72 protein-coding genes, 1 tRNA gene, 4 pseudogenes and 1 riboswitch are annotated in these 84,397 nt (G+C 47.5%); of the genes and pseudogenes, 44 read left to right on the top strand and 33 right to left on the bottom strand.

Annotated elements, in window-relative coordinates:
- Both CIK98_RS17945 and CIK98_RS17940 read left to right on the top strand, forming a co-directional pair.
- Nucleotides 1-452 (top strand): DNA-binding protein (locus tag CIK98_RS17945; protein WP_172409811.1); only part of this gene is annotated, 452 nt, incomplete at its 5' end.
- A 267-nt stretch (nt 453-719) separates the two neighbouring features.
- Nucleotides 720-842: a smalltalk protein gene (locus CIK98_RS17940; protein WP_172409810.1), complete on the top strand. Its 123-nt coding sequence runs from the start codon at nt 720-722 to the stop codon at nt 840-842.
- Nucleotides 843-980: 138 nt separating this feature from the next.
- Here the strand turns inward: CIK98_RS17940 and cmk are convergent, their stop codons facing one another.
- Nucleotides 981-1,682, bottom strand: a complete 702-nt coding sequence (gene cmk, locus CIK98_RS03905) for a (d)CMP kinase (protein WP_094382971.1) — start codon at nt 1,680-1,682, stop codon at nt 981-983.
- Nucleotides 1,683-1,723: 41 nt separating this feature from the next.
- The gene (gene porQ, locus CIK98_RS03900) at nt 1,724-2,668 is read right to left on the bottom strand and encodes a type IX secretion system protein PorQ (protein ID WP_094382979.1); all 945 of its coding nucleotides are present in this window, start codon (nt 2,666-2,668) and stop codon (nt 1,724-1,726) included.
- 159 nt (nt 2,669-2,827) lie between these two features.
- Here porQ and CIK98_RS03895 point away from each other — a divergent pair, with 159 nt between their 5' ends.
- The 3 genes from CIK98_RS03895 to CIK98_RS03885 are packed head-to-tail and all read left to right on the top strand — an operon-like array spanning nt 2,828 to nt 5,364.
- Entirely contained in the window at nt 2,828-3,532 is a 705-nt protein-coding gene (locus tag CIK98_RS03895) for an energy transducer TonB (RefSeq protein ID WP_094382970.1), read from the top strand.
- Nucleotides 3,533-3,580: 48 nt separating this feature from the next.
- Nucleotides 3,581-4,555: a polyprenyl synthetase family protein gene (locus CIK98_RS03890; RefSeq protein ID WP_094382969.1), complete on the top strand. Its 975-nt coding sequence runs from the start codon at nt 3,581-3,583 to the stop codon at nt 4,553-4,555.
- A gap of 20 nt (nt 4,556-4,575) precedes the next feature.
- Nucleotides 4,576-5,364, top strand: coding sequence for a TatD family hydrolase (locus CIK98_RS03885; protein ID WP_094382968.1), 789 nt, complete (start codon nt 4,576-4,578; stop codon nt 5,362-5,364).
- On the opposite strand, the gene CIK98_RS03880 is transcribed toward CIK98_RS03885, so the two are convergent.
- From CIK98_RS03880 to CIK98_RS03820, 13 genes are all read right to left on the bottom strand, one after another.
- Nucleotides 5,330-5,791: an ExbD/TolR family protein gene (locus CIK98_RS03880; protein ID WP_371683237.1), complete on the bottom strand. Its 462-nt coding sequence runs from the start codon at nt 5,789-5,791 to the stop codon at nt 5,330-5,332. The genes CIK98_RS03885 and CIK98_RS03880 overlap by 35 nt on opposite strands.
- 2 nt (nt 5,792-5,793) lie before the next feature.
- A complete protein-coding gene (locus CIK98_RS03875; protein ID WP_094382966.1) occupies nt 5,794-6,345 on the bottom strand; it encodes a biopolymer transporter ExbD in 552 nt (183 codons plus the stop codon).
- 8 nt (nt 6,346-6,353) lie between these two features.
- The gene (locus CIK98_RS03870) at nt 6,354-6,590 is read right to left on the bottom strand and encodes a hypothetical protein (RefSeq protein ID WP_141210399.1); all 237 of its coding nucleotides are present in this window, start codon (nt 6,588-6,590) and stop codon (nt 6,354-6,356) included.
- An 8-nt stretch (nt 6,591-6,598) separates the two neighbouring features.
- The gene (locus CIK98_RS03865; protein ID WP_094382978.1) at nt 6,599-7,465 is read right to left on the bottom strand and encodes a MotA/TolQ/ExbB proton channel family protein; all 867 of its coding nucleotides are present in this window, start codon (nt 7,463-7,465) and stop codon (nt 6,599-6,601) included.
- Between the two features lie 22 nt (nt 7,466-7,487).
- Nucleotides 7,488-7,575, bottom strand: a tRNA-Ser gene (locus tag CIK98_RS03860).
- Nucleotides 7,576-7,686: 111 nt separating this feature from the next.
- Nucleotides 7,687-9,150: a DUF1846 domain-containing protein gene (locus CIK98_RS03855; RefSeq protein ID WP_094382964.1), complete on the bottom strand. Its 1,464-nt coding sequence runs from the start codon at nt 9,148-9,150 to the stop codon at nt 7,687-7,689.
- 194 nt (nt 9,151-9,344) lie between these two features.
- Entirely contained in the window at nt 9,345-10,850 is a 1,506-nt protein-coding gene (locus tag CIK98_RS03850) for a cellulase family glycosylhydrolase (protein ID WP_094382963.1), read from the bottom strand.
- Between the two features lie 37 nt (nt 10,851-10,887).
- Nucleotides 10,888-13,587, bottom strand: a complete 2,700-nt coding sequence (locus tag CIK98_RS03845) for a copper resistance protein NlpE (protein WP_141210398.1) — start codon at nt 13,585-13,587, stop codon at nt 10,888-10,890.
- 49 nt (nt 13,588-13,636) lie between these two features.
- A complete protein-coding gene (locus CIK98_RS03840) occupies nt 13,637-15,556 on the bottom strand; it encodes a hypothetical protein (protein WP_094382961.1) in 1,920 nt (639 codons plus the stop codon).
- A 68-nt stretch (nt 15,557-15,624) separates the two neighbouring features.
- Nucleotides 15,625-17,292, bottom strand: a complete 1,668-nt coding sequence (locus CIK98_RS03835; protein ID WP_094382960.1) for a RagB/SusD family nutrient uptake outer membrane protein — start codon at nt 17,290-17,292, stop codon at nt 15,625-15,627.
- 57 nt (nt 17,293-17,349) lie between these two features.
- Nucleotides 17,350-20,538 (bottom strand): TonB-dependent receptor, encoded by a 3,189-nt coding sequence (locus CIK98_RS03830; protein WP_094382959.1) that lies wholly within the window; start codon nt 20,536-20,538, stop codon nt 17,350-17,352.
- Between the two features lie 210 nt (nt 20,539-20,748).
- Nucleotides 20,749-21,648, bottom strand: coding sequence for a serine O-acetyltransferase (locus tag CIK98_RS03825; RefSeq protein ID WP_094382958.1), 900 nt, complete (start codon nt 21,646-21,648; stop codon nt 20,749-20,751).
- A 60-nt stretch (nt 21,649-21,708) separates the two neighbouring features.
- Nucleotides 21,709-22,743, bottom strand: a complete 1,035-nt coding sequence (locus CIK98_RS03820) for an asparaginase (RefSeq protein ID WP_094382957.1) — start codon at nt 22,741-22,743, stop codon at nt 21,709-21,711.
- 127 nt (nt 22,744-22,870) lie between these two features.
- On the opposite strand from CIK98_RS03820, the gene uxaC reads away from it, so the two are divergent.
- On the top strand, nt 22,871-24,271 hold the full coding sequence (gene uxaC, locus CIK98_RS03815; RefSeq protein WP_094382956.1) for a glucuronate isomerase: 1,401 nt from the start codon (nt 22,871-22,873) through the stop codon (nt 24,269-24,271).
- Between the two features lie 57 nt (nt 24,272-24,328).
- Here uxaC and CIK98_RS03810 read toward each other — a convergent pair whose 3' ends face one another.
- The 3 genes from CIK98_RS03810 to CIK98_RS03800 form a co-directional block, all read right to left on the bottom strand.
- Nucleotides 24,329-25,975, bottom strand: coding sequence for a fumarate hydratase (locus CIK98_RS03810; RefSeq protein ID WP_094382955.1), 1,647 nt, complete (start codon nt 25,973-25,975; stop codon nt 24,329-24,331).
- A gap of 64 nt (nt 25,976-26,039) precedes the next feature.
- Entirely contained in the window at nt 26,040-26,960 is a 921-nt protein-coding gene (locus CIK98_RS18485; RefSeq protein ID WP_216358952.1) for a YgcG family protein, read from the bottom strand.
- A 46-nt stretch (nt 26,961-27,006) separates the two neighbouring features.
- Entirely contained in the window at nt 27,007-27,594 is a 588-nt protein-coding gene (locus tag CIK98_RS03800; protein ID WP_172409812.1) for a LemA family protein, read from the bottom strand.
- Nucleotides 27,595-27,855: 261 nt separating this feature from the next.
- Between CIK98_RS03800 and CIK98_RS03795 the strand changes: the two genes are divergently transcribed.
- Both CIK98_RS03795 and axe7A read left to right on the top strand, forming a co-directional pair.
- Complete coding sequence (locus tag CIK98_RS03795) at nt 27,856-29,424, top strand: ATP-binding protein (RefSeq protein WP_094382952.1); 1,569 nt, start codon at nt 27,856-27,858, stop codon at nt 29,422-29,424.
- Nucleotides 29,421-30,713 (top strand): acetyl esterase Axe7A, encoded by a 1,293-nt coding sequence (gene axe7A, locus CIK98_RS03790; RefSeq protein WP_094382951.1) that lies wholly within the window; start codon nt 29,421-29,423, stop codon nt 30,711-30,713. The genes CIK98_RS03795 and axe7A overlap by 4 nt, the downstream gene beginning before the upstream one ends.
- Before the next feature lie 178 nt (nt 30,714-30,891).
- Here axe7A and xyl3A read toward each other — a convergent pair whose 3' ends face one another.
- Nucleotides 30,892-33,477, bottom strand: coding sequence for a xylan 1,4-beta-xylosidase (gene xyl3A, locus CIK98_RS03785; protein ID WP_094382950.1), 2,586 nt, complete (start codon nt 33,475-33,477; stop codon nt 30,892-30,894).
- 71 nt (nt 33,478-33,548) lie between these two features.
- Between xyl3A and CIK98_RS03780 the strand changes: the two genes are divergently transcribed.
- The 9 genes and pseudogenes from CIK98_RS03780 (at nt 33,549) to CIK98_RS03745 (ending at nt 38,624) form a co-directional block, all read left to right on the top strand.
- A complete protein-coding gene (locus CIK98_RS03780; RefSeq protein WP_253249635.1) occupies nt 33,549-33,848 on the top strand; it encodes a hypothetical protein in 300 nt (99 codons plus the stop codon).
- 47 nt (nt 33,849-33,895) lie between these two features.
- Nucleotides 33,896-35,183 (top strand): annotated as a pseudogene (locus CIK98_RS03775) (AAA family ATPase).
- 15 nt (nt 35,184-35,198) lie between these two features.
- The gene (locus CIK98_RS17930) at nt 35,199-35,339 is read left to right on the top strand and encodes a hypothetical protein (protein ID WP_172409809.1); all 141 of its coding nucleotides are present in this window, start codon (nt 35,199-35,201) and stop codon (nt 35,337-35,339) included.
- A gap of 27 nt (nt 35,340-35,366) precedes the next feature.
- Complete coding sequence (locus CIK98_RS03770) at nt 35,367-35,882, top strand: DUF4143 domain-containing protein (protein WP_094382949.1); 516 nt, start codon at nt 35,367-35,369, stop codon at nt 35,880-35,882.
- 219 nt (nt 35,883-36,101) lie between these two features.
- A complete protein-coding gene (locus CIK98_RS03765; protein ID WP_094382948.1) occupies nt 36,102-36,383 on the top strand; it encodes a hypothetical protein in 282 nt (93 codons plus the stop codon).
- 167 nt (nt 36,384-36,550) lie between these two features.
- Nucleotides 36,551-36,838: a helix-turn-helix domain-containing protein gene (locus CIK98_RS03760; RefSeq protein ID WP_094382947.1), complete on the top strand. Its 288-nt coding sequence runs from the start codon at nt 36,551-36,553 to the stop codon at nt 36,836-36,838.
- A gap of 110 nt (nt 36,839-36,948) precedes the next feature.
- Nucleotides 36,949-37,164 (top strand): hypothetical protein, encoded by a 216-nt coding sequence (locus CIK98_RS03755; RefSeq protein ID WP_094382946.1) that lies wholly within the window; start codon nt 36,949-36,951, stop codon nt 37,162-37,164.
- A 171-nt stretch (nt 37,165-37,335) separates the two neighbouring features.
- Nucleotides 37,336-37,758, top strand: coding sequence for a hypothetical protein (locus CIK98_RS03750; protein ID WP_094382945.1), 423 nt, complete (start codon nt 37,336-37,338; stop codon nt 37,756-37,758).
- Entirely contained in the window at nt 37,755-38,624 is an 870-nt protein-coding gene (locus CIK98_RS03745) for a hypothetical protein (RefSeq protein WP_094382944.1), read from the top strand. Before CIK98_RS03750 ends, CIK98_RS03745 begins: the two co-directional genes overlap by 4 nt.
- Before the next feature lie 160 nt (nt 38,625-38,784).
- Here CIK98_RS03745 and CIK98_RS03740 read toward each other — a convergent pair whose 3' ends face one another.
- Nucleotides 38,785-39,174, bottom strand: coding sequence for a hypothetical protein (locus tag CIK98_RS03740; RefSeq protein ID WP_094382943.1), 390 nt, complete (start codon nt 39,172-39,174; stop codon nt 38,785-38,787).
- A gap of 40 nt (nt 39,175-39,214) precedes the next feature.
- On the opposite strand from CIK98_RS03740, the gene CIK98_RS03735 reads away from it, so the two are divergent.
- The 14 genes and pseudogenes from CIK98_RS03735 (at nt 39,215) to CIK98_RS19035 (ending at nt 48,177) form a co-directional block, all read left to right on the top strand.
- Nucleotides 39,215-40,081, top strand: coding sequence for a hypothetical protein (locus CIK98_RS03735; RefSeq protein WP_141210397.1), 867 nt, complete (start codon nt 39,215-39,217; stop codon nt 40,079-40,081).
- 64 nt (nt 40,082-40,145) lie between these two features.
- Nucleotides 40,146-40,538 (top strand): hypothetical protein, encoded by a 393-nt coding sequence (locus CIK98_RS03730; protein ID WP_094382941.1) that lies wholly within the window; start codon nt 40,146-40,148, stop codon nt 40,536-40,538.
- Nucleotides 40,539-40,684: 146 nt separating this feature from the next.
- Complete coding sequence (locus CIK98_RS03725; protein WP_172409808.1) at nt 40,685-41,398, top strand: NUDIX domain-containing protein; 714 nt, start codon at nt 40,685-40,687, stop codon at nt 41,396-41,398.
- Nucleotides 41,399-41,492: 94 nt separating this feature from the next.
- Nucleotides 41,493-42,221 carry a hypothetical protein gene (locus CIK98_RS03720; RefSeq protein ID WP_141210396.1) on the top strand — a complete coding sequence of 243 codons (729 nt, stop codon included), beginning with the start codon at nt 41,493-41,495 and terminating at the stop codon, nt 42,219-42,221.
- Nucleotides 42,222-42,248: 27 nt separating this feature from the next.
- Nucleotides 42,249-43,133: a GIY-YIG nuclease family protein gene (locus CIK98_RS03715; RefSeq protein WP_094382939.1), complete on the top strand. Its 885-nt coding sequence runs from the start codon at nt 42,249-42,251 to the stop codon at nt 43,131-43,133.
- A gap of 5 nt (nt 43,134-43,138) precedes the next feature.
- Nucleotides 43,139-43,411 carry a hypothetical protein gene (locus tag CIK98_RS03710; RefSeq protein ID WP_141210395.1) on the top strand — a complete coding sequence of 91 codons (273 nt, stop codon included), beginning with the start codon at nt 43,139-43,141 and terminating at the stop codon, nt 43,409-43,411.
- Nucleotides 43,412-43,417: 6 nt separating this feature from the next.
- Nucleotides 43,418-43,789 (top strand): annotated as a pseudogene (locus tag CIK98_RS03705) (hypothetical protein); the annotation flags it as partial.
- Nucleotides 43,769-44,227: a DUF1810 domain-containing protein gene (locus tag CIK98_RS03700; RefSeq protein ID WP_371683238.1), complete on the top strand. Its 459-nt coding sequence runs from the start codon at nt 43,769-43,771 to the stop codon at nt 44,225-44,227. The pseudogene CIK98_RS03705 and the gene CIK98_RS03700, both read left to right, overlap by 21 nt.
- A 58-nt stretch (nt 44,228-44,285) precedes the next feature.
- Nucleotides 44,286-44,738, top strand: a complete 453-nt coding sequence (locus CIK98_RS03695; protein WP_141210394.1) for a hypothetical protein — start codon at nt 44,286-44,288, stop codon at nt 44,736-44,738.
- Nucleotides 44,735-45,364 carry a matrixin family metalloprotease gene (locus CIK98_RS03690; protein WP_172409807.1) on the top strand — a complete coding sequence of 210 codons (630 nt, stop codon included), beginning with the start codon at nt 44,735-44,737 and terminating at the stop codon, nt 45,362-45,364. The genes CIK98_RS03695 and CIK98_RS03690 overlap by 4 nt, the downstream gene beginning before the upstream one ends.
- Nucleotides 45,365-45,399: 35 nt before the next feature.
- Nucleotides 45,400-45,948, top strand: coding sequence for a hypothetical protein (locus CIK98_RS03685; RefSeq protein ID WP_094382936.1), 549 nt, complete (start codon nt 45,400-45,402; stop codon nt 45,946-45,948).
- 2 nt (nt 45,949-45,950) lie between these two features.
- A complete protein-coding gene (locus CIK98_RS03680) occupies nt 45,951-46,430 on the top strand; it encodes a hypothetical protein (protein WP_172409806.1) in 480 nt (159 codons plus the stop codon).
- A gap of 309 nt (nt 46,431-46,739) precedes the next feature.
- Nucleotides 46,740-47,471: a hypothetical protein gene (locus tag CIK98_RS03675; RefSeq protein ID WP_094382934.1), complete on the top strand. Its 732-nt coding sequence runs from the start codon at nt 46,740-46,742 to the stop codon at nt 47,469-47,471.
- Nucleotides 47,472-47,889: 418 nt separating this feature from the next.
- Complete coding sequence (locus CIK98_RS19035) at nt 47,890-48,177, top strand: hypothetical protein (RefSeq protein WP_172409804.1); 288 nt, start codon at nt 47,890-47,892, stop codon at nt 48,175-48,177.
- Here CIK98_RS19035 and CIK98_RS19030 read toward each other — a convergent pair.
- Nucleotides 48,069-48,374, bottom strand: coding sequence for a helix-turn-helix transcriptional regulator (locus CIK98_RS19030; protein WP_094382932.1), 306 nt, complete (start codon nt 48,372-48,374; stop codon nt 48,069-48,071). The genes CIK98_RS19035 and CIK98_RS19030 overlap by 109 nt on opposite strands.
- The gene (locus CIK98_RS03660; RefSeq protein ID WP_094382931.1) at nt 48,371-48,928 is read right to left on the bottom strand and encodes a hypothetical protein; all 558 of its coding nucleotides are present in this window, start codon (nt 48,926-48,928) and stop codon (nt 48,371-48,373) included. The genes CIK98_RS19030 and CIK98_RS03660 overlap by 4 nt, the downstream gene beginning before the upstream one ends.
- 726 nt (nt 48,929-49,654) lie before the next feature.
- Between CIK98_RS03660 and CIK98_RS03655 the strand changes: the two genes are divergently transcribed.
- The 4 genes from CIK98_RS03655 (at nt 49,655) to CIK98_RS03640 (ending at nt 56,211) form a co-directional block, all read left to right on the top strand.
- On the top strand, nt 49,655-50,290 hold the full coding sequence (locus tag CIK98_RS03655; protein WP_094382930.1) for a hypothetical protein: 636 nt from the start codon (nt 49,655-49,657) through the stop codon (nt 50,288-50,290).
- 188 nt (nt 50,291-50,478) lie between these two features.
- Nucleotides 50,479-53,121 carry an ATP-dependent chaperone ClpB gene (gene clpB, locus CIK98_RS03650; protein ID WP_094382929.1) on the top strand — a complete coding sequence of 881 codons (2,643 nt, stop codon included), beginning with the start codon at nt 50,479-50,481 and terminating at the stop codon, nt 53,119-53,121.
- A gap of 81 nt (nt 53,122-53,202) precedes the next feature.
- Nucleotides 53,203-55,302 (top strand): acetate--CoA ligase family protein, encoded by a 2,100-nt coding sequence (locus CIK98_RS03645; RefSeq protein WP_094382928.1) that lies wholly within the window; start codon nt 53,203-53,205, stop codon nt 55,300-55,302.
- Between the two features lie 3 nt (nt 55,303-55,305).
- Complete coding sequence (locus tag CIK98_RS03640; protein ID WP_094382927.1) at nt 55,306-56,211, top strand: YitT family protein; 906 nt, start codon at nt 55,306-55,308, stop codon at nt 56,209-56,211.
- On the opposite strand, the gene CIK98_RS03635 is transcribed toward CIK98_RS03640, so the two are convergent.
- The 7 genes from CIK98_RS03635 to CIK98_RS03605 all read right to left on the bottom strand — a co-directional run bounded on the left by CIK98_RS03635 (nt 56,144) and on the right by CIK98_RS03605 (nt 62,079).
- Nucleotides 56,144-56,740: a thiamine phosphate synthase gene (locus CIK98_RS03635; RefSeq protein ID WP_253249634.1), complete on the bottom strand. Its 597-nt coding sequence runs from the start codon at nt 56,738-56,740 to the stop codon at nt 56,144-56,146. The two genes, CIK98_RS03640 and CIK98_RS03635, sit on opposite strands and share 68 nt — an antisense overlap.
- A 26-nt stretch (nt 56,741-56,766) precedes the next feature.
- Nucleotides 56,767-58,350 (bottom strand): phosphomethylpyrimidine synthase ThiC, encoded by a 1,584-nt coding sequence (thiC, locus tag CIK98_RS03630; RefSeq protein WP_094382926.1) that lies wholly within the window; start codon nt 58,348-58,350, stop codon nt 56,767-56,769.
- A 4-nt stretch (nt 58,351-58,354) separates the two neighbouring features.
- The gene (locus tag CIK98_RS03625; RefSeq protein WP_094382925.1) at nt 58,355-58,978 is read right to left on the bottom strand and encodes a thiamine phosphate synthase; all 624 of its coding nucleotides are present in this window, start codon (nt 58,976-58,978) and stop codon (nt 58,355-58,357) included.
- A gap of 5 nt (nt 58,979-58,983) precedes the next feature.
- Nucleotides 58,984-59,817 carry a bifunctional hydroxymethylpyrimidine kinase/phosphomethylpyrimidine kinase gene (thiD, locus tag CIK98_RS03620; protein ID WP_094382924.1) on the bottom strand — a complete coding sequence of 278 codons (834 nt, stop codon included), beginning with the start codon at nt 59,815-59,817 and terminating at the stop codon, nt 58,984-58,986.
- 16 nt (nt 59,818-59,833) lie between these two features.
- On the bottom strand, nt 59,834-60,958 hold the full coding sequence (gene thiH / locus CIK98_RS03615; RefSeq protein WP_094382923.1) for a 2-iminoacetate synthase ThiH: 1,125 nt from the start codon (nt 60,956-60,958) through the stop codon (nt 59,834-59,836).
- 118 nt (nt 60,959-61,076) lie between these two features.
- On the bottom strand, nt 61,077-61,274 hold the full coding sequence (gene thiS / locus CIK98_RS03610) for a sulfur carrier protein ThiS (RefSeq protein WP_094382922.1): 198 nt from the start codon (nt 61,272-61,274) through the stop codon (nt 61,077-61,079).
- A 28-nt stretch (nt 61,275-61,302) separates the two neighbouring features.
- A complete protein-coding gene (locus tag CIK98_RS03605) occupies nt 61,303-62,079 on the bottom strand; it encodes a thiazole synthase (RefSeq protein WP_094382921.1) in 777 nt (258 codons plus the stop codon).
- Between the two features lie 62 nt (nt 62,080-62,141).
- Nucleotides 62,142-62,243: riboswitch (TPP riboswitch) on the bottom strand.
- Between the two features lie 662 nt (nt 62,244-62,905).
- On the opposite strand from CIK98_RS03605, the gene CIK98_RS03600 reads away from it, so the two are divergent.
- From CIK98_RS03600 to CIK98_RS03580, 5 genes are all read left to right on the top strand, one after another.
- Nucleotides 62,906-66,349 carry a bifunctional proline dehydrogenase/L-glutamate gamma-semialdehyde dehydrogenase gene (locus CIK98_RS03600; protein ID WP_094382973.1) on the top strand — a complete coding sequence of 1,148 codons (3,444 nt, stop codon included), beginning with the start codon at nt 62,906-62,908 and terminating at the stop codon, nt 66,347-66,349.
- 82 nt (nt 66,350-66,431) lie between these two features.
- Nucleotides 66,432-69,644 carry a TonB-dependent receptor gene (locus tag CIK98_RS03595; RefSeq protein WP_094382920.1) on the top strand — a complete coding sequence of 1,071 codons (3,213 nt, stop codon included), beginning with the start codon at nt 66,432-66,434 and terminating at the stop codon, nt 69,642-69,644.
- 61 nt (nt 69,645-69,705) lie between these two features.
- Nucleotides 69,706-71,493, top strand: a complete 1,788-nt coding sequence (locus CIK98_RS03590) for a RagB/SusD family nutrient uptake outer membrane protein (protein ID WP_094382919.1) — start codon at nt 69,706-69,708, stop codon at nt 71,491-71,493.
- 88 nt (nt 71,494-71,581) lie between these two features.
- Complete coding sequence (locus tag CIK98_RS03585; protein WP_094382918.1) at nt 71,582-72,490, top strand: hypothetical protein; 909 nt, start codon at nt 71,582-71,584, stop codon at nt 72,488-72,490.
- A 21-nt stretch (nt 72,491-72,511) separates the two neighbouring features.
- Nucleotides 72,512-73,933, top strand: a complete 1,422-nt coding sequence (locus tag CIK98_RS03580; RefSeq protein ID WP_094382917.1) for a hypothetical protein — start codon at nt 72,512-72,514, stop codon at nt 73,931-73,933.
- Nucleotides 73,934-74,054: 121 nt separating this feature from the next.
- On the opposite strand, the gene CIK98_RS03575 is transcribed toward CIK98_RS03580, so the two are convergent.
- Both CIK98_RS03575 and CIK98_RS03570 read right to left on the bottom strand, forming a co-directional pair.
- The gene (locus CIK98_RS03575; protein WP_094382916.1) at nt 74,055-76,652 is read right to left on the bottom strand and encodes a leucine-rich repeat domain-containing protein; all 2,598 of its coding nucleotides are present in this window, start codon (nt 76,650-76,652) and stop codon (nt 74,055-74,057) included.
- Between the two features lie 32 nt (nt 76,653-76,684).
- Nucleotides 76,685-79,345, bottom strand: coding sequence for a leucine-rich repeat domain-containing protein (locus CIK98_RS03570; protein ID WP_094382915.1), 2,661 nt, complete (start codon nt 79,343-79,345; stop codon nt 76,685-76,687).
- 533 nt (nt 79,346-79,878) lie between these two features.
- Between CIK98_RS03570 and CIK98_RS03565 the strand changes: the two genes are divergently transcribed.
- Together CIK98_RS03565 and CIK98_RS03560 are read left to right on the top strand one after the other, a co-directional pair.
- Entirely contained in the window at nt 79,879-80,205 is a 327-nt protein-coding gene (locus tag CIK98_RS03565; RefSeq protein ID WP_094382914.1) for a multidrug efflux SMR transporter, read from the top strand.
- Between the two features lie 13 nt (nt 80,206-80,218).
- Nucleotides 80,219-81,454, top strand: a complete 1,236-nt coding sequence (locus CIK98_RS03560) for an MFS transporter (RefSeq protein WP_094382913.1) — start codon at nt 80,219-80,221, stop codon at nt 81,452-81,454.
- Nucleotides 81,455-81,484: 30 nt separating this feature from the next.
- Here the strand turns inward: CIK98_RS03560 and CIK98_RS03555 are convergent.
- Nucleotides 81,485-81,622 (bottom strand): annotated as a pseudogene (locus CIK98_RS03555) (IS1380 family transposase); the annotation flags it as partial.
- 204 nt (nt 81,623-81,826) lie between these two features.
- Here CIK98_RS03555 and CIK98_RS03550 point away from each other — a divergent pair.
- Both CIK98_RS03550 and CIK98_RS03545 read left to right on the top strand, forming a co-directional pair.
- A complete protein-coding gene (locus CIK98_RS03550) occupies nt 81,827-82,033 on the top strand; it encodes a hypothetical protein (RefSeq protein ID WP_141210393.1) in 207 nt (68 codons plus the stop codon).
- A 62-nt stretch (nt 82,034-82,095) separates the two neighbouring features.
- On the top strand, nt 82,096-82,572 hold the full coding sequence (locus CIK98_RS03545) for a hypothetical protein (protein WP_094382910.1): 477 nt from the start codon (nt 82,096-82,098) through the stop codon (nt 82,570-82,572).
- Nucleotides 82,573-83,302: 730 nt separating this feature from the next.
- Here CIK98_RS03545 and CIK98_RS03540 read toward each other — a convergent pair.
- A pseudogene (locus CIK98_RS03540) lies at nt 83,303-84,295 on the bottom strand (RQC domain-containing protein); the annotation flags it as partial.
- Nucleotides 84,296-84,397: the final 102 nt, after the last annotated feature.

Genomic DNA, 84,397 nt, shown 5'->3' with positions numbered 1-84,397 from the left:
AAGTGGCCGCAGAAAAGTATTCATCTCTCTCTGAGAGCAAGATGATTGAGGAGGCTTCTCTTCGATCGGGTATCCAAAAGGGTGCTCTCCAAGCCGCGTTCTCTGCTTGCGGCGACGTGATTAAGGCGTGGGCTACTGAGGGACATTCGGTGCCGGTGCCGGGACTTGGAACTATGCGATTCGGTCTGAACGCAAAGAGTGTGGAGGACGTGAACATGGTGGCGTCGAGCCTCATCACCACCCGAAAAATCATCTTCGTGCCTTCTAGCGACGTGAAGAAGGAACTGATGACCACCGCAGTGAGCATCACCTGCTACGACCGCAACGGAAAGGTGGTGAAGCGCGTGAACTCCAGTGACTCTGGCGTGATAGAGGACCCTGAGAATCCGAGTGGAGGTGAGGATGCCGGTGCCGGCGGAAGCGACAGCAGTGGCGACGACCTCGGGCAGTAAACTTTAAAAGGTAAAACCTTAAAGATTAAAAGGTAAACCTTAAAGAAGTGGTAATTCCCTATGAAGGGTATTATTTAAACCAAAGAGATAAAGAGAAAAAGAGGGGAATTGTTGATGGAGTAGGTCGCAAGCGACAGAGGAAAAGAGGTTTTGCGCAGCTCTCTATAAGCTCTAAATGCCTTGGCATTCAACCTCTATCATTATACAAATACTCTTAAACTCTTAAACTCTTTGGTAAAATAAAGTAAACTTTAAAAATTTACGATTATGAGTACAACTAATAAAACAAATACTTGGAAGCTGATACTTCAGCTGATTGTGGCCGCACTGTCGGCAATAGCAACTACTCTCGGAGTGACGAGCTGCATGGGTGCCTATGTGTACTTCTAACTGAGAGTTAGGTGTGGGATTTAATAAATAAATGAATTGAACCTGGTGGTTATCTACTACGTTCAGTATGATTTCCACCAGGTTCATTTATATCCAACCATTTAAGTATAGCGCATCAGCTTCTATTTGCCGTTGATGTTAGTCATCTGGACAGTCCTTTGAAAGAGTTTCGTTCACCTTGGCAAGAAGCCACTGGTTTTGTTCCTCAATAGTCATATAGCTATTATCGAGTAATACGGCATCGTCTGCCATACGCAGGGGAGAAACAGCGCGATGGGAATCCATATAATCACGCTCCTTTACATTGGCAAGGATGTCTTCATAGTTTGCATTTTCACCCTTGTCGAGCAGTTCCTTATAACGACGCTCTGCACGTACCTCGGCGGAGGCAGTGACAAAAATTTTTAGTTCGGCATCTGGAAAAACGGTGGTTCCTATATCACGGCCGTCCATCACTATTCCCTTGTCTTGCCCCATGCGCTGCTGTTGCTCAACGAGCATTTTCCTCACAAACGGCTGCTTGGCTACCATGCTGACCCTCTCTGAGACACTCATGCCTCGTATCTCCTTCTCCACGTTCTTTCCGTTGAGCATGGCGCATAGCTGGCCTGCTTCGTCGCGTGTGAAGGAAATCTTCACTTCCCCGATGCGCTGCTCAAGGGCGTCGCTGTCGAGCGACTTGCCTGAAAACATGCCATTGTTTATGGCATAGAGGGTTACACAACGATACATTGCTCCTGTATCAACATAGATGTAGTTTAATTGTTGCGCCAATTGTTTTGCCATTGTGCTTTTTCCGCACGACGAATGTCCGTCGATTGCAATGATAATCTTGTTCATATATCAATAATTTCTATAAGTCTTTTCAAAAAGAGTGGGTATTATAGCTGATAGCTTACGTTTACATTGAGCGAGGTAGACGAGACGTGATACTTGCCGTATGCAACGCTTAGCTTGAATCGCTCAAGCATGATGCCTCCGCCGAACGACAGACCGGCACCATGACTGCTCTCTCCTTCACTGTCGGAGATTTTCATCTCGTCGGCCCGTCGGAAGTTATAGCCGGCAGCCAAATAGAGATTGTCTGAAAACAACAGGTCGGCTCCTATCACTATATGGTTTGCAAACCTTCCGTGCCAGTCGTTAAGGCGTGTCAGGGTGGCGGAGAAACGCAACGGCGACTGCATCAGGCGCTTTGTCACTCCTACCTGCAGGTCGAGTGGCATCTTTTCGAAATCGTCCTCGTAGGCCTTTATCTGACCGCCCAGATTGCGTGCCACTGCCGACACCGACCATCCGGAACTCTCGTCATAATAGTTCAGTCCGAGGTCTACACCCACTGCCATAGAGTGAAATCCTGCCAAGTCGGAATTCACAAACTTTGCCGTGATACCACCAAAGAGACGTTTTGCCAACGGATACTCGAAAGCACCGCAAAGCATGATATCCTTTGCGGAAACGTCACCAATAATTTCACCCTCCACCGTGGTCTGCTTCATGTCGCCGTAGTCCATCAACTGCGCCCCGACAAACCATGTGCCTTGTTTCTTCAGTGCTTTTGTAAACGATGCGCTCGCCGTTTTCGCCCCTTCCATATACGACATAAAGTTGAGGTTTATAGTCTTGTCGGAAACACCTGCAAGCAGTGCCGGATTATGAAACGCAAAGGTGGCGTCGTCGTCGGTGACGGTAATATTGTCGCCACCCAAAGCAGCCACATGGGCACTTACTGGCAGACGTAGGAAATTATACACTGTTTCGCTTTCCTGGGCCCATAAAATGGATGTAAAAAGAGCAAAAACAGCAGTAAAAATTAATTTTTTCACCATTTTAATACATTTTGACTGCAAAGATAATGTTTTTTTCAAATATAAAGACTATTTTTGTACCGCCAATTTCGAGAAAATATGAATTATTGGCGTTAAAAGGAGTTAATGGGCTCTATTCCGAAGGGAAATAGTCCCCAAAAAGGCATTTTATAAAAAATGGAAATAAAGAAAAATAGAAATGTTGACCTTGACGCTCACAGGTGGAAATTCTTCCTCCTATCGCTCATAGTGGTTCTCGCCTCTTTCGTCGCTATACTTGAATACTCTTCGGAAGAAACAACTTACGACGAGGAAGACGAGGAACTGACGGAAGAACTCGACCTCTCACTATTCAAAAAAGAAGACGACCGCATAGCTCTCGCCGTAAAGGAACAGCCAAAGCCGGTGTCAGATGAAATAAAGGTGGAGAAAAAGACAGATGAACTGGAACAAATGGATATGCCAAAGCCGGAAAGCGACGATATACCACAGGACACCAAAGATGAAGTGAAGGACGAGGAGAAAGACCCTCTGCTCGCTCCTGCCGACAATGCTCTCGACAACAACGACAAAAACTTCAGAATAGTGAGCGACCTGCCACAGTTTCCCGGTGGGGCAGTGGAGATGATGAAATGGCTCACGGCAAACCTGAGATACCCTTCTTCTGCCCAAAGGAAGAAAATAGAAGGAAAGGTGATGGTGCAGTTCATCATCGACTCGTCGGGCGACATGACCGACCTGAAGATTATCAAATCGCTTGAGGCTTCATGCGACAGGGAGGCATTGCGGGTGATGAGAATGATGCCGAAATGGAAACCTGGCATCGACAACGGACAACCGTGCCGCACTATGGTATGCATTCCTATCGTGTTTAAGTTGTAATGTGGATTTTGGGGATTTTGTAAATATCTTGAATTAAATATTTTCATTATGTATACATCTGAAGAACTAATAAAAATGGTGAACGACTACATCGAGTCGACAAGTGTTAACCGAAAGCCTGAAGGTCTGTACGAACCTATCAGATATGTGCTCTCATTGGGTGGAAAGAGAATAAGGCCCGTGCTTATGCTCTTGGCTTACAACATGTTCAAGGACGACCCTGAGACAATAATGGAGACTGCCGTGGGACTTGAGACCTACCATAACTTCACACTGCTTCACGACGACCTGATGGACAATGCCGACGTGAGACGTGGAATGCCTACCGTTCACAAGAAATGGAACGCCAACACTGCCATTCTCTCCGGCGACACCATGCTTATCATCGCTTTCCAAAGGGTGGCGAGATGCAAGGAAGAGAAACTCAGGCCTGTGCTCGACTTGTTTACACAAACAGTGCTCGAGATAGACGAAGGACAACAGTATGACATTGACTTCGAGACGCGGAACGACGTGACCGAAGAGGAATATATTGAGATGATAAGACTGAAAACCAGCGTCCTGCTGGCTTGTGCCGTGAAGATGGGAGCCATACTTGCCGGTGCCGACGAAGAAGATGCCTCCAACCTTTACAACTTCGGCGAGAAACTCGGATTGGCATTCCAACTGCAAGACGACCTGCTCGACGTGTATGGCGACCCTAAGGTGTTCGGAAAGGCCATTGGCGGCGACATCACTTCCAACAAGAAGACCTATATGCTCATCAACGCCATGCTGCGTGCCGATGAGAAGCAAGCCGCAGAACTGAAGAAATGGATTTCAGCCGAACACTTCGACAAGGCTGAAAAGATCAATGCCGTGACGGAGATATATAATAACATAGGAATCAGGGAACTATGTGAAAAGAAAATCAACGACTATTTCGAACAGGCCCGCCTTTCGCTCCAGAAGGTAAACTTACCTGACGAAAAGAAAACGCAGCTCCAGCACTTCACCGACCTCATGATGAAGAGGGAAAAATAAACAAATACGAAATTAAAACAATGATAATTGATACACATATCCATCTCGACGGAGAGGAGTTTGAGGACGACCTGGAACTGGTGGTGGAAAGGGCGAGACTTGCGGGGGTTTGCCGCATGCTGCTGCCTGCCATCGACGTGGAAACGACAAAAAAGGTGGCTCTTCTTGCAGAAAGACTTGAGGGGTTTGCCTTCCCGATGATTGGACTGCACCCTGAAGAGGTGAAAGACGATTGGCAACAGCAGTTAGACATTCTCAGGCCTATGCTGGGAGAGCCTTATATCGCCATTGGCGAGATAGGTCTTGACTTTTACTGGAGCCGTGAGTATGAACAACAGCAGCTCGAGGCTTTCGAACAACAGGTGATATGGTCGGTGGAAACACAGATGCCTCTGATGATACACTGCCGAAAGGCACAAAACGAGATGGTGGGCATAATGAAGAAATACAAGGACAAACTGCCTGGAGGCGTGTTCCATTGCTTCACCGGAAACGAAAAAGAAGCCGAACAACTGCTTGCCTTCGACCGCTTCTCACTTGGCATAGGAGGCGTCCTGACATTCAAGAAGTCAAACCTGCCTGCCGTACTGCCTTCCATACCACTGCAACGCATAGTGCTCGAAACCGACGCCCCTTACATGGCTCCAGTCCCCATGCGCGGCAAAAGGAACGAGAGTTGCTATCTGAAATACGTTGTGGAAAAGATGGCCGAATGCTACAACACCAGCGCCGAAGAGGTGGAACGGGTGACTACATCAAACGCCGAACGCATCTTTAATCTTCACCCTTCTCACGGGCAGAATACCTAATTGTCAAGGCGTTTTGCCTGCGAAGCGTCAGCTTTATGTCTACTATGGTACCCATCCTCACGTTTTTGTCGGCCTTTATGTCCACAATCATACGTGAAAGGTCTTCCGCCGAGGCTTCACTACGTTCACGTTTTATAAACGAAGAAATATCTTCTATGGTGGCGATTTTGTCATTCAACTGGATGACAGTCTCGTCACCTTTCACATTTCCAAAATTGTCTATGGGTTTTCCTACATAGATGTATGATGTGAGCGACTTCCTCGTCAGCTTCTCAAGCTTTACACCTTGTGGTGTCTCAAACTTCACTTTCAGCTGGTCGTGACGCAGATGGGTCACGATAAGGAAAAAGAACAATACGGTGAAGATAAGGTCGGGCAACGATGCCGTATTGAGCTCTGGCATGGTCTTTCCTTTTCGTCTGAACATACTCATTGCCTGCCTCCTTTCCCATTACTATCCGCCACGTCCACTTGCTCAGAAATGCGTTGCGGTATGACTTGCCTCACTTCTTCCTGCTCTTCCCGCGAACATTTGCCAAAAGGCCTTCCGTATCTCTTCTGACTGTAGCGGTCGCGCAATGTGGCATACACGTCCACAATAGTGTTTTGTATAAGGAAATAGGTGTCGTAGCTGCTCTCACGGTCTACATGCACTGACACTACATGCACCTTCGGGTCTACCGCCACAAACTTCTCCATAGCTTTGGCAATGTCATTCACGGTAGTCACCTTACCATCTACAGAAATGACATCATTCGCGTCGACATCTATCTGAAAAACATTCTCCGGGTCTACCTTCACCATTTCCACATTGTCGTCTTTCGACAGTTGCGGCATCTGGCGCATCAGTCCACGGTCGGTGTCTAAGGAAGTGGTGACAAGAAAGAAGATAAGCAGAATAAACGAGATATCGGCTGTCGACGTTGTGTTCAACGCCGGCATACGCTTTTTATCTTTTCTTCTGAACTTAATTTCTCTCATTATTCATGTTACTTGAAAAAGCGACGTGCCCAACCTGACATATTCAATACCACCGCCATAATTGCCAGCAAGAGCATCAAATATACAAAGGCTATGACAACATCGGTCAGCAATGGGGCATTAAACCGTGGATCGTCCATAAACGGCATGTTGAAACCTACAAGCCAAAAGGCGGCAAAAACAATAACCGTTATCACTACAAGCACCACAAGAACAGCATGCGACAGACGCGTCGGATTCTTCATACACTTCATCATCGGCCTCCTTCCTGCTTATACTTCGTTATGGCGTCGAGCAAGGTAATAGCCGACTCTTCCATCTGCGAAGTGAGATGTTCTATCTTTGAAAGGATGAAGTTGTAGAACAACTGTAGCACTACCGCCACGACAATTCCGAATATGGTGGTTATCAAAGCCACTTTCATTCCCGATGCCACAATGGTGGCACTAATGTCGCCTGCCTGCTGTATTTGGTCGAACGACATCACCATGCCTATCACCGTTCCGAGAAAGCCCAACGACGGCGCTATCTGTATGAACAGCGTTATCCAGGTGCATCCACGTTCGAGATTTGCCGTCTGAACAGTGCCATACGACACTATGCTCCTTTCGATATCATCAATTTTCTCCTTGATTCTCAACAGTCCCTGGAAACAGATGGAAGCTACCGGACCCCGAGTGTTGCGACACAGTTCCTTTGCCCCTTCAATGTCTCCCTGTCCGATAAGTTTGTCCACATCAGCCATAAACTTCTTTGCGTTTATCTCCGAAAGCGTGAGATAGATGATACGCTCAATGCAAAAAGCGAGTCCAAGCACCAATGCAAGTGCCACGAGCGACATAAAGCCTGCATTACCTTCAATAAACTTGGTTTTCAACAGTTTGTGAAGCCCTGGTGTTTCTTCTGCCTCCACCAATGCCCCGTCTTCCAAATCATCGTCAGAAACGGCATCTTTTGCAGCTACGGTATCTAAAACGGCAGAGTCAGGCACAACAGCCTTCTTGGCATTTGTGTCTACAACATTTGCAACCGGAACATTTAATTGAGACTTCGTCGCTTGTGCGCTTACCGAAGGGCAAGCAAGAGCGACGGCGAGAAAAATGATAATCAATGTCTTCATTTGATAACCAATCATTATAAAGCGGAAAGGACAGGATTCGAACCTGCGAACCGGTTTTGCCGGTTACACGCTTTCCAGGCGTGCCTCTTCAACCACTCGAGCACCTTTCCTTTTTTCGGGTTGCAAAGTTACAACTCTTTTTCCGTAAAACAATGCTCCCCGACGTTTTTTTAATGTTTTTTTAGAAAAGAGAAGAGAGTAATGGGAAATCACTCTTTATCTCACTTCTTCAACACTGGCTCACACGTGAGGTTTACACCGAGTTTCTTGAATATCTTTCGGTCTACTTCACTCAACATCACCGTACAATGAACCTGACAGCCTCTTAGCTTCGGCAACTGCTGAAGTGCGTGGCGGCAGTTCTCGTCTTTTTCTGACAGTACCGACAGGGCCACAAGCACTTCGTCGGTGTGAAGGCGTGGATTGTGTCCGCCAAGATAGTTTATCTTCGTATACTGTATCGGCTCAATCATCGACTGCGGTATGAGTTTTTTCTCATGGTCGATGCCTGCAAGATGTTTCATGACGTTAAGAAGCAATGCGGCACTGCATCCCAACAGCGGACTGGAATGTCCTGTCACTATCGTTCCGTCTTCAAGTTCAATGGCCGACGAGGTGTGGCCTGTACGTTTCAGACATTCCTTGGCGGCGGTTGTGGTGCGACGGTATGCCGTTGAAATCTTTGCCTGAGTGAAAAGCATCTGAATCTTGTTTATCTCACCGTCGTTGCATGCCCCACTCGCCATTTTGTTTGTGGCATCGTAGTAGCGGCGTATGATTTCGTTTTTCGATGCCTCGCAGCATACGTCATCATCGCTGATACAGAATCCCACCATGTTTACACCCATGTCAGTAGGCGACTTATAAGGGTTGGTGCCATAGATGCCCTCAAAGAGGTTGTTGAGCACGGGGAAGATCTCTATGTCGCGGTTGTAGTTAATGGCTATCTTTCCGTATGCCTCGAGATGGAACGGGTCTATCATGTTCACATCGTTGAGGTCGGCAGTGGCTGCTTCGTATGCGATGTTCACCGGGTGTTTCAGTGGCAAGTTCCATACGGGGAAGGTCTCAAACTTGGCATATCCTGCCCTCACACCCCTTTTGTTTTCATTATATAACTGACTGAGGCACACTGCCATCTTTCCGCTTCCAGGTCCAGGTGCGGTGATGATAACCAGCGGTCGCGAAGTTTCTACATAGTCGTTTTTGCCGAAGCCTTCGTCAGAGGCTATGAGCGCCACATTATGCGGATATCCTTCAATGAGGTAATGGCAATAGGTTTTGATGCCCTCACGTTCAAGTCGTTGTTTGAAGGCGATGGCCGATGGCTGACCATTATAGTGTGTGATGACAACAGAGCCCACCATGAATCCCCTGCCTTGGAACTCATTTCTCAGTCGCAGCACGTCCTCGTCGTAAGTGATGCCCAGGTCGGCGCGCTTTTTGTTCTTGTCGATGTCAGCGGCACTGATTACAATGACAATCTCAATGCTATCGCTGATTTTCTGGAACATCCTCAGCTTACTGTCAGGTTGGAATCCGGGCAAGACACGGCTGGCATGATGGTCGTCAAACAATTTTCCACCCAGTTCGAGGTAAAGCTTTCCGTCAAACTGCGATATTCTCTCCTTTATATGCTCAGACTGGATAGTCTGATATTTCTGGTTGTCAAATCCTATTTTCATCGTTTTGCAAAATTTGGTGCAAAATTACATAAAAAAAATGAAACAGGAAAAAAACCAAGGAAAAAAATATAAAAAGAATGGCCGCGAAACCCGCAGCCATTCTTCATTCTTCATTCTTCACTCTTCATTCTTCATTCTTCACTCTTCATTCTTCACTCTTCATTCTTCACTCTTCATTCTTCATTCTTCACTCTTCACTTCCCTACTCCCTCTTTTATTCCATCCAACGCTGGTTGGCAGAAGATTGAGAGGTTGGAACGATTGATGATGGTCATGATGCCCGACTCGCCATTGCGGTTTGCACTATTGATATCCCAAACCATAGGTATGATACCATTGTCTTTGGCATTCTCCATGATACACTTCCACCATGCTTTCACCGAAGCGTCGTGCTCAGTTTGGTTTTCTGACAGTTCACGCCACTGGACTCCACACTCTCCAACGATTACCGGAACGCCGTTGTCGTAGAACTTCTTACGCATCATCTCAAACTGACTCTTGGTGTAAGACTCCTCACCCCAAGTGGCATTGTGGGCACTTCCGCTCACATGATTGCCGTTACCCCAGAACCATGTGGCATTGTCAGCCTTTAAACAGAATTCATACGGGTCGTAGTAGTGTACCTCAACCATCAAGCCCTTGTCTGCCGCATCAGTCGGCATCTTAAATCCGATGCTCTCGTCGCAAGCAGAAGAGATGTTGGTGGAAGGAGCCTGAACCACGAGTATGCGGGCAGAGTTGTTACCTCCAGTGGCACGCACTGCATCTACAAAAGCCTGGTTGTAGCGGTTCAGGATCGGAGTGAGCTCCTTGTGGCGGGTGCTGAACAGGTTGTAATCCTGGAACGGCTCGTTCAAGCCGGCAAAGAGCAAGTGCTCGTCATAGCCCTTGAAATAGGTAGAAATCTGTGTCCAGAGGTTCTTCAGCATGTCAATCTTGCTGAGAATGATTTCCTCGCTCACCGGCTTATATTGTGAGGTGCTGGCTGAGAAGCCTTCCACCTCTATCCATCCGCTGTCCCAGTGGTCGTTGAGCACCACGTAGAGTCCGGCGTTGACGCAGTAGTCAACCACTTCCTTCACACGTGCCATCCAGTCAGCGTCAATCTTGCCGTTGGTGGAGTGGATGTACCATGAGCAGGGAATACGTACAGACTTGAAGCCTTGTGACTTCACATAGTCGATGACGGCCTGTGTGGTCTTGGTCTTCTGCCATGTTGTCTCGGCACCAAGTCCGTCGCCGGTTGCCTCCATAGTGTTGCCGAGGTTCCAGCCCGGGAACATGTCCTTGGCTATCTCCTTTGCGGTGCGGAAGGTGTATGACTCCTCCGGCTTGACAATCTTGCCCGACTGGGTAACGCTGATGCGTGAAAATGCTCCGTTGAGGTTGGCAAGGATAGTGCCTTGGCGCTCCTCGCCGGTGTTCTTTGCGCATACGACAGAGAACGACGACGATTTATTGTTGCCCGACACACGGGTTACTGTGAGCCAGTCAGCCTCAGAACGGGTGAAAGCTGTACCGCCCTCAACGGTGAACATTGCTTCACCACCATCCACACCGAACGTGAGTTCGGTGGGAGTGATGTTGAGTGTTCCCACGCTTTCCGCCAGCGGGTTAGGATTGCTGTTGTCGCTGCAAGCTGACAACATCACCGCGCTCATGGCGAAAAGCATCAGGAATATTGATGATATCTTTTTCATACTTTCTAAATATTAATTTTAATTTATAATTCAAGAATTACCATGGCTTGGCAAACAGCTCGGTAGAGAAGTTGCCGATGGTGTATTTACATGACTTCTGGTAGCCGAGTGAAAGCACGCAGTTGTTGCCTTCCACCACTGTCGCTCCGTCGAATGCAGGGTTTGCAGCAGTGCCACTACCCCAAATATTGTGGAGTTCAACACGGAAATTTCCGTTATCCTCAATGTCACCATAGAGAATCTTCGGAGCATCAAACGGAACATTCACTCCGTCGTTGACTACCGACTTTAACTCTGCAGAGAATCCAGAGAAGTATTTGCGGATGTCCACGAAATCCACAAGACAAACAGCACCATTGGCAGGACCTGTGCCATCACAATCAGCATCCACGTCAATATTCAAACTTAAATCTGAAGTTGAAGCGAGTTTATACTGGAAGTTTTCCTTCACTACCTTTATGGCTCCCGGATTCTCCTTGCCCCAGTTGCCCGGCTGAGCCCATCCTGGCTCAAGTCCTACGGCAGTCTGCTTTGCATTGAATTCAAGGTTGGTGTCGAGAGAAACGATGGTGAATGTCACCTCGAAGGTAGAGTTGAAGGCAAGGGCTGTCTCCTCGGTGGTCTCGCCACCTCCGGGATGGAACGGAGTGTCCTTCAATCCATTCCAGCCATCGTTATGTCCGCAACCCCAGATGTTTGCAATCTCAACGCGATACTTGCCATTGTTCTCAATGTCACCATAATAGAACTTGTTTGCATCAAATGGAATAACTTTGCCATCAGCCTTAAGGGTGTCAATCTTGACGAAAGCATTGGGATAGGCAGCTGCGAAGCCCTCGATATCAAGAACATATACCTGTCCGTAAGCGCGAGGCTCGGCTGTGTTGAATGTAACAGTGTATGTACCTGTCTGTCCACCTGCCACTGTCACTGTAGCTCCAGCCCAAGCGTCGGAAGGCTCACCGCCTCCGGGCTTCTGGCCATAGCAATTCAGCGTAGCCTTATATCCATACTTCTCCAACTGCGGAATCATGTTGATACTCAACAGACATGCGCCCTGTGAAGGATCGGTGCGGAGAACGCCCAACTGCAATGACTTGTCGGTGAGTGAGAGTATCTTGATGTTGTTCTTCAAGTCATCTGTATATCCAGGACCAAAGTTGGCAGGAGCGAGACAGTTGGCACCTTCGAGGGTGATGGTCTTGTTTGCCTCGTCCACGGTGTATGTGCCTTCCTCAACGGTTTCCTTGCCGTCGGCATCAACATGCTTGACAACTAATGTGCCATCCTCGTTGAAGGTGATAGAGCCCTGACAGTTGGCTGCGCTACCGCCCACTGCCCATGAGTTGCCGGCAAAGTCGGCATCCCAGCACCAAGAGTCGCCTACGACAGGTTCGCCATTTGTCACTGTACGCCATGAGTCTTCAGTTCCATAGAAGTATGAAGGGCCATGGAATACTTGATACTCACCATCGAGGGTAAGGTCGATTTCCCATGTCTTGCAGAGCAAGGACTTGTCAAACGGTATGTTCTTTGCCACTGAAACGGGGCGTACGGAGAGTGCCTGGTAAACAGGTGTTGTCGAACGGCCGTTGCCGTTTTGGTTAAACAGGTAGCTCATGGCAAACTGACTGTCGGAACCATTGACAGAGCCTGAGAGATAGCGACCTTCTGTGCCTACACCTGCAGTGTTGCCCTTTGTGCGTGAACCGGCAGCGGGCATGAAGATTGAATTGCCGTTAGGACCGGTGAACTGATATCCAGCCACACCTTCCTTCTCCATCCACTCCACCTTGCAGCAGCGGAAGAGTTCCTCATATTCGGCAATAGTAGGAATAGTGGTCTTGCCATCAGTAACCCTGTTGGCAATATCCTGTGCTGACTTATATATATCGCCAGAAGCATAGTCCTCGGGATTGATGCTGGTGTTGTAACCAGTGAGGTCGCCGAAACCTACGAGAGCTCCCAGTTCAGTCTCCGACGAAGCACCGATGTTGCACTTTGCCCACTTGGTGGAGAGGCCAAGGTCAACGAGGTCGTTGTCAACGTCAAATTCCTTGGCAGCAGTGGTGAATTCCTTGGTCTCACCATATACCACGCCCTGACCGAGGTCAAGATAAGCAGCATAATAATATGTCGTGGAAGGAACGAGACCGAGAGCCTCAATACTGTAATCAGTGCCAAGAACACCGGGGATGCGCACACCGGCACGAACACGCTCGTCGCCAGGAACACCCGACACAACGATACCCACCTCAGCGTCGGCAGTCAACTGCTGGATTTGTCCTGACAGTTTCACACTGTTGGCTGTCAAGTCCTTGTAGTCGCCGGTGACAGCCTTGGTGTCGGTAAGAATGAGGCTCTTCACCTCACCCTTTACCGTCACCTTACTTTGCAAACTAACAAATGCCTGATAGTAATAAACTGTTCCTGGCATACCGGAGATTGTAGCACTGAACGTCGCGTCGCTCTGGGCTGTCACACGCTCGGAGAGATTGTCCTGCGATGTGCCGTAATAGAATCCCGTGACGTATGCGCTTGAAGACTGAGCCTCAAGACCGTCAACAGTACCGTTCATGGTTGCCGACGTTGCGGTGACGTCAGCCGAACCAGTGACGACCGAACCGTCCTTGAGCAGTGGGGTAGTGCCTACACCATACTCAACGTCGTCGCTACATGCCGTAAAGCATAAGCCGAGGACGAAGGTCATTATACTATATAATATTTTATTTTTCATTTTATCTTCTTGTTTAAGAATTTACATTTTATAATTCTTAGTCACAATATCACTCGATGACACATGTTACACTCTCGAACATATCAGTGTAGTCACCTTCTCCAAATCCGTCAAACTGGATTGAGAGGTCGAGACAAGTGGAAGTGAATTTCTGTGTAGAACCAGTGGTGTTGGTAAGTGTGACGGTGGTCTCGCCGTCAACATTCACTGTCACTGCATCATCAAGGTCGAAGCATCCAGGCTCCCATGTCTTCTTAATGTTATTGTCTATAAGGGCACACTTAGGAGTCTTGCTCCATGTGATGACTCCAGGCTTGAGCTTGAATGTCACCTTAATAGTCTGGTTCTTCTTCAGTTTCACGCTTGCTGCATCCTTGAAGATACCGATACCGCCATCACCATAATGGTGGAATCCGAGACGCACGCATCCGTTCTCTGTCCATGATATTCCCTCGTCACCGTAGTTGGTGTTGAGAGGCACTACGGTAGGACCTGTTGCTCCTGTCTCAATCTTCTTGAAGTTGAGGGTCGCGCAGAGATAAGAGTCAATGTTGCCGTTCTCGTCATTTGAAGAAGGAACACCGATAGTCACCGACTCTCCCGGTTCGCAAGCGAGAACTGTGAACTCCTTACCGGCCACGGTCACTGTGCGTGTGTCGTTGCTTGCTGTGAGGATGGTAATCTCTTCGTCGAAGGTAAGTTTGTCGTCAGCAATAGTCACCTTGCCCGACTTCTCGCCGCACTCATAGTTGTAAGAGCCGTCGGAAGCGCGGGAGATAACGAGCTCGAAGTCGCCAATCTCGTCGCCGCATGCCGGTGCCCAGTTGGTGGTGTAGTCACCATTGGCAACGTTCTCCCACTTGCTCACTGCAGGCGAACCGTTCCACCACATCCAGTCGTAAGGAGTCTCGTCGTTGATGATGAATGTCATCTGGTTGCCCACGTATGTCACACCATTAATCTCGGTAGTGAACAGGTCGGTAGTGAGGTTGCTGAATGTAGGCAGCTCAGGCTCAGTCTTCTCGATGAGTCCGCTCTCCTCCTTTGGTATGCACTCGCCATTGGTGTCGATAACCTCTTGCGACACGAAGTTCCAGATAAGCCACCAAGGACCCTCAGAGTTGGTACGCATTGTGGCAATCTGCAACAGATAAGGTGTACACTCGATAATCTTCACGTCCTGGGTATAGTTGGAGCATACCTCATCGAAAGCCGCATTGTGCAATGAGTAGCAGTCGCTGAACGAGATGACGGGATGAGTCTTGTCGCTCACGTTGAGATTGAACTTACCATTCATCATCGTACCGCCATTGGCGTCGTTGCGGAACACAACTGCCGTACAGCCGTTCTTGGCGTCAAGACCGAACTCCATGTAAGAGCTCATGTATGGGTCGTCGGCAGGAATAAGCCATGACTGGAAGCCAGGGTCCCAGTTAGGTGCCCAGTTGGCACTACCAAACATAAGGTCGGTAGAACCGGAGCCATCGTTCCTCACGTCGTCAGGGTTGCCATACATCACTGGGCCGGTGCAACGTCCCACACCGTAGTTGCCGTTGCAGGGCACCCACTTCTTTGTCTTGCCAACTCCACCGGCGAGGTTAACCCACATCTCGTCGCTCAGCTGTGCGAAGTCGTTCTGTGAGAGGCTGAACTGATATGGTTCACCATAAACCACTCCCGCACGTGTCTCGGCACCGAGAGTCACCTCATAGTCGCCGGCAAACGGCAGGCCGAGGGTCAGTTTCTGTTCTTGAGAGCGACCGTTAGGAGTCACCCACAACGGTGTGCATCCCTTGAGCTTCGACTCGAGGGTCACGTAGTTACCGTCGATGGTCACGGTATAGGCGTCCGGACATTTCAGGTCGTCGCTCGAATATTGGGCGTCACCAAAGCTGAAGTCGTCCGGCGAACAGGCTGCCAGCATCATTGCGGCTCCTGCCATCATTGTATATATCTTTTTCAGTTTCATAAGAAATGAACTTTAATATCTAAATATTTAATTATTTTAATTCTTTAATTTCTCAATAGAATTAAGAATTACCATCCGGCATTCTGAGTAAGAACACCACCCGAAAGAGTAATCTGAGTATTAGGTATCTGCATCAGACCCTTCTTGGCTGTGAAGTTTTCTACCTTGAATGATGTAGTTGTCTCCACACCACCATTGATCACCTTGGCTCCGTCCTGAGCCTCGGCAATGGCACGTCCGGCGTAAGCACCGTCCTTCTCGTAGCGCATGAGGTCCCAGAAGTGGATGCCCTCGAAGGCAAACTCTATGGCACGCTCCTTGCGTATGTTCTCGATGCTGTAGGAGAGAGACTCACCCGGGCATGAACGCTGGTGAACCATGTTCAGACCAGTATTTGTGCCTGTCAGCTCAGAGTGCATCAGAAGCACGTCGGCATAGCGCATCACTGTCCAGTCCTGATAGTAGGTAATGTTCATATGCTGCTCGCCAAGCTGGAATCCCACCTCCTGACGTGTACCGTCGGAGAAGCACATCGGGGCATACTTGCGGGTGTAATAACCAGTGTATTCGTATGAGTCGTTGACATCAGCAGTGAAACCGGCATCGGCACAGCTCCATACGCAAGCACTGAAACGTGGGTCTTCCTTGTAGGTATCGACGAACTTCTGTGTCACTGAGCATGCACCCCAACCAGAGGCAATGTTCACGCTTGTAGCACACTTGTTGCGCGGACCGAGATACACCTGGAACACGTTACCGTCGGCATTGCCGTTATAGTCGGCAGTAGCGGCAAACTTAAGGTTGAGGATAACCTCCTTGGAGATGTCGCTCACCCATCCACTGCCATCATAGTACTTCCCCTTGAATGTGGTGTTCCATGCGTAAGCACCACCGTTAGAACCATCGGTAGTACATGCTGGCATAAAGAGGTCGGCATAGTTTGCCTCAAGCTCATAACCGCCATTGTCAATCACGTCGTTGAGCGCGTCGATAGCCTCCTGCTTGGTGCAACCTTCATTTTCCTGTCCATAGTAGCCAGTATAATATAGGTACGCGCGAGCCAACAGAGCCTCGGCGGCATATTTTGTTATACGTCCGTCGGTGTCGCCCCGGCCCGACAATGGGAATGCGTCGGCTGGGATGTTGGCGGCTGCATATTTCAAGTCCTCAAATATCTGCTTATATACCTCAGAGGCGGCAGTGCGCGGAAGATTTTCCTCAGTGGGCACTGTAACGAGAGGCACGTCGCCAAACATACGGGCGAGGTCGAAGTAGAGAATGGCACGCAAGGCACGGGCTTGCCCTATGATACGGCCGCGGGCGGAAAGGTCACCACCCCAGTCGGCAGTCTCCTCAGCCTGAATAACCTTGTTGCAACGGAAAATGGCTGCATAGTAGTTGATCCAGTCGGTGTTGAAGAGGTTGTTATACGATGGTGCTACGGAGATGTCAAATTGGTCGAGCACGTTATTGTTCTTGGCGTCCGAGAAACCAAGACCTCCATGTGCCTGGTCGGAGGCAAACTCAGCCAGCATGTACATGCCGATTTCCTCGCTGCTTATGGTGCGCTGCCAACCGTCGTAGCAGCCCACGAGAGCCATGTCGAGAGCTTCGGCGTTGCGGTAAGCTGTCTCGTCGTTCTGACTTGTCATCGACTCGGTATCCATCGAGCACGATGTCATTGTCAGACCTGCCACAGCCAATGCGCTATATAGAAATATGTGTTTTGTATTCATAAGAACTTTAATTCTTTATTATTATATACTTTAATTTCTTAAGTTTCTAATCTATGATTAGAACGCCACGTTCATACCCACAAGGAATGTGCGGGGATGAGGATAGTAACCCATATCCACTCCTGATACCCATGAGTCGGAGCTGTTGCCGTTGGTTCCGTTGTAAGAACCGATTTCAGGATCCATGCCGTCATACTTCGTGAGAGTGAGAAGGTTCTGGGCCTGAACGTAGAGGCGGAGCTTAGAGATGCCCTTCCAAGAGATAAGTTTCTTGAAGTCGTAGCCCAAGGTGAGGTTCTGCAGACGGATGTAGTCGCCATCCTGTAGATAGAGGTCGGAGAACTGCCAGTTGCCAACATCGCCGTAAGTCACGCGAGGAATCTTGTTGCTTGTGCCCTCACCGGTCCAGCGGTCGAGAATCTGACGGCTGTAGTTGCCCTGTGAAGAGTTAGGGTCGCGATAAGACTGGGCAATCTGGAATCCGGCAGCACCGGTGAAGTTGGCACTGAGGTCGAAGCCCTTGCAACTCATTGTAAGGTTGAAGCCGAAAGTGTATTGGGGCAGACCGTTGCCAAGGTCAACCTTGTCGGTGGCATTAATCTGTCCGTCGCGGTTGATGTCGATATATTTCACGTCGCCAGGTTGTACGTTCGACTGCAGCACGCCGTTGCCTGCAGCAATCCAGTCGGTTATTTCCTGCTGGTTCTGGAAGATGCCAGCGGTCTTGAAGCCCCAGAAGTAACCTATGGCGTGGCCGTTCTCGGCACGGTAGAACTCTTCGGCGTTGGAATAAATCTGGTTGGTGGCACCGTGGATGATTCCGTCCTCAGTAGGAATGCTGCCCACCTCGTTGTGGTTGTAGGCAAAGTTTCCACCAACACTGTAAGAGAAGTCCTTGCCGATGTTGTCGTTCCATGTAAGGCCAAGCTCAATACCGGTGTTCTTCACGTCACCACCGTTGATGACTGGACCTTGTGTTCCGGCAGTTGCCAATACAGGAGCCTGTACGAGCCAGTCCTTGGTCGTCTTGATATACCAGTCGGCAGTCAGCGACAGGCGGCTTTGGATGAAGCGTGCGTCGATACCCACGTTAAACTGCTCTGATGTCTCCCACTTCACGTTCTCGTTGGCAAGACGTGATGGATAAGAACCTGTTGACCAACCGCTCTGACCGGCTTGGGTTCCGAAGTTATAGTTGGTGTTGCTCGTTGTAACAGGAGCAAGATACTGATAGCAGTTGATGTTGGCGTTACCCACCTGACCCCAGCTTGCGCGAAGTTTCAGGAAGTCGAGCCAGCCCTTAGTGCTCTTCATGAACTCTTCCTCGGAGATTGTCCAACCAGCTGACACTGACGGGAAGTAGCCCCAACGGTGTCCGGGAGCGAACTTCGACGACTCGTCGGCACGTATTGTCGCGTTGAGCATATAGCGCTCTTTCCACGACCATCCAAGGCGTGCGAAGAGCGACATTCCGCGGGTCTCGTCGTAAGGAGCACCGTTCACATTCTTGTTGTCGGTTCCGTTAGTATTATTAAGGTACGCGTGATCCCAGTCACCGAATCCGGCGATGAGACCGTCGTTGTAACCGCCAGTGCTGCTACCGTTATAGCGCGACCACTCCGAACCGATGAGTGCCGAGAAGTCGTGACCGCCCTTCAGGGTAAAGTCATACTGTGCGGTGTTTGTCCATACCATCGACAGGCCGTGACCATTGCTTTGGTTCACCTTGGTGAGAGTGTTGGCACTCTGAGGAGTGAACTGATAGATAGGAGTAAACGAACGGTATTCTGAAGTGCCGTAGCTGATGCCATATACGGTCTTGATCTTTAGGTTCTTGATAGGTTCAATCTGCATATAAACGTTTGCATCGAGAGTACCGCCCTTGTTCTGGTTGAAGCGATTGACCATCATGTTTCCGTAGGGGTTGCCGTCGTTGACGTTCCAGTCGGAGTTGACAGTGCTTGCATAGTCGCCGTTCTCGTCAAAGACAGGATGAATGGGTGAAGATGAGAATGCGCCGCGGAGGTTGTTGTTCCAGATGTTACCTGTACCCATACCCCTCTGTGTCTTCCAAACGAAGCTCACGCGCTCACCTATGGTGATGAGTCCGTCGTACATCTTGTGCTCAGAGTTGGCGCGGAAGTTGAAACGACGGTAGTTGCTTACCTCCGAACCACCGATGACACCGTCCTGACCCGTATAGCCACCGGAGATGACGTAGGTAGAGGTCTTTGAGCCGCCGGTGAAGGCAAGACTGTGACTGGTGGTCAATGCGCCGTCCTCAATAGCCTGGTCAATCCAGTCGGTGTCATACACGTTGCCGTTGGCGTCGTGTATCGCATTAAGCGAAGCCCAGTCAACGGGAGAGAGACCGCTGTTCAGCCGAGCCTCATCCATAATAGTCATATACTCCTGTGCATTAAGCATCTTGAACTTGCGTCCTACGGTCTGCCAACCCACATATCCGTCGTAGGTGATCTTGCTTGATCCTTCCTTACCGCTCTTTGTCGTTACGAGAACGACACCGTTGGCAGCTTGTGCACCGTAGATGGCGGCAGAGGCAGCATCCTTCAACACGTCGATACGCTCGATGTCGGCAGGGTTAAGGGTAGTGATGTCGCCACCTATACCATCAATAAGGTATAAGGGCTGAGAGTTGCCCACAGTACCGAGACCACGGATAGTCACACTCATCGAGGCACCAGGCTGACCTGATGTGGAAACGATGTTCACACCTGGAGTCTGTCCCTGCATTGCTGCCAAGGGGTTGGTGGTGTTGAGCTTCTGGATGTCGTCACCCTTGAGCTGGGTTGTGGCGCCGGTGACGAGTTTTTTCTTCATCGTGCCGTAACCGATTACCACGACTTCCTCGAGCGACTTTCCGTCTTCTTCGAGAGTGACGTCAATCTTGTTTCCCTTAACCTTTACTTTCTTTGTCACATATCCTATATATGTGAACACGAGAGTCTGGCCGTCGTTGGCCTTGATGGTGTAATTACCGTCGAAGTCGGTAATGGTGCCGCCTTGCGCACCTTCCACCTGTACGGTGGCACCGATGAGCGGTTCGTTGTCGGCAGCGGATGTCACGCGTCCTGTGATATCCTTTGCCACAATGTTGCCTGCTCCGAAGAAAGCCGTCGCCTGCAGCATCAGCAGCATGACGATTGCCATGGTCTTCCGAGCGGGATCAACTGTAAGAGTGTTGAGTGCATGACTAACACATCTTTCAATAGATGATTTACTCATAAGTAACATTGTTGTTAGTTTGTAAATGTTTATTATTAATTATTGATTTTTGCTTTCTGAAAATTGTTAGTTTTCTTTGTGCAAAATTAGACATTTTTTAACTAACTACGATGCTAAAATGTTGCGATTATGGTACTATTTTGTTATCAAAGGCGCAAAAATGTTGCGAAATAGGTCAAATCTTTGCAAAAATAGTATTATGAGTGTATATCAGATACCCAATCCGTCAGAAAAAGACACGTCGATGGCCTTGCTCTGAAGTATCTTCGTATGAGGAGGAATACTGTGGGTAAGCCAGATGTTACCTCCCACTATGGAGTGATGTCCGAGAGTGATGCGTCCGAGCACTGAGGAGTTACTGTACACTGTTACATAGTCTTCTATTATCGGATGGCGCGGACAGTTCACCATGTGTCCTTCCTCGTCATACTTGAAACTCTTTGCTCCAAGGGTCACTCCTTGGTAGAGGGTTACGTGGTTGCCAATGATGGCTGTCTCGCCTATCACCACTCCCGTACCATGGTCGATACTGAAATACTCACCGATAATGGCTCCAGGATGGATGTCAATACCTGTTTTGGAGTGGGCCAGCTCTGTTATGATGCGCGGGAGCACAGGTATGCCCAGCACATGCAGCTCATGGGCTATGCGATAGTGAGTCATGGCGTTTACCACCGGATAGCAGAATATCACCTCGCCGTAGTTGTTTGCTGCGGGGTCGTTTTCAAACATTGCTTCCACGTCGGTATAAAGCATGCGTTTCACCTCAGGCAGACGGTCTATAAACGACAATGCCATCTCCACTGCCTTTTGGGGTGCTTGCTGTTCGTCTTCGTCACTGTTGAACAGCAGTCCGCATGCTATCTGCTCTTTCAGCAGAGAGTATAACGACTCCACGTTCACACCTATATAATATTGCCTTATCTGTTCCTCCGGCTGCCTTTTATAGAAATAGTCTGTAAAGATGATTGTCTTACACAGACTGATTATCTGTTTCACTGTCTCAATATTCGGCAGCGGGGCATGACTTCCCGGCACAAAACTGTCTTCCTTCACTGTGTGGCTCGACAGTATCTCAATATTCTTTTTTAATACTTCACTTGCTTTCATATACAATCTGTTATCTCTAACCTCCTCCTTCTACCCTCTACCCTCCTCCTTCCACCCTCTTTAAATACTTATCTCCCCCCTTATACTTCTCTGCATATAGTTTTTCACCTGATGCCAGTCGCTGTAAATGCCTTGCAGATACATCAGTTTCGTCACTGCACTCTCCACCGTACTGTCATGACCGCTTATCACTCCAGCCTCCTTCAACTGGTATCCCGTGTCATAGCGTCCCATCTCCACACTGCCCGCCATACACTGAGAAATGTTTACAATTATCTTACCCTTGCCAGTGGCTTCCTTGAGGGCATTCATCAACCATGGATATTGCGGAGCGTTGCCGCTACCATAGGTACGCATCACTATCGAACGTAGCTTCGGACTCATAAGCACGTGGCGTATCAAATCCTCCTGAATACCTGGGAACACTGTAAAAACAATGACACTCGGGTCGAGCACAAACCTTGGCTGCACCGACTTCGAATAGTCGGGCATGAGTATTCGGCTCGTGTGGTAGTTGATGTTCACCCCGGCATCAGCCAAATGACCATAGTTGAAACTCTCAAAGGCGTTAAAGTTGTCGGCACTCTGCTTCGTGGTGCGGTTGCCGCGCATCAGATGTCCGTTGAAATATATACAAACCTCGGGCACCATTGCCTTGCCGTCTTGATACTTCGCCGACGCTATTTCTATACTCGTTATCACATTCTCCTTCCCGTCGGTTCTCACCTGCCCTATCGGCAACTGGCTGCCGGTAAGTATTACGGGCTTGGTAAGATTCTCAAGCATATAGCTCAGCGCCGATGCAGTATAGGCCATGGTGTCGGTACCGTGAAGAATCACAAAACCATCGTAGAGATTGTAGTTGTTCGTAATAACATGAGCCAGGTCTACCCATCGCTCAGGCGACATGTCACTACTATCGATGGGCGGATTAAACTGAAAAGTGGCAATCTCGGTCGACACCTGCTGAAGCTCTGGCACATTGCTCAGAAGGCTCTCGAAATTGAACGGCTCAAGGGCTCCTGTTCGCGGATTCCTATTCATCCCTATCGTTCCACCAGTGTAGATAAGCAATACTTTATTCATATACGTCATCGTTTACGTAATTTTTAGGTGCAAAAATAAGTAAAAAGTTTGAGAAAGAAAAATTTTTTTCGTATTTTTGCAAGAAAATTATCAGCACTAATCAAAATATCAATAAAACATAAATAAAAGTACAGAAATGAAACAATTTAATGACGAGAATTTTCTGCTCGAAACATCAGTAGCACAGGATTTGTACCATAACCATGCGGCAAAGATGCCCATCATCGACTACCACTGCCATCTCATACCCGAAATGGTGGCAAACGACCATAAGTTCAAGTCGATCACTGAACTATGGCTGGGCGGCGACCACTATAAGTGGCGTGCAATGCGCACCAATGGTGTAGACGAGCGCTTCTGCACAGGAAAGGACACTTCTGACTGGGAGAAGTTTGAGAAGTGGGCGGAGACTATCACTTACTGCTTCCGCAACCCTCTCTACCACTGGTCTCACCTGGAGCTGAAGACTGCCTTCGGCATCACCAAGCAGCTCTCTCCAAAGACAGCCCGCGAAATCTTCGACGAGTGTAACGAAAAGCTGAAGCAGCCGGAGTTCTCTGCCCGTGGTCTCATGCGCCACTATAACGTAGAATGTGTCTGCACCACCGACGACCCTGTTGACGACCTTCGCTACCATAAGCAGACTCGCGAGAGTGGCTTCGAGGTGAAGATGATTCCAGCATGGCGCCCCGACAAAGCCATGAACATCGAAAAGCCAGAGTTCCCACAGTATGTTGAGCAACTGAGCAACGTATCTGGTGTAAGCATTTCAAACTTCAAGGAGATGGTTGACGCTCTGCAGAAACGCCACGACTTCTTCCACGAGAACGGATGCCGACTCTCTGACCATGGCATAGAGGAATTCTACGATGAAGAATATACCGACTCGCAGATTGAGACAATCTTCTCTAAGGCTATGAGCGGACAGCAACTCTCCGAATTCGAAATACGTCAGTACAAAAACTGCTTCCTAACCGTTATGGCTGAGATGGATGCCGACGCCGACTGGACACAGCAGTTCCACTATGGTGCTATTCGCGACAACAATACCGCCATGTACGAGAAACTCGGTCCTGACACTGGTTTCGACTCTATAGGCGAGTTCAACACTGCTCGCGCCATGAGCCGCTTCCTCAACAAACTGAACATGAAGGGTAAGCTCACGCGTACCATATTATATACTCTTAACCCATGTGCCAACGAGGTCATCGCCACAATGCTCGGCAACTTCCAGGGTGGCGAGCCAGGAAAGATTCAGTTTGGCTCTGGATGGTGGTTCAACGACCAGCTCGACGGCATGACCCGTCAGATGAACGCTCTCTCTGTTCTCGGTCTGCTGAGCCGCTTCGTAGGTATGCTCACCGACTCTCGTTCGTTCCTGAGCTATCCTCGCCACGAGTATTTCCGTCGTCTTCTCTGCAACATTCTCGGCAACGACGTAGAGAAAGGTCTTCTCCCCAACGACCAGGAAATTCTCTCACGCATGGTTGAGGACATCTCCTACAACAACGCCCGCCGCTACTTCAAGTTCTATTAAGAAACAAAAAAAGCTGCATCTTATTGGATGCAGCTTTTTTTTTGGATGGAAAACTTATCACTTGCAACAAGCGCAAGGCTTTAGTTGCTTGAAGAAGTCATTGCCCTTGTCGTCCACAAGTATGAATGCGGGGAAGTCCTCTACGGTAATCTTCCAAATAGCTTCCATGCCGAGTTCAGGATATTCCACACACTCAATGCTCTTGATAGAGCTCTGCGACAATACAGCAGCCACACCACCGATAGTGCCGAGATAGAAACCGCCATGCTTCTTGCAAGCCTCTGTCACGCAGTCACCACGATTACCCTTGGCAATCATCACAAGCGATGCTCCATTAGCCTGGAACTCATCCACATACGGGTCCATACGATTGGCTGTGGTCGGACCCATCGAACCACAAGGATAACCCTCAGGAGTCTTGGCTGGTCCGGCATAAAGTATTGGATGATCCTTGAAATACTGAGGCATACCCTCACCTGCATCCAGACGAGCCTTGAGCTTGGCATGTGCAATGTCGCGTGCCACGATAATCGTTCCCTTGAGGTTCACGCGGGTGCTGACAGGATACTTTGTCAGTTCTTCACGCACTGCGTCAATACCCTTGTCGAGGTCTATCTCAATGCCTGTCGGGCCCTCGCCAGGATTGCGAAGCTCCTCAGGTATAAGTTCAGTAGGACAGTCGTCCATCTTCTCTATCCATATACCATCTTTGTTTATCTTAGCCTTGATATTTCTGTCGGCAGAACAGCTGACGCCCATACCTATAGGACAGCTTGCTCCATGGCGTGGCAGACGAATCACGCGGATGTCGTGAGCGAGATATTTTCCGCCAAACTGAGCACCAAGTCCTATCTTGTGAGCCTCCTTCAGCAGTTTCTCCTCAAGGTCGATGTCGCGGAACGCACGTCCTGTCTCGTCGCCGGTAGTAGGCAGACTGTCGTAATACTTTATTGAAGCGAGCTTCACGGTCAGAAGGTTTTTCTCTGCCGAAGTACCTCCAATGACAAAGGCGATATGGTATGGCGGACAAGCAGCGGTGCCAAGATGCTTCATCTCCTCCACGAGGAATGGCAGCAGTGTGCCTTCATTCTGGATTGTGGCCTTGGTCATTGGGTAGAAATAGGTCTTGTTGGCAGAACCACCACCCTTTGCCACCATCACAAAGCGGTATTCATCGCCTTCCACTGCCTCAATGTCTATCTGTGCAGGCAGGTTGCAACGTGTGTTCACCTCGTCATACATGTTCAGCGGAGCATTCTGCGAATAGCGGAGGTTGTCCTGAGTGTAAGTGTTATACACACCAAGCGAGAGAGCTTCCTCGTCCTCAAAGTCAGTCCACACACGCTGTCCCTTCTCACCATGTATAATAGCAGTACCTGTATCTTGACAGAAAGGCAGTATGCCCTTGCATGCTGTCTCGGCATTGCGCAGGAACTGCAGTGCCACATACTTGTCGTTCTCAGATGCTTCGGGGTCGGTAAGAATCTTAGCCACCTGCTCGTTATGTTCACGGCGCAGCATGAACTCCACGTCGTGGAAAGCCTGCTGGGCAAGCAGTGTCAGTGCTTCCTTTGATACCTTTAGGATTGTCTTTCCCTCAAACTCTCCCGTTGAGACGCCTTCTTTCGAAAGAAGACGATATTCTGTCTTGTCTTCGCCCAATTGGAACATTGGGGCATACTTAAAATCTGGAATATTTGCCATACTTTATTATATTTATAATAATTTATATCGAAATTTTTCTGAGAAGTTAAGGATGTTAATGATTTTACCACCCCGAACTGGCACCTCCTCCTCCCGAGCTTCCGCCTCCCCAGCTTCCGCCCGAGAATCCACCGCCTCCACCCGAGAATCCGCCTCCACGTCGGCCTCCGCCAAGCATAGAGCCAATTATCATGCCGTTGGCAATGTCATTATTGTCGTTTGGTGTGATGTCATGGTCTTTTGTCACCACCTTTCCGCAGTTTCCGCAAATAAAGGTGTCGCGGCGATAGGTTCTTTTACCCTTCTTTATCACATTTGTCGAAATACGCTTCAACGCCGTCTTCTTGCAATGCGGACAACGTCTGCTCATTCGATCTACGAATTTAATAAACAACAAGAACATTATCACGATGGCAAGCACCACGCCAATGGCTACATAAAACGGAATGTCCTCTTCCTCGTCGGAGGCCTGTTCGGGTTTCATTGTTCCGTCGAGCACTTCCGTCACGGCCTTCACTCCCGCCACCATACCTCCATCGCGGTCACCTTTCTTAAACCTAGGCACCATATACCGCATCTGTATTCGCTTGCTCAGAGCGTCGGTCATTGTACCTTCCAGTCCATACCCGTTTTCAAATCTTATCCTGTGAATATCCTCCACATAAAGAATGAGCATGCCGGAATTGGTCTTCTTTCCGCCTATGCCCCATGTGCGTAGCAGTTTAGTACCAAACTCCACGAAGTCGGCCTCGCCTATCGACGGCAGCATTACCACCGCCACCTCAATGCCCGTGGTCTGTTTCAGCCTTGCCAACATCAAGTTTATGGAGTCACGGGCGGCAATTCCGAGCAAATTCTCAGGGTCGCTGACGCGCTGGCGCGAGTCTTTGAGCTGCACGTTGGGCACATCCTCCACCGTGTAGCTCTTCGCCGTGGCCATGGCAGTTGCCAAAAGCATCACGACCCACATTATAAGTCGAAACATGTTTTTTCTCATCCCTCACTCCTCACTGCTCACTTCTCATTTATTATTAGAACTGTACTTCAGGAGCCTTTTCAGCACCTTTTTCAGCCTCGAAATAAGCCTTTTTCTCAAATCCAAACATACCTGCAAGGATATTCTTCGGGAAACGGCGTATCTCAGTGTTAAAGCCTTTAGCGGCTTCGTTAAAGTCGCGACGGGCTGTGTTGATGCGGTTTTCTGTTCCTTCCAGTTGCGACTGCAACTCAAGGAAGTTCTGGTTTGCCTTCAGGTCTGGATATTTCTCCACTATCACCATCAGCCTGCCTAAAGCCGAAGACACGCCCGACTGAGCCTTCTGATACTCAGCAAGTTTCTCTGGTGTGATATTCTGTGGGTCAACCTTCACCGACGATGCTTCGCTACGCGCCTTCACCACGTTCTCGAGTGTCTGGCTCTCGTGAGCGGCATATCCTTTCACGGTGTTTACGAGATTAGGAATGAGGTCGGCCCTGCGCTGATACTGTGTCTCCACGTCAGCCCATTTATTCTGTACGCCCTCATCCAGAGACACCATTCCGTTATAACCGCCGATGCCCCAGAATATTATTATCACTACTATTATTGCCGGAATTATCCAGCCCAAATGTTTTTTAATGTTCATAATTAAATCTATCTAAAAGTTAACAATCAATACTTTCTAAAAAAGTCTCCAATTCCATTCCTCCCATACTCGCCCGCAAAGTTACCAATAATTCCCCACCCCCGCAAGCATTTTACATTTTTTATAACTACATTCACATATTCAGCCAATAAAACAGAAGATTAAGAGTGATGGAGATTATTTATACTTTTTCTGCCATTCTTTTTGATAATTCGATATTTTTTTCTAACTTTGCCGCCATAAAACGCAAGAAATATGGAAAAGAAGACTTTGAAGCGACTGCCTGTGGGCATACAGACCTTTGAGAAAATCAGAGAGAATGATATGCTGTATATCGACAAGACTGAGTGTATCTGGAATATGATACACCTCAGCAACTATATCTTCCTGAGCCGTCCAAGGCGGTTCGGCAAGTCGTTGCTTGTATCTACACTCCAAGCTTATTTCGAGGGACGTAAGGACTTGTTCAAGGGACTTTTTATAGAGACTGTGGAGAAAGAATGGACGGAATATCCCGTGCTGAGATTTAGCATGGCATCGGGCAAACACATGGAGAAAGACCAGTTGGAACGCTATCTTGGCAATCGCCTTGGAGAATATGAAAGGACTTATGGCATTATAAATCCTTCAACAGATAATAATGACCGTTTAACGGCATTGATTCATGCAGCATATAATCAGACTGGAAAAAAGGTAGTAATACTAATCGACGAGTACGATGCTCCGCTGCTTGATGTGGTGCATGAAGAAAAGACGTTGCCTATACTCCGCAATGTGATGCGCAACTTCTATTCGCCCCTGAAAGACTGTGACCCATATCTCCAGTTTGTCTTCCTCACAGGCATCACCAAGTTCTCACAACTCAGCATCTTCAGCGAGCTTAACAACCTTAAGAATATCTCCATGCGCCCAGACTATGCTGCAGTGTGCGGCATCACTGTTGAGGAGATGACAACGCAGATGTCCGACTATATTGACGACTTTGCCGAACATAGGCGGACGACACGCGACGAGGCGGTTGCTGGTCTGAGAAGACAATACGACGGCTACCATTTCACATGGCCATCGCCGGACATCTTCAATCCCTACAGTCTGCTGAACGCATTCCAAGACCATGCCTTCACCAACTACTGGTTTGGCTCCGGCACACCGACATACCTTATAGAGATGATGCGCAAGTTCAACACGCTTCCCTCAGACTTAAGCCACATGGAGGCAATGTCTTACGAGTTCGATGCCCCAACGGAAGGTATGTCGTCGATTACACCGCTGCTATACCAAAGCGGATATGTAACTATCAAGGACTACGAGAGTAATGCGGAGCTATATACCCTCAAGACACCAAACCGTGAGGTTCATATAGGACTTATGAATAGCCTGCTGCCTGTCTATGTAGCCACAAAGGCAGGAAGGGGAATGACCCTTGCTGCCAAGATGAGCATCGCACTAAGGCAAGATGACATCGACGGGGCATTACAACTCCTTCAGGCATATCTTCTCACTGTGCCCTATTGCGACAATGCCAACACTGAGGGGCATTACCAACAAATGCTTTATGTCATACTGTCGCTGCTCGGTCAGTTTACGACCATCGACGTGGAAGTGCATACTGCCACAGGTAGGGTAGATATGGTGATGCAGACAAAAAAGGCTCTTTACCTCTTTGAACTGAAGATAGACAAGTCTGCCGCTGCAGCCATGAGACAAATTGACCTAAAGGATTATGCTGCAAAGTTCAGCCAATGCGGGCTGCCCATAGTCAAGGTAGGCATCAACTTCGACTCTGAAAAACGTACCATCGGGGAGTGGGAAAAATCAATATGAAAAAGTATCTATTCCTGATTGTGCTGCTCTGCGGCGCGCTAATGCTACAAGCGGAAAACTATCCCTATCGTTCTGACTATCTCTGGTTGACTCAGCCCGACCATGCCGACTGGATCTATAAGACTGGCGAGAAGGCGAAAGTGGAGGTAGGGTTCTATATCTACGGTGTGCCACAGGACATTGAGGTGGCGTATGAGATAGCACCCGACATGATGCCCGCAACGGCAAAAGGAAAGGTGAAACTGAAGAACGGAAGGGCGGTAATAGACATCGGGACAATGAAAAAGGCGGGATTCCTCGACCTCCGACTCACTGCCACAAAAGGCGACAGGAAATTCCAACACCATGTGAAGGTGGGATTCTCGCCGGAGCAGCTGAAGCCATATACCAAGAACCCTGCAGATTTCGACTCCTTCTGGAAGGCAAACATCGAGGAGGCACGAAAGACTCCCGTCGGCGTAAGCTGTAAGAGGGTGGAGGAATACTCCACCGACGAGTTCGACTGCTATCTCCTCAAACTGAAGACAGACAAGCAACACAGCATCTACGGCTATCTCACCAAACCAAAGAAAGAGGGCAGATATCCAGTGGTGCTATGCCCTCCCGGTGCCGGCATAAAGACCATCAAGGAACCAATGCGCAACACCTATTACGCACGCAACGGCTTCATTCGACTGGAGATGGAGATTCACGGACTGAACCCGGAAATGACCGCTGAGCAGTTTAAGGAAATCACCTCGGCTTTCGACCGCGAGAACGGCTACCTCACCAACGGACTCGACAACCGCGACAACTACTACATGAAGCATGTCTATGTGGCATGTGTGCGTGCCATCGACTATCTTACCTCGCTGCCCGAATGGGACGGACGCAACGCGTTTGTGCAGGGAGGCAGCCAGGGCGGTGCCTTGGCTTTGATAACAGCCGCCCTCGACACGAGGGTGACAGCATGCGTGGCAAACCATCCCGCACTCTCCGACATGGCAGGCTATCTCGACAACCGTGCAGGAGGCTATCCTCACTTCCATCGTCTCAACGCGATGCTGACGCCAGAGAAGGTGAAGACATTGGAGTATTACGATGTGGTGAATTTCGCACGCCGCATCACCTGTCCCGTATTTCTCACTTGGGGATTCAACGACAACACCTGTCCGCCTACTACAAGCTACATCGTGTGGAACCTGATAACATCGCCCAAGGACTCGCTCGTCACACCCATAAACGAGCACTGGACAACCTTTGAAACAAACTACACCCAAATGCTATGGTTGAAAGAACATTGCAAATAGTACATTTTTTGTACTGGTGCATCAACTTTACCATTTTTGATGATGCAAAGTTACATATTACAATGATACTTACACCCAAACAGCTCTCACGAAGTCAGGAAAAGGGAATGGTCGTCGGCCATTCCCTTTTTCATATACTCGACTTTTTTGATTATTACATATAATCCTTTAAGATTGTCTATAATACTACTTTTATATGCTTGAGATCATCATCAATGCTACTGTTTCCAACCATTATATCGTATTCACCACCTATTACTCGCATGGTATTGGTAGATGCGTCCCAAGTCTCAAAGTTTTCTTTAGGCAAGTCTATCTCCACGCGTTTGGTCTCGCCAGCCTTTATACTTACACGCTTGAAGCCTCTAAGTGATTTTATCGGACCGTCATTATCTTTTGTATGTCGAAGATAAACCTGCACTACTTCGTCTCCATCCAACTTACCAGTGTTGCTTACGTCAACAGTAATCTTACCGTTTTTGTATGAAGGTTTGCCAAATGAGAAAGATGTATAACTAAGTCCATAACCGAAATTCCACAGGGGTTTGCCTGTGAAGTAACGGTAAGTGCGGTTTTTCATAGTATAATCAAGGAAATCTGGCAGGTCATCTACAGAGCGATAGAAGGTGACCGGCAGTTTTCCCGATGGATTATAGTCGCCGAACAACACGTCTGCCACGGCATCGCCACCCCTTTCACCCGGATACCAAGCCTGCATAATAGCTTGACAAGTGGATGTCTCTGGCACGAGAGCAATGGCAGAGCCAGAGCAGTTGACAAAGATAACCTTCTTGCCCACATCGCTGATAGCCTTTATGAGGTCGCGCTGGCATTGTGGCAACTGTATATCTGTGCGGTCGCCACCTTTGAATCCGTATGCATCAACCTTCATTTCCTCGCCCTCAAGTCGGGGAGAAATACCACCGGCAAATACAACATATTCTGCATCTGATATTTCTTTCAATATATCTCCGATAGATTTAGACTTGTTGGTGAACACATCGAATTTCATGTGCGCCATACCGAATATCTGTATGTAGTCAATCTGTATGTCGTATTTTTCTCCAGCCTTCACATTATATGTCTTCGACCATTTCTGCACTCCGTGCGCCTGGCCAAATCTATTCCTTATAGTATCTCCATTTATGATTATGCGATATCCGTCGTCCGCCTCCAGTTCAAAAGTCACCTCCTCGTCCCTTTGAGCCTTAAACAGGGCTTTGTATCGTCCTGAGAAGTTGTCGAGTTCTACGCCCGCAGCAAATGCCGTATTTCCTCCGTTGTTAAGGTTTATTGCATTCTTGTAAATGGCTGTGGCAGCTTGTTTTCCTTCCATCTTGGTATTGTTCCAATAACAGGCTTCCATACCAGCCTTGCCGTCGGGAGTCGTTAAATTTGCAAATCGGCTTTCCCTTACGGTGTTGCTCACGTGTCCGCATCCATCCACATATTTCACACTACCTTGTCCTCTCAGTTTTTTCTCGATTCCTTCGAGGATTGTTACTGTATGAAGTGGATAACCACTATAGTTTCCCCATTGCATCACACTATCGTTGGCATTAGGTCCCATCACAACAATCCTCCCACCATCCTTCTTTAACGGCAATATGTTATCGCTATTTTGCAGCAATACAATACTCTTCTGAGCCATTTCGTAGGCGAGGGCGTTATGCTGCTTTGAGCATAGACGGTCATGTGGTATTTTTGTCCATTCCACGAGGTTGTCATTGTCAAGGTCGCCAAGTCTTATTCTTGCCGTGAGCAGTCGCTTGAGTGATTTGTTTATGGCATCCATAGTCAGTTCACCATTTTCCAAAGCCTTTGGGATATTCTTATATACCGAGCCACATTCCACGTCAGTGCCTGCGATTATGGCTGTTCCTGCAGCTATCGACGGTGTTGCCGACACTTCATGACACCCTTTCTGATAGAAATCGCTGATTGCACCGCAATCGCTCACCACGAGTCCTTGATAACCCCATTCATCCCTCAGTATTCTCTGTAGGTATCTCTTGTTGCCGCAGCAAGGGTCGCCGTCAATTCTTTGATATGCGCACATCACCTCAGCCACGTTTGCTTTCTCTACGAGAGCCTTGAATGCAGGCAGATACGTCTCCCAAAGGTCGCGTTCGGGCAAGTCTTCTATATTGAATGAGTGTCTGTTCCATTCTGGTCCGGAATGAACGGCATAATGCTTTGCGCATGCAAGCAATTTCATGTATTTGCTGTCAATGTGGTTTTTGTTCCCTTGTAGTCCGTTGACAACAGCCACTCCCATGCGTGATGTCAGGAATGGGTCTTCGCCGTATGTCTCCTGTCCGCGTCCCCATCTCGGGTCGCGGAAGATATTTATGTTGGGAGTCCAGAACGACAGACCTTGATAGCGGTTCATTTCGTTTTTGCTCTTTGCCTGCGCATTTTTAATTCGAGCTTCGTCGCTTACAGCATCAAAACAACGATAAAGTAGGGCATCGTCCCAAGAAGCAGCCATACCCATTGTAATTGGGAACACAGTAGTATATCCGTTTCGTCCCACTCCATGTAGTGCTTCGTTCCACCATTGGAAAGATGGGATGCCCAGTCGTTCTATAGCCGGCGATTGGTCCATCATCAGCGCTGTCTTCTCTTCAATTGTCAGTCGGCTGATAAGGTCGTCAGCACGCTCTTCGGCTGACAGGTTGGGGTTCTGGTAGGGCAACATGTTTTGCGCCCCGGCTCCAATTGTAAAGAGAGCCATCAAAGTAGTAATAAGTTGTTTCTTCATTATTATGACAGTTTAAAATAGTTATTCAATGCTGCAAAATTAATCATAATTTTCGAATTGGCAAAAGAAAAATGCATCATTATTTGAATAATGCAACTGGCGTGACCCATAATAAGCTTTATCCCAAGACTCGTGTGATGGCGCGGTATATCTTTATGGTGTATATATTGTTGACTACTGTAGAGAGCGCACTGCTGATGGCGGGCGGCATGGGACTGTTTGATGCCGTGTGCCATTCGATGCCCACCACTGCCACAGGAGTTTTCTCGACCAAGCATGAGAGTATAGCCTATTGGCATTCTGTCTGTAGTGAGCAGTGGAATATGAAGAGTGATGGAGATTATTTATACTTTTTCTGCCATTCTTTTTGATAATTCGATATTTTTTTCTAACTTTGTAGCCATAAAACGCAAGAAATATGGAAAAGAAGACTTTGAAGCGACTGCCTGTGGGCATACAGACATTCTCCGAGGTGATTGACCTTGATTGTCTTTACATCGACAAGACTGAGTACATCTGGAATATGATACACCTCAGCAAGTATATCTTCCTGAGCCGTCCACGGCGGTTCGGCAAGTCGTTGCTTGTATCTACACTCCAAGCTTATTTCGAGGGACGTAAGGACTTGTTCAAGGGACTTTTTATAGAGACTGTGGAGAAAGAATGGACGGAATATCCCGTGCTGAGATTTAGCATGGCATCGGGCAAACACATGGAGAAAGACCAGTTGGAACGCTATCTTCTCGATATTTTAAGAGAAAACGAGAAGCGCTTTGGAATAACCTCTGACTCCAAAGACCCTAATGTGCGATTAAAAAACCTTATTATTAATGTCTATGAAAAGACTGGCAAGAAGGTTGTCATACTAATCGACGAGTACGACGCTCCGCTGCTTGACGTAGTGCATGAGGAAAAGTCTTTGCCTATGCTCCGTAATGTGATGCGCAACTTCTATTCGCCTCTAAAAGACTGCGACCCATATCTTCAGTTTGTCTTCCTAACAGGCATCACCAAGTTCTCACAGCTCAGCATTTTCAGTGAGCTTAACAACCTGAAGAATATATCCATGCGCCCAGACTATGCCGCAGTGTGCGGTATCACTGTTGAGGAGATAACAACGCTGATGTCCGACTATATTGACGACTTTGCCGAACATAGGCGGACGACACGCGATGAGGCGATAGCGCAGCTGAAAAATCAATACGACGGCTACCATTTCACATGGCCCTCGCCAGACATCTTCAATCCATACAGCCTGCTGAACGCATTCCAAGACCATGCCTTCACCAACTATTGGTTTGGTTCCGGCACACCGACATACCTTATAGAAACGCTCCGAAAATTCGACATCGTGCCCACAGACATCATTTCTATGGAAGGCGGTGCCGACGACTTCGATGCGCCTACGGAAGGGATGACGACCATAATGCCACTGCTATACCAGAGCGGATATGTTACGATAAAGGACTATGACGATAGTTTCAACAGCTACACACTCGGCATACCAAACAACGAGGTGCGCATAGGTCTGACGAAAGCCCTTGTGCCTGTTTGAACTGAAACTGAACAAGAGTGCGGAAGCAGCCATGAAGCAGATCGACCTGAAGGATTACAAGTCGAAGTTTGCCAACTGCCGACTGCCCATAGTGAAAGTAGGCGTCAACTTCGACTCCGAAAGACGTACTATCGGGGAGTGGAAGGTTTGACTTATACTAGAAAAAGTGACAACCTTTATCGAGGAGGACATCACAAAATATGCCGTAGGATTGGAAAAGGCGAAAGTGCTTGCAGTATATCGGCATATTTCGACATTCCTGGCAAAGGAGAACAAGAAATTTCAGGTGACGAAAATCGCTAATTGAGCAAGAAACAGAGAATATAGCGGTGCAGTGGAATGGCTACAGAATGCGGGTATAGTCAATGTATGCTACGGTCTGGAAAATCTTGAACTGCCGCTGAAAGGCAACTACGACCCCAAGCAGTATAAATTGTATTACAAAGACATAGGACTGCTGATAGCATCGCTCGACAGAGAGGCGCAAGATGACCTCCGCTCCAACAATAACCTCGGAACATACAAAGGTGCGTTGTATGAGAATATTGTGGGTGATATGCTTGTGAAACAGGGATATGACCTGTATTTCTATCGTCAGGATAAGCTTTCGATAGAAATGGATTTCTTCGTAAGGAATGCCGACTCACTTATTCCCGTTGAAGTTAAGGCAAACAACTCCGTTTCTCCTTCGCTAAACAAGTTGGTGAAACCCGACAATAAATATTCCGACATCAGGTTTGGAATAAAGTTGTGCGCAGCTAATATCGGTTTCAACGGCAGCATCCTCACCTTGCCCTATTTCACGACATTCATGCTTAGGAGATTTCTTAAAGAGAGGGTAATGGGGTAATAAGTACAGGGGACAGGTCGATGTGAGATACTATTGAAGCATAGTCTGCTTCGTCCAGATTCCCAAGTGGGAAACTGTCTCAATTTTTTGCTTTTTGCCGCCCACCTACACCTATTAGGCTACTTCTGTGGCTGTTGTCCTAATGACCAAAGAAGTGCACAAACAACCTAATTGTATATATACACTTTATAACGATAAAAAGACTGAACAAAGGGAAGAATGCGAAGGAACTCGATTGCCACATGTAATGAGTGCAAGCATTATATCATCAGGAATGTCATTGGCAACGCAAACAACCGCAGAGCCATGCTCGGTATCAAGATGCTTGATTACTTCAAGAAAGAAGAGGCTTTGCTGGTTGATGATGTGCAGAATGACAACATCTCGTCTGACATCATTGAGTCTGACTATGGAATCTTCAAGTCGAAGAAGTCACCAAACAAGCTGTATGGTAGGGAAGGATTAAAGCACTTGATCCTGATACAGCGAAACGATATATGAGGTATATACCTATATGGGCTTTGTTTAATTTGCTGGTAATTTGCTGGCAACTTGCTGAGACGTGCAAAAAAAGGAACTATATTTCGCTAACATGATGATAATCAACGGTAATTGCGAATAAGTTTAATTTGCTGGTAATTTGCTAAAGAAGAAAAATAGACATAGATATGTTATTCGGGAAAAAAATTAGAGAATTAAGAGATGAGAATGGCGTACTGCAACGCCAGTTGGCTGCACTATTGGAGATAGACACCCCGATGTTCAGCAAGATTGAACGGGGTGATAGGCGTGCTAAACGTGAGCAGGTTATCAAACTCGCAGAGTACTTCAATCAGGACGAGAACGAAATGCTGACCCTCTGGCTGGCTGACAAAGTGCTTGATGCGGTGGATGGCGAGCAAGAACTCAGTTCGCAAGCCATTGAAGTTGCCCAAGAACAAATCAAAGAACAGTAAGAGTATGGAGATTGACATTTTTGTAACTGTTCGGTGAACCCCGTCATTGTCGTTTAGAAAAATGAGAGTACCTTTGTCGCTGATAATTTCACTTTAAAATTTTAGCGACAATGAACAATAAAAGACAAAACAAGCAGCCTCTTTTTGCAGAGGTAAATCTTACGGGAGATGAGTTCCAAAAGTCTCCTGATACCTTCTTTGGCGCCTGCAAGGTGAAGGGTAAGAACCCTGAGCGACGGCTTGCTTATGTGCTTGACCACATAGGTAGCACCAAAGACGAAGATTTATACAAACAGCTTCCTGAATTTTGGGAAGACATTAACTGAATCATCATTAACTTAATGATACTGTGATTATTTCCAAGCTTTTACAAAGAAAATTTGAATATTTGTTGATTAAGTTGATTTACGTCAACTCAGGGGCTACTTGCCCCCGAACCCCTCGGTGTTTTCTGGTATTAGATTATTTATTCTCATCTACCAGAAAATTGCAGTTCTATGTTGAACTTTGGAGTGATGAAAAGAATGACAATGGTTTTGGCATTGCTCCTCTCGGTGATTGGAGCGGATGTCTATGCGCAAGAGGAGGTTGATTCGGTGTGGGTTGATTCCGTAGAAGTGGATTCGGTGTGGGTTGATTCCATTGAAGTGGATTCCGTTGCACTTGCCGAAGAGTTTAAATCGGATTATGACTCGGAAGAGGAGAAGGCGGAGATGGACAGTTTGATCCAGGCACGTTACGTCATCGTCTCCAAGAATGGGAAATACGGTATCTATGACCGTGAGAAGAACGACAGTGTCACAGCTGTGGATATGGATTATATCGAGTATTCCCACTATTTCCAACCAGAAGACGGTATGTGCTTCTGCTATTTCTACTATGATAAAGGGCTGCAATGCGGAAAATCGGCATCAATATGAATGACAATACGAAAATGGAAGCGTTTGTCGACAATCCAAGACTCGTGGGGAAAGTGGAAGACTTTCCTACCATAGACTCATTGATTTCGGCGCGGAGTTATGACGTGCTGAGTGAATGCATGACGGCTATTGATGGAATCCAAGGACAGGTAGCGGTCATTGACGCAAGGACATCTGATGTCTTGACATGGGGAGCATTGGAGAATGTCGAAGGTGCCACCGTGGCTGCACCTCTTCTCAAAAGGTTGTGCAGTTCGGAAACATATATGCCATTTGTGGCTGCGGATTGCCTTGCCCAGTCAAAAACATCTTTGAAGGACAGCGTAGATACAGGGCAAGGTATTCTTGTATTGAACGATAGTGTGCGTATAAGTGACCATAATTGGCGCAGAGGTGGTTACGGAATGTTGACATACAGACAGGCTCTGCTCAACAAGTCGAGGATTGGGATGTATCATGCCATGATGACCCTGCCTGACGGTATGGATTATTGGAAGTACGCTACAGACCTGACGAAGAACACCAATGCGATGGAACTGGCTACGGTATTCAACAATATCTTCCATTTGGATTCCGTGAACGTCTCTAAGGAAAGACGTGGCAATATCCGTGCAATTGCCATCGGGATGTTCAAGGAAGGGGGCATACAACATAAGCGTGCGCCCAAGAATGTGGAACTTGCAGGAGTGTATAACGTGGCTGATGACGGAACGGAGCAGACCTTCACGTTTGTAGGCAGCTTCCCTGCAGACAAGCCGAAGTATGCTGTCAGCATGGTCGTGCAGAGAAAGCATAAGCTACCAGCGTCGCCAGCAATGGTGTCAGATAAGGTGAACGAACTGATGGAGTGGTTAAATAAAAAGTAAATCTGATAAATAATATGAGACAAAAGATATTTTGGCTTGATTTGGCCGTCTGTTCCTTATGGATGTTCATAGCATTGGCAAACTGTAGTTGGTGGTCATTGCCAGCCCATTTTCTTATGGTTGTCACAGTCGTAATGAGAATCATTCTCTCCTTTTCCCTTTATCGCAGGGAGAAACGAAGTTGAGTACCATTGACAGTTTTCTCGGCTTTATTCGTCTTGTTGTCTGTTGTGGGGCAAGTCATGATCACAACGGGTGATTTCGCTGATTTGCCGTTTGTCGTTTTGGGCATAAACAATGACCACTTGACCCATACCATTATTAAATGCACATTGTTGGCATGGCTATTCTTGGGCCCGTTGACTGTATATATTGCAGGACTTTGCAGAAAGACATCAAAGTCGTCCACCTTGACTTGGAAGGATGCCTTGGGGGCAATCATGTGGAAGGACAAGGGAGCTAAGAAATATTGCCTGCTGATGCTGATTGCCGTCTGTGCGTTATATGCATGACTTGCCATGGATATGAGGGTGTGCCGTTTTGCCTGCATCGTCTTGCCGCCTCTTAGCTTATATCTGATAAATAGAGACGTGACATCTTGTAGAGGTACATCGGAGAAGAATCCTATGGTTGGAAAACTGTGGGTGATGGTGGCAGCCATGGTGCTTTTCTTCTATGCACAACGTTATGCCGGGATGTGGCGCGTGTGGATGCTCGTTGTCAGTATAGCAATGGTTGCTTACATATGTTGGCGCACTTTTGGCAAGCAAGGATTGGTACAAATAAGCATATTGGCTACCATCAATCTGGGAATATTTCTCCCAACCTTGGCAATTGGTTATAATCAATACGCCTGTATAGAATATGGTCGCCGAGGGTTATATACGTTGGAGCCATTGAGAGGTGTGTTCTATATCAAGGACGCTAAGACGGACAAGGTCGGCTTGCGGGACAGATACGGCATACTTATCGAGCCTATATATGACAACATCATTCATAATTCACGCAATCGTCCATTGGGAATCTATGAGCTAAGAAACAACGGATGCTATACTTTGTATAATGTATATCAAAACAAAATGATGACATCAAATGTCAGCGACCTGAATCTACAGGACAGTATCTGTCAAATACTTGATAAGTATTGTGACAGGAATGCTTATGGTCACAGAGACAGGTTGGAAGTGCGTGTTACAAGTAAATCCAATGCGGAAATACCTCTTTCCTACGTCAAGATGACGAGAAACGGAATTACCTCATACTATGATTACTCAGATCATCCGTATATATCGGAAGACTCGGTGACTCTTCGTTCGGGAGAGTTTGCAACCGACACCATTGTGCGCTATGGTGATACATACCACGTACTACATTACTCCTGTGACGTGAAACTGGACAGTGCGGCATTATACAATATTGACGTGAAGACCGCCAAGCATGCTGTTCCACAACAATAAGTATTGGTTGAATTGGCAGAGGAGATAGAAACGATATTGAAACACTGAGTTAATCCGAAGCAAGATGAAGAAACTGATAATGCTTTTCATTGCTTTCATCACCCTTATAGGTTGTGGGGGCGGCTACCGGCAGGAAGAGAATACTTCCGAATGGGGTGACAGTATAGCGACGATAAACAACACGGCTTACTATTGGCTGCAATTAGCAGATGACTCTGCACGGATTTCAGCAGTCAGAGACAACCAGTTGGTAACTGAGTGTATCGTGAGAGGACAAGTATATGGCGCAAGGCAATATGATGACGGAGAAATATATATTCTCTGCGGTCAAAACCAAATCTCTTGGTTTGATGTCAGAAACATCCCAAGCAAAATAGATTTGATGACCAATGAGAAATGGGATAACTATGATACGTCGCAAGAAAATGCGGATGCAATAATCGATATTGGCATGTGAAATAAGGGAAAATATGATGAAAAGACAGTGAATATTGGTAGTATTGACGGAAAATTGTTTATGTGGTGTAATTTTTACGCAAAAATATTTTGTTGTTTAAAGAAATCCAATTATCTTTGCTGCGTAATTTTTACACAAAACAAGCAATGGATAAGATAAACAAGACAGACGAAGAGTTGAAATATTGCTATAAGTACCCTCATCCGAGTGTAACGACGGACTGTGTCATCTTTGGGTTTGACGGTGCAAAGATGAGAGTGCTTTTGGTGCAGCGAGGCATTGAGCCATATAAGGGGCGATGGGCTTTCCCTGGTGGATTCATGAAGATGGACGAGAGTGCTGAGGAGGGTGCGCTGCGTGAGTTGCAGGAAGAGACAGGTGTGGAGGGTGCGTACATCCGGCAGTTCCATACCTTTACTGCGCCACATCGTGACCCTCGTGAGCGTGTCATCACCATTGCCTACTATGCTTTGGTGAGGATGCAGGAGGTAAAGGGTGGCGATGACGCTGCTGATGCACGATGGTTTGCTTTGGACGAAGTGCCGCAGTTGGCTTTTGACCACGACCAGATACTCCGCAAGGCTGAACAGGCTTTGCGCCAGCAGATACATTTCGAGCCCATTGGGGTTGAATTGCTGCCCGAAGAGTTCACCATAAAGGAACTTCAGAACCTCTATGAGGCCATATTGGACGTGCGTTTCGACCGCCGCAACTTCTACAACAAGATGAAACGGCTCGGAATACTTGATCAGATGGAAGAGACGGTCAATCCATCGCAGAAGAAAGAAGCCTTCCTCTTCCGCTTCAACAAGGCGAAATATGAGGAGCTGAAGCAAAAGGGATTCAAATTGGAATTTTAGTGCAAGCGAGAACAGAGCATCAAGATCGCTTGAATGCTATGCCGAGCGCAGCCTAAAATCAACGAAGTTAATATTAACCTAAAATATTACCACTATGGAGGATAGAAACAATATTACTCCTTCGACAGTAATCACAAGCGCACGACTGAAATTTCTATGCAATCATTATCATCATGCACTATGTCATGGCAATAGACCAAGTTGTATGCCGAAAATCCGAATTAGGTATGTTGAGGATAAAGGCAAATTTGGTTATGCTGAGTTTGGTGATTTCTTCTTCTTTGCTGACGATTTGTATGTATGGAGGCAGGAAGAGGAATTTGCTGACGATCACAGTAAAGATGTTGTTGATGGCTTCTTTAACGACAAATGCACAAGACAGGGATACGTTTGCCGTTTTTTATATGCTGGTGCAGACACCAACTATGTAGACAGCAATGGCGAACATATCTTTGTTGGTGATGTGATAGAAATAAAGGAAGGAAATAGTGAGACTCAGTTGGCACTGGGGTACTTTCCTTATTTTGAGCATGAGGAAATGAGATATTGTTTCGTTCTCGACAATCATTCTCTCTCTCTTGAAGATTGTATTGGCAGGGAAGATATGCGTCTCACTCGCATTGGAACTACTTACTTCCTGTTAGACCCAAATTTCGAGACGGAAGATATGAACAAAAAAGTACAAGACTTCAATGGATGGCATGATACCAATGAAGAACATGAAGAAAAAGTGCTTATGTCGAGATACACACCCAATTTCGACCAAGAGCCATGGAAATATCACGGGCTGGAGATATTAGGAGTAGAGTTTAACTGGAGATAATTACAAACCAAATCACATTATTATATTATGGAAAGAAAAGATTATATTGCAACCATTCAAGAGTTGCTGAAAGGCAGAAATGAAGAGTTTGACAAAGCTGATGTTGAACGCATCAGACTAATTCGGCACAAGGATTCACGCAAAGAAAAGAATATTGGTGGGAAAATCTATGAAAATTCTCTTTATGATATTTATTTGTATGAAAATGATGCTTTCATGACTTACCAAAGTGAACAACTGGTAAAAAAGTTTAAGAACGTGGATTACATCGTTTCGTTCATAGGTGAGGAAAGTACTTCGTCAAGATTTGTCGGAGTTTACAAAAACTATGGTGTTCTTCATATGCTACCTGACTACAAAGGAGAATCTCTTGCAAGATTTGATATTCAAGAGATTTCAGGTTTTGAATTACTCAAAGAAAGGGTAATAATCGCCTGGAATAATCCTGTACAATGGTTACAGCACTACAATGAAATGCCAGTAATCCGCATTGACAGAGGGTTGATGGAGAACAACTTGCCTGTATTTGTGAGATATGAAGATGTCATGTTGAGTTACACACAATTAAAGACGATTATTAACAGCAACAATCCTGAATGGAAGTCGAGACTGGAAAGTTGCAATTGTATTTACTTGATTCTTGACAAGAGTAATGGCAAACAATATGTTGGCTCTACCTACAATACAAAAGGTATCTGGGGCAGATGGAGCGAATACGCTAAAAATGGGCATGGGGACGATGTTGAGTTAAAAAAATGTATAGACTCAGACCCTAAATATGCTGAAAAGAACTTTCAATGGTGTATTTTGGAGACTCTCCCAATCAAAATATTGCAAGACCAAGCTATTGAACGTGAGTCTCTTTACAAGCGTAAGTTAGGTACAAGAATATATGGACATAATAAGAATTAGGTGACATGAAAATTGTATATGCTTTTTTTATTGGACTCTGTGGTTCAGGTAGCTATGCTATCATAAATATGCTATTTTTCCCATATGCTGACCCGGAGATTGGCCTTATTGGCTTTGCAGCCTTGTTTCTTGTTGGATTTGTCTTTGGTTTGTTTGATTATGACAAGAAAAAGAGAAAAAAAGAAGAGGAAGAAAGGCGGAAAGCAGAAAGAGAAGAAACCGATAGGCTTATGCGTGAGTATTTGGAGAAAAAACTAAAGGAAGAAGAATCAAAATAAATTGTAATGTACGACAGAGAATATACCCCCGAAAGGATTTCGGAATTGAAGGAGAACGAGATATTTGTCTTTGGCAGCAATCTGGCAGGCGCACATGGTGGCGGTGCTGCACGGTTTGCTTACGAACGGTTTGGTGCCGTATGGGGCGAAGGCGTGGGTCTGCATGGTCAGACATACGCCATCCCTACCATGCAAGGTGGTGTGGAAACCATCAGGCCATACGTAGATGCGTTCATCCGTTTTGCCAAGGAGCACAGCCAGCTCACATTCCTCGTTACACGAATAGGTTGCGGCATAGCCGGATTCCGTGATGAGGAGATTGCTCCACTCTTTACGGATGCCATTGATGTGGAGAATATCATCCTTCCGAAGGAGTTCGTTGAAAACATTTCACCGCATGGCGAGTGTTGTTACAATCTTGAACGATTCTTGACTGCACATAAATACAACTACGAGAATGCCTTGCGGGAAATTACAGACGGGCGCAAACGTACTCACTGGATATGGTTTATCTTTCCACAGTTGACAGTGTTGGGACGTAGTGCCAATGCAAAGTATTATGGCATCAGTGGATATGACGAGGCAGAGGCTTACCTTGAACATCCCATACTGGGTGCAAGGCTGAGGGAGATAACTATGGCACTGTTGCAACATCGTGGAGAGTCAGCGGTAGATATATTTGGCGATATAGATGCCGTAAAGGTTCGCTCTTGTATGACACTCTTCGATGCTGTCTCACCAGATGACATATTCCAAGAAGTGTTGGATGCATTTTATGGCGGCTCATCAGATAAGAAGACATTGGACTATATGTGATAGATGTAAGGTTACTACCTTACTCTCATATTACATAAAGAAGTAAATTGGCTGAAAAATGGAAGAAAATTATATGGCTACCACACGGAATGGGCATGAACTGAAGGATATGTATAATCCAGAAACAAACACGCTGGATATACGTTCCAATGGTTTGTACCCCTCCAATGTGCTCAGCAACATGTACAGCAACGGATTCCTTTTCGACGGAATGGAATGTGGCAGTATGGAGGGGTTCCTGCAATCTCTGAAGAGGAAGGAACTTGACAAGCAGCGGCAGATATGCAGCATGAAGGGCGGCAATGCTCGGAAGATGAGCGTCACTTCTTGGCAGACCGACCGCAAGCAGGTATGGGGAATGTTTGCCGACAATGACCAGCAGGTGAATGGAGAATCTTTGTTCCTGCAATACTATAATCAAGTAATCCATTTCAGTGGCGAGCACCGTATGGATGACAGGGTAATAGAGGACGTTCTTGTACCGCTTATTTATAGATGTGTCGCAAAATGAACAACAGAATATTTAAATCCATATTGCTGTGCACGCTATTCCTGCTAATGGGAAGCTGCAAGAAGAGCACCCCTGTATCTGCGACAACAGAACAGAAATCTGCTGTGCCTGTTGTCTGTGTATATACGTTGGGCGCAGTCAATGAAAATTTACAGCGTGCAATGATGGATTCTCTAAGAGTTCATTATCCCAAATGCAGGATGGTCGGTAATATCCACTTGCCCGACTCTGCCCTTACTACTGAAAGGAATGACCACAAACGATATAGGGCTGATGTACTGAACAAGGTGCTATGCCATTATAAGTCTGATTCAACTATTGTCGTTGGACTTACGCAGGCGGATATCGGACTTGATAATTTCAGAGGTCGTGCCCATAGTGGAATTATGGGACTTGCCAGCGGTATAGGGACAGGTGTGGCGGTATTCTCGTCCTATCGTCCTCATGGCAACGGGCAGTTGTTTTGCGTAATGCTCCATGAATTAGGTCATGCCCAAGGCTTGCGGCATTGTCCTGATATAAAATGTATGATGCAGAATGCCAAAGGTGGTAATCCTTTCCGCAAAACAAACGTATTCTGCGACAAATGTAAGAAATATATGGAATCCAAGCACTGGAAGCTATAATGGCTTTTACAGGAGAAATAATAAGGAGAAAAAACATGTTAGTGATACATCCAAAAGACAAAACCACGGCGATGCTTTCAGCCCTATATGATGGGCTGGAAGCACAGGTCGTTACCGACTACCGTACAACCAAGGAGATGGGGCGTCTGTTGCATCATGTCTCTACACAGGATCGTATCATGCTACTGGGACACGGCTCAGACAAAGGACTTTTCTTTCGTGAGGATGACAGCAAGAATGAGTTTGATAAGATTATCGTGGGTCATTCTCACAGATACCATTTGCACAATCATGGGAGCAACATTGTAGCTGTATGGTGCAATGCCGACCAGTTTGCACGTGCAGAAGGTTTGCATGGTTTGTTTACAGGGATGATAGTTTCCGAACTAAGTAAGGCTCTATTATATCAGGTAGAGACTACGCAGGAGGAACTTGACCGCGAGAATGTGAAATTGGCTATGCGGCTGAGAACATTGCTTGATCAAAGAATCCCCCTGAGCGAGATACCTAAACGGATGTTGGCAATGGATGATGTCCACTCACCTTTGACAACGTTCAATTACAAGAATTTCTATTATATATGAATATGATGAACTACAAGATTTGCTTTGTATGCACAGGCAATGCCTGTCGGTCACCATTCGCAGAATGTGTGACGAAGAAACTATTGGCTGATGCAGGAATAGAGGACATTGAAGTGTTCTCCCTTGGTACATTGGACTGGGGCGAGAATCCTCGTGATGCTGCGATGGTGGATGTGGCGAAGGAACTGGGCTATGAATTAAGTGGTACGACTATGGTTATGACACGTGAAAAACTAATGACTGCTGATGCGATCATTGTGTTTGACGAGCGTCACCGTGATGCCATAACACGAGTACTGGACTATAGCCATTGGAACAGAATCGTCCTGTTCAATAAGATTGCATTGGATGAAGACGGCAATGTGGAAGACCCTCATTACAAGACTGCAGCTGTATATCGTCGTGTAGCTAAACACATTGAAAACGGTTGTAAACGATTGGTAGAGCAGTGGAAACTACAGCCACCAGAGCCTGAAGGTTAAGGATTGCATAACAGCAGATATTGTATCCCTTCGGCTTTGCATCAATTAGCTGGAGGGATTTTTTTCAGTATAAAATGAAGGTAAATGATAGAGAATGGTTACAAATGCCACTCTCTTATCATAAAGAGTAAAACATATTTCAGATGATGATAACTAATATACCCACATAGAGAGCCTGATGAAACTACGTGGAGCAAAGGTTGAACATCCTTGGCATGGTACGTTCTGCCTATCACAAGGCAAAAGCAGAGTTTTCAAGCATTTAAGAGTTAGACAACTAATAGTATAAACTGATAATAATTTGAAACGATGGAAGAAGTAAAGGACAAGCAAGAGATGAAGAAGACGCAGGTCTTCAATGTGATTATCCTCGACCGCAGCGGTTCGATGGAGTGTATTCGTCAGGCTGCCGTGGAAGGTTTCAACGAGACCTTGGCAGGTATCAAGAAAGCGCAGGAGAAGTTTGCCGAGACACAAGACCATTTCGTGTCATTGGTGACGTTTTGCAGTTGTGAGACGAAGCACGTGTTTGACAAGACTCCTGTGGCAGATGCCCATCCGCTAAAAATGGAGGATTTCCAGCCCTGCTGCACTACCCCACTCTATGATGCCATGGGCATCACGCTCACAGCCATGCGCAAGCATGTCAAGGAGATAGAGGACAGCGTGGTGGTTGTGACCATCATCACCGACGGCATGGAGAATGCTTCGCACGAGTACAACGGCAAGACCATCAAGGAACTTGTGGAGCGTCTGCGTGGCGAGGGATGGACATTCACCTATATGGGTGCAAACCAGGATTCCATGGAGGTGGCGACGAACCTCTCCATACGCAACTCACGCAACTTTGCCTATAGCCACGAGGGCACACGTGCCTCGATGGGCAAGGACACCTGTACGCGCATGAACTTCTTCTCACGTCTCTCGTGCATGAAGATGCAGGAGGCTGACGGATGCGCAGCACCTATGTCGGCAGAGGAGCGGCACAACCTATATACCAGTTTGGCAGACGAAGCTTTTGATGAGGAGGAAGGAAAATGAATACTAAGATAGGGAGTGTCGTTAATTTTTAAGATTATTTATAACTATCTATTACTCAATGTGGTAGAAATTTTGTACCTTTGTAGATGATAAGAAAAATCCCCCAATCATCCTGAGAAGTGACAAATTGGGGGAATCACAAAAGTGATACGATGGCAAAGGTACAACATTTTTCTGGAATAAGCAAGCGAATTCCGTTCGAAGGGTTCGATTTTTATGATTTATTTCGAGTTACGTTTGAAAACAGCGAACTTGGACGTATGAAACGGCTTCTCCCTCTTCATGAGATGGCAGTGAACTTTGGTTTGGTGAGCAACCGTCCTGTACGGAAGCGTGGCCCAAGGCATTCGGTGTTTTTGCGCTATTTCATTCGGAATTCTTGCGCTATTTTGGTCGGTGTATTTGCTTCACAAGATATATGGTGCCCAGAATGGTGCGTACCAGGGTCTTGGCACACCTCGAAAAACAGAAGGAAATATTGCTCTGCAGGCGAGAAAACCTGATACTTCCTGTTGTGGGCAAGCAGTTCGACTATTTCCTGTTGGTCAAACCAATAGCGCTCGCCCTTGGATATGGCATCCATCGCCTGGGCATACTTTACGCCATTGCGGCCTCCATGCACGAAATTCCGAGTTTTCTTTCTATTTCAGCCACACTCTTGAATGAGAAATTTGTATTTCCAGAGAGAATGCGACTGACATACTGAGGTGTCACACCAAGTTTGTTGGCGATGTCTGAACGACTGAGACTATTTGCTTGCATGTAGTCAACGATTGACAAGGCAACCCCGCGTGACCATTTTAGCCACACTTCGTTCTCTTGACGCCACTTTGCATCTTCGGTAAAGGTTGAAGGCTGTTCACTCTTGTGTGCCTCCAAAAAGTCTAAAGTCTTCTGCTTCATAGTAAATCCTCCTCGAAATAATCAATAAAACTATCCATATCAAATACGCCATTCTGCTTTAGATAATCACGGCAGGCATTAAGTTTGTCGAGCTCTTTTTTAGTATGCTCACGCTCCTGCATGGTAGCTGTCAGTTTGATGGTTCCTCCTGTAACTATATAAACATTTGGTTCAATACGTATAGCATAGATACGCAACCAACTCGGATGCTGTCTCCTGTCCCAATTCCTTGCCTTTTCACGAGTCAACTCATGTGCTCTGTTATCAGCTAAACTCAAAGGATGGAACAATCCGTCAAGCTGCTCAGTATAAGGGAAGTCAAGAATCAACCTCTCTAGTTCCTGTGCATCTTCCATCGTATCCTTAATGGCATCGCTGACCTTCTTTATATGGAAGAAGCCCTGAAGGTCATCAAGGTTAGCAAAGAAGAAGTCAAGCAGGTAGTTAAAATTACTCCATTGACGGAATAGCAACGACAGTTCATCCGTCTCTTGATCTTCGTCCCTAACCGCCCAAAGGTGATTATATCCTGGTATAGTACGTACGAATTTCATAAATTTTCTTTTTTATATGGTGCAAATATATGAAGAATAATCGGGATGCGCAACTTATAGGTTGCATTTTTGCGAATTTTTAATGCAATTTAACTATCAAGGGAAAAAGACACATTAAGATAGGGCTCACGCCCTATCCTATGATATGTCGCCCTTTCAGGGCTAGCATTCGGCATTTTTGCGCTATTTCATTCGGTATTTTTGCGCTATTTCATTCAGTGTTCTTGCGCCATTTTGGTCAGTGTTTTTGCTTCACAAGATATACGGTGCCAAGATTGGTGCGTTCGTGAAACTTATGTCACTCCTTCTGTCACCAAGTTCTAATATTTAACTCATTGAGAATGAAGTTGTTAATTTATCAGGTCTCAGAAGTGACAGAAAAAGTTGAAAATTATAAAGAGCGCACGCGCGAGTAAGAAAGTAATAATTGCTAAAGAGATACTATCTGTTAAATAGTGGTAAATGTATAAAAACAGTCGTATAGATGTTTGCATAATACCCTGTTTTAATGTATCTTTGCACCGTGTTTGGTTTATATTCCGCAATGCGGAACGTACATTCACCACTGCGGAATGTACGTTCACCACTGCGGAACGTAGAAACCGCACTGCGGAACGTAAAACAAATGCCTGTTCTATGGAAATGTCAACAGGCAATGCGAAATAATTACAACAATATATAATGAGACAATTACAACAGGTATCATAAACTAAAAACAACTGGTATATGGTTAAGTACTTACTACAGGAAATGAATGACGTGAGGAATACCGGCAAGAGGGCGGTATATCCGAAGGTGGTGATAAACCAGACTCTTGGAACAGAGGAGTTTATCGACGTGTTGCACGATCGTCTGCGCACAGTGGATAAGGGAGTGCTGAGGGGAGTGATAAGCGGTATTGCCGACTCGCTGGTCAGTTTGCTGTCAAAGGGCAACAACGTGACTCTCGACGACATCGGCACATTCTCCATGTCGCTGAAGTTCCTCGACGACAAACCTACTGAGATTCAGGAGGAAGGCGACCCCATGCTCTACAGACGAGTGGGAGTGAAGGATCTTAACTTCAAGATATCTCCCAAACTGATACGTGATCTTCAGATGAACACAAGGTTTGAACGTATGACAACAGGGGCGAGGGAACTGAAGAAGAACCTCTACTCCTTTGAGCAGCGCATAGAGAACGCCCTTGCCATAATTGACGAAAAGGGACACATCACCCTCGGCGAATATGCCAAGGTGAACAATCTGTCGCGCACCACGGCATCCAAGGAACTTGCCAAAATCACTGCTGATCCTAATATGCCTATCGACTACACTGGTCAGGCGTCACACAAGATATGGATAAGGCGCAAGGGTGAGTAAGCAATTAGCATGTTTATATGTAAAAGAGTAGAAAATACTGGAAGCAGGTCGGTAGAATGTAGATTATTCACCTATGACATTTTGGCTGATATAGATGCCATTTTGACAGAAGAGGGAGAAGATGGCACGTGAGTTGCGATGAGAATGGGTAGAATAATTTTTATGAACTTAAAGAAAGGAGATTGAACATGACATTCGACAAGTTTACTATCAAGGCACAGGAAACCGTACAAGAGGCGGTGAACCTGGCACAACGGTCAGGACAACAGTCAATAGAACCGGTACACCTGCTGAAAGCCATCATGACCAAGGCAAGGGACGTGGCGGGATTTATCTTCCAGAAACTCGGGGTCAACGCCCAACAGGTGGAGACTCTCGTGGACTCTGAAATAAGTCACCTGCCTCGAGTTCAAGGCGGACAACCTTATCTCTCGGGCGACACAAACAACATTCTGCAACACGCAGAGGACATGTCGCAGAAGATGGGAGACCAGTTTGTGAGCGTAGAGCCGATACTGCTCGCCATTGTTGCCGCATCGACCACTGCAAGCCGCATACTGAAAGACGCGGGGTGCACAGAGAAGGAAATGCGTAAGGCCATCGACGAACTGAGACAGGGACAGAAAGTGCAGTCGCAGTCGGCTGACGACAACTACCAAAGCCTCGCCAAGTATGCCAAGAACCTCGTGGAACAGGCGAGGGCAGGAAAGCTCGACCCTGTGATAGGACGTGACGACGAGATAAGAAGAGTATTGCAGATTCTGTCGCGACGCACCAAGAACAACCCTATCCTCATAGGAGAACCAGGTACGGGAAAGACTGCCATTGTGGAAGGTCTGGCTGAACGTATCGTAAGAGGCGACGTGCCGGAAAACCTCAAGGACAAGCAACTCTTCTCGTTAGACATGGGCGCTCTCGTGGCTGGAGCGAAATATAAGGGAGAGTTTGAGGAAAGACTGAAAGCGGTGATCAACGAAGTGACAAAGAGCGACGGACGCATCATTCTCTTCATCGACGAAATCCACACACTCGTGGGAGCCGGAGGTGGCGAGGGAGCCATGGACGCGGCTAACATTCTGAAACCTGCACTGGCACGTGGAGAACTGAGAAGCATTGGTGCTACAACACTCAACGAATACCAAAAATATTTCGAGAAAGACAAGGCCCTGGAAAGAAGATTCCAAACCGTCATGGTGGACGAACCAGACGAACTGAGCGCCATATCAATATTAAGAGGACTGAAAGAAAGGTATGAGAACCACCATAAGGTGCGTATTCAGGACGACGCTTGCATTGCGGCGGTACAACTCTCGGAAAGATACATCAGCGACCGTTTCCTGCCCGACAAGGCCATAGACCTTATGGACGAAGCGGCTGCAAAGCTGAGAATGGAACGCGACTCAGTGCCTGAGGAACTCGACGAGATTTCCAGAAGACTCAAACAACTGGAGATTGAACGGGAGGCTATAAGAAGCGAAGAGAGAAGGGCAAATAACGATGAACTGGGCATGAAGACCGACGAGGGCTCGTCGGACGGAAAACTCGCACAGCTTGACAAGGACATTGCCGAACTGAAAGACAAGGAAAAGGAGTTCCGCGCAAAATGGGAAGGAGAAAAGGCGCTCGTAAACAGAATACAGGACGACAAACAGCAGATGGAGAACCTGAAGCTCGAAGCTGAAAGGGCTGAGCGTGAGGGTAACTACGAAAGGGTGGCCGAGATACGCTACAGTAAGCTGAAAATGCTGGAAGATGACATCAGAAACATTCAGCAGCAACTGAGAAACGCCCAGGGCAACGACGCCATGGTGAGAGAAGAGGTGACTGCCGACGACATTGCCGAGGTGGTGAGCCGATGGACAGGAATACCTGTGACACGAATGCTTCAGAGCGAACGCGAAAAACTGCTACACCTGGAAGAGGAACTGCACAAAAGAGTGATAGGACAGGAGGAAGCGATACAGGCTGTGAGCGATGCCGTAAGACGTAGCCGCGCCGGACTGCAAGACCCTAAACGACCGATAGCCTCGTTCATGTTCTTGGGAACCACGGGTGTGGGAAAGACGGAATTGGCCAAGGCTCTGGCTGAGTACTTGTTTAACGACGAGACGATGATGACACGTATAGACATGAGCGAATACCAAGAGAAGTTCAGCGTGTCGAGACTCATCGGAGCGCCTCCTGGATACGTTGGATATGACGAGGGCGGACAGCTCACCGAGGCCGTAAGGCGCAAGCCATACTCCGTGGTGCTGTTTGACGAAATAGAGAAAGCTCATCCCGACGTGTTCAACATTCTGCTGCAAGTGCTTGACGACGGACGACTGACCGACAACAAGGGACGTGTGGTGAACTTCAAAAACACGATAATCATCATGACATCAAACCTCGGAAGCCAGATGATAAACGAAGAGCTAAGAGGGAAAAGTGAAGATTGTTCATTCGACCATTCGTTCATATCAGGGCTGAAGAACAGGATTCTTGACATGCTGAAGAAAACGATACGTCCGGAATTCCTCAACCGTATAGACGAGACCATCATGTTCCTGCCTCTGAGGAAGGACGAGATAGCCGACGTTGTTAGACTTCAGATAAATGCCGTGAAACGCATGCTGGAGCCACAGGGATTTGAGTTGAACGTGACCGACGATGCCATAGAGTATCTCGCAGAAGAAGGCTACGATCCGGAATTCGGTGCCCGACCCGTGAAACGTGCAATACAGCGCAGCGTTCTTAACGACCTCTCGAGAAAGATACTCGCTGAGGAAGTGTCGAGAGAAAAACCTATCACGATAGACGCGGAAGGAGGAAAGTTGGTGTTTAGGAATTAGGTAGTTTTTTTTGGAAAAAAAGGCCTTTTTATTTTGTAGTTTCTGTAACTTTGTGTACATTTGCACCAAAATTCAAAAACTATGATTAACAAGGAACTTCTACAACCAGAATCTATCGTCGTCATTGGAGGTTCAAACAACTTCCACAAACCCGGTGGCGCCATCGTGAGAAACATTTTGAATGGAGGATATGCAGGTACGCTGCGTATCGTTAACCCTAAAGAGGATGAAGTGCAGGGCATAAAGGTGTTTCACGACATCAAAGAACTGCCCGATACGGAACTCGCCGTACTGGTGATACCGGCACAGATGTGTCCACAGACAGTGAAAATCCTTGCCGAAGAAAAAAAAGTGAAGGCCTTCATCATTATATCTGCCGGATTCGGTGAAGAGACGGAAGAAGGTGCACGACTGGAGGAGGACATACTCGAGACTTGCAGAAAACACAATGCAGCACTCATCGGACCAAACTGCATCGGACTGCTTAACAATCACCACCACAGCGTGTTTACCAAACCCATACCACAACTGAACCCAAAGGGTGTGGACTTCATAAGCGGGTCGGGGGCAACGGCTGTGTTCATTCTTGAATCAGCTGTGATGAAAGGACTGCAGTTTAACTCCGTATGGTCAATAGGCAACGGAAAGCAGATAGGAATAGAAGACGTGCTGCAATATATGGACGAGCACTTCAACCCCGACACCGACCCTACGATCAAGCTGCTGTATATTGAAAATATTTCAGACCCCGACAAACTTCTCTTCCACGCCAGTTCGCTGATACGGAAGGGATGCCGCATCGCAGCAATAAAAAGCGGGTCGAGCGAAAGCGGAAGCCGTGCAGCTTCTTCACATACGGGAGCAATAGCGACAAGCGACTCCGCCGTGGAGGCCCTTTTCAGAAAAGCTGGTATAGTAAGATGCTTCTCACGAGAGGAACTAACGACCGTGGGATGCATCTTTACATGCCTGCCTGCCACACATGCCTCTACCCTACTCCAGCAACCCGCGTCGCTCTCAAAGTTTGCCATCGTGACACATGCCGGAGGACCTGGAGTGATGCTCACCGACGCACTCTCGAAAGGAGGACTGCAGGTGCCGCAGTTTACAGGAAAGGCTGCGGAGGAACTGAAATCGAAGTTATATCCAGGTGCCTCGGTGGCCAACCCCATCGACATACTTGCAACAGGCACACCTGAGCATCTCGCTACAGCCATTGACTACTGCGAAAACCAATTTGACGAGGTAGACGCGATAATGGTGATATTCGGAACACCGGGACTGGTGAAACTATACGAGACTTACGACGTGTTGCACAAGAAAATACTTGAATGCAAGAAACCGATATTCCCGATACTACCAAGCCTGCACACTGCCGGACCTGAAGTGGCGGAATTTCTAAAGAAAGGCCACGTGAACTTCAGCGACGAGGTGACACTGGCTGTATCGCTCTCACGCATCATTGCCACACCCAATCCTGCCCGACCAGAGATAGAATTGTTTGGAGTGGATGTACCGAGAATACGCGATATCATAGCCAGCATAGAGGAAGACGGATATGTTGAGCCACAAGTGGTTAGGCAGATATTCGAAAGTGCTGGTATACCTATGGTGCCTGAAATGGTGAGCGACAACAAACAAGACCTTATCGACTTTGCCCGCAAAACCGGTTATCCTGTGGTGGCAAAGGTGGTGGGACCTATACACAAAAGCGACGTGGGAGGTGTGACCTTGAACATAAGAAACGAAAAACACCTTGCAATGGAGTTTGACAGAATGATGGAGATACCTGACGCCCACGCCGTAATGGTACAGAAAATGCTACGTGGCACAGAACTGTTTGTCGGAGCGAAATATGAACCGAAATTCGGACATGTGGTGCTTTGCGGCATGGGAGGCATTTTCGTGGAGGTGCTGAAAGACGTGTCGAGCGGACTTGCTCCTTTGAGTTATGCCGAGGCTACATCGATGATCAGATCGCTGAGGGCATATAAGATTATAAAAGGTACACGCGGACAACAGGGACTGAACGAGAAGAAGTATACTGAGATTATCGTAAGGCTCTCGTCGCTGCTGAGATTTGCCACTGAGATAAAAGAGCTCGACATCAACCCTCTGATTGCCGACAACGAGGAAGTAGTGGCGGTAGATGCCAGAATACGCATAGAGAAAAACAAATGACACATGGAATACAACTATTCTGAAGAAGAGAAGGCGCAACGCAAAAAGATAAAGCGCAAGCAAATGGTGAAGGACTACTTCTTCATCACTTTCGGCATACTGCTCTATGCCGTGGGATTCAACGCGTTCATACTGCCGGAAAAGGTCGTAATGGGAGGCATGACAGGTGCCAGCTCGCTGTTATACTATGCCTTTGGACTGCCACCGGGCATCATGCTTTGGTTTATGAACGTTGCACTGCTCATACTCGCATATAAGGCACTGTCGAAACAGTTTGTGATAAGAACAGTGATAGGAGTGACCATCATCTCGTTTTTCATCGACGCACTCAGACCTGTATTCATGACTCACCCTGTGATAACGGCAGGTGAGGACAAGTTCATGCATGTCCTGATAGGCGGTATGTTGTCTGGTGCAGGTCTGGGCATAGTGTTTTCCCACAACGGCTCTACTGGAGGCACCGACATACTTGTGGCCCTGCTTGGCAAATACACAAGGATGAGTTTCGGACGTGCCATGCAGATGATCGACATGTTAATCATCTCATCGTCGTACTTCCTCTTCCATAGTATGGAAACCATCGTTTACGGTCTGTGTTTCACCTTCGTGGCGGCATACGTGTGCGACTATATAATAAACGGAACTCGCCAGACTGTGCAATTCCTGATTATTTCGAAAAAGTATGATGAGATAGCCGACATCGTGAACAAACGAATGCACCGTGGAGTGACTGTGATACAAGGCACCGGATGGTATAAGAAAAGCGACGTGAAACTGCTTATCATACTCACGAGGAAATACGAGTCGCAGGAGGTGTTCAACACCATAAAGCGCATCGACCCTAACGCCATGGTGTCGCAGTCGTTCTGCCAAGGTGTGTTTGGCGAAGGCTTCGACAAAATAAAGTAACATTTTTCCACACCTCACCTAGCATGGCGGCTCCGGCAAAGCCCATGTTATTGACGAGTTCCAGATTATCAAGAGATATGCCGCCCAAAGCAATCACCCGACTGTCGATGATACCGCTTTGGGCGGCTTTTCGTATGTCGTAGGCTGAAAAGGCTGAACGATAGCCTTGCTTGGAAATACTGTCGAATACGGGACTAAGGAAGACATAGTCGCAGGTCTGTTTCCGCAGTTCTACTTCTGTCAACGAATGGCAGGAAGCTGACAAGACAACAGGTGCCTCTCCCGTAGATGACGGCGGGTTAGGATTTCTTCCGTTGAGATGTATTCCGCAACCATATTCCAAGGCAAGTTCATGGCAGTCGTGAAGCGACAGTCTTTCATGCCACTTACTGTCTATCTCCTCGATGAGCCTTCGATGCTCGTCGCTTGAAGCCCCAGGTTTACGAATATGCACACGGTCGACACCCGACTCGAAGAGCCGGTTAACCAACATGCCCTCGTCCGAAATGAACGAGGGCTTTGTTATCACAATTATTCTAAAGTCTTTCAATCTTTCTATTTTTCAATATTACAATCCTTCAGTGAATGACTGATGCGGGCGGCACAGAAATTAGGACCGCACATGGTACAGAACTCACCTTCAGTCTTGTTTGAAGTCTTATAGTATTCCAGTGCTTTCTCGGGATCGAGGGCAAGGTTGAACTGGTCTTTCCATCGGAAATCGTAGCGAGCCTTGGAAAGTGCGTTGTCGCGTATGGTAGCTCCGGGATGACCCTTGGCGATGTCGGCAGCATGAGCGGCAATCTTGTATGTCACCACACCAACACGCACGTCGTCCTTGTCGGGCAGTGCAAGATGCTCCTTGGGAGTGACATAGCATAGCATGGCAGTGCCATACCAGCCTATCATGGCGGCACCAATGGCCGAAGTGATATGGTCGTAGGCAGGGGCGATGTCGGTGACAAGCGGACCGAGAGTGTAGAAAGGCGCTCCATGGCATTTCTCTATCTGACGGTCCATATTGGCACGGATTTTTTGCATAGGCACATGCCCTGGACCTTCGATGAAAGCCTGGACATTCTTCGCCCACGCACGCTCAACGAGTTCGCCCATGGTGTCGAGTTCGGCAAACTGGGCGGCATCGTTGGCATCGTAGGTAGAGCCAGGACGTAGTCCGTCGCCAAGAGATATTGCCACGTCATATTTCGCACAGATGTCGCAGATATCGTCGAAATGGTCGTAGAGGAAGCTCTCTTGCTGGTGAACCATACACCACTTGGAGATGATGCTTCCGCCACGGCTTACCATTCCCGTGAGTCGTCCTTGCGAGAGAGGCACATTCTTCAGGCGGATACCGCAGTGGATGGTGAAATAGTCCACGCCCTGCTCACACTGCTCCACGAGAGTATCGCGAAAAATCTCCCATGTAAGGTCTTCAGCCTTACCGTTCACTTTCTCAAAAGCCTGATACATAGGCACTGTGCCTACTGGTACTGGACAATTGCGGAGGATCCACTCGCGTGTCTCGTGGATGTTCTTGCCCGTTGAGAGGTCCATAAGCGTATCGCCACCCCATTTGCAGCTCCATACAGCCTTCTCCACCTCTTCCTCGATGCTCGAGTTGAGATGCGAGTTGCCGATGTTGGTGTTTATCTTCACGAGGAAGTCTGTACCGATAATCATTGGTTCAGCCTCAGGGTGATTGATATTTGCAGGAATGACAGCCCTTCCGGCTGCCACCTGCTGGCGCACGAACTCGGGTGTGATATGTGTCTCGATGCCCAGTTCGCGGCAGTTCATGTTTTCTCGAATAGCTACATATTCCATTTCCTCGGTAATGACTCCACGCTTAGCCAGAGCCATCTGCGTCTCGCCTTCCTTGCGTTTTGCTATCCAAGGCTGGCGCAGTTTTGGAAGACCTTTTTCGAGGTCAATTTCAACGTTAGGGTCGCTATACGGGCCGCTGGTGTCGTAGATATACACTGGTGAGTTTTCGCTGAAGTTTTTCTCACCATTTTCAATTGTCACTGTAGGCGTAAGCGTAACTTTTCGCATGCCCACCTTTAATTCTGGATGTATCACACCGTTCATGTACACCTTTTCAGAACCTGGATAAGTGATTTTGATATTATTATTCATGTTGTTAAATGTTTGTTCCTTGAATTAATGTCTTCATCATTGCCACTGGGTCTTCGGCATTCAGCACTGTCCCGCTTACGGCAATACCTCTCACTCCTGTTGCGAGTATGTTGTCGATGTCGTCGGCGGTGATACCGCCAATGGCCACAACGGGTACATCCATTCCCGCCTTTTCCATTTTCTCCATGATGTCCCGATAGCCTTCGATACCCAGTACCGGAGAGAGGTTTTTCTTCGTGGTGGTGAAGCGGAAAGGCCCACATCCGATGTAGTCGACACCTTGTGCCGCCAGGCGCTCGATGTCGTCAAAAGTGTTGGCGGTACCACCTATGATAAACTCTTCACCAAGCAGACGGCGGGCCTCGTCAACGGGCATATCGTTTTTGCCGAGATGCACTCCATCGGCTTTCAGTTCCTTTGCCAATTCCACACGGTCGTCGAGCAGGAAAATGGCGTCGTGAGCCTTACACAGTGATTGTATCTCCGATGCCGCCTCACGCACCTCGTCGTCGGTAGCATCTTTCATGCGCAGTTGAATCCATCGGCATCCGCCTTCCAGTGCCATGCGTGCTCCTTCGACATAGCCTATGGTTTCTGTTTCGTGAGTTATAAATTGTATTGCTCTCATTGAAGTTAATTATTTGATGGGCAGATTTTCATTTTTATTGGGTCGAAGAAATGGTTTACCGGTCCATGTCCTTTACCAATCTCCACGTCAGCCCCAGCCCTAAGAGCCTTGGTGAGCCACTCTTTTGCAGCTCCTATAGCCTCGTCAACGGGAAGGCCTTGGGCAAGGAAGGACGTGATGGCTGAAGAGAGGGTACAACCTGTACCATGAGTGTTGGGTGTTACCACGTTCTCACCCACATATTCGCGTTCCACCTCACCATAGAGCCTGTCAATCTTCTTCCCCTCGAGATGCCCGCCCTTGACGAGCAGGTTGCTGCATCCAAGTTGCAAGATACGAAGGGCAGCACTGTCCATGCTTTCCTTGTCGCTTACAGTAATTCCCGACAGCACCTCAGTCTCTGGAATGTTTGGTGTGAGAAGTGTGGCGAGAGGTAGCAGTTGTTTGCAAAACACCTCCACGGCATCGTCTTGCATCAGTCTCGAACCGCTTGTAGCCACCATTACTGGGTCAACCACGATATGCTCCACGTCGTAGTCTTTCAGCGCATCGGCAATGGCAATGATGGTGGCAGTGTCGTTCACCATTCCCACCTTCACTGCCCGAGGTCTTATGTCGTCCATCACCACACGTATCTGTCCAGCCACGATCTCCGGGGGAACAGCATGCACGGCAGTCACTCCGAGAGTGTTCTGCACGGTAATGGCCGTTATGGCAGTTGCGGCATAACATCCGAGTGCCGACATTGTCTTAACGTCCGCCTGCACGCCAGCCCCTCCGCAAGAGTCACTACCGGCAATCGTCAGTGTTGTGATATAATTAGCGCATCCATTCTTCATTCCTAAGTCCTAAATGCTACATCCTCAATTTATCAAAACTTCTGTCCCAGTTTTTCCAAACAGGTTCCATGCCAAGGTGTCTCAGGTCGGCATCTACTTGCTTAGCAGTGCGAGGGTCGCTGATTTCAAACTGTGCCAAGGAGTCTGGATGGCAGCAGTATCCGCCTGGATCGGTATGACTCTCGGCACTCATGGTCGTGACACCGAGCGTAGCCATATTGTTACGCACTTCGGCAGTCTCGCGTGTAGAATAGGAGATGTCTACATCATGGTCGAAGATACGCATGGCGAAAGTAACCTGCGCCAGTTCACGGTCAGTCATCTCCACATTAGGTTGGAAGCCTCCGTTTTCCGCCACTCTCATACGAGGAAAGTTTACTGAATACTGAGTACGCCAATAAGTTTTTTCAAGATAGCGCAGATGTCGTGCCAGCATTACCACTTCCGTTCGCCAGTCTTCAAGACCGATGAGCGCTCCCATACCAATTTTGTGTACTCCAGCCTGTCCCATTCTGTCGTAGCCATTGAGTCGCCACTTGAAGTCAGATTTCGGTCCTCGTGGATGATATACCTTATATCGTTTCTCGTTGTAAGTCTCTTGGAAACAGATGACTCCATTGAGTCCATGGTTTCTGAGTTCAGCATATTCCTCTGTAGCCAAAGGCATGACCTCAATCTGCAGGTTGTTGAAATAAGGTTTGGCGAGATCGAGAGCCTTAGCGATGTATTTTACTCCCGTGAGCACCTTGTTCTCTCCGGTGAGCACTAAAAGGTTGTCGAACGGACCGAGTTTTTTTATTGCCTCATACTCACGCACTATTTCCTCTTCGGTAAGAATAGTTCTTGCCATCGGGTTTTGCACATGGAATCCGCAGTAGACGCAAGAGTTAGCGCAAGAGTTGGCTATATAAATAGGTATAAACATATTTATGGTCTTTCCGAAGCGCTCTCGTGTGATTCGTTGGCTAAGTCTTGCCATCGGTTCAAGATACTTGTCGGCGGCTGGTGATACCAACGCCATAAAGTCGTCGACAGAAAGATGTGGTTTTGCCAAAGCCCTACGCACGTCGGCATCGGTCTTTGCCATTATCTGTCGGGATGTCTCATCCCAATCATATTTCTGTATTTCGTCGTAAAACATAGTATGTCATTTTTTCAAAATGAGATTAAAGAATTAAAGAATTGAAATATTAAAATATTAAAGTTCCACACTCTCATTCTTTAATTATTAATTTTTTAATTTTTAATTTTCTTATCCTTTACCCACCGCAAAAAGCTTTCAGTATGACGATATCATCGCCCTCTTTAAGTTGGCGGTTTGCCCATTCCGTGCGTGGCACCATCTCGTTGCTAATAGCCAGCGCCACACCCTTTTCCGGTAGTTTTTGTTCTATTGCGAGGTCTGCCACGGTCACTGCTTGTGTCGCAACCTCCTTATTATTAATTTTTATTAGCATGATTTCAATTCTTGCTTCACTTAAACAATTATTCGTTTAAAAACGCAGTGAGGGGAGAACTTGCTTCTGCCTCGAAAGAGGAGGACTGCAGGGCAAGTCCTGCCTCGTAGGCTTCACGTCCACATTCCACTGCCTTCTTGAAGGCGCGGGCCATAGCTATTGGGTCGCCGGCTACCGATATGGCGGTATTTACAAGACAAGCGTCGGCACCTATTTCCATAGCTTTGGCAGCGTCGCTTGGAGAACCAATGCCAGCGTCTACAACTACTGGCACGGTGGCCTCCTCGATGATGATGTTCAGGAAGTCGATGGTGCGAAGTCCCTTGTTTGTTCCGATAGGTGCGGCAAGAGGCATAACAGTGGCGGCTCCAGCCTCAGCCAGTCGCTTGCATAACACTGGGTCTGCCTGGCAGTATGGCAGCACCACAAATCCCTCTTTTACGAGCATTTCGGTTGCTTTTAGTGTCTCGACGGGATCGGGCAGCAGATAGCGTGGGTCAGGATGAATCTCAAGTTTGAGCCAGTTGGTGCCAAAAGCCTCACGAGACATTTTTGCCGCGAAGACAGCTTCTTCGGCATTACGTGTACCCGATGTGTTTGGCAGCAGCTGAATGCCCGGACGCATAATGTGTTGCATCATGTCGTCTTCTTCGTTGCCAAGTTCAATACGTTTCATAGCCATTGTCACCATTTCTGTTTCCGAAGCTTCAATGGCTCGGCTCATAATGTCATTGGAACCGAATTTTCCAGTTCCAAGAAACAGTCGGGAGTTAAATTCCTTACCTGCAATAATCAATTTCTCCATTGTTGTAATAATGGTTTTAATTATAAAATTATCAAATAAGGAGATGCACTGAGATTAAAGTCATACGGCTTGCGCCTATATTCCCTACGTCGGCATTATCCGAATCAGGTTCTACGGGTGTAATCTCAGCCTGGACAACCATCCAAGCACCCCTACCAGCCCGTTTGGCTGGATTTTGTTCTTTATTGGGCGCAAAATTATACAAAAAAATCGAATCGGCAAAACATATTGCCATTTATTTTAAAAGTAAACTTTAAAAAGTAAACTTTAAAGAGTAAAAAGTAAACTTTAAAGAAGTAAAAAGGTAACTTTCTTAAGTGATAAATGAGTAAATTATAAAAAAAAGGGGGAAAAAAGTTTGGAACTATAAATAATAATATGTATATTTGCAGCAAAAAGAAACAACCAAAAATATTAGATGCGTGTCATTTTTGCAACAAATAACAAGAAAACTGAAACCTTTTGCACGCATTTATCGATAAATTGTAACAAAATGCAGATTTTTAGATAAAAAAGTTTCCATTTTGCTTGGAAGTATGGATTCTTTTTACTAACTTTGCACCGTGATTATTAACTAATAAACATTTAACAGATGAAAAGAATGGATTTCGACAAGTTTTCGAAGCAAGCTCTACAGGAGCTTCATCGATACAGGGCGGTGATGTTCAGCCCGACCATGATTTAAATGTTTTTCTTTTCTTATTTATATTTAAGAGAAGAAAAACACTAAAGGCTGCATACGGCGCACAGCGGTGCGTCGGAAGAGTTGATTGCGGCTATGAGTCTCTTAAACATAAAGAAAAAACATTTAAATCAGAATAAGGTTATGAATACACCAACTATCAGAGAAGTAGAAGATTGGGTAATGACGTTGTACAACACATGTGAAGAAACCATTACCGACGCTGAACGCAGGGAACAACACAAGTATGCTACCATGGTGCAGCGACCACAAGACAAGAAGTTTTTGGTAAAAATGCTCGACGAATCGTCGCAAATTCGTGACGACAAAAAGCTCGCCAAGCGCATTAAAGTGCTCATCGACGAGTATGGTGTGCCTAAGTTCCTCAACAAGCGCGACACGTTCCTCTTCAAGATCTATCAGGCTTTCGGCCACTATTTCTACCCCATTGCTATTCCTATTATTAAAAAGCGACTGAGAATGGACACATCGCGAGTTATCATCGACGCTGCACGCCCACATCTCACTAAGCACCTTGCTACACGCTTCGACCAAAAAATAGGACAGAACGTCAACCTGCTGGGTGAAGTAGTGCTCGGCGACGAGGAAGCCGACAAGCGATACTACAGCTATCTTGAAGCACTGAAGGAACCGGACATCAACTACATCTCAGTGAAAATTTCAGGTATCTATGCACAAACTCACGCACTGAACTATGAGGAGTCGTTCCCGGAACTCGTGCGCAGAATGTCGGAACTCTATCAGGCTGCCATCGACAACCCATACATTGACGAGAACGGACAGAAACGCGACAAGTTCATCAACCTCGACATGGAGGAGTACAAGGACGCTCACCTGACAATGCGCCTGTTCAAGGAAGTGTTGTCGAAACCCGAATTCCTAAAATATTCAGCCGGCATCGTCGTTCAGTCGTACCTGCCTGACGCATGGGGATTCCAAAGCGAACTGCTCGAGTTTGCCAAGGAACGCTGCCAGCGAGGCGGAGCTCCTATCAAGATGCGTATCGTAAAGGGATGTAACCTCGACATGGAAACGGTTGTGGCTTCGCTGCGCGGATGGGAGAACCCAGTTCGTCCAAACAAGACCGAGGTTGACGCCAACTACCTGCACATCATCGAGCGTGGCTTGAAGCCAGAGAACTCGAAATACCTGCACATCGGTATGGCTTCACACAACCTCTACACCATCTCATACGCATACTTGCTGACAAAGATGTACAACACGCCAAAGGACACCTTCTGTTTCGAAATGCTTGAAGGTATGGCAGACCAAGTATGGCGTGCACAGTCGAAATTGGGCAACCATGTGATACTCTATACTCCTGTGGTGAAAGACGAGCACTTCCTTAATGCCGTGTCTTATCTCGTACGCCGTATGGACGAGAACACGGCTCCCGACAACTTCCTCACCCACTCTTTCAACCTCAAGCCCAACACTGAGGCCTGGAACTTCCTGAAGAAGCAGTTTGAGGACGCTTATGCCATCAAGGACAAGATTCCTCATGAGCCTCACCGCAAGCAGAACCGCCTTGAGCCTTACAAGCCCGTTCCGCCTATGGACGAGATGAAGAACGAGCCCGACACCGACTTCGACCGCGAGTGCAACCAGGAGTGGCAGCGCCAGATATTCGCAAAGTGGAAGAAGACAAAGAGCGACAAGCCTTACGTCATTCCTACACAGATTGGCGACAAGACCGTGGAGAACGCAAGCCGCGCGAAGTATTTCGACCGCTGTCAAGACGACGAGGTTCAGGTTTGCGAGATGTCGAAGGCTAATGTTGAACAGATAGAACAAATAATAAAGATTGCAGCTGAAGACCCGAAAGGCTGGCGCAAAACCACTATTGAAGAGCGTCACAAGATTATGTACGACGCAGCCAACCGTCTCGGCGAAATGCGCGGTGACCTCATCGGCTGCATGTGCGCCATAACTGGAAAGACCGTTGTGGAAGGCGACGTTGAAGTGAGCGAAGGTATCGACTACGCACGTTTCTACACTCCTTCAATGAAGAAATTCTACGCTCTGAAAGATGTTGACATCAAGGCCAAAGGCACCATCCTAGTCATCTCGCCATGGAACTTCCCGTGCGCCATTCCGTGCGGCGGCGTAGTGGCTGCACTGGCTTCAGGAAACACCTGTATTCTTAAACCAGCTACAGTGGCTGCACCAGTTGCATGGCTGTTTGCCAAGGCTTTCTGGGATGCCGGTGTACCAAAGGAGGCTCTGCAGGTAGTCATAACCGAGCGCGATGCGCTGAAGAAGCTCACCACAGCTCCTGAAATCAACCACATCATCCTCACTGGCGGCACAGAGACAGCCCAAGCCATCACCAAGGCAAACCCGACCACACCTCTGTCGGCTGAAACCGGAGGAAAGAACGTGATGATAATCACTGCCTCTGCCGACCGCGACCATGCCATCATGAACGCATGTGCATCGGCATTCGGCAACGCCGGACAGAAGTGCTCGGCTTGTTCGCTGCTGCTCGTTGAGCGTTCAGTCTACGAGTCTGAGGAGTTCAGGACTAAGCTGAAGGACTGCGCAACATCAATGAAGGTGGGAAGCGTATGGAACGCAGGAAACATTGTAGGTCCGATGATCACCAACGAGAACGAGAAACTGCTGAAGGCTCTCAACACTCTTGAGCCGGGCGAGTCATGGCTCGTTGCCCCGAAATTCATCGACAAGAAGAAGTACATCCTCGCTCCAACGGTGAAGATGGGTGTAAGCCCGAAGAACTATTCGTTCCGTACCGAACTCTTCGGCCCGATGCTCTCGGTATGCCCGTTCGACACTCTACAGGAAGCCATCGACCTCGTTAACGGTCTCGACTACGGACTCACCTCCGGTATCCAGTCGCTCGACGAGGCTGAGCGTGAATTGTGGAAGAACTCAATCATGGCAGGCAACCTTTATATTAATAGAGGTATCACGGGAGCCATCGTCAACCGCCAGCCATTCGGCGGCATGAAGCTCTCAGCCTTCGGTGGAGGCATCAAGGCCGGTGGACCGAACTACTGCGCACAGTTCACCTACATCACCGACAAGAAAGGCTCTAACACTGACTACAAGAAGAGCTATGCTGAAGCATGGGAGAAGGAATTCCGTCACGCACGCGACTGGAACCAGTGCCGCGGAGAGCAGAACGTGTTCCGCTATCTGCCTGTAAAGGGTGGCATGTGCCTGCGCCTGTTCAAGGACGACACCAACGAACAAGCACAGATGATAGCCCTTGCCGCAAAGACCGCCGGCACACCGCTGACCATCAGCTTCGACCCCTCTGACGACCGCTCGTCAGCCTTAGGTTCTACGGGCGCACAACTGAAGAAAGAGTCGCTCGCTGACTTCCTTCAGTCAATGCCAACGTACGAGCGCATCCGCACCTGCTCTGCCAATCTCCCACGTGAGATGTACGAGCGCGCTGCCGAATGCGACAAGTACATAGCTACCGCAGCTCCTGTGAAGGACGGACGCGTAGAGCTTATCCACTACATTAAGGAGCAAAGCATCTCGTTCGAGTACCACCGCTACGGAAGTGGTCAGGACCAGGCTCCTGCTGTAGAATAACTTACTTGCAAAGGGAGTCAAAGGAGTGGTACTTCCTCTTTTGACTCCTCTTTTATTTTTAACAAAAAAAGAGAAAAAACAGATGAGAAGACGATTGTATTTATTAGTAGCCACAATGGTGGTTACAATCACCGCCTTGGCTCAACACTTAAACGTCAGGGGAACAGTGATTGATGAAAACAAAGAAGCCGTAATAGGTGCTTCCGTAATGGTTAAAGGAAGCAATATCGGCACAAAAACAGACATTTACGGACAGTTCTTGCTCGATGGAGTAAAGACAGGTTCAGAGTTGGTAGTGTCATACATCGGTATGAAAACAAAGACACTGACTGCAAAACCGTCGATGAGCATTATACTGGAAAATGACGATCAAGTGCTTGACGAAGTAATGGTGGTCGCCTTCGGTGAACAGAAAAAATCTTCGTTCACTGGATCTGCCGGAGTGGTCGACAGCAAGAAACTCGAACAACGACAAGTGACCAACGTGATGGAAGCACTACAGGGTAACGTAGCAGGACTACAAGCGTATTCTCATTCAGGAGCACCGGATGCTACACCGGAGTTCCGCATCCGTGGTATCAGCTCCATCAATGCAGGCAACGCACCTCTCATCGTGCTCGACGGTGCGCCCTACGATGGCGAGTGGAACAGCATCAACCCTTCCGACGTGGCGTCGGTGACAGTGCTCAAGGATGCTGCCTCCAACGCGCTCTACGGTGCGAGAGGTGCCAACGGCGTCATCATAGTAACTACGAAAAAAGGCGACAAAAGCCGCACTTCTATATCTCTTGACGTGAAGCTCGGCACAAGCAGCCGCGCCTCAAAACGCTATGAGACCATCGACGACCCAGCACAATATGTGGAGGCGAACTACACGGCACTCTACAACTACTACACAGCCAAAGGACAATCCAACTACACAGCCCACCAGAACGCCAACAACACACTTTGGAAGCCATCGGGCGAGGGAGGCTTAGGCTATCTCCCTTACGCGGTGCCTGCAGGACAATACCTCATTGGCGACAACGGCAAGCTGAACCCCAACGCAACGCTCGGCAACCGCGTGTATAACGGCGGACAGGTTTATACCATCATGCCCGACGACTGGATTGACGAGACCTACCGCAACGCACTGCGCCAGGAATACAACCTGAGCATCAACGGCGGCGGACAACAGGGACAGTTCTTCGCCTCCGTAGGCTATCTCAACGCCGAGGGTATTGCCGTGGCAAGCGACTATGAGCGATACACCGCACGCTTGAAGGCCAACTACCAGGCACGCAAGTGGCTCAACGTTGGAGGCAACATAAACTTCGCACGGTCAACAACCAACAACGGTGCCGACGTAAGCGACACCGAGGACGACGCAGGCAACAACCTCTACACGCAGATCTCACAGATAGGTCCCATCTATCCTGTCTATCTGCGCGACGGTGAAGGCAACATCCTCCGCAACGAAAACGGTGTGGTGGGTGACTTCGGCGACGGCCAGCTGCTCGGTTCTGACTACGTGCGCCCCTATCTGACACAAGTAAACGGAATAGTTGACGCAACACTTAACACCAACAAGAAAATCACAACAACATTCTCACTCAACGGTTTTGCCGACATCGACATCTGGGACGGACTCAAGGCAACCGTGAACGGAAGCGTCTATTCAAGCAACTACAACACGACTTACACTTACGAGCCTTTCTACGGCTTCGGACACGCATCTTATCCTAACGGATATGTTTACAAGGACTCATACAATGAATACACACTCAACTTCCAGCAACTGCTGAAATACAACAAGAAATTCGGAAAGCACAACATCTCGCTGCTCGCAGGACACGAGAGTTACGACTACAATGTCAACGACGTTTACGGCGACCGAAAGAACATGTACTCCTATTTCGGAAACCAAGAACTCGACGGAGCGACAACCATTCTTGAAAACGGATCCTACAGCCTCGGCTACAACACCGAGGGATGGCTCTTCCGCGGACTCTACGACTACGACGGGAAATATTTCGGACAGCTCTCCTACCGCCGCGACGCCTCGTCGCGCTTCCATCCCGACCACCGCTGGGGCAACTTCTACTCCTTCGGAGGCGCATGGATAATGACCAAGGAGGAGTGGATGCAGGACGTGAAGTGGCTCAACGAACTGAAACTGAAGGCATCGTTCGGACAGAACGGAAACGACAACATCGCCGACTTCCTCTACACCGACACATATTATATTAATAAAGGTGAGGGCAACGACATCGGACTCACACTGAAGCAGGTGGGCAACGAAAACATCACCTGGGAGACTGTGACCAACATCAACGCAGGCTTCGAGTTCCAGATGTTCAACAGCCGACTGCGCGGTAGCATTGAGTATTTCTACCGCAAGACCACCGACATGCTCTGTACTGTCAAGGTGCCGCTGTCGCTCGGCTATGCAGGCTACTCGTCTAACGTGGGCGACATGGCAAACAAGGGCGTGGAAATCGAACTCAGCGGCGATCCCATTATTACAAAGAACTTCCGATGGACCATCGGGGCAAACCTCACGGCATACAAGAACAAGGTGCTGAAACTCAACGACGACAACAAATACAACGTGCTCGACGGACACGCAGGCTACACCAGCGGCAGCTACTTCTACGGCGAAGGACTGCCAATGTACACATGGAGACTACGTAAGTATGCAGGAGTGGGTGACGACGGACAGTCGCTGTGGTATGTCCACGACGACAACGGCAACCTCACCACGACCAACAACCCGACGGAGATAACCAAGGACATCGACTTCTACGACTGCGGCACTGCCCTACCCGACTTCTACGGCGGCTTCAACACCTCGCTGAGCGCATTCGGCTTCGACCTCAGCGTGTCGTTCGCCTACAGCGTCGGCGGCAAGGTGATGGACTATGGCTACATGCAGCTCATGACCGTTCCTACGGCAGGACTCACCGGCATGGCACTGCACCAAGACCTGCTCAACGCATGGTCGGAGACAAACAAGGACAGCAACATCCCTCGTCTGCAGTATGGCGACAACTACTCCGCCTACACCTCCGACCGTTTCCTCACCGACGGCAGCTGGCTGAGCCTGCAGAACATCTCGCTTGGCTACAGTTTCCCGAAGAAATGGCTGCAGGGACTTGGCATCACAGGGCTGCGCCTTTCGGTGTCGGGCGAGAACCTCACCTACTGGAGCAAGCGCAAGGGCCTCGACCCGCGCATCAACTCCTACGGAGGCGCAAGCAACACGAAGTACGCTCCCGCACGAACCATAATGGGAGGACTGAGCGTGCAGTTCTAATCTTTAATTAGAAATTAGAGAAATAAAAATTAAAAAATTAAAGGATTAAAGATTTCGGAATATGAAAATAACGAACAAATATATAAAAGGCACAAAGGGTTTCACAAAACTCTTCCTCCTGCCCACCTTTTTCTTCCTTCTCCCTGCTGCCACTACAAGCTGCATCGACGAGGAGACACCAACCCAGGAGGCCTCGGCAGAGCAGGTGGCAGGATCCACCGCATCGTTCAAGATGCTCATCAACGGACTCAGCTCGAAGATGATCTCACAACAGAACTACTACGGCGAGTCGTACCGCGGAACATGGTATGCCTCGCAGGACTGGGGCTACCCTTGCTACATGTATGTGAAGGAAACCATGCTCGACGGATTCCCGACTACCGACGCAAGCTGGAACTACCAGATATACTACGAGAAGGCAAGCAACCTCACAGGCTACTCAGGATGCCCCTTCTACTACTACTATGGACTCATCAACAACGCCAACCGCATTCTCGCCACGCTGTCGGACGATGCCAGCGACGAGATGCTGCAATACTATGCCATGGCTCGTGTGTACAGGGCTCTCGCCTACAGCGACCTTGCCATGATGTTTGAGTTCTACAAGACAGGCATTGCCGAACTCGACGCCAAGGCAGAGAAAATCCTCGGCCTTACGGTGCCACTTGTGACGGAAGAGACAACACGCGAGTCGGGAAAGAACAACCCACGAGCACCGTTCTACACCATGTACCGCTACATACTCAACGACCTCACCATTGCCGAGGCTGCCCTGAAGAACTACTCACGCAGCTCGAAGTCGGAACCGAACATCGACGTGGTGAACGGCTTGCTCTCACGCTTCTGGCTCAACCTCGCCACACGTTTCCGCAAGTATCCCGACGACCTCGCGAAACAACTTGAGCACGAGGGCGACAACGACGGTTTCACCGCCCTTGGCATAAAGACTGCCGAGGACTGCTACCGCAAGGCTCAGGACTATGCCACCAAGGTGATTGGCGCAGGCTACACTCCAGTGACAGAGTCGCAGTGGAAAGACGCCAAGACAGGATTCAACACCGAGAACCAGGCATGGGTCTGGGACATGAGATACACATCGAAGGAACAAGTGACCGACTACTGGTGCTCACACATCGGTCTCACAGCCTCAGAGCCTACATGGGGAATGGCTGCCTACGGTGGCGCCTACCGCTGCATTGCCACAAAATACTACAACAGGATAAAGGATGGCGACTGGCGCAAGGAGTCGTGGATAGCCCTTGAGGACGCAGGAGCAGCCACACCACCCGAAAAATACAACACTCTGCTGAAGGAGGAGACAACGGCTACGAAGTCGGAGAAGACAAACTTCAGCCGACTGCCTGCATACGCCAACCTTAAGTTCCGTCCGGGAAGCGGCAGCATCGACGACGAACAGGCCGGTATGCTCTGCGACGTTCCTCTCCTGCGTGTGGAGGAGATGTACTTCAACGTAATAGAATGCAAGTTCTACCTCGAAGGCCTCGCGGCAGGAAAGCAGGCACTGGAGAGTTTCCTCAACACCTACCGCTACACCAACTCTGGCTACCACTGCGACGCAACGTACAACGCCGACTTCATGTATGAGATGATAGCACAGAAGTTTATCGAGTTCTGGGGAGAGGGCGTTCTCTACAACGACTTCAAGCGTCTGCGTCTCGCCGTCATCCGCGACTATGTCGGTTCTAACTATCTCGAAACCTATCTGCTCAACTCCAAGGACGGATACTGCGCGCCATGGCTCAACTTCTACATACCTGAGACCGAGCGCAGCTTCAACTCGGCATTGGAGAACGAGATGAACCCCGACCCGACACCGTATTGCGAATGACGCGATGCGTCATTCGCAAATTAAAGAATTAAAGAATTAAAGAATTAAAGTTCATTGCGGATTCACATATTAAAGAATTAAATGTTCTATGAAGATAAAAGCATTATATAACATCTTGATGATGATGGCGATGGTTGCCCTTGCCGCGTCATGCGACGACAAGAACGACAGCAACTACGAGCCAGGCACACCAACGGCAGAAGGCTGCCTTGGCGTATATTTCAACAGCAGCAATGCCAGCGAGAGGATTTTCCAGCCAGGAGAAGCCACAGAGATTGACCTGACAGTGTCGAGACTGAAGGCTGAGAGCGCAGCCGACGTGCCACTGACAGTCAAAGCCGACGAGGGACTCAACGTCGCATCAACCGCTTCCTTTGCCGCCGGACAGGCATCCACTACAATAAAAATAACGTTCAGCAACCTTGAGCCTTCAAGGAAATACAACTACTCCATCAGCGTGGGCGAGGAATATGCCGACCACTACACCGTGGTGGAGGGAACGACAACGTTCAAGGGATACATCATGGAGGCTGCATGGAAAACCATCAGCAACAACGTGAAGATGAAATGGACGACACTCGGCATGCTGAACTTCTTCACAGGCACTCTCGAACAGCTCGGCGAGACTAACCGCTACCGCTTCGTCAATTTCCTCAACTCCGGAGTTGATTACATCTTCGTAGTGGGAAGCGCATCCACTGCCTACGTTGGCTACAACAGCATAACGACCTACGCCAACTACGAGCCTTACGAGGGCCCTGAGGCAAAGGCTGCCTACCTCTTTGACGACGCCACACAGAGCTATCCAGTATGGCAGGTTGCCGACGGAACCATTGAGGTTGCCGACATCTGCATACTCGAAGACTACGGCACTACACTGGGCTACTCCTGCATCTCGTTCGACAAGAAGGGCGGCTACGTCTATCTCTATTTCACCGACTACACCGACGGACAGTACGACGACTACAATGCCGTTTCGTTCTCGTGGAAAGACTAACATACTCAAAACTTTGACTCTATGAAAAAAAGATTATACGGAATATTGCTCATGGCAGTTGCCTTGACAATGGGCATCACATCGTGCAGCGACGACGAGATAGTGAAGTCGCCACTCGACTCGACATCAATAACTGAAGGTACAAAGACAGTTAGCACACTGTCGTTCAACTGGACTCCTGTCAACGGAGCCACACAGTATGCCTACGAACTCTCTGACCCCAACGGGACAGTGGTTCTCGGTGGAACAACCAGCACCACATCGATCCTTGCCACCGGACTGAAGGTGAACACCACCTACACACTGAACGTGTGGTCCTACGCAGCCGTTACAGGCGACAAGACAACATCGCCCATTACCACACTGCAGGCGACGACAAACGACGTGGTGCAACTCGACAAGCCTCAGGCTACATGGGAGCAGACCTCGGCAGGCATCGTACTGACATGGCCTGCTGTGGAGCATGCCGACTACTATGAGATAACCTACGGCGAAGGAGAGGGACAAACCACACTCACCACCACCGCCAACAGCATCACCATCTCCGGACTCTCTGTTGGCGACCATAGCGTGATCATACAAGCCATTACGGAGGACGAGAACTACTCCAACTCCATCACCTTCGAGTTCACCGTGACACGAAGCAAGATTGAGGTTTGGCGCACCGACGGCGACTACTACTCCGAAGCTCTCGACAAGACATTCAAATGCCAGATTGTGGGCTACGACGACGGTTCGTTCCGCATCGACGGTATCTATGGCTCAACCGATGTCCTCGACTTCTACGTCGATACGGAAAGCGTGATTGAAGGCGTTCCTGAGGTAGTGTTCACCAACGCCTACTCCGCACAGGCTCCATACTACAACTTCCACGCCGGCGACTACAACATCCGCCTCTATTACCAGCGCGGTACTGGCTACACCGGATGGGAAAACGGCAACAGCAACAAGGGCGAGCTCTGGTTCTACATTTATCTCTACGACAAGGACAACAACTACCTCGGAGGCGGATACGACGACGTGACGTGGGACACCGGTGCTGCAGGACTTACCGTTGACGACATCGTGGGCGACTACACCGAGGTGACAAACTGCTTAGACATGACCTACGACTGGGCAACATGGACCAAGGTGATCGACAAGGAGAGCGACGTGAAGATAGAGAAAGTGGACGACAGCACCATTTCCATCTACAACTTCTACGGAATGGAGGACACCTTCACGGCAAGGGTTGACTTCGACCTGCGCAAGATCACCATCGACGTGAAGGACAACTGGTTAGGCTACTACACCTTCTGTCAATACGGTGCTCCCGACACTCCCGTTGTCGGAACGATAGAGAACGATGGCAGCATCACCATCTCCAACTGGACAATATATTATGCGCTATATGGATACACCTACGTTTACACTGGCGCTACAAGCGTGCTGACAAAGAAATAACCCTACCCTAAAAACTTCTCCGAAGCCTCTTTTGAGACCTTTGCTTCGGAGAAGGTAAGTTTTAATAATAAGAGTTTCCCACACCCACAGAAGCAGCTGTAGTGGGTGTGGGAAACTTTAATTAATTATTAATTATTTTAATTCCATTCTTAATGACAAGCCCTTTCTCTCTATTCTGCTCTACACCTCTAAGGTCATAGATGCGCTCACTGTCTTTTGTATCTACTATAACAGATTTCAGAGATGTCGGAGTGGCGATGTTCTTGAATTCCTTCCACACCTCGGCATTGCGGTAGGCCTGCTCCGAGCCTTCGGGCACGATGAGCGTTGCCTGCTCTGTGACAGGCGACTGGAATGCCTCCGCCTCTGCCGTCGGCGGCTCAGTGGCGAGCACTTCCACCACGCAGATGTTGTCACAACCGGCGAACGCCTTGGCTCCTACGAAGTTGCATGTGGCGGGCAGACGCACCTCGGTGAGGCTCGCGTTGTCGGCAAATGCCTCCCAAATGATGTTTCGCAGCGATGTGTGCGAGAGGTCGGCTTTCTTCAGGCTTGTGCCGCTGAACACCCAGTTGCCAATGCACTCCAAAGTCTCGGGGAAATCAATCTCCTCCAAGGCAGAGCAGCCGTTGAAGATTTCGTTTTCTAAGGCAATTAGGTTCTTGGGGAGCTCGACGCTCTTGAGACTTGTACAACCAGTGAACAGTCCCGGATGGATTATCTGCAAGTCCTCGGGGAAGGTCACCTTCTCCAATCCTGTACATTCATCGAAAGCATACGGATGGACTTCTACGCTGTCTGGAATAACGATTTCCTTAAGGTAGATACATCCTATGAATGCCTGAATACCCAAACTCCGCAAGCCTTCGGGGAGGGCAATCTTCTCAAAGTCGTTATCTAAAAAAGCCTTTTCGTCTATGTATTTCAGTGTTGACGGTAGCGATACCTCTGTGGCATAATTCATCTGGAAACTGCCCGGACCTATGTATTCCACACCTTCGGGTATGACGATATTCTTCCATTCACACCCACTGAAGGCAACATTCTTAATCCTTCTCACACTGCCCGGAATGACGATACCGTTTGGCAATACACTGGCCTCAAACGCCTGCGTTTCAATAGTTTCCAATCCTTCGGGCAAGACAAACCTCTCATATGGCACCGCATTTTTTCGGAAAGCGCCCTTTCCGATGTGCTTTACACTTTGTGGCAGCACCACCTCTGCGGGAAGATGCGTCCCACTGAATGCGAATTTACCTATCGACTCAAGCCCATCCGGGAAATACACCTTTCCCAATTTTTCGCATCGATAAAAAGCTTCATCAGGAATCACTTTCAGTCCATCCGGCAACGAAACCTCCTCTAATTCCGATTGGATGAATACTCTATCGCCTAACTCCTCTAAAGTGGAAGGCAGGATGGCCTTTTTCAAGGTAGAAAGCTGGAAGTTCTCATTGCCGATGCGCCTCAGCCCTTCCGGGAAGTCCATACGGTTCACTCTTCGGTAGAATCCAAAGGCATAGTCACCTATCTCGGTAACGTCGGAAGGCAGCACAAAGGTGCTATCGACAAAGGCCGACTTAGATACATTGAGCAATGTCCTGCCGTCACGGTTTTTGCAGTATAACACGGTGTCGGCAGTCATTTCCAACGACGGGTTGCCCTCGGCAATGACGATTTCCTTCACATTGTCTGCCAAGTAGATAGGATTTCCTGTAAAGTCAGTAGCCGTTGAGGGAAAGCTGATTTTTTCTAACTTCTCGCATCTACTAAAGATGCCTGAACCAATCTTTGTCACACCCTCCGGGATAACAGCCTCCTCCAGTTGGGAGTAATAGAAAGCCTCATCGCCTATTTCCTTGACGTTACTACCACTGAGGAAATCTAAATTGGTGAGTCCTGAATAGGCAAAAGCGCTATTGGGTATGGATGTCAAAGATGAAGGCAGCACCACTTTCTTCAGTCTTACGGTTTTATAGAAGGCATATTTCCCTATTTCCGTCACCTTATCCGGGATGACCAACTCTTCTATGTTTGTATAGCCGATTGCATAGTCTCCTATCCTTGTCAGATTTGCAGGAAAGTGAATTTCCTTCAGCCCCCTTCTCATGTAGAAAAAGCTATCAGGCAGCTCGGTGATATGATCGGGTAAGGTGAACGATGTAATCTTGCCACCCGGTAGTACATTTCCAAACACATATTTTCCCAACGTCTCTATCGACTCTGGCAATGTGGATATTGTTATATTGGCACATCCGCAAAAAGCCCGATCGCCAAGATGCTGCAGCGTGGATGGCAGCTCCGCCAACTCAAGGTTGAAGCAATTCATGAATGCCGCCTCGCCTATCGACTCCAGTCCCTCGGGCAGGTTGATGCTTTTGATTTTTGTTTTGCAGAAAGCACTGTTGCCAATTCTCTTTATGGTTTTGGGCAGAACCACCTCACTGCAGCCCTGTGAATAAACAAATCCATCGAAATACAGGAAGTTGTCGCCGATGGCTGTCACGGTATAAGTATTGCCGTCCTTTGCCACAAATGTCTCCGGCACGGTTATCGTGCCGCTTGTCTCCACGTGGTATGTTCCCGCTACCTCTGCCGTCATCGTCTCGTCGTCGCAGAGGAATGTAAGTGTATTACCATAGTGGTAGAACTTCTTAGCTTCGACGTCAGTGAGATTCATCGCCACCAACGCCATAATAATTATAATGAACTTTCTCATAGTACATCAAATTGGACTCCCTAATTATTCATTTAAAACATTCTTAATTCTTTAATTCCATTCTTAATGAAAAATCCCTTTCCGGTCTTCATCTCCTGGCCCTTCAGGTTGTAGATACGTTCTTGGCTGGCGGCAGGGGCGGCATTTACACCTTCAACTGATGTGGTTATGCCATTGATGTTGAAGAATTTTTTCCATGTGGGATGGTTCTTGTATGCCTCAACGCTTTGTTGCGGCACAACCAGTGTGGCTTGCGCATACAGTTCCTCGCCGAAGGGATCTTCGTCGGTGTCGGGAGGTGTCACGGCATTACACTGTATCGTAGTCAGCGAGCTGCAATTGGAGACGGCACAATATTCCACGTATTTCAATGACGACGGAAGAACCAATGTCTCAATTGAAGGACATTCTTCCATGGCATAATTACCGATCCTCTCTATCCCATCACACAGATACAGGTTCTTCAGGCTCGTGTTGCCATAGAAAGACCATGCTGGCAGCACGTCAAGGGGGGCATCTATCGTAACAGTCTCCAACTCCGTGGCATAAACAAAACATACCACCTCAAGCCATTTCACCGACTTGGGTATGCGCAGTTCCTTTAAACCGCTTCCCACAAACGCCTCTCTATGGATGCCCTCAAGTCCTTCCGGCAATTCCAGTTCTGACAAGAAAGAGCATCCTTGGAAAGCCCCTTCTCCAATAGACTTCAAAGACTCAGGCAGCTTAATGTTCTCCAAAGACTTGCAATTTCCGAAGCAACCATTTCCAATTGTCCTCATCGTCGATGGCAGATTGACCTCCGATAAATATGTACTATTACAAAATACATAATCTGGCAGCGCAGTGATAGTGCCTTCCGCAATGGTGATGCTCTCAAGCGACTTGCAATAAGAGAGCGAATATGTTCCTAATTGTTTCAACCCTGTAGGTAGCGTTATCGACTTTAAGTTTTTGCATGACCCAAAGGCCCAATGCCCAATTGTCTCAACGGAGTTTGGAATGTTTATTGATTCAACACTTGCACTTGTGAATGCCCTTTCGCCAATTTCACGCAATCCGTCAGGCAGAACGACCTCCCTTATTCCTGTATATCCAAATGCATAACCTCCAATGACTTTTAAAGTAGAGGGCAATTTGACCATATTGAGACTATCACAAAACATGAAAAGCCCGTATGGCAACTCCACTACACCTTCTGGAACTGTATAATCTCTAATCGCTGTGTATGAGAACGCATAATCGCCATAAGACCTTATGCCATCGCCATGCTTCACTGATGACAATGACTTGCAATTTTCGAAGCATCTCTCTCTTATTTCCGTTACTTTGTCGGGCAACGTAATCTCCTTGAGACTGTCGCAGTAAGAAAAAGCTTTGGATTCGATAACGCTCACGTTCTCTGGTATGTCTATGCCCAAGAGCGAGGTGCATCTGGCGAAAGCCCCCTGACCTATCTCCTTCAGGCTTTCGGGCAACTTGCATCCCTGCATATATTTCTGACCTGCAAGCACGTACGGGGCAAGGCGCTCCACACCTTCAGGCACTACATATTCCGTGTTTACACTGTCGGTGATGAAATACATTTCCTTGCCGTCAGCAGAGTAAAGCACTCCGTCTTCCATCTTAAAACTGTTGTTGCCCGGCTCAAGTGTCAGTGTCTTCAGGGCACTCTCCAAAAACACGTTTCCCTCCATCTCTGTGAGAGTGGCAGGGATGGTGAACTCCGTCAGTGCCGTGCAATACTCAAAGCTGCTGCGGCCAATCTTCCGCAACGAGCTTGGCATGACTATAGTTGTCAGCTTGTCGCAATGTCCGAAAGTCCTTTCACCAATTTCCTCAAAGCCGTCGGCAAACTCCACCTTTTCGAGTTTATCACACCTCTCAAAGGTTGCAACTCCCATTTTCTTCAATGTAGAGGGCAGACGCACCTCGGTAAGATCAGTTGAAGAAAAAGCCCATCGTTCCAATTCTTCTATTCCCTCATGCAGGTTGATGGAGGTAAGCCCTGAACTTCCAAAAGCAGCATCACCTATCTTCTTAACGCTTTTTGGCAGTTCTATGGATTTCAGATTATAGCATGAACTAAGTAAACGCATAGGAATCACCTCCATATTGTCAGGCAGCTTGACATACTCCACACCAGTGGAATAAAATACCCATTCCCCGATGTGCTTGGTGTTATTTGGGATAACAATCGATGATAATTTATTGCAACTGCTGAATGCCCTATGGCCTATGCTGTCAAGACTCTCCGGCAGCACGACATTGTCAAGACTCATACACCCACAAAATGCATCGTCGGCAATGACGGTCAAGCCTTCGGGCAAATTGATTTCCTCAATGGATGAATAATAGAAAGCACCATTCCCGATAGTCTTTATTGTCGAGGGCAACTGTATGTTCTTTATATTAGCATAATAATAGAATGCCGAATCGCCTATTTCTGTCACGACATATTTCTTATCCTCATAGCTCACGCTGTCGGGAATGACCAATATCGAGTCGTATATTATATTGGAGTAATAATCATACTGTGGCGGTGCCTTCACCAATGTGGCAGTACCGTCGGCTTCGTTCACACTATAGAACAAATTGTTCAAGAAAATCGGCTTGCTCTTTGCAGTAGCCGTCGCCGTTGATGCCATAAGGCAAGCAAGGCATAATAACAGATGTCTAATAATTTTATTCATAATTACGGGTAATTAAAGTAAATACAATATAAATACAATATTTCGGCTGCAAAGTTACGAAAAAACATTGAAAGTCGTTGGTCAATAAAGCAAAACTTTGGTCAATAAAGAAAAAAGTGACTTTTCGCAGTGGGAAAGTCACTTTGTATCGTCAATTTATTGTCATAATGTGAACGGGTATGCTCCGGAATATGTAACAAAGAACCCACAATCTCGCGCTTTGATAGCCGAACGATGTGCACCGAAGTCCCAGGACCTTGTCGATTACCGGACCCACAAAACGTTAAAATTGCTCCCTCACGTGAAATAATCCTCCAAAAGGAGTGATTTTCTCAGATTTTATGCTTACCTTTGCAATGTCATTGATGCTTTTTGCTTGTCTTGATTTGCAGCACTAAGGTAAGTGAAAAATCTGACATGGCAAAATCCTGAGCAACTTTTTGTTGCTCAGGAACTTATAAATAAAATTAAATCAAAGTGTTGCGGAATTAAGGCTTATTTATTTTTGCAACCGAATTTAATAAATCATAGGTATGAATTGGATAATCTTATTATTGGCAGGATTGTTTGAGGTGAGCCTCACATTCTGTTTAGGGAAAACGAGAGCGGCATCAGGATTTGAATTTTATTTGTGGGGAAGCGGTTTCCTTGCCTCTACCGTACTGAGCATGACTTTGCTTGCCAAAGCGGTACAGACTTTGCCTTTGGGAACTGCTTACGCCATTTGGACGGGAATCGGAGCGGTTGGTACGGTTTTGATTGGGATATTCGTTTTCAAGGAACCTGCCACTCCCATCCGGCTTTTCTTTCTCTTCGCGCTCATTGCATCCTTGATAGGATTGAAAGTCGTGTCATACTGAAAGAAGACGACAAATGAAGTATGAATTAAGAGAGAACCAAGGCATTCCGGTAGCTCTGCTGGCTCTGATGGCAGTTGCTACCGGACTTTCCGTTGCCAACTGCTACTACAACCAACCTTTGTTGGGTAGCATGGCAAAAGATTTCGCGGTAAACGACTTTTCTGCCAGCATGGTAGCGACATTGACACAGATAGGCTATGTGACCGGACTTGTGTTTGTCATCCCGCTTGGTGATTTGGTCTCACGAAAGAAGCTGATATTGACCAATTATATCATATCTTCGTGCGCCTTGCTTGCCATAGCCCTTGCCCCGAACATCTATTGGGTGTGGGGCGCATCATTGCTTGCAGGCGCATCTTCGGTTATGCCGCAATTTTTCATTCCGTTAGTATCTTACTATTCACCCCCTGCGCACAAGGTGCGCAACGTAGGGATTATACAATCTTGCCTGCTCATAGGCATTCTTGGTTCACGGGTATTCAGTGGCTTTCTGGCTGACGTATGGGGATGGCGTTCCGTCTATTTTGTAGCTTGCTTGTTTATGCTCGGATGCTTCCTGATGATTCACAAGATACTACCCGCGCTGTCTACCTGTTCTCAAGAAAGTTATGCAGGGTTGATGAAATCTTTGTTGCGCCTGCTCTCCCAATACCCCTACTTGCCTATCGCATCGGTGAGGGCGGCATTGGCTTATGGCTCGTTCTTCGCTTTGTGGAGTTGCCTTGCTTTTCGGATGAAACAGGAACCTTTTTTTGCTAGCGACGACATTATCGGAGCACTCGGTTTGTGTGGACTGGCAGGTGCATCCACGGTGGTTTTCATCAGCGGCTACGTCCAAAAGTACGGTGCGAGGTTCTTCTCTATTGTCGGAGGATGCGTTGTGTTGGCTGCATGGATACTGGCATTTTGGGGGAATGACAGCTATTTGTGGATAACAATTGCTATCTTGCTGATTGATGCCGGTATGCAATGCATCCATTTGTCGAATCAGACCAGCGTAGTCGCCCTTGATGCATCTGCCATCAATCGTATCAATACCGTTTATATGACCATTTACTTTTTGGGTGGTTCTGCCGGTACATTCGTTTCCGGTCTGTCTTGGCAGCATTACGGGTGGACAGGTGTGGTAGGGGTAGGAATTGCCTTTACCGTGGCTTCCTTGCTCGTAAACTGCTTCAAGCCACAACGACATAAGGGTGGATACACAGGGGCTTTATGCTGCCGTTTACCCGCGAATTCGGTTTCTTAGCCGTCAGTGAATGCAAAAGGGTTCTGATATCTTTAGTCCGAAGGCTTTCGTGTCCATCCTGTCCATGAGGAACTTGTAGAAGTTGCGTATGAGTGCTGTCAGCATCAGGAACACAGTGTTCTCTGCCATGAAGGACTTTGGCAGCCTTGCCCATCCGAAGCCATTGTTCCTCCACACAGTCGCCTCCACAGAAATAAAATTTGACATGGCAAAATCCTGAACAACTTTTTGTTGCTCAGGTACTTATAAAAAAGTTAAACTAAAGTGCTGCGGAATTTAGGATAATCTCAAATGTTACAAAAAATGAGGAGGCAGGACACGGACCTGTCCCCTGTCCCTCATTGGAATGTAAGAACAAATTCAATGGTTTATATGAAACAAGGTGATGTATGGAAGTATGGAGAAACCACACAAGGAGAGAAACGTTATAATAAAGATTCGTATGAAAGGAATCATTTTGTAATGCAAAAATTATTTTATGGAACAAAAACGGAAATTTTGATACAGGAAAAAATAATGTTGTATTGGTATTTTTTTGAACATGGCCAATTGCCTCCAGGTAATAAACGCTTCCAATAAACCATGTCTTCTATATATTAAGGAGATTATATTAGTATATTGTATTATTAAAATAACAAAGTATGAAAACATCATTAGCAATAGAAACTTCTAGAGAACTTTCAAATTTTAGATTCTATAAAGATGCTCTCTATGCATTTAAGAGCGTACTATCAAAAGGGTTACTTGGATTTAACTCTGAGCTAGTAGAAAAAATATGTATAAGGCTTATATGCTTGTCGCCTATGTTCGGTCAATTCTTTCAAGCACAACGTCCTAAATATTATGAGGATAAAACTCTGAAATATAGGGATTCTGTAACTCCTGAGGTAAGAATGTATAAATGTCTTACGGCAGATTTTGTGGTGGATTTTGAAGGTTATTTTAAGTTGACCACTAAAGAAGAATGTCTCAAATATTTAGCCCTTTCATTCATGGATTTTTTGAAGACCTTAAAATATCCGGGCAAATTGAAGAAATTCGAAAAAGAGATATTCCTTCAAACAGTTAGAGATATCTTTATAGAGAATTCCATTATATCTGTGCATGATAGCATATAGTTCATACTGTACTTGACTCTTGTCTTAGAAAATCAAGTCAAAACAGTTTTATCTTACAACTAACGGACTATAGTACTCCCCAATATTCGACAAGTGGTTGAACATTGGTTGCTGCGCCATCCAGAGCATGCGGACAATCCCGAGCGTTCTCTTGTCTTGGCGTTGCAAAGTTAATACTATTAGTTGAATTGTGCAAGAGTTTATCCTACTTTCTTCTCTTTGTTGCCGTAAAATGATGCTGGTGTGAAGTTGGCCAGACTCTGATGAGGTCGCTCATAGTTAAGAGTTTCCAACAAATGATACTGGGTTCCGTATTGCTTCTGAGTGTATGGAGGATCAAAAATCTTTCCAAGCGCAAAGGTAAGGGAGCACTTGAGCGAATCATTCAAGACAATGTGGTCATACGAAGTCTTTATGATTTTTTATCACTTTTATTCTCTATTTACATTATACAATCTAACTTTCTGAGTCTCGAACGGATAGCTCCTGCATTCCTTTGGAATATTTCAACAAGTTCAGCGATTGTCTTACCTTGCTGATAATATAATAGCAAGTCTTTCTCCTCTTCTTCTGTCCATGGTGCGTATGCTTTGCTATACAACTGCTTTTGTCTATCCATATAGGACAACCCAGGATTTATATATGACATAGTCGCTGTGTCTTCATCCATGGCTTGATTTTGGATAGATGAGACTGGTTCTGGAGAACGATTGACTCTGAGGTGATTGCAAATCAAATCCACAAAACGTTCGCCAAATTGCGTCTTCTTGTGTTCACCGATTCCGTATGTATTTCCAAACAGGAATAGGTTGGTTGGCTTTTCTGATGCAAGAGCATGCAGAGATTTGTCGGAAAGGACAATATATGCGGGTTTGCCGATTTCCTCGGCAATGGTCTTTCTCAATGCTCTCAACTTTTCAAAAAGCAGTTCTTCGTCTGGTGCAGTACCTGCTATCTGTTCTTCCATAATGTGCTTTCGTTTACGCTTTGTAACACGCAAATCTTCACGCACAATGACAGAGAGTTGCGCTTGCTTACGTCCATACAGAATGTCTTCTCCCAATGGTGTTACTTTGAGGTGGTTGTCTTCATTGTATGCAATCTCAATATACCCCATTTGTAGCATTTGAAGCAGATAAGTTCGCCAATCATTGGCAGGTACGTCACGCCCTGAAGCAAATGTCTTTATTTTGTCGTATCCTTTTGCTATTACTGCGGGGGAAAAATTGCCTTTCAACACATCCACAGCAATGGTAAAGCCAATCTCCTCGTTGCAGCGCTTTATGGCAGACAAGGCCTTTTGCACAAGAATGGAGCCGTCAAAGTGTTGTGGAGGATTCTTGCATACATCACAATTACCACAACTACATTCACTCGTTTCACCAAAGTAATTCAATAGAATGCGTCTTCTGCACACCTGTGCCTCGGCATATTCTTGCATACGGTTCAGTTTCTCAATGTTGATTTCCCGTTGTCCGCTTTCTTCTGCAAAGCTACGGAGGGTAATCAGGTCTTGTACGTTGTAGAACAGTATGGTCTCCGTTGGCAAGCCATCCCTTCCTCCACGACCAATTTCCTGATAGAAACTCTCGATGCTCTTTGGCAGATTATAATGTATGACAAAGCGAATGTTACTTTTGTCAATACCCATGCCAAAAGCAATTGTTGCACATATTACATTGACACGGTCGTTGATGAACCTCAAATCCGCAACCGCCCTCATAAGATGACACAGAGGTCAAAAAGGTAGCGGCACTGCGGCAAAAGAGGGCGCAACGCAGCAAAAATCGCCACAAAGACGCATAAATTCCCCTTACCCCACCAC

The sequence above is a fragment of the Prevotella sp. P2-180 genome, assembly GCF_002251435.1.
Taxonomy (GTDB): domain Bacteria; phylum Bacteroidota; class Bacteroidia; order Bacteroidales; family Bacteroidaceae; genus Prevotella.
This window is presented reverse-complemented; position numbering and strand designations above follow the sequence as displayed.

What these genes read in the sequence shown, in the direction of transcription:
- CIK98_RS03810 (WP_094382955.1), bottom strand. Translation starts at nt 25,975, where the DNA reads ATGGCAAATATTCCAGATTTTAAGTATGCCCCAATGTTCCAATTGGGC.
- CIK98_RS03885 (WP_094382968.1), top strand. Translation starts at nt 4,576, where the DNA reads ATGATAATTGATACACATATCCATCTCGACGGAGAGGAGTTTGAGGAC.
- CIK98_RS03585 (WP_094382918.1), top strand. Translation starts at nt 71,582, where the DNA reads ATGAAGATAAAAGCATTATATAACATCTTGATGATGATGGCGATGGTT.
- CIK98_RS03720 (WP_141210396.1), top strand. Translation starts at nt 41,493, where the DNA reads ATGGAGGATAGAAACAATATTACTCCTTCGACAGTAATCACAAGCGCA.
- CIK98_RS03875 (WP_094382966.1), bottom strand. Translation starts at nt 6,345, where the DNA reads ATGAGAGAAATTAAGTTCAGAAGAAAAGATAAAAAGCGTATGCCGGCG.
- CIK98_RS03580 (WP_094382917.1), top strand. Translation starts at nt 72,512, where the DNA reads ATGAAAAAAAGATTATACGGAATATTGCTCATGGCAGTTGCCTTGACA.
- axe7A (WP_094382951.1), top strand. Translation starts at nt 29,421, where the DNA reads ATGAAAAAGTATCTATTCCTGATTGTGCTGCTCTGCGGCGCGCTAATG.
- CIK98_RS03685 (WP_094382936.1), top strand. Translation starts at nt 45,400, where the DNA reads ATGTTAGTGATACATCCAAAAGACAAAACCACGGCGATGCTTTCAGCC.
- thiC (WP_094382926.1), bottom strand. Translation starts at nt 58,350, where the DNA reads ATGAATAATAATATCAAAATCACTTATCCAGGTTCTGAAAAGGTGTAC.
- CIK98_RS03600 (WP_094382973.1), top strand. Translation starts at nt 62,906, where the DNA reads ATGAATACACCAACTATCAGAGAAGTAGAAGATTGGGTAATGACGTTG.
- CIK98_RS18485 (WP_216358952.1), bottom strand. Translation starts at nt 26,960, where the DNA reads ATGTTTCGACTTATAATGTGGGTCGTGATGCTTTTGGCAACTGCCATG.
- CIK98_RS03640 (WP_094382927.1), top strand. Translation starts at nt 55,306, where the DNA reads ATGGAATACAACTATTCTGAAGAAGAGAAGGCGCAACGCAAAAAGATA.
- CIK98_RS19035 (WP_172409804.1), top strand. Translation starts at nt 47,890, where the DNA reads ATGGTGCCCAGAATGGTGCGTACCAGGGTCTTGGCACACCTCGAAAAA.
- CIK98_RS03890 (WP_094382969.1), top strand. Translation starts at nt 3,581, where the DNA reads ATGTATACATCTGAAGAACTAATAAAAATGGTGAACGACTACATCGAG.
- CIK98_RS03755 (WP_094382946.1), top strand. Translation starts at nt 36,949, where the DNA reads ATGAACAATAAAAGACAAAACAAGCAGCCTCTTTTTGCAGAGGTAAAT.
- CIK98_RS03570 (WP_094382915.1), bottom strand. Translation starts at nt 79,345, where the DNA reads ATGAATAAAATTATTAGACATCTGTTATTATGCCTTGCTTGCCTTATG.
- CIK98_RS03565 (WP_094382914.1), top strand. Translation starts at nt 79,879, where the DNA reads ATGAATTGGATAATCTTATTATTGGCAGGATTGTTTGAGGTGAGCCTC.
- CIK98_RS03780 (WP_253249635.1), top strand. Translation starts at nt 33,549, where the DNA reads ATGCATCATTATTTGAATAATGCAACTGGCGTGACCCATAATAAGCTT.
- CIK98_RS03825 (WP_094382958.1), bottom strand. Translation starts at nt 21,648, where the DNA reads ATGAAAGCAAGTGAAGTATTAAAAAAGAATATTGAGATACTGTCGAGC.
- CIK98_RS03725 (WP_172409808.1), top strand. Translation starts at nt 40,685, where the DNA reads ATGGATAAGATAAACAAGACAGACGAAGAGTTGAAATATTGCTATAAG.
- CIK98_RS03645 (WP_094382928.1), top strand. Translation starts at nt 53,203, where the DNA reads ATGATTAACAAGGAACTTCTACAACCAGAATCTATCGTCGTCATTGGA.
- CIK98_RS19030 (WP_094382932.1), bottom strand. Translation starts at nt 48,374, where the DNA reads ATGAAGCAGAAGACTTTAGACTTTTTGGAGGCACACAAGAGTGAACAG.
- CIK98_RS03690 (WP_172409807.1), top strand. Translation starts at nt 44,735, where the DNA reads ATGAACAACAGAATATTTAAATCCATATTGCTGTGCACGCTATTCCTG.
- CIK98_RS03850 (WP_094382963.1), bottom strand. Translation starts at nt 10,850, where the DNA reads ATGAAAAAGATATCATCAATATTCCTGATGCTTTTCGCCATGAGCGCG.
- thiS (WP_094382922.1), bottom strand. Translation starts at nt 61,274, where the DNA reads ATGCTAATAAAAATTAATAATAAGGAGGTTGCGACACAAGCAGTGACC.
- CIK98_RS03590 (WP_094382919.1), top strand. Translation starts at nt 69,706, where the DNA reads ATGAAAATAACGAACAAATATATAAAAGGCACAAAGGGTTTCACAAAA.
- CIK98_RS03730 (WP_094382941.1), top strand. Translation starts at nt 40,146, where the DNA reads ATGAAGAAACTGATAATGCTTTTCATTGCTTTCATCACCCTTATAGGT.
- CIK98_RS03740 (WP_094382943.1), bottom strand. Translation starts at nt 39,174, where the DNA reads ATGCAGGCAAAACGGCACACCCTCATATCCATGGCAAGTCATGCATAT.
- CIK98_RS03880 (WP_371683237.1), bottom strand. Translation starts at nt 5,791, where the DNA reads ATGTTCAGACGAAAAGGAAAGACCATGCCAGAGCTCAATACGGCATCG.
- CIK98_RS03575 (WP_094382916.1), bottom strand. Translation starts at nt 76,652, where the DNA reads ATGAGAAAGTTCATTATAATTATTATGGCGTTGGTGGCGATGAATCTC.
- CIK98_RS03835 (WP_094382960.1), bottom strand. Translation starts at nt 17,292, where the DNA reads ATGAATACAAAACACATATTTCTATATAGCGCATTGGCTGTGGCAGGT.
- CIK98_RS03595 (WP_094382920.1), top strand. Translation starts at nt 66,432, where the DNA reads ATGAGAAGACGATTGTATTTATTAGTAGCCACAATGGTGGTTACAATC.
- CIK98_RS03820 (WP_094382957.1), bottom strand. Translation starts at nt 22,743, where the DNA reads ATGACGTATATGAATAAAGTATTGCTTATCTACACTGGTGGAACGATA.
- CIK98_RS03750 (WP_094382945.1), top strand. Translation starts at nt 37,336, where the DNA reads ATGTTGAACTTTGGAGTGATGAAAAGAATGACAATGGTTTTGGCATTG.
- CIK98_RS03660 (WP_094382931.1), bottom strand. Translation starts at nt 48,928, where the DNA reads ATGAAATTCGTACGTACTATACCAGGATATAATCACCTTTGGGCGGTT.
- CIK98_RS03845 (WP_141210398.1), bottom strand. Translation starts at nt 13,587, where the DNA reads ATGAAAAATAAAATATTATATAGTATAATGACCTTCGTCCTCGGCTTA.
- CIK98_RS03675 (WP_094382934.1), top strand. Translation starts at nt 46,740, where the DNA reads ATGGAAGAAGTAAAGGACAAGCAAGAGATGAAGAAGACGCAGGTCTTC.
- CIK98_RS03895 (WP_094382970.1), top strand. Translation starts at nt 2,828, where the DNA reads ATGGAAATAAAGAAAAATAGAAATGTTGACCTTGACGCTCACAGGTGG.
- CIK98_RS03765 (WP_094382948.1), top strand. Translation starts at nt 36,102, where the DNA reads ATGCGAAGGAACTCGATTGCCACATGTAATGAGTGCAAGCATTATATC.
- CIK98_RS03870 (WP_141210399.1), bottom strand. Translation starts at nt 6,590, where the DNA reads ATGAAGAATCCGACGCGTCTGTCGCATGCTGTTCTTGTGGTGCTTGTA.
- CIK98_RS03760 (WP_094382947.1), top strand. Translation starts at nt 36,551, where the DNA reads ATGTTATTCGGGAAAAAAATTAGAGAATTAAGAGATGAGAATGGCGTA.
- cmk (WP_094382971.1), bottom strand. Translation starts at nt 1,682, where the DNA reads ATGAACAAGATTATCATTGCAATCGACGGACATTCGTCGTGCGGAAAA.
- CIK98_RS03545 (WP_094382910.1), top strand. Translation starts at nt 82,096, where the DNA reads ATGAAAACATCATTAGCAATAGAAACTTCTAGAGAACTTTCAAATTTT.
- CIK98_RS03655 (WP_094382930.1), top strand. Translation starts at nt 49,655, where the DNA reads ATGGTTAAGTACTTACTACAGGAAATGAATGACGTGAGGAATACCGGC.
- CIK98_RS03680 (WP_172409806.1), top strand. Translation starts at nt 45,951, where the DNA reads ATGATGAACTACAAGATTTGCTTTGTATGCACAGGCAATGCCTGTCGG.
- CIK98_RS03840 (WP_094382961.1), bottom strand. Translation starts at nt 15,556, where the DNA reads ATGAAACTGAAAAAGATATATACAATGATGGCAGGAGCCGCAATGATG.
- xyl3A (WP_094382950.1), bottom strand. Translation starts at nt 33,477, where the DNA reads ATGAAGAAACAACTTATTACTACTTTGATGGCTCTCTTTACAATTGGA.
- clpB (WP_094382929.1), top strand. Translation starts at nt 50,479, where the DNA reads ATGACATTCGACAAGTTTACTATCAAGGCACAGGAAACCGTACAAGAG.
- CIK98_RS03715 (WP_094382939.1), top strand. Translation starts at nt 42,249, where the DNA reads ATGGAAAGAAAAGATTATATTGCAACCATTCAAGAGTTGCTGAAAGGC.
- CIK98_RS03605 (WP_094382921.1), bottom strand. Translation starts at nt 62,079, where the DNA reads ATGGAGAAATTGATTATTGCAGGTAAGGAATTTAACTCCCGACTGTTT.
- CIK98_RS17940 (WP_172409810.1), top strand. Translation starts at nt 720, where the DNA reads ATGAGTACAACTAATAAAACAAATACTTGGAAGCTGATACTTCAGCTG.
- thiH (WP_094382923.1), bottom strand. Translation starts at nt 60,958, where the DNA reads ATGTTTTACGACGAAATACAGAAATATGATTGGGATGAGACATCCCGA.
- CIK98_RS03865 (WP_094382978.1), bottom strand. Translation starts at nt 7,465, where the DNA reads ATGAAGACATTGATTATCATTTTTCTCGCCGTCGCTCTTGCTTGCCCT.
- CIK98_RS03710 (WP_141210395.1), top strand. Translation starts at nt 43,139, where the DNA reads ATGAAAATTGTATATGCTTTTTTTATTGGACTCTGTGGTTCAGGTAGC.
- CIK98_RS03795 (WP_094382952.1), top strand. Translation starts at nt 27,856, where the DNA reads ATGGAAAAGAAGACTTTGAAGCGACTGCCTGTGGGCATACAGACCTTT.
- CIK98_RS03830 (WP_094382959.1), bottom strand. Translation starts at nt 20,538, where the DNA reads ATGAGTAAATCATCTATTGAAAGATGTGTTAGTCATGCACTCAACACT.
- CIK98_RS03695 (WP_141210394.1), top strand. Translation starts at nt 44,286, where the DNA reads ATGGAAGAAAATTATATGGCTACCACACGGAATGGGCATGAACTGAAG.
- CIK98_RS03745 (WP_094382944.1), top strand. Translation starts at nt 37,755, where the DNA reads ATGAATGACAATACGAAAATGGAAGCGTTTGTCGACAATCCAAGACTC.
- CIK98_RS03550 (WP_141210393.1), top strand. Translation starts at nt 81,827, where the DNA reads ATGAAACAAGGTGATGTATGGAAGTATGGAGAAACCACACAAGGAGAG.
- CIK98_RS03560 (WP_094382913.1), top strand. Translation starts at nt 80,219, where the DNA reads ATGAAGTATGAATTAAGAGAGAACCAAGGCATTCCGGTAGCTCTGCTG.
- CIK98_RS03625 (WP_094382925.1), bottom strand. Translation starts at nt 58,978, where the DNA reads ATGAGAGCAATACAATTTATAACTCACGAAACAGAAACCATAGGCTAT.
- CIK98_RS03855 (WP_094382964.1), bottom strand. Translation starts at nt 9,150, where the DNA reads ATGAAAATAGGATTTGACAACCAGAAATATCAGACTATCCAGTCTGAG.
- uxaC (WP_094382956.1), top strand. Translation starts at nt 22,871, where the DNA reads ATGAAACAATTTAATGACGAGAATTTTCTGCTCGAAACATCAGTAGCA.
- thiD (WP_094382924.1), bottom strand. Translation starts at nt 59,817, where the DNA reads ATGAAGAATGGATGCGCTAATTATATCACAACACTGACGATTGCCGGT.